Raw genomic sequence first — 115,343 nt, 5'->3', positions numbered from 1 at the left:
CGTACTGTTTGGCAGTCTACCTGGGCGAAATGTTGCGCCCGTCACTGCCTCCCGAACGTCAGCCGACGGTCGGTGCACCCGCGGCCGGAGCAGCTGGCGCACCGGTTTGCGGGCCCATCTGACCAGTGCCGTTGCCGAAGCCGCCGGACCGCCCACGCGGGCCTGCCGAGTCGCCCTGGCCCGGGTTGTTGCCCTGGCCGGGGTTGTTGCCGCGCCAGCCGCCGTTGCCGCCGGACCAGCCGTGGCCCCCACCCGACCAACCGGTCGCCGGCGGCGTGTTTTGCGGCGTCGGGAACGACGGGGTGAACGCCGGCGGCTGCGGCGTGTACTTGGGCAGCGCGGGCTGCGTGTTCTGCGGGCGCTGCTTCCACGGGAAGGTCGGCGGCGCGTACGGCTTGGGCTGGAACGGCCGCTGGTTGACCTGCGGGTTCGTCGGGGTCGGCGCAGCGGGGGTGTTGGGCGTCGCCGGGGCGGACCGACCGGCGGTGGACGCGGCCCGGTAGGCCTGCGACTTCTCCGCTGCCGCCATGGTCTGGGTCAAGGCCGCAGCCTGAGAGGCCGGCGCGGCCGCGCGGCCCGAGGTGGACGAGTCCACCGGCGGCCACGGGGTGGGCCAGATGGTCGCCGGGATCCCCGACGTCTCCGCCGGAATCCGGCCAAGGTCATGGATCGTCTGAACGGTCGAGCCGGTGAAGATGTCCCGGTTGAGCACCGCGTTGCTCAGCTGGTTGCCCCAGAAGATCGTGCCGTTCGCCGGAATCAGAACAAGGCTGGCGGCGCTCAGGCCGAGCGCCTTCGCCGCGTCCACCACCGGTCCGGTGTCGCCGCTGAGCGCAGACCCGACTCCGGTCACCAGCTGGAGGGCGGTGAGCGCGTCGGGGAGGTAGCCGCCCGCGTTGTAGGTCACATACGGCAGCTGCGGCAGGGCGCTGTAGGCCAGGTCGACCACCGGCTGCAGGTTCGCGATTCCCACGTTCGGCAGAACCTTGTTGAGATTGAGGAGGTTGTGCACCTCGCCGTACACATCCGGAATCTTGGCCGCATCGGCTTCCGACATCCCGAGGATGGCCACCGCGTTTGCGCGGACGAGCCGCGTCACCGACGACGGCTGGTCGACGACGCACACGGTGCCACCGCTGCCCGACGCCTTGGAGCACGTGGTGTTGTCGATACCGTCCCAGCTGTCCTTGGTGCGAGGAAGGGCCATCCAGCCCGTGGTCACGTAGTCGGAGTGCTTGACGAAGTAGCCGAGGAGCGCATCAACGGCTCCGAGCGGGTCCTTCACCGGATCGGTCATCGAACAGATCGGATCACCCTCGCTGCACAGCGAGATGACGTTCTCGTCGAGTTTGCCGAATCCGTTCTCACGCTTTCCGGCGACTGTTCCGCCCGGAATGACCCCGAGGAATGCCTGCTCGAATCCGCGACTGAGGAGGCCCTCGGGCCGGTTCTGACGTGAATCCGCGTAGAGGGTGCCGGTGATCTTGTTGGGGTCGCCGGGATCCGTGTTCGATGCGGCCGTGTTCAGCTTCGTTCTCTGATCGTCGGTCAGGTCATAGCCGTCGTAGTTCTCGTTGCCGATATCGGAGAGGACGTCGCCGGCGACACGCGCGCCCTGCGAGTAGCCGGTGATCTCGATCGGTTTGCCACCACACTTGTCCTGGTACTCGGTGACCGCCTGCATGGTCGCCTTGCGCCCCATGTCGACGTTCTTGTTGTGCCCGACCGCCCCGGCCGGCCAGATCGTCGTCGGGTATCCGACCACGATGACGTCCTTGTCGCCAGCATTGTCGATGACCTCTTGCATCAGGCCTTCGTTATTGGCGTAGCCGAGGTCGTTGTTTCCGGGCACCACGATCAGCGCGCCACCGTCCGCGCAGGCGCGCGCCACCGTGGGAGGACTCAACAGTGCTGCGCCCAGGGCTACAGACGCCGCGACGGTGGACAGTGCGCCGACGCGCTTGACGGTAGACATTGGTAAACCTTAACCGACTATGCGCTACCTCACATATGACGCCTACCCGGCAGGCTGGCCGGGTGAGACCTGACCGACGACCGGTCCCGGCGCGACCGGAGCAGGAGCGGTTGGCGCGGCCTGCGTAGGCGCGGCGGGCACCGGAACTGTCGGCGACGGTGCGACCGGTGGCGTGTACTGCGGCACCGTCGGGACCGACGGCGTGTACGCCGGCGGTTGCGGCGTGTACCTCGGCACCGGGGGCGGCGTGTACTTCGGCAGCTCCGGCCGTGGGAAGGTCGGAACCGATCGCGGGTACGTCGGGGCAGGCCGCACCGGAGTCGTCGGCGCGGGCGCCGCGGGAGTCGGTGCCGCGGGGGCCGGCGTGGTGGGCGCCGGGGTCGTCGGCGGGACGGTCGTCGCGGTATCCGTGCCGCGCTGGGTCGACGCCCCGCGACGGTTGGCCGCACGGTCGGCAACGCCCGGTGAAGTCGAATCAGAAGCACCTGCACCAGCGGCGTTGACCGCCTCCTGCCGCAGCGCCGTCTGGTAGACCTTCGACTCTTCTGCCTTGTTCACAGTCGCCACGAGCTCGGCCTTGGTCGGCGCCTCGATAACCGGCGCTCCGGTCACCGGGCCCGACGCGAGCAGTGCGGAACCCGCGCCAGAAGGGCTCCAGTTGCCCGGGTACGGGTCAAACGGGTAGTGCCCCGGCCCCTCCTCGGCCGAAATGAACCCGATCGACCACTGCTTGCCCATGAGGTTGGGGTGGCCGAACAGGCCGCCGACCTGGTTGCCCCAGTAGATCGCGCCGTTGACCGGGATCGCCAGGATGCTGCCGACGCTCCGGGCGATATCGGTGGCCGCCGCGACCAGCTGCGTGGTGTCGCCACCGAGCGCGGGTCCGATGCCGGTCACCAGATTAAGTGCGGCGAACAGGTCCGGCAGGTAACCACCCGCGTGGTAGGTGAGGTACGGAAGCTGCGGCAGCGCGCTGTAGATCAGCTTGACCACCGGCTGCAGACTGGCGACGCCCACGTTCGGCAGGACGCCGTTCAGGTTGAGGACGCTTTGGACCTGGCGGTAGATGTCCGGCACCGAGTTGGGATCGACACCGAGCGACGAGGCAAGGTCGCGCAGCAGCAGCGTGACGGTCGACGGGCGTTCCGCAACGCAGACCCGTCCGTTGGCACCCCGATCCTCGCACTTCACGCTGGTGGCGTCGGCGAGGCCGTTCTCCCAGCCAACTGTCGTTCCGGGGGCTCCCCCGGGGTCTACGGCCATCCATCCCTTCAGTGGGTAATCACCATGCTTGACGAAGTAGCCCAGGAACGAGTCGATCGCGCCCAGCGGATCCTTGATGGGGTCCGCGAGGTAGCAGATGCCATCGCCCTGGCTGCACAGCGTCCGAACATTGCCGCTCAGGTCACCGAACCCGTTCTCGCGCGGCCCACTCATGGTCAGGCCGGGAATGACACCCACAAAGCTGGTCTCGATGCCGCGACCATCGAATCCACTGACGCCGACCTGACGGGGATCGGAGTACAGCGTCCCGGAAATTCGTCCTTCCTCGGTGGCCTTCTTGAGCGCATCGATCTCGTCGGGCTCCAGACCGTAGTCGTCGTAGCGACCATTGCCGATATCGGACAGAACGTCACCGGCAATGCGGCCGCCTTGGGAATAGCCGACGACCTCTACTTTGCCGTCTGGGCATTTGGCCATGTACTCGGCGACGGCTTTCATGGTCGCCTGGTTTCCGATTGCCACGTCCTTGTCGAACCCGACGCCGCCGGCCGGCCACAGCGTTGTCGGGTACTCGACAACCGTGACGTCCTTGCCCTTGTCCGTGGCCCGCTTGATCACTTGAGCCTGCGAGCCGTACTGCACTCCACCGGAGTTGCCGTAGTTCGTGTCCCCGGTGCCGGGTACGACGATGACGCCGTCACACGCCGCCCACGCCTGGTTCGGCGGACTCAAGACCGCGCCGAAGAGCGCCAACACCGCTGCGATGGCAGACAGCACTCCGACGCGCTTCGCGGTGGTCCACTTCGTCGACTTCGACCCCTCGGCGACCGACGCTTCTTGATTAGGCGCTTGCTGCACGGCACAAGCCTTTCCCCGGAGCGACCGCACCGGTGGGCTGCACCTTTGCGATCTGGATAAGTACGTGTTCACTTTAGCGGACTATGTCCTGAATCACATAGTTATCTTACTCCGGGGTCAGGTCACACTTGTGTGGTTAGCCGGCGGCACCTCCGCCGGCGGTTCCAGAGCCGCCACCCTGAGTCGGCGAGCCAGAGCCGAACGGCGAGAATCCGAAGCCCCCTGACCGAGCCGGCGGCGGTGCCATATTCGTCTGCGGTGGCGCGGTCGCGGCCGGAGCCGGAGGCGCGGCGGGCGTCGGTACAACCGGCGCCTGCGGCACCACCGTGGGCTGGGGCGCCGGGGTGAACGGCACCGGAGCGTCGGGTGTCGGCACCGGACTCGGCGTGGGCACCGGGCTCGGCGTCACCGGCGGCGGCGTGGTCACGACCGGCGGCGGCGGGGTTGTCACCGGTGCGGGCGGGTTCGTCGTCACCGGGGCCTGCGGGTTCGTCGTCACCGGCGCAGGCGGCGGCGTCGTGACCGGGGCGGGCGGAGTCGTGCCGACGTCCGTCAGCGTCGGCGCCGGCCGCTGAGTCCTTGCGGTCAACGACTTGTCGACGTTCCCCGCACCTCGAGCAGCCGGAGCCGGCGTATCGGTCGACTCGGCACCCGGCGCATCAGACGATGCGAGAACGGTCGCCGCCTGCGGCGCCAGCTTCTCCGCCTGGATCACCGCCGGCGAGGCCTGAACCTCGTCCAGCGCGGCGCGCGCGAGCACTGCGTTGTTCGTCGATTCGGCCGCAGCGCGCTGCGAGAAGCCCAGCGAGTCACCCAGATTGCCGAGCGGGTTGCCGACGTACTTCTTGAACCAGGCGTCGAGCCCGGGCAGGACCGGACCGAAAGCGCCAGCCCGCGGATACGCGACGGGGTCACCCGGAATCGAGCCCAGGTCCCACGGAGCTTGGCCGACCGGGATGTTCCCGACATGGCTGGGAATCAGCTCGGGGATGCCCACCAGCGAGCCCAGGCGGTTGGTCCAGTAGATCGCGCCGTTGACCGGGATCAGCGCCATAGACGCGAAGGCCAATCCGAATCGGGCCCACGCGTCTGCCGCGTTCGGTCCGGACATCTCCCCGATCAACATCGCGTCCGGGAGATAGCCGCCGGAGTGCTGCGTCAAATATGGCAGCGGCGGAAGAATCGAGTAGGCCAGGCTGATCAGCGGTTGCAGACTGCTGATGCCAACACCCGGCGCGAGCCAGTTCAGGTTCACGACACTCTGGACCATGCCGTAGATGTCCGGGCCGCCAAGTAGGCGTCCGATCGAGGACGGCTGATGGACCATGCAAACGTTGCCGCCGTTGTTGGGCGCCTGCACACAGTCGCGTGTGATATTGCCCCAGGTGTTGGGGTTTCGCAGCCAGCCGTTGATCGGGTAGTCACCGTGCTTGACGAAGTAGCCGACGAGTGAATCGATCGCACCCAGGGGATCTTTGATGGGATCGGCCAGGTAGCAAATTCCGTCGCCCTGGCTACACATGGTCTGAACACGTGGGGCTAGGTCGCCAAATCCATTCTCTCGAGAGCCCTGCATGGTCAAGCCCGGAATCACACCAAGGAAACTGAGTTCGATCCCACGGCCAGCGAACCCGGACCGCCCCTCTTGCCGCGGGTCGGAGAACAGGACACCGGAGATGCCATCGTCGCTCACGCCGCCCACTCGGTGGTTGCCAATATCGCTCAGAACGTCACCCGCGACACGAGCACCTTGCGAGTAGCCCACAATCTCAATGTCTCGACCCGGGCAGCCCTTCTGCAGCGCCTTGACGTGATTCATGGTCGCGTTGTAGCCCAACTGCACATCGCGGTCATAGCCGACGCGACCCGCAGGCCAAAGTGTCGTCGGATACGTGGCCGTCACAACGACCCGATCAGCCGCCCTTGCCTGGTTCGCATACTGGGCCATAATGCGGCCACCCGGATCGTTGGTCCCCGGCACAATGACCGTTGCTGGCTCGCAAGCAGCGAAAGCCCGCGGCGGACTCGCCAACGACACTCCCAGCGCCATCGCACCGGCAATGCCGGCGATCGCGGTCGCGCGCTTGGCGCCGCTCCACGCTGATTTGGTCGTTGTTGGTGCTTGTTCGTCCCCGACAACCGGAATCGACATGTCAACGCCTCCCTGCGTCTCCCTGTAGACATGCACCCGGTCGCAGAAGCGATTCACGTGAGGACTGATCACGCAGACTGTCACAACTGGGCTTCGCCAATGTAAACACTGTGAGCTGGATTACACAAGCACCTTACTCGCGGGTCAGGTCACAGGGTGACCTAAGTTCGGCCCACCCTGATTCCAGACCCGTCAAAGTGACCGAATCGCGTGTTATATCCTTGTGTCAGGTCCAGAGCGTCAGCGCCAAGCCCCGGCTCGCTGACCGGCAACCCTCCAACCGCGGTGGGGTGCTCCGGGTGATGACCTGGTCGTGTGGATAACCCGCACGGCAAGCGCGGGTCCGACGGTCGGACCCCATGTGTTTCGGGTGATCCCGAACCGACCGGAAGGTAATCAGAGCTATGTCGCAAACCCCCGACGACCCCACGGCCGCCTGGAGCTTCGAGACCAAGCAGATCCACGCGGGCCAGGGCCCGGACGCCACGACGAACGCGCGTGCGCTGCCGATCTACCAGACCACGTCGTACGTCTTCAACGACACGACGCACGCGGCGAACCTGTTCGCCCTGGCCGAGCCCGGCAACATCTACACCCGCATCATGAACCCGACGCAGGATGCCGTCGAGCAGCGCCTCGCCGCCCTCGAGGGCGGCGTCGCCGCCCTGCTGCTGGCGTCGGGCCAGGCCGCGGAGACCTACGCGATCCAGAACATCGTCGAGGCCGGCGGCCACGTCGTCGCCAGCCCGCGCCTCTACGGCGGCACCTACAACCTGCTGCTCCACACGCTCCCGAAGTTCGGCATCGAGACCACCTTCGTCGAGAACCCGGATGACCCGAAGTCGTGGGAGGCCGCGGTCAAGCCGAACACCAAGGCGTTCTTCGCGGAGACCATCTCCAACCCGAAGATCGAGGTCCTCGACATCCCGGCCGTCTCCGAGGTCGCGCACCGCAACGGCGTGCCCCTGATCGTCGACAACACCGTCGCGACGCCGTACCTGCTCAACCCGCTCAAGCACGGCGCCGACATCGTCGTGCACTCGACCACCAAGTGGATCGGCGGCCACGGCACCACCATCGGCGGCGTCATCATCGACGGCGGCACCTTCGACTGGACCGCGCAGCGCGACGGCAAGGACATCTTCCCGGGCTTCACCGAGCCGGACCCCAGCTACGGCGGCGTCAAGTTCGTCGACCTCGGCGCCCCGGCCTACGCGCTCAAGGCGCGCGTGCAGCTGCTGCGCGACACCGGCTCGGCCATCTCGCCGTTCAACGCCTTCCTCATCGCGCAGGGCATCGAGACCCTGAGCCTGCGCGTGGAGCGTCACGTCGAGAACACCAAGAAGGTCGCCGACTTCCTCGTCAAGCACCCGCAGGTCGAAGAGGTCTACTACGCCGACCTCGACTCGTCGCCGTACAAGAAGCTCGCCGACAAGCTGCTGCCCAAGGGCGCCGGCTCGGTCATCAGCTTCGAGCTGGCCGGCGGCGTCGAGGCGGGCAAGAAGTTCGTCGACGCTCTGACCCTGCACAGCCACGTCGCCAACATCGGCGACGTCCGCTCGCTGGTCATCCACCCGGCGTCGACGACGCACAGCCAGCTGTCCGGCGAAGACCAGCTGACCGCCGGCGTCACCCCCGGTCTCGTCCGCCTCTCGGTGGGCATCGAGGGCATCGACGACATCCTCGCCGACCTCGAGCAGGGCTTCGCAGCCGCCAAGGGATAGGGCAGCAGAATCAGCGAGGCTGAAGTGACCATCCTGCACAGCCGCCGACACGATGTGGACGAGTCCGCATCGGTGTCGGCGGCTGAGCCGGTGTGGGCGCAGACGCCCGACGGATCGCTGCACCAGATCCAGGTCGGCGACATCAAGCTCGACGGCGGGGAGACGATCCCCGACGTCACCATGGCGTTCTCGCGCTGGGGCAAGCCGAACGCCGCGCGCGACAACGTCGTGTTGGTCCTGCACGCGCTCACCGCCGACACCTACATCACCGGTCCTGCCGACGAGAAGCACGCCGCCCCCGGCTGGTGGGATGGGCTCGTCGGCCCCGGCGCCGCACTCGACACCGACGAGTGGTGCGTCATCGCCGCCAACGTCCTCGGCGGCTGCAGCGGCTCGACCGGCCCCTCCTCCCCCGCTCCCGACGGCAAGCCGTGGGGCTCGCGCTTCCCGACGCTGACTGTGCTCGACCAGGTGCGCGCCGAGGCCACCCTGCTCGACGAACTCGGCGTCACGTCGCTCGCCGCCGCCGTCGGCGGGTCGATGGGCGGTGCCCGCGCGCTGGAATGGGCCATCACCTACCCCGACCGCACCCGCGCCGCACTCGTCCTCGCCGTCGGCGCCCGCGCGACCGCCGACCAGATCGGCACCCAGACCACGCAGATCGCGGCCATCAAGGCCGACCCCGCCTGGCAGGGCGGCGACTACCACGGCACCGGCCAGTCCCCGACCGTCGGCATGGGCGTGGCCCGCCGGATCGCGCACCTGACCTACCGCAACGAGCTCGAGCTCGACAACCGGTTCGCCAACTCGCCGCAGGGCCAAGAGGACCCGCTGCACGACGGCCGCTACGCGGTGCAGAGCTACCTCGACCACCAGGCCAACAAGATCATCGCCCGGTTCGACCCGGCGTCGTATGTCGCGCTGACCGAGGTGTTGAACAACCACGACGTCGGCCGCGGTCGCGGCGGCGTCCCCAAGGCGCTCGCCTCGTGCACCACCCCGGTGATCGTCGGCGGCATCGACTCCGACCGCCTCTACCCGCTGCGCCTGCAGGAGGAGCTCGCGGCGGGATTGGGCAACTGCGTCGGGGGCCTGCGGGTCGTCGAGTCCGTGTACGGGCACGACGCCTTCCTCATCGAGTTCGACGCCATGGCCGACCTCCTGCGCCAGACCGTCGCCCTCGCCCGTCGCTGACCGCTTACCGCGTCCCCAACGGGTCGATGGTGAACGCCATCCACAGCACGACGGCGGCCATCGTCGCCAGGGCCGCGACGTCGAACGGTCGACTGCGCACCTGAAGCAGACCCGTGCGGCCGTTCGGCAGGAACGCCCGCAGGACCGCCGCCAGGGCGAGGGCCCCGCCGAAGACGAAGGCACCGCGGCGCCAGCGGTCCACCATCACGAAAACCCCCGCCACCCCGACCACGCCGAGGACGACGAAGTACGGGATCTGCATGACGTACCACCGGCGCACCCGGGCGCGGCGCAGCTTCCTGGCGCGCTCGGCGTTGGTCAGGTCGGGGGGCGTCATCAGGCTCCCTGGGCCGCCAGTTGCGCCTCGGCGCGCTCGACGATGTTGACCAGCAGGAACGCGCGGGTCAGCGGGCCGACGCCGCCGGGGTTCGGCGACACCGCGCCCGCGACCTCCCACACGTCCGGGTGGACGTCGCCGACGAGCTTGCCGTCGTCGCCACGGCTCACCCCGACGTCGACGACCGCGGCGCCGGGCGCCACCATGTCGGCGGTGATCAGGTGGCCGACGCCGGCGGCAGCGACGATGATGTCGGCGCGCTTGGTCTCGGCGGCCAAATCCTTGGTGCCGGTGTGGCACAGGGTGACCGTGGCGTTCTCGCTGCGCCGCGTCAGCAGCAGGCCGATCGGACGGCCGATGGTCACGCCGCGGCCGATGACGGTCACGCGGGCGCCGTCGAGCGGAATGTCGTAGCGGCGCAGCAGGTGGATCACGCCGCGCGGGGTGCACGGCAGCGTCGACGCCTCGCCGAGGACCAGGCGGCCCAGGTTGATCGGGTGCAGGCCGTCGGCGTCCTTCGCCGGGTCGATGCGCTCGAGCGTGGCGTTCTCGTCGAGGTGCTTCGGCAGCGGCAGCTGCACGATGTAGCCGGTGCACGCGGGGTCTGCGTTGAGCTCGTCGATCGCGGCGTTGAGCTGCTCGGTGGTGGCGTCGGCGGGCAGGTCGCGGCGGATCGAGTTGACGCCGATCTTCGCGCAGTCGTTGTGCTTGCCCTTGACGTACGAGTGCGACCCCGGATCGTCGCCGACGAGGATCGTGCCCAGCCCCGGCTCGATGCCGGCGGCCTTGAGCCGCTCGACGCGTGCGGCCAGGTCGGTGAAGATCTCGTCGCGGGTGGCGATGCCATCGAGTCGTGTCGCAGTCACGGTGTCATTCTTCCATGCTGGCGCGCCGGTTCTGCGGGGCCGGGCTGCTAACGTGCGAGCGTGTTCCGCATCCTGTTCGTCGAGCCGTGCATCCCGCCCAACACGGGCAACGCGATCCGGCTCGCCGCGAACACCGGCAGCGAGCTGCACCTGGTGGAACCGCTGGGCTTCGAGATGACCGACGCCCAGGTCAAGCGAGCGGGCCTGGACTACCACGAGATGGCGCACGTGACCGTCCACCCAAACCTGGAGGCGGCGTGGGCGGCGCTGAAGCCGGAGCGGGTCTTCGCCTTCACCGCCCGCGCGACGACGTTCTTCACCGACGTCGAGTACCGGCCCGGCGACGTCCTCATGTTCGGCCCCGAACCGACCGGCCTGTCCGACGAGATGCTCGCCGACCCGCACATCACCGACCAGCTGCGCATCCCGATGCTGCCCGACCGTCGCTCCCACAACCTCGCCAACTCGGCGACGCTCGCCGTCTACGAGGCCTGGCGGCAGCACGGGTTCGACGGGGCGGTCTAGCCCCGGAAGTAGGCAAGGAGGAAACCGATGGCGAAGGCGACGATCGGGTAGGTCACCCACATCGAGAACCGGCCGGTGAAGTAGGCCTCCAGCCACCACCACCTGCTCTTCTGACCGTCGTCCATCAGCCCGCCATCCAGTCGCCGACCAGCAGCCCCCCGACGAAGGTGACGATGCTGGGTGCGCTGACCAGGAGGTTCTCCAGCCGCCACTCGAGCTCATGCCACAGACCCTGTCGGGTTCGCTTCGCCCACGACGACCACGTCCACGGCTCGGCGTGGCGCGGCCGGTATCGCCACCCGCTGCGCTTCTCGTCGGGGCTCACGACTCGAACCTAACATCGCGCGAAGTCAGCACCAGTCGCGCGACCGGGTGCCGATCCGCAGGTCCAGCCGCTGCAGGCGGTCGGCGACGACGGTGACCGCACCCTCGGCGTTCTGCACCTTGCCGCGGACCACCAGCGCCGACGCGGTGTGCGCCAGCTCGCGGTACTTGTGCCACAGCCCGACCGAACAGACGACGTTGACCATGCCGGTCTCGTCCTCGAGGTTGATGAAGGTGACCCCCGACGCCGTCGCCGGACGCTGCCGGTGCGTGACGGCCCCGGCGACCAGGACGCGGTCGCCGTCGTCGACGGACAGCAGCTGATCGGCCGGCACCACGCCGAGTGCCCGCAGCCGTGGGCGCAGGTACTGCGTCGGATAGCTCGTCGGAGTGATGCCGGTGGCCCACGCGTCCGACGACGCCAACTCGACCGCGGAGAGCCCCGGCAGCTCCGGCGGGGTCGATCCCGACGCCAACGGCAACTGGTCGCGTCGCCGCCGGGCCGCCTCCCCCGCCGCCCACAACGCTTGGCGTCGACTCATCCCGAAGGAGTCCAGCGCGCCGGCACTGGCCAGCGCCTCCCACTGCGCCTGGCTCGAACTCGACCCGGGCGGCCGCGTCGTCGAGGTCGAGGAAGGGCCCGTGTGCCTCCCGCTCGTCGACGATCCGCTGCGCCGCCTCGTCGCCGACGCCGCGCACCCCGGCGAGTCCGAGCCGCACCTGCGTGCCCTGTTCCTCCAGGGTCGCGTGCGGCAGCGAGGCGCCCAGGTCGGGGCGGTGCACCTGCACGCCGTGCCGCCGGGCGTCGGCGACCAACGACTGCGGCGAGTAGAAGCCCATCGGCTGCGCCCGCAGCAGCGCGGCACAGAAGGCCGCCGGGTGGTGCAGCTTGAACCACGCCGAATAGAAGACCAGCGACGCGAAGCTCTGCGAGTGGCTCTCCGGGAAACCGAAGTTGGCGAAAGCCGCCATCTTCTCGTAGATGCGCGAGGCCGTCTCGCCGGTGATGCCGTGCAACCGCTCCATGCCGTCGAAGAAGCGCTGGCGCAGCGCGGCCATCTTCTCCGGCGAGCGTTTGGAACCCATCGCGCGGCGCAGCTGATCGGCCTCAGCGGCGCTGAACCCGGCGATGTCGACGGCCATCTGCATGAGCTGCTCCTGGAACAGCGGGATGCCCAGGGTGCGCTCGAGGGAGTTCGCCAGCGCCGGATGGTCGTAACGAACCTCCTCCAGCCCGTTGCGGCGACGGATGTACGGGTGCACCGAGCCGCCCTGGATCGGACCGGGCCGGATGAGGGCGACCTCGACGACCAGATCGAAAAAGGTGCGCGGCTTGAGTCTGGGCAGCGTCGCCATCTGGGCGCGCGACTCCACCTGGAAGACGCCGATCGAATCGGCGCGGCACAGCATGTCGTACACGGCGGCCTCGGTCATGTCGATCCGCGCCAGGTCGACGTCGAGACCCTTGTGCTCGGCGACCAGGTCGATCGCGTAGTGCAGCGCCGACAGCATGCCGAGGCCGAGGAGGTCGAACTTCACCAGTCCGATGGCCGCGCAGTCATCCTTGTCCCACTGCAGGACGCTGCGGTTCTCCATGCGCGCCCACTCGGTCGGACAGACGTCGGCGATGGGCCGGTCGCAGATCACCATGCCGCCGGAGTGGATGCCCAGGTGCCGCGGCAGCCCCTTGATCTGGGCGGCCATCGCGATGACGTCGGCGGGCGCCTCGTCGGGCATCCGGCTCCACGCGTCCTGCTGCCCGGTGGCGTAGCCGAGGGCGCGGGCGGTGTCGCGCACGGCCGACCGGCGACGGTAGGTGATGACGTTGGCGACCTGGGCGCTGTAGTCGCGGCCGTACTTGCCGTACACGTACTGGATCGCCTCCTCCCGACGGTCCGACTCGATGTCGACGTCGATGTCGGGCGGGCCGTCGCGCTCGGGCGAGAGGAAGCGCTCGAAGAGCAGGTGGTTGGCGACCGGGTCGACCGAGGTGATGCCGAGGGCGAAGCAGACCGCGGAGTTGGCCGCGCTGCCGCGCCCCTGGCAGAGGATGTCGTGGGTGCGGCAGAAGTCGACGATGTCGTGGACGACGAGGAAGTAGCCGGGGAAGTCGAGTTGCTCGATGATTCTGAGTTCATGCTCGATCTGCCGGTACTCGGCCGGCCGCTCGTCGGGCGTGCCATAGCGACGACGCGCACCGCGGTAGGTCAGCTCGCGCAGCCAGGTGATCTCGGTGTGGCCGGCGGGGACGTCGAAGGGCGGCAGCTGCGGGGCGATGAGGCCGAGTTCGAAGGCGCAGTCGGCGGCCAGCGCTGCCGCGTTGTCGACGGCCTCGGGGTGGGCCGAGAGCAGTCGGGCCATCTCGTCGCCGCTGCGCAGGTGCGCTCCCCCGACGCCGGGCATCCAGCCGTCGATGGTCTCGATGTCGGTACGGGCGCGGATCGCGGCCATGGCGATGGCCAGTCGTCGACGGTCGGGACCGGAGAAGTGCGCGCCGGTCGTCGCGACGACCGGCAGGCCGGCCTCGGCGGCGAGTCCGGCCAGCAGCGCATTGCGCTCGTCGTCGTCGGGCTGGGCGGTGGAGGTCAATTCGACGGCGACGTTGTCGTGGCCGAACCGCTCGACCAGCTCGGCCAGCGCACGCCGGGCGGCATCGGGGCCGCCGCGCTCGAGTGCCCGGCGCACCGCGCCCTTGCGGCACCCGGTGAGGATCAGCCAGTGTCGCGCCGCGTCGGACAGCTCATCGAGGTCGTAGCGCAACAGCCCCTTCTCCCCGCCGCGCATGTGGGCGGTCGCCATCGCCCGGGACAGTCGTCGATAGCCCTCCGGCCCGCGCGCCAGGACCAACAGATGCTCGCCGGGCGGATCGGGGACGCCAGTCCGTGCGGCGTCCCGCTCCAAGGAGAGCTCGGCGCCGAAGACCGTCGGCAGGCCGAATTCGCGGGCCGCCTCGGCGAAGCGGACCACCCCGTAGAAGCCGTTGTGGTCGGTGAGCGCGAGGGCTTTGAGGTCGAGGCGGACGGCCTCCTCGACCATCTCCTCCGGCGACGACGCCCCGTCGAGGAAGCTGAACGCGCTGTGGGCGTGCAACTCGGCGAACGGGACGGCCGAGCGGATCGGGCGCACCGTCTCGTCGGCGAGATACGCCTCCCGTTTGCGCGACCACGCCGGACCGTCGCCGCCGTCGGGCACGCCCTCGTCGTCGACGTGCTGGTCATAGGGCGGCGGGAAGCTCTCCCCCGGGCGCGCATTCTTGCCCGAGCTCGACCGCCCGGACAGCACGCGCTCCATCTCCGCCCACGTCGGCGGGCCGTTGTGCCACCCCATCACTCCAGTTTATCGAACATGTGTTCGTGCGGCATCGCCTTCGCTAGGCTTTTCGGGAAATGACACAGCCCACCTTCACCGCCATCGATCGCATCACCCCCAAAGCCCTCCTGGTCTACCTGGTCGGGCCGTGGGCGTTCGTGGCCGTCGGTCTGCTGATGCTGGAGGAGGGCGACGACGAGCCCGGCGGAGCCTTCATTTCCTGGCTGTGCATCGCCTTCTTCGGCTTGTGCGGCCTCCTCGGCATCTGGGCCCTGATCCGGCGGCGCATCGTGCTCCAGGTCAGCCGCACCGGATTGGCCGGCGAGGAGGGCCTGTGGCGAAAGTGGTACGTGCCCTGGGCGCAGGTGACCTCCGTCTACAGCCACACCCAGGTCGTCAAGCAGCGCATCGGCAGCACCAAGCAGCACTACATCGTCGTCGTGACCACCGATCCGGCGACGGCGACGTCGTGGGAGCGGCGCGCATCAGGAAACCTCCTCGATGTCCCGCCCGAGAGCGCGTTCCATGCGGCCGCCTGGAGCCCCGGCGTCAAGGAATCGATCACCGAGGCCCTGGTCGCGATCGCCGACGTCGCACCGGTGCACGTAACCGTCGAGGATCGACACCAGTAGCTACTCGTACACCCCCTCGACCCACCACTGCCCTTCCGGACCGAAGCGCAGCAGCAGGGCCCGCTCGTCGTCGAGGAGGACCTGCGCCCGTGCCACGACCTCGTCGCCGGACAGCCCGCACGGCCACGGCCCGGCCCACCAGCGCACCGACCACCGGTGGCTTCCACTGGTCACGACCACCGGCTCACCGCTGAACGCCCCGCGGACGGTCACCGCGACCGGGGTGCCCTCGTCGTCGCACACCGCCACCGGGGCGTCGACCAGCACGGCCGGCGTCGGCTCGGGCAGGCGCGACGGCCAGGGCGCATCCGGCGGGAGCGCCGGCACCGCCGACTCCCCCGCCGGGATCAGGGTGATCTGCTCGGCCGGCCCTCGACCACCGCCGCGCACCGGGACCATCACCGCATCGGCGCCGAGCAGCCCCTGCACCCGCACCAGCGCGCGGCGGATGCGGTCCGCGCGCGGTCCGTCGGTGCTCGACGCCCCCGGTCCCGGCAACTCGTACTGCAGTCCCGCGCCGGCCGACACCTCGACCGGCTCCAGCACCAGCTCGATGACCGGCGAATCCGGCCCCGCGCCGCCGACGGCCCCCTCGGTCAGCCACCCCTCGAGTTGCCAGCGCACCCGGTCGGCGGTGGTTTCGGCGGTCAACGGCAGCGCACAGCACCAGATCCGGGAGTTCTCCTGCCCCCGCTCGGTCCGCGCGCGCACCGCCAGCCGCGTACACGACACCGACGCCGCGGCAAGCCTCTCGTGCAGCTGCGCCGACAACCGGCGGGCGAGGAAGGCGGCTTCGTCGATGCGCGTCACCGGCGGATCGCAGGAGTGCTCGACCACCAGCTCCGGCTGCGGCGGGCGTCCCGACGGGGCGCGCCCCGATTGGCCCGATGCCTGCCGGTGGGCCAGGACGGCCTCCGCGTCGAACCGGCTGCCGACGTCGGCGGCGTCGAGGCCGGCAAAGGCCCCCACCGTGCGCAGCCCCAACCGCCACAGCAGGTCCACCAGCTCGTCGCGGGTGTCGCCGCCCAGTGCGGGTTCGACCGCCAGCTCCCGGATCGGCAGCGGCGCCAAGAACTCCGCATCGCCGCCCGGCGGCACGAACCGCTCGCGACGGGCCGCCAGCACCGCGGTGAACATCTGGTCGGCGATGCCGAGCTGTACCTCCGCCCCGACATCGGCGACCGCCTCGACCACCGCGGCCGCCAGGTTCTCCTCGGAGCCGAAGTAGCGCATCCCCGACGTCGGCGCGGCCAACAGCCCGGGACGCAGCACCTCCGTCGACGGGAGCACCGCGGCGACGGCGGTGACCACCGGGGCGAACAGCCGGCCGGCGCGGTCGGGGTCGTCGGCGACGATCACCAGCTCGGGACAGTTCGACTGCGCCTGACGCTTGCGCATGCCGCGGCGGATCCCCATGCGCCGCGCGGGCGCCGAACAGGCGGTGACCCGACCCGCCACCAGGACGGCGACCGGCACGTCGGGCGACAGGTCCCGTTCGACGGCAGCGGCGACGGCCGGCCAGTCCGGGGCCCACACCGCCAGCACTCGGCGGGCCATCAGCCGGCCCGATTCTCGGCGCCGGCGACGAGTTGCGCGCTGCGCGGCGGACGACTGCGCGCCCGCACCGACACCGAGAGGTCCCACCCGTCGATCCGCCCGTACCCGCAGCGCGGAGCACCGGGGGCCCCGCGCCGATAGCCGCTCACCCGCGCCGACAGGTGTGCCGCGGCACCCGGCCACCGCCCGTCGACGACCAGCAGCACCGTGGAGTTGCGCCGCGCCCGGGCGGCCAGCACTTTGGCGCGCGACGGCGGCACCGACAGGCCGCGCAGGTTCAGCACCACCAGGTCCATCCCGTCGAGCAGGATCGTCGCGATCTGCAGCGGATCGGTTCCCGGGTCGGCGACCAGCACCACCCGCGACAGGTCCGCCCCCATCTCGGCGGCGGCGAGCATGCTGAGCCGCCCCAGTCCGACGACGGCGACTTGCGCCCCGGCGGCGCTACTGGCGGCGATCAGCGACAGCAGCAGCGAACCCGAGCCCGCCGCCGACACCACGCTCCCCCGCGCCAAGCCGCCGTGCGGGAACAGCTCGGCGAGGGTGGCGGGCACCGCCAGGACCCCGGCCGTCGGACCGTCTTCCCCCGATCCGACGCCGTCATCCATCCGCTGCGCCGCGGCACCCGCCGTCGCCCCCACCCTGGCCATCGCCTGGCGCAGTTGCGCGACCGTGGGGGCCGCCTCCGCCTCGCCCATAGCTCTCTCCCGACCGTGCTCACGCGTGGTTCACCGCGTGCGTTCTCCGCGTGCGAAGCCGGTCGGGAAGGGCCGAACTTCATCGAACAGTTATTCGATACAGGAGACTGTAGACCGAAGGTCCGACAGTGCGCAAGAGGGAGCGTCAGCGCAGGTCAGGGCGTTAAAAGAGGGTTGGCGCCGGCATCGTCGCAGGTGGTGCGTCGGGCGTCGAAATCACAGGAGTCCCATCAGTCGACACCGGTCCCGACTGTCCCACCAGGCCGTGCCGCGGAACCAGCGTCCGCAGCCGCTCGGCGAGGCGCTGGGAGTAGTCGCGCGACACGTACGCGCCATGCCCGTAGAGCCCGCGATACCGCTTGAGCAGCGCCGGATGGGCGTCGGCCAGCCACTGCAGGAACCAGCCGCGCGTCGAGCCGCGCAGGTGCAGCGGGATCGCCGAGACGCTGACGGCGCCGGCGGCGGCGAGCTCGGTCAGCAGCTCGTCGAGCTGGGCGGCCGAATCGGTCAGGTACGGCACCACCGGCGCGATCATCACATGCGGCGCGAAGCCGGCCTCGGCGAGCGCGCGGACGATCTCCAGCCGTGCTCGCGGCGACGGGGCGCCCGGGTCCAACTGCCCCGCCAGCTCGCCGTCGACCATCGCCAACGACACCGACAGCGAGACGTCGACGACGTCGGCCGCCTGGCGCAGCAGCGGCAGGTCGCGCCGCAGCAGCGCGCCCTTCGTCAGGATTGAGAACGGGGTGCCCGACGACGCGAGCGCCGAGATGACCGGCGGCATCAGCCGATAGCGGCCCTCCGCGCGCTGGTACGGGTCGGTGTTGGTGCCCAGCCCGACGACCTCGCGCGACCACGACCGTCGGCGCAGCTCCTTGCGCAGCACGGCCGCGGCGTTCAGCTTCACGACGATCTGGCGGTCGAAGTCCTCCCCCGCGTCGAAGTCGAGGTACTCGTGCGTCGGCCGCGCGAAGCAGTAGCGGCACGCGTGGGTGCAGCCGCGAAAGGTGTTCACGCTGAACCGGAACGGCATCCCCGACGACACCGGGACCGGGTTCAACAGCGAGCGGCACAACACCTCGTGGAAGGTCACGCCCTCGAACTCCGGGGTGGTCACCGTCCGCACCAGATCGGCCCGCCCCAACCCGGGCAGCCCGCCGTCGTCGACCTCGATCGCCTGCTCCGCCCACCGCATGCCGGTATCCGAACATATGTTCTACTCAAAGTCAACGGGCCTTGGGATCAGCGTGGGCTCAAGGTCGACCGCGCCACCCGGCCCGGGTTTGCATGGAGACCACACCGACCACCGATCCAAGGACACACCATGCCAACCCAGCGCCAACTCCACCTCGGCGGCTTTCTCATCGCCTCGCCGGTCACCCACTCGCACGCCGCATGGCGCCACCCCGGCTCGGAGACCGACTACTTCGGCCCGGACCACTATCACCGCGTCGGCCGCATCCTCGAGCGCGGCACCTTCGACTTCGCCTTCTTCGCGGACCTGTTGGCCGCCCCCGTGCGATTCGGCGGCGACCAGTCCGAGCCGTTCCGCCGCGGCACCCAGGCCGCCGCGACCATCGACCCGAGCCTGGTCGCGGCCAGCATCGGCGCGGTCACCTCGAAGCTCGGCATCGCCGTGACCAAGTCCACGACCTACTTCCACCCCTACGAGGTCGCGCGCGTCTTCGGCTCCCTCGACCACCTGACGCGCGGCCGGATCGCCTGGAACATCGTCACCTCGCTCTCCCAGGCCGAGGCGCAGAACTTCGGGTTCGACGAGCATGTCGCACACGACCGGCGCTACGAGCTGGCCGAGGAGTTCGTCAGCACGGCGGTCAAGCTGTGGTCGAGTTGGGACGCCGACGCGGTGCGGGCCGACAAGGAGTCCGGCGTGTGGGCCGACCCGGACAAAATCCACGCGATCAACCACGACGGCACCCACTACCGCTCGCGCGGCCCGCTCAACCAGCCGCGGTCGCCGCAGCACCGACCGGTGCTCATCCAGGCGGGGTCGTCGGACACCGGGCGGAACTTCGCGGCCCGCTGGGCCGAGGCGATCTTCGAGATCGACCCGACGCCGGAGGGGCGCAAGGCCTACTACGACGACGTGAAGTCGCGGGCGTCGAACTTCGGCCGCAACCCCGACCACGTCAAGATCTTCCCGTCCTTCATCCCGTTCATCGGCGAGACCGAGTCGATCGCCCGGGAGAAGCAGGCCTTCCACAACGAGCTGGCCGACCCGATCTCCGGGCTCATCACGCTGTCGGTGCACACCGACCACGACTTCTCCCAGTACGACCTGGACGCACCCGTGGAGGACATCACCGTCAGCGGCACGCAGGGACTGTTCGACGTCGCCCGACGGCTGTCGCAGCGGGACGAGCTCACCTTGCGCGACATCGGCAAGCTCTACGCCCAGGGCGTGCTGCTGCCGCAGTTCGTCGGCACGGCCGGCGACGTCGCCGACCAGATCGAGGAGTCGTTCCGGGGCGGGGAAGCCGACGGGTTCATCGTGTCCAGCGCACAGTCGCCGGGGACGTTCAACGAGTTCGTCGACTACGTGGTGCCCGAACTGCGCCGGCGCGGCCTGTTCCGCACCGAGTACGAGGGCAACACCCTGCGCGAGCACCTGGGGCTCGGCGACCCGTTCGAGGACCTGCCCGCCGACGTGCGCGGCGAGGAGCAGCGCCTGGGCGCGTGAGTTCCCGGGCCAAGTCGGCCCGCGGGCATGCCTCGACGCCTACCGTCGAGGCATGCCCGCGACCAAGCACATCCTCGTCATCAACCCGAACACCAACACCGGCACCACCGACACCATGACCAAGCTGGCGAACCAGCAGCTGACCGGTTCCGGCCTGACCGCCGTCGGGGCGACTGCCGCCGAAGGTCCGAGCGTCATCGTGGACCCCGCGGCGCTGGCGGCCAGCGTGCCGCAGGTCGTCGACGCGGCGAAGAAGTCGGTGGACGAACAGACCGTCGGCATCATGGTCGCCGCGATCGGCGATCCGGGCGTCGACGAGTTGCGCCAGGTCTACGACATCCCGATCATCGGCATCGGCGGAGCGGCCGTCCTCGCTGCCGGCGCCGACGGCGAGCCGTTCGGCATGGTGACCACCACCAAGGAGCTCGGACCGTCGCTGGAGGCGCTGGTCAGGGCCAACCAGACCGCACCCTTCACCGGGCTGCGGTTCACCAGCGCCACCGCCGAGGAGGTGGCCGCCGACCCGAAGTTGGCCATCACGACGCTCTCGGCGGCAATCGACGAGTGCACGGCTAATGGGGCGAAATCTGTGATCATCGGCGGCGGGCCGCTCAGCGCCGCCGCCGACGAGATCGCGAAAACGTCCACCGTGACGATCGTCCAGCCCGTCCCGAGCGCGGCCGCCTACCTGGTCAAGGCCGTCGGCAGTTAGCACGATTCGAAAGTTCGGCTTCCCGAAGTTATGATATCGAGGTGTCGAAATCAGGGTGGTGGGGTGCGACGGCTGCAGCGCTGGCCGTCGTCGCGCTGAGCTCGTGCGCACCGCCGCCCGGCCCGCCCGACGACAAGCCGCTCGTCGTCGCCACCTTCACCGTGCTCGCCGACATCGCGGCCAACGTCGCCGGCGACCGGCTGCAGGTCGAGTCGATCACCAAGTCGGGCGCCGAGATCCACGGCTACGAGCCCACCCCCGGCGACATCCGCAAAGCCGCCGGCGCGTCGCTGATCATCACCAACGGACTCGGCCTGGACCATTGGTTCGACCGCTTCACCCGCGACCTGCGCGCCCCGCGCGCCACCCTCGCCGACGGGATCGCGCCCATCCCCATCGCGTCGGGCGCCTACCGCGGCAAGCCGAACCCGCACGCCTGGATGAGCCCGGCCGCGGCCAGCGTCTACGTCGAGAACCTGGTGCGTGCCTTCACCACCCTCGACCCGGCGGGCACCGCCGTCTTCCGCGCCAACGCCGACGCCTACCGGGCGCGGCTGCACGGGGTCCAGACCGACCTGCTCGCCGCCCTGCACGCCGTACCCGCCCGACAGCGCGCCCTGGTCACCTGCGAGGGCGCCTTCTCGTACCTGGCGCGCGACGCCGGGCTGACCGAGAAGTACATCTGGCCGGTCAACGCCGAGCAGCAGGCGGTCCCCCGCCAAATCGTGTCGGCCATCGACTTCGTGCGCACCAACAAGGTGCCGGCCGTGTTCTGCGAGTCCACCGTCTCCGACAAGCCGATGCGCCAGGTCGTCGCCGCCACCGATGCGCGCTTCGGCGGCACCCTCTACGTCGACTCCCTCTCGACCGCCGACGGCCCGGTCCCCACCTACCTGGACCTGCTGCGCCACGACTCCCGCCTGATCGCCGACAGCCTGCGTCGGGGGGCACCGCAATGACCCCGGCCCTGCAGGTGCGCTCGGCGACCGTGCGCTACGGCGAGGTCCTCGCCCTCGACGACGTCACGCTCACCGTCGAGCGCGGCGACATCTGCGCGCTGATCGGCATGAACGGCTCGGGCAAGTCCACCCTGTTCAAGACGATCATGGGGGTGATCGCGCCGGATGCCGGCACGGTCACCATCGACGGCATGACACCGGCGGTCGCCCGACGCTCCGGCGCGGTCGCCTACGTCCCGCAGGCCGAGGACATCGACTGGACCTTTCCGCTCTCGGTGCGCGAGGTCGTGATGATGGGACGCTACGGCCGCCAGGGGTTCCTGCGGCGGCCCCGCCCGGCCGACCGCGCCGCCGTCGACGAGGCGCTGGCCCGGGTCGACCTCGACGATCTGCAGCACCGCCAGATCGGCAACCTGTCCGGCGGCCAGCGCAAGCGCGCCTTCGTCGCCCGCGCCCTCGCCCAGGAGGCCGGCGTCCTGCTGCTCGACGAGCCGTTCGCCGGCGTCGACCTGCGCTCTCAGGCGGCGATCACCGCGCTGCTGCGCGACGAGGCCACGTCCGGCTCGACCGTCCTGATCTCCACCCACGACCTGCAGTCGGTACCGCAGTTGGCCGATCAGGCCGTGCTGCTGCAGAACCGGGTCCTCGCCCAGGGTCAGCCCGACGAGGTGATGACGCCGTCGAGCCTGATCCGCATCTTCGGCCTCGACCCGCTCGGCGACGGGAGCCGCTGATGGGCGCACTGCTGGAATTCTTCGCCGCACCGTTCCGCTTCGGGTTCATGACCAACGCGATGATCGCGACGCTGATCGCGTCGATCGTCTGCGCCCTGCTGTCGTGCTGGCTGGTCCTCATCGGCTGGTCGCTGATGGGCGATGCCGTCTCCCACGCCGTCCTGCCCGGCGTGGTGCTCGCCTACATCGTCGGGGCGCCGTTCGCGCTCGGTGCGATCGTGTTCGGCGTGCTCGCGGTGGCGTTGATCGGGGCGGTGCGCGACCGCGGCCGGGTCAAGGAGGACGCCGCCATCGGCATCGTCTTCACGACGTTGTTCGCACTGGGCCTGGTGCTCGTCTCGATCACGCCCAGCCAGATCGACCTCAACCACATCGTGTTCGGCAACGTCCTGGGCGTCTCGACCGCCGACGTGTGGCAGATCGCGATCCTGGGCGCGATCGTCGCGGCCGTCCTCATCCTCAAGCGCCGCGACTTCACGCTGTACGCCTTCGATCCGTCGCACGCCTTCGCGATCGGCCTGAACCCGCGCCTGCTCGGCGCGACGCTGTTGGGCCTGCTGGCCCTGACGGCGGTGACCGCGCTCCAGGTGGTCGGCGTCGTCCTGGTCGTGGCGATGCTGATCATCCCCGGCGCGACCGCCCGATTGCTCACCGACCGCTTCGGCCGCATGCTGGTCATCGCGCCGGCGCTCGCCGCGCTGTGCGGCATCGTCGGGCTCTACGTGTCGTTCTACGCCGAAACCTCCGCCGGGGGCATGGTCGTCCTCGCGCAAGGCATCCTGTTCTTCGCCGTCTACCTCTTCGCGCCGCGCGGCGGCGTGGTCACCGAGGGGCTGCGCACGCGGCGACGCGGCCGCGCAACCGCCGCCTGAGCGCCACCTATACTCAGCGCGTGACGTTCCCGCAGGCCGTGCCCGGCCCCGAATACCTCGTGGCCGGCCGCTACCGGCTGCAGTCGCGCATCAGCGACAGCGGGATGAGTTCGGTGTGGTTGGCCAAGGACCAGCTCCTCGGCCGCGACGTCGCCATCAAACAGATCGTGACCCTCGAGGGCATGCCCGAGGCCAGTGCCGACGCCGTGCGGGCCAAGGCGCTGCACGAGGGGCGCGTCGCGTCCAAACTCGCACACCCGAATGCGATCGCCGTCTACGACGTCGCCGTCGACCGCGGCACCCCGTGGCTCGTGATGGAGTACATGCCGGCGCGCAACGTCGCCCAGGTGCTGCACGTCGTGGGCCGGCTCGAGCCGTCGGACGCCGCGCAGATCGGCGCGCAGGTCGCCGCCGCCGTCACCGCGGCGCACGACGCCGGTCTCATCCACCGTGACATCAAGCCGGGCAACATCCTCATCGCCAACACGGGCCGCGACGCCGGACGGGTCAAGCTCACCGACTTCGGCATCGCCCAGCTCAAGGACGAGGACGGCGACGACGGCGACCTCGTCTCCGGCACCCCCGCCTACTTCGCCCCCGAGGTGGCGCGCGGCGCCGCCCCGAGCGACGCCTCCGACGTGTACGCGCTCGGTTCGACGATCTACACGATGCTCGAGGGCACCCCGCCGTTCGGCACGAGCGAGGATGTCGCCGAACTGCTCGACGCCGTGGCGCGCGCCCGGATCCGACCGCCGGAGAACGCCGGGGCGCTGGAGCCCGTCCTGTTGGCGATGTTGACCCCGAGCCCGGCCAAGCGGCCGACGATGGCGCAGGCGCGCGACGAGCTGGCCCAGATCGCCGCGCGGGCCACGCGCTCGACCCCCGAACAGGTCCTGACCGGCCGGATCCACCGGCCCGACGGCGCCCCGCCGTTGTGGGCCCTGGCCACTCCGACGGCGCCGCGGATGCGCACCGGCGCCTTCCCCCGCTCGTATGTGCCCGCTCCGCCGCCGACACACGGCCCGGCGGTGCAGCAGCGGCCCGCTCCGGCAGCCGTTGCGCCGCAGCGCCCGGCGCCGACCGACGCGCCGTTCTGGCAGCGACGCCCCGGCCTCGTGGTCGCCGGGGCGATTGCCGCGGCACTGGTACTGCTGCTCGTCGTCGTGCTCGCGCTGTAGCAGAGGGCGGTGGTCAGCGCAGCGGCCGCAGCGCCTGATCGAGCGCCAGCATCTCGTCGAGCTGGGCTTGCAGCACGGCGGCCTGCTGCTCGTTCGGCTCGAACCGGCCGTCGACGAGTTGCTGCTGCGGGAAGTTGATCTCCACGTTTCCCTTGGTGATGACCAGGCCGAGTGCGCCGACGACGGGCCGCAGCGCGACCTGGGCGCGCGTGCCGGCGGAGTTGCCGCCCCAGTTCACGAAGCCGACGGGCTTGCGGTTCCATTCGGCGTTGAGGTAGTCCAGGGCATTCTTGATGGCCGGGCCGTAGCTGTAGTTGTACTCCGGGAAGCAGAGGACGAAGGCGTCCGCGTCGTCGACGCGTTTGCTCCAGGCCTTGGTGTGCGCCTTGGTGTACTGGCGCAGCCGCGGATGGTTCGGCTCGTCCATGAGCGGCAGGTCGATCTCGGCCAGGTCGGCGAAGTCGACGTCGAAGCGCCCGTCGGCCTCGGCGGCGCGGCGGACCCACTGCGCGATGGGCAGCGCGATCCGGCCTTCGTGAACGCTGCCGACGATGATCATCAGTTTCGGCAACGCGCTACTCCCACTCGATAGTGCCCGGCGGCTTGCTCGTGACGTCGAGCACGACGCGGTTGACGTCCTCGACCTCGTTGGTGATGCGGGTCGAGATGGTTTCGAGCACCTCGTAGGGCACCCGTGTCCAGTCGGCGGTCATCGCGTCCTCGCTGGAGACCGGGCGCAACACGATCGGGTGGCCGTAGGTGCGGCCGTCGCCCTGCACGCCCACCGAGCGGACGTCGGCGAGCAGCACGACCGGGCACTGCCAGATCTGGCCGTCGAGACCCGCGGCGGACAGCTCCTCGCGGGCGATCAGGTCGGCCTTGCGGAGCAACTCGAGTCGGTCCTTGGTGACCTCGCCGACGATGCGGATGGCCAGGCCCGGTCCCGGGAACGGCTGCCGGTTGACGATCTCCTCGGGCAGACCCAGCTCGCGGCCGACCGCGCGCACCTCGTCCTTGAACAGCAGGCGCAGCGGTTCGACGAGCGCGAACTCGAGATCGTCGGGCAGGCCGCCGACGTTGTGGTGGCTCTTGATGTTGGCGGTGCCGCTGCCGCCGCCCGACTCCACGACGTCGGGGTACAGCGTGCCCTGCACCAGGAAGTCGACCTTCTTGCCCGACGCGGCCTGATCGCCCAGCACCTCGCTGACCGCACCCTCGAAGGAGCGGATGAACTCGCGGCCGATGATCTTGCGCTTCTGCTCGGGATCGGCGACACCGGCCAGGTCGGCCAGGAACTTCGCCTCGGCGTCGACGGTCACCAGGCGCGCCCCCGTGGCGGCGACGAAGTCGGTCTGGACCTGCTCGCGCTCACCCGCGCGCAGCAGGCCGTGGTCGACGAAGACGCAGGTGAGGCGGTCGCCGATCGCGCGCTGGACCAGCGCCGCGGCGACGGCGGAGTCAACTCCGCCGGACAGGCCGCAGATGGCGAGGCCGTCGTCGCCGACCTGCGCGCGAACGGCGGCGATCAGTGATTCGGCGATGTTGGCCGCGGTCCACGTCGGCTTCAGCCCGGCGATCTCGTAGAGGAAGCGGGTCAGGATCTCCTGGCCGTGCGGGGTGTGCAGCACCTCCGGGTGGTACTGGACGCCGGCCATCTTGCGCTCGACGCACTCGAAGGCGGCGACCGGTGCGCCCGGCGTGGACGCGGTGACGGTGAAGCCCGCGGGCGGCTGCTGCACGGCGTCGTTGTGGCTCATCCACACCGGCTGCGTCTCGCTCAGCCCGTGGTGCAGCACCCCGCCGCCGTCGGCGATGTCCATCATGGTGCGGCCGAACTCGCGACCGCCGGTGTTGGCGACGGTGCCGCCGAGCAGGTCGGTCATCTTCTGGAAGCCGTAGCAGATGCCGAAGACCGGGATGCCGAGCTCGAGGAGCTTCGGGTCGATCGTCGGGGCGCCGTCGGCATACACCGACGCGGGCCCGCCGGAGAGCACGAGCGCCGCCGGATTCTTGGCGGTGAACTCCTCGATCGGGGCGTCGTGGGCGATGACCTCGGAGTAGATCCGGGCCTCGCGCACGCGGCGGGCGATCAGTTGCGCGTACTGCGCGCCGAAGTCGACGACGAGGACGGGGCGGGGGTTGCCGTTGGGAGTCTGGGCCACACGGCAAGTCTAGTGGTCAGGCTTTGCTCTCGTTCAGCGCCACCGCGGCACGCACCAGCTCGACGAAGGCGTCGTCGTCGAGCACGTCTCCCTCGCCCACGTCGACGGCCCGCCGGGTGCCGGCGGTCAGGCTCGCGTTGAACACCTTCGCCGGGTCGGGCAGCGACGCCCCCTTGGCGAAGGTCACCTTCACCTTGTCCTTGTAGGTCTCCAGGGTGCAGACCAATCCCGACGAGCTGAAGGTGGGCACGCCGTCGGGGTTCGACGGCTTGCGCCACTTGACCTCTTCGACGATGCCGGGGTCGGCGCGCTGGATCAGCGCGCGGATCTGCGCGGCCCGCTCGGCCCGCCAGTCGGCGCTCACCCGGCCGCCTTCTGCCGCGGCTTCTTGGCGGCGGTCGATGTCGTCGGCGTGATCGACAGCCGCAGCGCGCCGGGCGCGCCCACGGGCACGACCGGGGCGACCGGAGCGATCGGGTCGATCCGACGGTAGGCCTGGCCCTGCTCGGGGCGCAGGTCCTGCTCCCCCTTGTTCGGCCACAGTGCTGCGGCGCGCTCGGCCTGCGCGCTGATCGACAACGACGGGTTCACACCGAGGTTCGCGGTGATCGCGGCGCCGTCGACGACGTACATCGACGGGTAGTTCCAGACGCGGTGGTACGGGTCGATGACGCCGGTCGCCGGGTCGTCGGAGATCACGCAGCCGCCCAGGTAGTGCGCGGTCAGCGGGATGTTGAAGATGTCGCCCCAGGTCCCGCCGGGCAGGCCGCCGGGAAGCTTGTCGGCCATCCGCCGCGTGGCCTCGTTGCCCGCCGGGATCCACGTCGGATTCGGCTCCCCGTGCCCCTGGCGGCTGGTGACGTACTTGACCGGGCCGCGCTTGCGCACGAACGTCGTCAGCGAGTTATCCGACGACTGCATGACCAGGGCGATCACCGTCTTCTGGCTCCACTGGCGCGGCACCAGCAGGCGCGCGAGGTACCACGGGTGGGTCAGCAGCACGCGCAACATCTGGCCGAAGCGATGGCGGCGCGTGCCACCGTCGGTGAGGATCGTCTGCAGGTAGGCCATCGCATTGGAGCCCTTGCCGTACCGGACGGGCTCGATGTGCGTCGATTCATCGGGGTGGAACGACGAGGTGATCGCGATCCCCTCGGAGAAGTCGCTCTCCGGGTCGACCTTGCTGCCCATGGCCCCGAGGATCGACTCGGAGTTCGTGCGGGTCAGCACGCCCATCGCGTCGGAGATCGCCGGCAGCGTCGACCCCTTGGCCGCGTGCATCAGCTTCTGCGTGTTGAACGTGCCGGCCGCCATGATGACGTTGTCGGCGGTGAAGGTGCGCCGGCGCGCGCCGAACGGACCCCACGACGACGAGCCGTGCGTCGACACCTCCCAGGTGCCGTCCGGACGCTGCTGCAGGCCGTCGACGGTGGTGCGCTCGAAGACCTTGGCGCCGGCGCCCTCGGCCAGTCCCAGGTAGTTCTTGACGAGCGTGTTCTTCGCCCCGACGCGGCAGCCGGTCATGCACGAGCCGCACTCGGTGCAGGCGGTGCGCGCCGGGCCGACGCCGCCGAAGTACGGATCGGGCACGGTCTGCCCCGGGACGCCCTGACCGCCGGTCTTCGCGCCGAAGAACACCCCGACCGGCGTCGAGACGAAGGTGTCGCCGACACCCATCTCGTCGGCGACCTCCTTCATGATGCGGTCGGAGTTGGTGAACGTCGGGTTGGTGACGACGCCGAGCATGCGACTGGCCTGGTCGTAGAACGGGCCGAGCTCGCCCTCCCAGTCGGTGATGTGCGCCCACTGCTTGTCGTTGAAGAACGGCGACGGCGGCTTGTAGAGGGTGTTCGCGTAGTTGAGCGATCCGCCGCCCACGCCCGCACCCGCCAGGATCATCACGTCCTTGAGCAGGTGGATCCGCTGCACGCCCAACAGTCCGAGCTTGGGCGCCCAGACGAACTTGCGCAGCCGCCAGCTGGTCTTGGCGTACTGGTCGTCGGTGAAGCGGCGGCCGGCCTCGATCACGCCGACGCGATAACCCTTCTCGGTCAGGCGGAGCGCGCTGACGCTGCCGCCGAATCCGGAACCGATGATGAGCACGTCAAAGTGGCTGTCCTGTGGGCTGGAAGACATAGGCCGATCATAGTCCGACGTGACATCGGGCATTGTCATACCGCCAGACCGGCGGGCGCGCGGTCAGGCGCGCAGCGACAGGCCGACCTTCTGGAATTCCTTGAGGTCGCTGTACCCGGCCTTGGCCATCGAGCGGCGCAGGCCGCCCACCAGGTTGAGTTCGCCGAACGGGTCGTCGGACGGGCCGGTGAGGATCTGCTTCATCGTGGGTCGGTCCTCGGGCGTGGCGATCTGCAGCATCGCGCCGCGCGGGGTGTCCGGGTGCGCGGCCGACGGGGTCCAGTACCAGCCGCCGCCGGGCGCGGTGTCCGCCGATGCCAGCGGGGTGCCCAGCACGGCGGCGTCGGCGCCGCAGGCGATGGCCTTGGCCAGGTCGCCGGAGGTGTTGATGTCGCCGTCGGCCAGCACGTGCACGTAGCGCCCGCCGGTCTCGTCCAGGTAGTCGCGCCGCGCGGCGGCGGCATCGGCGATCGCGGTGGCCATCGGCACCCCGATGCCCAGCACGTCGTTGGTGGTCGTCGAGCCCTCGGTGGCGCCGTAGCCGACGATGACGCCGGCCGCGCCGGTGCGCATGAGGTGCAGCGCCGTCCGGTGGTCGTGCACGCCGCCGGCGATGACCGGGACGTCGAGGTCGGCGATGAACGTCTTCAGGTTCAGCGGGTCGCCGCCGCCCTCGGCGACGTGCTCGGCGGAGATGATCGTGCCGTGCACGACGAGCAGTTCGACGCCGGCCTTGAGCAGCGTCGGCGTGAGTTCGGCGGCGTGCTGCGGGCTGACGCGCACGGCGGTCGTTACGCCGGCCTCGCGGATCCGCGACACCGCCTCGGCCAGCAGGCCCTTGTCCAGTTTCGCCGCGTGCAGCTGCTGCAGGAAGCGGACGGCCGCGCGCGGATCGGGGTCGTTCTCGGCGACGTCGCGCAGGGCCGCGATCTTCTCGTCGGCGTCGCGGTGCCGGGCCCACAGCCCCTCGCCGTTGAGGACGCCGAGACCGCCGAGGCGGCCCAGTTCGATGACGGTGTCCGGCGACATCAGCGCGTCGGTCGGGTGCGCCAGGATCGGGGCGCCGAAGCGGTAGGCGTCGATCTGCCACTCGGTCGAGACGTCCTTCGACGACCGGGTCCGCCGCGACGGGACGATGCTGATGTCTTCCAGCTCATACGTCCGACGAGCCGTTCGGCCCATGCCGAATTCCACGAGATCACGCACGACGATTGAGCCTTCCGGTCAGCGGGAGTAGTAGTTGGGCGCTTCGGCGGTCAGCGTCACGTCGTGCGGGTGGGACTCCTTGAGCCCGGCCGCGGTGATCTGGACGAACTGCGCCCGCTGCAGGTCGGTGATCGACGACGACCCGGTGTAGCCCATGGCCGCGCGCAGGCCGCCGACGAGCTGGTGGATGACTTCGCCGAGCGGGCCGCGGAACGGCACGCGCCCCTCGATGCCCTCGGGGACGAGCTTCTCCTCGGACAGCACGTCGTCCTGGAAGTAGCGGTCCTTCGAGTACGACTTCGCCTGACCGCGGCCCTGCATGGCGCCGAGCGACCCCATGCCGCGGTAGCTCTTGAACTGCTTGCCGTTGACCAGAATCAGCTCGCCCGGAGACTCCGCGGTACCGGCGAGCAGCGAGCCCAGCATGGCGGTCGACGCACCGGCGGCGAGCGCCTTGGCGATGTCGCCGGAGTACTGCAGGCCGCCGTCGGCGATGACCGGGATGTCCGCCTCGGCGCAGGCCGCGACGGCCTCCATGATGGCGGTGATCTGCGGCGCCCCGACGCCGGCGACGACGCGGGTGGTGCAGATCGACCCGGGTCCGACGCCGACCTTGACCGCATCGACGCCCGCCTCGAGCAGCGCCTGCGCACCCGAGCGGGTGGCGACGTTGCCGCCGATGAGCTGCACGCGGTCGCCGAGCTCGGCCTTGAGCTTGCCGATCATGTCGAGCACGCCGCGGGAGTGGCCGTGGGCGCTGTCGACGACGAGGACGTCGACCCCGGCGTCGGCGAGGGCCATCGCGCGCTCCCACGCCTCGTCACCGGCGCCGACCGCGGCACCGACGAGCAGGCGGCCGTCGGCGTCCTTGGTGGCGAGCGGGTGCTGTTCGGTCTTGACGAAGTCCTTGACAGTGATCAGGCCGGTCAACCTGCCGGCGCCGTCGACGATGGGCAGCTTCTCGATCTTGTGCCGGCGCAGCAGGTTCAGCGCCGCGTCGGCGGACACGCCCTCCTGCGCGGTGATCAGCGGCGCCGGGGTCATGACGTCGGCGACCGGTCGCTTCTGGTCGACCTCGAAGCGCATGTCGCGGTTGGTGATGATGCCGACGAGCTCACCCTTCTCGTCGACGACGGGCAGGCCCGAGATGCGGTAGCGGGCGCACATGGCGTCGACTTCGGCGAGGGTGTGGGCGGGGGTGCAGGTGACCGGGTCGGTGACCATGCCGGCCTCCGAACGCTTGACGGTCTCCACCTGGGAGGCCTGCGCCTCCACCGACAGGTTGCGGTGCAGCACGCCCATGCCGCCGGCGCGCGCCATCGCGATCGCCATGCGGGCCTCGGTCACCGTGTCCATGGCCGACGAGACGAGCGGAACGCGCAGCGAGATGCTCTTGGTGAGGCGCGAGGAGGTGTCCACCTCGGACGGAATGACATCGGACGCGGCGGGCAACAGCAGCACGTCGTCGAAGGTCAATCCGAGCATTGCCACCTTGTCGGGCTGGTCGCCACCGGTCCGCACATTCGCCATTGCCCCATCCTAGCGTCGGCGGCGATCGGCTACGGTAGTGGCGTGGCCAACCAGTACCCGCCCGGCCTGCCGCCGGACCCGTTCGCCGACGACCCGAGCGACCCGGCCGGCGTGCTCGACTCCGTCGAGCCCGGTGTCCCGCTGGACCTGGCCGAGCGGATGGCGGTCGAGGAAGACCTCGCCGACCTCGCGGTCTACGAATCCCTCCTCGCGCCCAAGGGCGTCCGCGGCCTGGTCGTCATGTGCGACGACTGCAACGAGGACCACTACCACGACTGGGACATGCTGCGCGCCAACCTGCAGCAGCTCCTCGCCGACGGCACCGTGCGACCGCACGAGCCCGCCGTCGACCCGCGTCCGGAGGATTACGTGACGTGGGACTACTGCCGCGGCTACGCCGACGGTCAATCCCGGCGCTGAGCGCCGCCGCGCGCCCCGATCAGTTCGGCAGCACCGAGATCGGCGGCCGCGGACGCGGACGCTGGATCGGCGGTGCGGGCTGAACCGGCGGCGCGGGCTGCTGGGCCGGCGGCGCCGGGACCTGGTGCTGCGCGGGCGGCGGGGTGTACTGCGGCACGGGCGGCGGGGTGTACTGCGGCACCGGCGGCGGGGTGTACTGCGGAATGTTGTCGGTGATGGCCGGCGGCTGGACCTGCGGCTTCTTGACCTGCTTCTTGGCGGGCGCGGAGGCCTTGATCGCCGAGTCGATCGACGTCGCCAACCGGCTGATCCACGCATCCATCTGCGCTCGATCGGCCTTGTCGGCGATCGGGGTCAGGCTCGACTGGGCACGGTCGAGGAGTTCCTTGGCCTCTTTCGGCTTGCCGGCGGCCAGGGCCTTCTCGGCCTGCTCGAGGCTGGCGCGCGTGTCGAAGGCGGCCTGCGTGGAGGCCGCCGCCGAGCGGTGCGCGACCTTCTTGACGCCCCACAGCGGGTCGTTCGGGGTGGCGCCCTCGGACAGGACGGTCAGGCCGCCGAGCGCGACGGCGATGACGGCGGCGGCTCCGGCGACCAAGCGCAGGTGGCGGCCGGCCGCGCGGTTCGGCCGGGCCGCGGCGGCACTGGCCGCGATCGCATGCTCGACGTCGTCGACGGTGATGGCGGTGTCCTGCGGCGCCGCGTGGACGCCGGCCCGCCAGTCGGCGAGCAGCTCGGCGAGCTCGAAGTCGACGGCGGTGTCGGCGACGACGGGCAGGCCGAGGCCGAGGGCCTCCACCACTTCGTCGTCGCGGGTGACCGCGGCGATGTCGAGGCCGGCAAGGTTGCCGTCGTCAGGTTCGATGAACTTCTTACTCATCTGCCCTGTCCTGTCTGATCGGTGTGGTTCTTCAGTGTGTCGCGCAGTTTCGCCAGCGCGCGGTGCTGGGCCACCCGGACGGCGCCGGGCGTCGACCCGACGGCGTCGGCCGTCTCGTCGGCGCTCAGTCCGACGACGACCCGCAGCACGACGATCTCGCGCTGCCGGTCCGGCAACGTCGCCAGCAGATCCGCCATGCGGCGGGTGCCGTCGGCGTGCACGGCGTGCTGCTCCGGAGTGTCGACGAAGTTGGCCGGCTGCTCGGGCAACTCCTCCGCGGGGTCGGCCTTGGTGCGACCGGCCACGCGCATCGCGTCGGCGACCTTGTGGGAGGTGATTCCGTACACGAAGGCGAGGAATGGGCGGCCTTCGTCCCGGTACCGGGGCAAGGCCGTCATCACCGCCATCAACGCCTCCTGCGCGATGTCGTCGGCGGAGAACAGGTGGCGTTCTCCGACTCCGATCCGTCCCCGGCAGTAGCGCAGTACTGGCTCCCGCACCGCGTCGAGGACGGAGGCAAGCGCCGCTCGGTCGCCCTGGGCTGCCGCCCGGACGGCCGCGTCAAGCGCGTCACCTGTGAGTTTCATCGTCTGTCGCAGTCCCCGTGTTACAAGCCGTTCGCGCCGTGTCCACTCGATCGGGCGCAGATGTTTCCAGCCTATCCGCCGCGCGCGGCGGCACCGAAATCCGACTCACGCAAAGAAGCCCGACGCGGTGAGGCGCTCGGCGGCCTCGGCGACGCAGCGATCGGCCTCGGTGCCGGGTGCCAGCCCCGCCAACAACTGCCATCCCGCCCATTCCAGGGGAACCAAGGCCTCGGATCTCGCCTCGTCGACGACATCGCGCGCCGACGCTGCGGCCCCCGCCGGGTCGCCGGCGGCCGCCGACGCGGCGGCGGCGATGAGATCGGTCTTGATGCGGTGATGCGGCGACGGGCAGTCCCGGGCCGAGGCCACGGCCGCCGCGGCCTCGCGCCGGGCGGTGTCGGCGTCACCGCGGTAGAGCGCGTTCTCCGCGGTGACCCACCGGTGGCGCAGGCGCACGCGCGACCCGGTCCACCAGTCGTCGGGATCGGGTGTGGCATCGAGCAGTTCGACGGCCCGCTCGAGCATCCGCGTCGACCCGTCGAACCGGCCCAGGCCGAGGCAGTCGGCGGCGAGCCCGATGAGCCCGTCGGCGAGCGCGGCCCGCAGCCACGGGTGCCGCGGGAACGGGCCGCCGGCGTCGACCGCTCGGTAGACGGCGACGCCGTCGCGGCCGAGCGCGAGGCGGTGTCGGCCGGACTGGCGCAGCCACGATCCGCGCGTGCTCTGCGCGAGTGACGCCAGTGCCCTATCGTCGACTGCACCGGAGTGTTCGAGGGCCGCTTCGAGGTCGTCGAGGACCGTTCGCCCACGGGCGATCTCGCCCCGGTGGCCGAGCGCGGTCGCGCCGGTCCACGCCGAGCGCGGGGATGTCGTTTCGGCCATGCGGAACACGCTAGCGAACGGCCGACAGACCACCGCTCAGTATCACGGCAAAAGGCTTCTGACCAGTGACGCAGATGTTAACTTCCTGCGAACTTTTTGCTATTTGCGATCTTCGATTCATTAAATTGACTTCCGTTGAATCGCGTGTTTACTGTGGCCGCAAGAGCACCCCACAAGGGCGTTCGAGGGGGCCCGAAACCCGGGCCCACGCACAGACGAGGAGACGCGACATGTCGATCCCAGCGCTACCCGGTCCGAACGCAGATATCTGGGATTGGCAGCGTCTCGGCACCTGCCGCGGTGAGGCTTCCTCGGTGTTCTTCCATCCCGACGGGGAGCGGGGCCGCGCCCGCGCCAAGCGCGAGCAGCGCGCCAAGGAGCTGTGCCACAGCTGTCCGGTGCTGGTGCAGTGCCGCGAGCACGCGTTGCGCGTCGGCGAGCCCTACGGCATCTGGGGCGGCCTGGGCGAGACCGAGCGCGCCCTGATCCTCAAGAGCCGCGGGCGCCGCGGCAACCTGGCCGGCTGACACCCGCCCCTGACAACGAAATCCGCCCCGGTCCGTAGTGGACCGGGGCGGATTCTCGTTTGCGGTACTAGCCGAGGATGGCGAGCACGTCACGAGCCGACAGGAGCAGGTACTCCTGGCCCTCGTACTTGAGCTCGGTCCCGCCGTACTTGCTGTAGATCACGGTGTCGCCTTCCTTGACGTCCACCGGGATCCGCTTCTCGCCGTCTTCGTCCCAACGACCGGGGCCCACGGCGATGACCTTGCCCTCCTGGGGCTTTTCCTTCGCCGTGTCCGGGATCACCAGGCCAGAAGCGGTGGTGGTCTCGGCCTCGAGCGCCTGGACCAGGATCTTGTCCTCAAGCGGCTTGATGTTCACACTCGCCACGATGTGAGTCCTCTACTTTCATTCCTGAACGAAAAACGATGACGTTTGTGGCCCTGCTCCGACAAGCCCCCGTCGTCGCGGGTGAACGCGGGCTCCTCACAGTGCCAACTAGCACTCTATACCCGAGAGTGCCAGCACTCAAGGTCGGCCGGTGCCGACCCGCGATCGTCGTCGTCAGCGGGCCTCCGGGCGCACCACCATCATCCGCGACGTGCCGTTCTGGGTGCCGTACAACCGGCCTGTGCCCGGGTCGAGGGCGAGGGTGTGGACGTGGCCGGGGACGGCGACCTTCGCCACAGTGCGCATCGAGTCGGCGTCCAGCACAAGCAGTTGCTTGCGGAACATCGTGGTCACGTAGACCAGGCGGCGCTGCGCGTCGACGGCGATGGACGACGGCGTCGAGCCGGTCTTGACGACGCCGCGCACGCGATAGGAATCGGGGTCGACGACCGCGATCCGGCCGGACACGAAGCTGGCGATGATGATCCGCCCGGTGGCGGGGTCGACCTGGGCCCGCGAGTTGCGCGTCGCCGGAATCCGGTGGATGACGCGACCCGAGCGGGTGTCGATGACGGAGATGTAGTTCCGCCGCTTCTCCAGGTTGTCGTTATTGCCGACGTAGATCCGTCCGCGCGCCGGGTCGTGGGCCAGCAGCGTCGGGTGGAAGGTGTTGATGGAGCGCACGACGCGGCGGGACGCGGTGTCGATGACGACGACCCGGCTCTCGTTGAACAGCGACGCCCAGGCGCGACCGGCGTTGTCGGTGACGACGCCCATCGGATGGGAGTTGGGGAACACGGTGACCAGATTCTTCGGACCGGTGCGTCGCGCGTCCATGCTGAACACGCTGATCCCGCCCGCGTGCGCGCTGGTGGTGACCACGCGCCGGTTGACCGTGTCCAGGGCGAGGCCGTCGGGGATCTGTCCGATCGGGAGGACCAGCGGACCGTAGTGGTACGGCCCGGCCGGCTGGCCCGCCATGTCGATCGAGCGGACCGGCCGGTTGGCGGCGACGCTGAACACCGAGACGCGCGGCGGCTTGGTATTGACCGACCGGTATTCAAGGCTCACCGGCATCGCGTTGTCGGAGATGTAGAACGACCCGGTGGCCCGGTCGAGGGCCAACTGACCCGGAGTCGTCGTGCCGGTGGGCGCCTGGCCGATGTGGAAGCGCCACGCCGGCGCGGCGTCGGCGGTGGCCGGCATGACCACGAGGGCCGCGGCGGCAGCGGTCGTCGTCGCCAGGATGCGGTGGAGTGTTCTCATCGGAGTCCCTTCGGTCGCCGCGGCGCGACGGTGCGCCCGCGGTGCGGTGACCGGTGGGCACCGGCCTTCGGATGTGCGGTTCGCGATCGCGGCCGGGCGCGCCCGGTTCGGCGCTGGGTGGCGCGGAGGCGCTGCTGCTGCTGCCGCAATTCGGCGGGGGTCAGGGGCTCGGGCAGCACCGCGTTGTCCTTGCGATACTCCGCACCCCGACCGGTGCCGGTGGTGTCGTCCTCGCGCAGGCACATCGACCGCACGACGTTGTGGAAGTTGACCAGGCCGTGCACCAGCGGGATGTTCGCGGTGACCGCGATCATCCTGGTGAACGAGACCGCGCCGAGCGTCGGCGGCGTCGGGAACCCGAGCATCGCGAGGATCGGGCCCTCGACCTGGCTGCCGACGAAGCCGAACATCCACAGCGACACGTAGTAGGCGTAGTACGCGGCGGTCAGTGTCTTGGTGACGGTCAGGTCGGCCACCGACACCGTCTCGGCGAAGTTCGCCCCCTCTTGGCGGTTGTGGTTCAGCCCGATGATCACGTCGAATGGCGCGCCGCCGATGAAGGGGACGGCCATGCCGGCGAACAGCGAGGCGATCTGCTCGCCCTGGGTGAAGTCGGCGGGATCGGCGGGGATCAGGTGCAGCGGGACGCGGGCCTGGCGCATCGCGCGGAGGATGTCCCGCTCCACGGACCGCACCCGCTGCTTGCCGGCGCGGTCGGCGAACTGCAGCTCGGCGTAGTCGGCGGTGCGGGTCACGATCCGCGCCAGGGTCTGGTGACTGATCGGGTGGCACGTCTCGTAGTCGGCGAGCGCGAGCTGATCGGCGGTGTCCTTGATGATCTGCGGAATCGGGATGTCGTACTCGACCGTGTCGCTGGGCTTGCCCGCCGCGTCGCGCTGCTCGGCGGTCACGCGCGCCACACACTGGTTGATGAACGAGTTGGAGATCGCCTGGTACAGGTACTGCGACGCGATCTGGCCGCCGGAGAAGGCCAGGTTGAGCAGCGCGTTGTACGACGTCAACCCGGTGATGTAGCTGGTCAGGAACCCGAGGAACTGGTCGGTCCCCGGCCCCGACGGCAGCACCGGGAAGATCATGCCGGCCGACGGGCTCCCGTTCGGCAGGAAGGTCGGGCCGACCACCGATCCGGAGTACGGCAGGAACGCCAGCGCCACCCGGGCGGGCACGATCGTCGTGTAGAAGATGTAGAGATAGGCGGTCTCGACCGCCTGCTGCAAGGTGATGTTCTCCAGCGCGATGGCTTCGTTCTGCTTGCCGTCGCGGATCTTGAGCAGGCTCTCGACGATCCAGGCCGACGCCCCGGTGCGATACCGGGCGCCGCTCTTGATGTTGCGGTCGGCGCCGCGGGCCATCGGGTTGTTCGACACCGCGAGCGTGGACACGTGGATCTTGGCCATGTCGCGGTGGGCGGCGGCTTTCGCGCCGTGCGCCTGCGCGTGGAGTTCCCTGGGCAGGATCGGGAAGATCGACTCCCACAGCGAGTCGTACACGACCCGCAGAGTCGTGAACTCGCCGGAGACGCAGACCGTCGCCTTGCCCTTGTTCTCCGCCAGCGGGCGCAGCATCGACCTCGGGGATTGCGCGATCCGATCGATCCGCTCCTGGTACTCCTCGAACTTGGGCTCGACCTTCTTGACCTGGGCCCGGTGAGCCACGTGGTGGGACACCGCCGCGGCGGACTCGTTGCCCCCGCCGAAAGCCACGACGACCAGGCTCAACGTCACCGCCGCCGTCGCACGAACCCAGCCGGCCACCGCACACTCCCCGTCGTCATCCAGCGTCTAAGCACACCCACATGAAAGTGTGGTGAGCCTAACCTTATGGTTGGCCCGGGTGGCAAGCCACGTGGCACACATCACAAGCCCGCGAGGGCGTCGCGACCCGGCGACCCGGTGGGTTAGGCTTACCTACATGACTCAGCACAACCGTCTCGCGCGCACCGGCACCGTCGTCGCCGCAGCCGCTTTGACCTCGGTCGTCCTCGTCCCCGGTTCGGCCCACGCCTACTCGGTCAGCAGCGTGCCCGCGGGCGTCGTCAGCGGCGGCGAGCTCGCGCTCGACCAGGGCCGCGGCCGCTTGTTCATCACGGACAACAACGCGCAGCTGCAGACCACCGGCAAGGATTTCATCCAGAGCAAGCGCCCGGTCAAACCAGCCGTCGCAGTGTTCGACACCGCGACCAACCGACCGGTGCGCAAGATCGATCTGTCGAACCAGCCCGGCGGACTGATGATGATCGGCCCGCTGCCGATCATCCCGACCGCCCAGGTGCCCGACGGCATCGCCCTGGACTCGAAGCGCGGCCGTGTGCTGGTCACCAACGCCCACGCGAGCGGCATCACCGTCTTCGGCACGGGCGCCCGGCGCGTGACCCCGCGCAACCTGATCTCCCTGCCGACGTCACACCCGATGGGCGCCGTCGCCAACCCGACGACCGGTCGGTTCTACGTCGGCCTCAACGGCACCGACAAGGTCGCCGTCATCAGCAGCGGCGGACGGCTCGTCGGCGAGATCCCGAACCTCTACAAGGCGGCGTTCCCCGACGTCGACGCGTCCCGCGGGCGCCTGTACGTCGGCAACGCCGACTACGAGACCAAGAAGAACAACTTCGTCGCCGTCATCGACCTGCGGACCAACCGCGTCATCAAGAAGATCAAGACGCCGTCCAACTCGCGCGTGAAGGTCGACCCCGGCACGGGTCGCGTGTGGGCCGCCAGCTACGACACCGGCAAGATCTCGATCATCGACCCCGGCTCGCTGAACGTCGTGCAGACGATCAACACGGGCACCACGCCCGCCAAGCTGGCGATCGATTCATCGCGCCGACGCGTCTACACCTCGAATCTCCAGAAGAAGACGATCACGGTCTTCAACGCCGACACCGGTGCGATCCTGGCGACCATTCCGACTGGCAAGGCCATTCACACGATCGTCGTCGACCAGGCGACCGGGACGGTGTACGGCACCCAGCACATCGGCAGCAGGCTGACGATCGTCCGCCCGGGCTGATCAGCCCAGATCGACCAGCGCCGCCCGGGCGATCGCGGCCAGGAAGCGCGCGCCCGGCTCGATGATGTCGTCGTTGAAGTCGTAGGCGGGGTTGTGCACCGCGCCGGACTCGGCGGTGATCGGCCCGTTCCCGATGAACGCGTAGGCGCCCGGGATCTGCTCCAGGAAGAACGCGAAGTCCTCGGCGGCGAGGATGCCGGCGCAATTGGCATCGACCCGGTCGGCGCCCACGACGTCGGCCGCGACCGCCGCCACCCGGGCCGCCGCGGTCGGATCGTTCACCGTGCACGGGTAGCGCCGCTCATAGACCAGTTCGACGTCGACGCCGTGGGCCGTCGCGGTCGCGTCGCAGATCTCCCCCACCAGCTTCTCGATCGTGTCGCGCGAGTCCGCGTCCAGGCAGCGGGCGGTCCCGCGCAGGTGGGCGGTCGGCGGCAGGACGTTGTTGGTCGTGCCCGCGGTGAACTGGGTGATCGACACGACCGCCGGCACCGTCGGGTTCAACCGTCGGGACACGATGGTCTGCAACGCGGTCACCAACGCCGACCCGGCGACGATGACGTCACCGGTGAGGTGTGGCGCCATGGCGTGCCCGCCCGCGGTGCGCAGCGTGATGTCGAGGTCGTCGAAGGAGGCGAGCTGAGTGCCGGGTCGCACCGCGAAGTCGCCGACCGGCATGCCGGGGATGTTGTGCAGGCCGTAGATCTCCTGGATGCCGAACTTCTCCAGCAGACCGTCGGCGAGCATCGCCGGGGCACCGGCCGCCCCCTCCTCGGCGGGCTGGAAGACCAGCACGACGGTGCCCGCGAAGTCCGGCGGCGCGACGAGCAGTTCGGCGGCGCCGAGCAGCATCGCGCAGTGCCCGTCGTGGCCGCAGGCGTGCATGACGCCGGGACTCCGCGACGCGTGCGGTCGCGGCAGGTCCTCGGTCATCGGGAGGGCGTCCATGTCGGCCCGCAGCGCGACCTTCGGACCGGGCTTGGCGCCGCTGATCACGCCGACGACGCCGGTGCCGCCGATACCGGTCGTAACCTCGACGCCGAGTTCCCGGAGCCGGTCGGCGATGACCCCGGCGGTGCGGTGTTCCTCGAACGCCAACTCCGGGTGCGCGTGCAGGTCGCGGCGCAGTGCGCGCAGGCCGCGCAGGTCCAGTCCGGTGCTCACCCCTGCCACGCTAGGCCATCCGGGGGATGACCAGCGGCGTGTGCGACTCGGGATCGTCGATGATCCGGCACGGCAGGCCGAAGACTTCCTCGACGACGGCCTCGGTCACGACCTCCGCCGGGGCGCCCTGGGCGACGATCCGGCCGTCGCGCATCGCGACGATGTGGTCGGCGTACCGGCAGGCCTGGTTGAGGTCGTGCAGCACCGCCACGATGGTGCGCCCCTGCTCGCGGTTGAGGGTGCGGCACAGTTCCAGCAGCTCGATCTGGTGCGCGATGTCCAGGAACGTCGTCGGCTCGTCGAGCAGGATGAGCGGGGTCTGCTGGGCCAGCACCATCGCGACCCACACGCGTTGGCGCTGTCCGCCGGAGAGCTGGTCGACGCGGTGGTCGGCCAGCTCCGTGGTCCGGGTGGCCGCCAGCGCCGCCGCGACGACCTCCTCGTCCTCGGGCGACCAGTTGCGCAGGAACCCCTGGTGCGGGAAGCGGCCGCGGGCGACGAGTTCGGCGACGCGGATGTCCTCCGGCGCGGCCGACGACTGGGGCAGCAGACCGAGGATCTTGGCCACCTCGCGCGGGGCGTAGGAGTTGATCGCCTTGCCGTCGAGGACGACCTCGCCGCTGCTGGGCGCGAGCACACGGGCCAGCGCCTTGAGCAGCGTCGACTTGCCGCAGGCGTTGGGGCCGATGATGACGGTGAACTCATCGTCCGGGATGGCCAGGCTCAGCCCGTCGACGATCGTCTCGTCGTCGTAGGCGAGGACGAGCTCGCGGGCGCTGAGCCGGTCGGGGGAATCAGGCACGCGTTCGCCTCATCTCTGTGTAGAGCAGGTAGCAAAGGTATCCGCCGCCGACGCACACCGTGACGACGCCCACCGGCAGCGAGCCGCCGACCAGCGCGGAGATCTGCTGGGCCACGATGTCGCTAAGCAGCAGCAGCAGGGCGCCGACGAGCGCGGTGACCACCCACGGCGTCGTGCCCGAGCGGCAGAGTCGGCGGGCGATGTGCGGGGCCGACAGCGCCACGAAGGCGACCGGGCCGCAGATGGTGGTGGCGACGGCGATCAGCGCCACCCCGATGACCGGCAGGGCGAGGGCCGCCGCTCGCGTCTGCGCGCCGAGGGCGCGGGCCAGCTGCGGGCCGAGCTCCATGATCCGGGCGCGGGGCGCCAGTACGGCGAGGGCGGCGGCGAGCGCCCCGGAGATGGCGAACGCGGGGACCAGATAGGTCCAGTTGCGCGCCACCGGGGTGTCGAGGGTGCCCGCACCCCACTGGGCGGCCAGCATCGCCTCGTCGAGGTCCGAACGCAGGATCAACCAGTAGTTGACCGCCGCGAGCATGGCGCTGATGGCCACACCGGTGATCACCAGTCGGAAGCCGCCGACCCCGCCGCGGTAGGCCAGCAGGTACACGGCCCCGGCGGTCAGCAGACCGCCGATCAGGGCGAAGGCCGACATGCCGGCGAAGCCCAGGCCGACCACGAGGGAGGCGATGAGCGCACCGGTGTACGAGCCGACGCCGAAGCCGATGAGGTCCGGGCTGCCCAACGGGTTGCGGGTGAGCAGTTGGAAGATGCCGCCGGACAGGGCCATCGCCGCGCCGAGGACGATCGCCGCCCACACCCGCGGCAGTTGGAGCCCGCGCACGGCGAACCCCTCCGGACTGCCGCCGCGCAGCAGCGCACCGGGCAGATCCGCCACGCCGACACCGTCGTCCCCGGCGAGCAGTCCGACGAGGAAGGCGAGGACCAGCAGGGCCGCGATGACCACGCCGACGACCAGCGTGCGGCGGTCCCACCGCTGGGACAACCGCCCGGTGCGCACGACGAGCTGGGGGCGGCCGAAGTCGACGGCGGCGCTCACTGGTCGGCCCTCACCGAGTTGCGGACCAACAGGATCAGGATCGGCGCGCCGACGAAGGCCGTGACGATGCCGGCCGGCATCTTGTCCTCGTCGAAGAAGCGAGCGACGACGTCGGCGGCGAGCACGACCAGTGCCCCGCCGAGGACGGCGAACGCGACGGCCCAGCGGCCGGTGACGCCGAGCGCGAGGCGGATGGCGTGCGGCACCATCAGGCCGACGAAGCCGATCGGCCCGACGGCGGCGGTCGCGGCACCGGCGAGGATCGTCGCCGCGGCGAGGGCGAGCAGTCGGATGCGGCCGACGCGCACGCCGAGGGCGGTCGCCATCTCGTCGCCCATCCCGATCAGGTCGACGGCGTGGGCGATTGCGAACGCCACGGCGATCCCGATGGCGATGAACGGGGCGACCCACGCCGCGACGACCCAGCCGCGGCCGGTGACCGAGCCGACCTCCCAGATCCGCAGCTGGTCGAAGGCGTTGGGCCACATCAGCGAGATGCCGCGGACGGCGCCGGTCAGCACCGCGGTCAACGCGATGCCGGCCATGGTGACCCGCAACGGCGTGAGCGGTCCGCGACCGGCGGTGCCCAGCAGGTACACCCCCGCCATGGCGACAACCGCGCCGGCGAACGCGAACCAGACGTAGGCCCAGATCTGGGTGAGGCCGAGCAGTCCGCCGACGATCGTGATCGCGAGGGCCGCACCGGCGTTGATGCCGAGGATCTGCGGGTCGCCGAGCGGGTTGTTCATCAGCCGCTGGATGAGCAGGCCGGCGACGCCGAGCCCCGCGCCGACGATGATCGCCAGCACCGCGCGGGGCAGCCGGCCGTCGGTGGCGTCGGTGACCGCGAGGGCGTCGAAGCCGCCGCCGCCGTGCAGCAGGGCATCCCAGACGGCGGCGGCGCTGACGTCGCGTGCGCCGACGAACAGGCTGAACGCGGCGAGGGCGAGGAGCACCAGCAGCAGGCCGAGCCACGCCGCGACCAATCTGCCGGTGCGCGCACCCGTGACGCGCGACGTCGCGGGCGCACTCGTCGTCGTCACCGGTCCCCCGCCTGCCGGACGGCGGCGAACAGGTCGTCGAGGGTGGGTGCCGCAGCCACCGCCTCGAAGTCGAGACCCGTCGCACCGGCGGCGCGCCACTTGTCCAGCAGCGCCATCAGCTGGAGCGAGTCGATGCCGATGTCGGCGAGCATGAGGGACCCGGTCAGCGCGCCGGGGTCGACCATCAGCTTGTCGGCGAGGTCGGCGCGCAGCTGGTCGGCGGCCAGCGGATCGTCGGCGGGGGCGGTCGGCTCGCCACCCTGCTGCGCCTCCCGGCGCTGGTCCTTCTTGCTGACCTTGCCGACGGCGGTCGTCGGGAACTCGTCGACGATCAGCACGTCGTCGGGGATCTTGAAGCGGGTCAGCCCGCCCTCGCGCAGGAAGCCGCGCAGGGCGAACTCGTCGGGCGCCTCCCCCGCGGCGACCGACGCGGCCGTCGGGATGACATAGGCGACGATGCGTTCGCCGAGGCGCTCGTCGGGGGCGCCGACGACCGAGGCGTCGCGCACCGCCTGGTGCTTCAGGATCGCCTCTTCGACCTCGGTGGGGGCGATCTTCTCCCCCGCGCGGTTGATCTGGTCCTTGTCGCGGCCGACGACGGTGAGGTAGCCGAGCTCGTCGCGGATCACCCGATCGCCCGAGCAGTAGAAGCCGTCCGCGGTGAACGACTCGGGTTCGGCGCCGCCCCAGTACTCGCGGATCGTGTACGGGCCGCGGGTCTGCAACGCGCCCTCCTGGCCGTCGGGCACCGGGTTGCCGTCGGCGTCGACGACGCGCACCTCGTCGGCCGGGCTGATGGGGCGGCCCTGGGTGGACACAATCCGCTCGAAATCGTCGTCGAGGCGCGTGTAGTTCACCAGGCCCTCTGCCATGCCGAAGACCTGCTGCAGCGTCACCGAGCCGAAGAGGTCGCCGACTCGTCGCGCAACCGACTCGAGCAGCTTCGCACCGCCGACCTGCAGCACGGCGAGCGACGAGACGTCGTGGTTGCCGGCCTCGGGCGAGTCGAGCCACGCGGCGACGAGCGGCGGCACGGCGGACAACTGGGTGATGCGCTGTGCGGCGATGGTCGACAGGACGGTGCGCGCATCGCTCGCCGGGATCATGACGATCCGCGCACCCGCGTACAGGGCGCCGAGGATGCCCGGGCTGCTCATCGTGAAATTGTGCGAGGCCGGCAGCACGACGCCGAACACCGACGACTCGTCGAGGCCGCAGATGCGGGCCGATTCGCGCACCGAATACAGGTAATCGTCGTGGGTGCGGCCGATCATCTTCGGGGCGCCGGTCGTGCCGCCGGACAGTTGCAGGAACGCGATGTCCGACGGTGCGCTGGAGCGTCCCGTCGACGCGGTCGTGTCCGACCGCACGGCGGCAAACGAATCGGGCGCGCCGAGCTCGGCGACGACGGTGGCCAGCGGCCGCCCGTCGGACGTCGTGGGGCGGCTCTCGGCGATCTGCTGCGCGTGCGCGCGGTAGTCGGTGCCGCCGAAGGAATCGACGGTCAGGTAGGCGGCGGCATCGGCGCGGGCCACCAGGTCCTCGACCTCGGCGGCGCTGTGCGTGGACAGCGCGAACACCGGCAGGATGCCGGCGTCGAAGAGCGCGAACACGACCTCGACGTACTCGACGACGTTCGGGAACTGGACCACCGCGCGATCGCCGGGACGCAGGTCGTGCTGCTCGACGAGTCCGTGCGCGAGCTGGCGCGACGAGTCCAGCAGCTCGCGGTAGGTCAGCGCGCGACGCTCGTCGCGGACCGCTTCGGAGTCGGGGTGGGCAGCGGCCGAATCGGCGAGCATCGAGGCGTGCGTCTGCCCGATCCAGTAGCCGTCGGCACGGTAGCGCTCAGCCACGTCGGGGGGATATCCAGCCACCCAGCGATCCTAAACCATAGGCTAGCCTAAGAAGACACCCCCACGATCGGATCAACAGCCCGTGCCCCACGAACTCACCGCCGCCCAGCTCGCCGTGTGGTTCGCCCAGCTGCAGGTGGCAGACGCGCCGGTCTACCAGTGCGCCGAGCGCGTGGAAATCGTCGGCGCATTCGACGCCGAACGGTTCGCCGGGGTGCTCGCCGATTGCCTGGCGCAGGTGCCCGCGCTCTGTGCGCGCTACGCCGACGACGGGGACGGGCCGCGCGCCCATCCGGTCGACCGCGCCCACCGGGTCGAGGTGCTCGACACGGCGGCGGGCGAACTCGACGCCCTCATCGAACGGGCCATGACGACCGCCCCCATCGCCGACGAGATCGCCGGCGAGCAGCTGTCCGGCCAGATCGTCGCCCGGCTCGCTCCCGACCACCACGTGTGGATCACCCGCATCCACCACATCGCCGTCGACGGCTACTCGTTCGCACGCCTGCTGCGCTGGGTCGCCGACAGCTATACCGCCGAGGTGGCCGGCGAGCCGCTCCCCGACTGCCCGTTCACCCCGGCCGCTCCCGACGGCGCCCCCGCCGCGGCGGGGGATGCACAGTTCTGGGCCGACTACGTCGACACCGCCCGACCGCCGTCGTGTTCGCGCGCCGAGCCCGGCTTGGCCCGACGGCGCGCGCTGCGCATCACCAAGCGCCTGCCGCCGCGCACCGAGAACACCGATCGCGGGTGGGCCGAGTCGCTGATGGCGGCCCTGGCCGCCTACGTCGCCGCGTACGCCGGCGAGTCGACCGTCACGCTGGGCGTGCCGTGGGCGAACCGCAAGCTGGGCGCCCCGGTGACGATGGAGCCGGAGGTCAACATCCTGCCGTTGCGGCTCGAGGTGGCGCCGACGATGACCGTCGGCGCGCTGATCGACGCGGTCGCCGCCGAGTTGCGCACCGTCCGGCCGCACGTCGGCTACCGCGCCGACCGGCTCCGCCGCGATTTGGGCCTCGTCGGCGCCGACACCCCGCTGTACGGCCCCGGCGCCAACCTCAAGTTCTTCACCCCGCAACTGCGCTTCGGCGCCGCGACGGGCACCGTCGGCAACATCGCGATGGGACCGGTCGACGACCTGACGCTGACCGGATCGCCGCAACCCGACGGCGGCTTCGTCCTGGAGGTCGAGGCGAACCCCGACCGTTACACCGCCGACGAGGCGCACGACCACGCCGAGCGGGTGCTCGCCCTGCTGGCCCGGATCAGCTCGGACCCCGCCGACACCGCGCTCGGGTCGCTGCCCGTCGCCCTGCCCGGCGAGGCCGAGCTCGAGACCGTCGGGCGCAACCACACCGCGCAGCCCGCCCTCGTCGCCGAAGCCGAGTCGACCACGCTCGCGCGACTGCTGGCCGACGCCGCCGACGAGCACGCCGGGCGCACGGCCCTGCTGTGGGCGGACCGGTCGCTGACCTACGGCGAACTGCGCGCCGCCGCGCTGGACCTGGCCGCCGAGCTGCGCGCGCGGGGCGTCGGCCGCGGCAGCGTCGTAGCCCTGCGCCTGACCCGCTCGGCCGAGACGGTGTGCGGCCTGCTCGCCGCCCTCGAGTGCGGCGCCGCGTACCTGCCCATCGACCCCGAGCTGCCGGCGGCCCGCATCGACGACATGCTCGCCGACGCCCGTGCGGCGGTGCTGCTGACGGCACCCGACGATGGCGCCGCCGACTGGGCGTGGGATGGGCTGGCCCTGCGGGTGGTCGAGTGCCGAGGAGCGGAACGACTCGGCGTATCAGGACCCCGCCAGGTCGCCGGCCCGCGCGACGCGGCCTACATGATCTTCACGTCCGGCTCGACCGGGCGGCCCAAGGGCGTCGTCATCGAGCACCGCAGCATCGTGAACCGACTGCGGTGGATGGACGACACCTTCCGCCTCGCGCCCGACGACCGGGTGGTGCAGAAGACGCCGTATTCCTTCGACGTGTCCGTGTGGGAGTTCTTCTGGCCGCTGATCCGCGGCGCCGCCCTCGTCCTCGCGACGCCGGGCATGGAGCGCGACAGTCCCGGCCTGGCCGCCGAGTTCGCCGAGCGCGGCATCACCGTCTGCCACTTCGTCCCGTCGGCGCTGGCCGCCTTCCTGGCGGCCGAGCCGTCGGCGGACGCACTCGCGGCGCTGCGGTTGATCGTGTGCTCCGGCGAGGCCCTGCCGCCGGAGGTGCTGCGCCGCGGCCGAGAGCAACTGCCCGAGGCGGTGATCGACAACCTCTACGGCCCCACCGAGGCGGCCGTCGACGTCACCGAATGGGCGCCCGGACCCGATTGGAACGGCACCGAGGTGCCGATCGGCTCCCCCATCGCCAACACCGAGACCTACGTCCTCGACGCGGCTCTGCGGCCGCAACCGCCCGGTGCGGTCGGCGAGCTCTACCTCGCCGGGATCCAACTCGCCCGCGGCTACCTGCAGCGGCCCGGTCTGACCGCCACCCGCTTCGTCGCCAACCCATTCCGCCCCGGTGAGCGGATGTACGCCACCGGCGACCTGGTGCACCGCGACGCCGCGGGACAGCTCGTGTACATCGGCCGCGTCGACGACCAGGTGAAGGTCCGCGGCCGACGCATCGAGCTCGGCGAGATCCAGGCCGCCCTCGCCGATCTGCCCGACGTCGAGCAGGCGGTCGTCGTCACCCGCGACGTCGCCACCGGCACCGGGTCGTCGACGGTGATCGCCGGCTACGTCGTCGGCACGGGCGGCGCGGCCATCGACCGGGTCGACGTCCGCAACCGGCTGACCCGGCGGCTGCCCGGCTACATGGTCCCCGACGCGATCGAGGTGCTCGACGCGATCCCGATGACGCGCAACGGCAAACTCGACCGCCGCCGACTGCCCGAGCCACAGTTGGGCGCGGACACGGTGACCGCGCCGCGCTCCCCTGCCGAGATGGCCATCGAACCGCTCTTCGCCGAGGCACTCGGCCGCGACGAGGTGTCGGTCACCGACAGCTTCTTCGACCTGGGCGGCACATCCCTGACCGCCTCGGTGCTGGCCGCCCGGTGCCGCGAGGTGTTGGGCACCGAGGTCGGCGTCGCCGACCTGTTCGCGGCACCGTCGGTCGCCGCGCTGGCCGAGCGCCTCGCCGGCGGCGAGTCCGCCGACCCGTTCGGCCGGCTCCTCACACTGCGCGAGGCCACCCCGGGGACCGCACCCGTGTTCGCCGTGCACCCGGCCGGCGGGCTCGGTTGGTGCTACGCGGGCCTGCTGCCGGTCCTCGACGCGGGCACCGGGCTGTACGCGCTGCAGGCCGACGGGCTCGACGGCGGGCCGCTGCCCGAGTCGCTGACCGCCGTCGCGGCCGAGTACCTCGATGCCATTGAGACCGTCGCGCCGACCGGTCCGCTGCGCCTGCTCGGCTGGTCGGTGGGCGGGGTCATCGCCCACGAGATCGCGGTGGCGGCCGCCGCGCGCGGGCGCACGGTGCAGCAGGTCGTGCTGCTCGACGCCTACCCGAGCGAGTGCTGGGCCGAGCAGGCGCCCGCCACCCCGGCCGAAGTGCGCCGCGCGCTGCTGATCATGGCCGGCGCCGACAGCGATGCCGCCCTCGACACCGACGACCAGGTACTGGCCGCCCTGCGCGATCACCACGCCGCGCTGGGCAGCCTCACCCTCGACCAGGTCCGCCAGATCACCGACGTCGTCAGCCACTTCGCGGCGCTCATGCGCTCGCACCGCACCGGCGTGATCGACGGCGACGCATGGCACTTCGCCGCCGCCGAGAGCGCCGAGGACTTCCTGCCGGCCGTCGCCTGGGAGCCGCACGTGCGCGGCGCCGTGCACTACGCGAGCCTGCCGGTGAACCACCCCGGAATGGTGTCGCCGGAGTCGCTGGCCGTCATCGCCGACATGCTCGAGGGCCGCCCGCAGCGGCTCGACGCGCGCGCCCTGCGGGACCGGATCGTCGACGGCGAACCGGGGGCGGACGCCACGACGGTGCTCGCCGCCCTGGCCGAGCACCCAACGCCGATCGTCACCGACCATCCGGCGGACCCCGGCCGCCAGCGCGCCCTGCTGACCTTCGTCGCCGAGCCGGGCGTGCACGGCGTGTACGCCTGGGTCAACCGGCTCACCGACGGCCCGCACGGCGCACGCGGACAGCTGCGGCGCTGGGGCTCGACCGACCTGTGGTTCGCCGAGCTGGAGATCGACCGGGCCGCAATGGCGACCTACCGCTTCTACCCGTACACCGCCGACGATCCGGCCCACCGGGACGGGATCCTCGTCTACTCGCGCGACGTCGCGGAGCGGGCGGTGAGCGACCCGCGCCACCCGCGGGCCGCCGAGTCGCCGTTCGGCTCGGTCCTGCACGGTCACGACGCCCCCGGCCTTGAGGCGTGGCGCACCGCCGAGTCGGCACCCGAGCCGGCCGCCGAGGGCGAATTGGCCGCGGCGGACTGGGGCGGCGACGCACCCGTCCGGTGGCGGCTCACCGCCCCGGTGGGCGACGGCCGACTGCCGCTGCGCATCGTGGTGCTGCTCGACGCCGACAAGTGGTTCGACACCTGTGGCCTCCCCGGGGTCCTCGCCTCCCGCGCCGCCGACGCCGGCGGGCCGATCGCCCTCCTGGGCATCGATGCCCCGCGCGGCGCGGCCGCCCGACTGCGGCAATTGGGCCCCAACCGGGATTTCCTGGGCGCCGTGGCCGGACCGGTCCTCGCCGAGGCACGCCGCGCACTGGGCGTCACCGAGGCGACGACCGTCTGGGCGGGTCAGAGCCTCGGCGCGGTCGCGGCCCTGGCGGCCGCTCGGTGGTTTCCGGGGTCCGTCGACGAGGTGCTCGCGTATTCTCCGTCGATGTGGTGGAAACCCGGGCTGACCGGACGGCCGAGCGAGTGGGCGGAGCCGAGTTGGATCGCCGCGGAACTGGCCGAGGCGGACCCGCTGCCGGTACGGCTCGCCGTCGGCACCAACGAGCATCTGCTCGTCGACTCGGTCACCGGACTCGCCGATTCGCTGACCGCGGCGGGCTGGCCGGTCACGCTGCGGCGCTACGCCGGTGGCCACGACATCGCCTGGTGGGCGCACCTGCTGCTCGCCGACCTGACGACGCCGACCCGAGAGGGGCAGCCGCAATGAGGATCGCCACCCGCATCGCCACGACCGCGCTCGCCGCGCTGGTCATCCCGACTCTGGCCTCCTGCAGCACCGCGCAGGCACCGGCGCCGGTCGACGGCCGCACCTACGTCGACGCGGCCAAGCGCTCGGTCACCATCCCCAAGACCCCGGGCCGGGTCGTCACCCTGGCCGAGGGCGCACTCGACTCCGCGCTCTCGCTGGGCGTGATCCCGGTCGGCTCCACCGCCGGCCGCGGGCAGCTGGGCATCCCGGGCTACCTGGCCACCGCCGAGGGCGAGCACCGCATCCCCATCGTCGCGTCGACCCGCGCCCCCAACCTCGGCCAGATCCTGAAACTCAAGCCCGACCTGATCATCGTCGACGACACGACCGGCGCCCGGCACAGCCTCGATGACCTCGGCAAGATCGCGCCGACCGTCGTCGTCGCCAAGTACACCGGCGGCTGGGAGAAGTACTTCGCCGCGATGGCCGACGTCCTGGCGCGGCCCGCCGAGTTCCGCGGCGTCAGCCAGACGATCACCGGCAAGATCGCCGCGACCGCCGCGCTCGTCGGAGCGCGCACCGGGGCCAAGCCGCTGACCGCGAGCGTGATCCGCTGGTCCACCGAGGGGCCGACGATCGTCGGCGGCAATTCGCTGTCGAGCTGGGTGCTCGAGAAGGTCGGCATGATCCGCCCGCCCGCACAGGCGAAGGTGAACTCCGCCAACCGCGCGGGGCAGAAGATCAGCATGGAGAACCTGGACCTGATCGACGCCGACTACCTGTTCTTCGGCGTCCTCGGCGGCACCGCGCAGGCCCGCCAGGAACTCGACCTCGCCCGCACGAAGCCCGGTTTCGCCGCCCTGCGCGCGGTGCGCGACGGCCACGTCTACCCCGTCGACGGCACCCCGTGGACCAGCGGCACCGGCCCCCTCGGGGTCGAGGCGGTCCTGGCCGACATCACCGCCGCCTTCCAGTAAGCACCGATCGGAGACCCTCAGTGGCCATTCCCCCCATCGCCCCGTACCGGCTCGACGACGTGTCGCCGCGGAGCACCCCCATGCTCGACTGGACGCTCGATCCGGCGCGCGCGGTGCTGCTCATCCACGACATGCAGAACTACTTCGTCGACGTCTACGAGGACGGCTCAGAGCCGTTGGCGACGGTGGTGCCGACGATCGCCGCGCTGCGCGACGCCTGCGATGCCGCCGACGTCCCGGTCGTGCTCACCGCGCAGCCGCCCAACCAGCACCCGGCGCGGCGCGGCCTGCTCACCGAGCGCTGGGGCCCGGGCATCGGCACCGAGGACGAAGCACGGATCATCGCGCCGCTCGCGCCGCGCCCGGGCGACATCAACATCGTGAAGTGGCGCTACTCGGCGTTCGCGCGCACGGACCTGCGGTCGGTCATGTCGCACCAGGGCCGCGACCAGCTCATCCTCACCGGCATCTACGCGCACATCGGCTGCCTGTTGACCGCCGCCGACGCCTTCATGCAGGACGTCCAGGTCTTCTTCGTCACCGACGGCGTCGCCGACTTCAACGCCGCCTTCCACGGCGGAGCCGTCGACTACGTCAACAACACGTGCGGCATCGCCGTGTCCGCCGACGAGGTGCTCCGTGCGCTGAAGGCCGATGGCTGACGGCGCGCTCGTCGGCCGTCGGGCGCTGATCACCGGCGCGGCCGGCGGCATCGGGTCCGCTGTCGCGCGGGCCTTCGTCGACGCGGGCGCCCGGGTACTGCTGAGCGATGCCGATGCCGCAGTCGAGCAGACGGCCGCCGGGCTGGACAGCCCGAGCACGGTCGCCGACCTCGCCGATCGACGGGCCGTCGCCGACCTGGTCGCGGGCGCACCCGGCGCGCTCGGCGGGCCGCTGACCACCGTCGTGCACTGTGCGGCCGTGTTGGCCACCGGGCCGGTCAGCACCATCGACGACGCCGAGTGGGACCGGCTGCTCGCGGTCAACGTGACCGCGACGATGGCCCTGCTGCGGGCCGCCGCCGGCGCCGTCGCCGATGGCGGCTCGATCACGGTCGTGTCGTCGAACGCGGCGGCGACGCCCCGCCTCGGTCTGGCGGCCTACGGGGCGTCGAAGGCGGCGGTCACCAGTCTGACGCGCAGCGCCGGCCTCGAACTGGCCGCCCGCGACGTGCGGTGCAACGTCATCACCCCCGGCTCGACCGACACCCCGATGCTGCGCGGGATGCGGCCGGACTCGGTGTCCGCCGCGCAGGCCGAGGCGGCCGTCATCGCCGGCGACGCCGAGCACTTCCGGTTGGGCATCCCGCTCGGCCGGGTGGCGCGGCCGCAGGACGTCGCCGCCACCGCGGTCTTCCTCGCCTCCGACGCCGCCCGCCACATCACGCTGCACGACCTGCGCGTCGACGGCGGCGCGACGCTCGACCAGTAGCGCGGGTCCGTCCGACGGCCGATCGGCGACCGCGCCGATTGGTAGCGTGGCCGGTGTGAAGTACGCCGTCATCCTCATCATCGCGCTGCTGCTGATCATCGCCGTCGCGGTGGTGTTCAACGTGCTGCAGGCGCAGGCCGCCCGCAAGGCCGAAGCCGACGCGTTGCGCAACCGCACCTACCGGCCCGGCGACCCGTTCTCCAGCGCCGATGACGATGCCGTCCACGGCGACCCGCGCCAGCTCAAGCCGTCGGACCTGGTCGACATCCGCGGCACGACCTTCGCCGTCCGAGGAATCATCCGGTTCACCCAGGACGGCTACAACTGGATCGAGGCGCACCTGGACACCGGCACCGGGCGGCGCGCGTGGCTGTCCGTCGAGGACGACCCGGACCTCGAGGTCGTGATGTGGCAGGACCTGTCCGGCGTCACCCTGCAGCCCGGTCCGCCGACGGTCGAGTTCGAGGGCCGGCGCTACACCTTCGACGAAGACGGCTCGGCCCGGTTCACCTCGGCCGGCACCACCGGCGTCGCGACCAGCGGCAGCATGCGCTACCACGACTACCAGGCCGGCGGCGACCGCCTGTCCTTCGAGGACTACGGCTCCGGGTGGGAGGCCGCCCGCGGCGAACTCCTGGCCCGCGGCGAGTTCCGCATCTACCCGTCGAACCCGGCTCCGGAGGGCCCGCGGTGACCCTGGTCGACCTGCGCACCCCGTTCGTCGACACCCGTGCGGCCGACCTCACGCTGAGTCTGGACACGGCGGCGCAGCCGGCGCTGGCGACCCGCACCGCGCACCTCGGCGGTTTCGACGTCGACCTGTGCCTGCTCGGCGCCAGCCACCAGGTCATCGTCGACGCCGGTGGGGCGCCGCTGCGCGAGACCCTCGCCTGCCTGCCCGGTGCCGAGCCGTTCCTGCCGGCGCGGTGGGCCCGCGACGACTACACGTTCCGCGCCGACGTCGCCCGCCTCGAACCGGAGGCGATGCGCATCCTCGTCGCCCGCCTCGGCGAGCAGGTCGAAGCCTCCGCGGCCGGGCTCATCGGCGCCTACGCCGGCGACCCGCTCGCGGTCACCGCGGTGCGCGCGGCGACCGACCGCGCCGGATCGCTGCGCTGGGAGACCTGGCACACCTACCCGCAGTCCGGCGAGGTCGTCTACACGACCAGCAGCCTGGCCGGATCCGCGGCGTCGCGATGACACCCACCCCGACCGACGGCCCCGACCGCGATCCGCGCGAGCGCCTGCGGCGCATCCGCAACGCGCTCATCCTCGGCATCTGCGTCGTCGCCGTGGGTGCCATGATCGTCACCTGCGCGGCCGACGGCGCCCTCGGCGGCGGCGCGCGCAAGTACATCGAGCAGACCTATCAGCGCACGCCATCCCTCGACGAGGGCACGGTGGCCGCCTACCTCGCCGCCGGCTCGATCACCACGGTCGCCGCGGCGATCGCCGGCGCCGAGAAACCCACCGACAACCGCGCCGGCGGATACGGTGTCGGAAACACGACGCCGTCGCGCTTCCTGCAGTACCCGGACTACCTGGTCGGCCTGTTTCCCCACGCGGGCGACCAGACGCGTGTGATGGTCAGCAAGGACTATCAGAGCGGCTACAACCACTACCACAGCTATGTCGGCGGTTACTGGGTGCCGATGCCGCGGTACTCCGGCGGCGGCAACCGCTGGCGCGGCGGCGGCAGCGGCTTCGGAAAATGACCACCAACGATCGAAGGACACCATGACCCGATTCGAAGAGAACCTCGTCGCGGCGGGCGCCTACTCCGCCGTCGGCATCGCCGCGATGGCGGTGGGCTTCATCGTCGTCGACATCCTCACCCCCGGCCACCTGCGCACCCAGGTGTGGATCGACCGGAACAAGAACGCGGCCCTGCTGGTGGCCTCGAAGCTGGGCGGCGTCGCGATCATCATCGCCGCGTCCATCACCGCCGCCGAGGGAGGCCTCGTCAAGGGGCTGATGTACACGGCCGCCTACTCCGCGCTGGGCATCGTCGCGATGTCGCTGACCTACCTGCTGGTGACACTGGTGACGCCGGGCAAGCTGGGCGACTTCATCATGGATCCGGAGCCGCACCCGGCGGTCAAGGTCCACGCCGTTATGCACCTGGCCGTCGCGCTGATCGTCGCGGCCGCCATCCTCTGATCCGCCGGTGACCCCCGACTCCGCCGGCGCTCCCACCACGACGCCCCGCCGCCGCGTCGCGCGCGCCGCGCTGCTCGCCGTCGTGTTCGTGTGCGCGGCGTGCGGGCTGGTCTACGAGCTCGCCCTGGTGTCGCTGGGTTCCTACCTGATCGGCAACACCGCCACCCAGGCGTCGATCGTCCTGGCCGTGATGGTGTTCGCGATGGGCGTCGGCGCCCTCGCGGCGAAGCCGCTGCAGCAGCGCCCGGTGGTGTGGTTCGCGGCCGTCGAGATCACGCTCGCGCTGCTCGGCGGACTGTCGGTGCTGGGGCTCTACGCCGCGTTCGCCTACCTCTCGATGTACACCGGCGCCATGGTGGTCGTCGCGTTCGTCCTCGGCCTGTTGGTCGGCGCGGAGATCCCGCTGCTGATGGTCCTGCTGCAGCGCATCCGGCGGCAGGACGCCGGGTCGGCGGTCGCGGATCTGTTCGCCGCCGACTACATCGGCGCCCTGCTGGGCGGTCTCGCGTTCCCGTTCCTGCTGTTGCCGGTGTTCGGGCAGTTGCGCGGAGCGATCGTCGTCGGGCTGATCAACGCGGTCGCCGGGCTGCTGCTGGTCCTGGTCCTGTTCCGCCGCGGACTGTCGGGCCGCGCGACCACCATCATCGGCGGCGCCGCCGTCGCCGTCATCGCGATCCTGCTGGCCGCGTTCGCCTACTCCCGGTCGTTCGAGGTCACCGCGCGGCAGGCGCTCTACCGCGACCCGATCGTGCTGTCGCAGCAGACTCCGTACCAGGACATCGTGATGACCTCGCGCCGGACGCCGAGCGGCGACGACCTCCGCTTGTTCCTCAACGGCGACCTGCAGTTCGCCTCCGCCGACGAGTATCGCTACCACGAGGCCCTGGTCCATCCCGCGATGGCCGCGCACCCCCGCCGCGTGCTGATCCTGGGCGCGGGCGACGGGCTCGCGCTGCGCGAGGTGCTGACGTATCCGACCGAGTCGATCACCCTCGTCGAGCTCGATCCGGCGATGATCCGCCTCGCCCGCACCGACCCGCGCTTCACCGGGCTCAACCGCGGCTCGATGAACGATCCGCGCGCCCGCATCGTCGCGGCCGACGCCTTCAACTGGTTGCGCACCACAGATGAGCGGTTCGACGCGATCATCGTCGACATGCCCGATCCGGACGAGACCGCGACGACCAAGCTCTACTCGGTCGAGTTCTACGCGCTCGTCGCCGCCCACCTGGGTCCCGGCGGCGTCGTCGCGGTGCAGTCCGGCTCGCCGTTCTTCGCGCCGCAGTCGTACTGGTGCATCGGGGCCACCCTCGGCGCCGCCGGCCTGGCCACCCTGCCGTACCACGTCGACGTGCCGTCCTTCGGCGACTGGGGATTCTTCCTCGCCGCCCGACAGCAGCCGTCGTTGCGGATGGACCCGGTGGCGCCGACGCGGTTCCTCACCGACGACGAGCTGCGCGCCGCGCGGGTCTTCCCGCGCGACCGCCAACCGTTGGCCATGCCGCCGTCGACGCTGATGGAGCCGCGGATCCTGCGCTACGCGCAGGGCGAGTGGCAGCAGTACTAGCGCGGTTCCAGCACGACGACCGCGGTATCGGTGGCGCGCCGACCGGCGAGCTCGTCGAGGTCGTGGTCGAACTCCTGCCAGCGCGACCACAGCCGTTCCCGCTCGTCGCCGACGGCCGCCCGCGCGCGGACGTCGCGCTCGCCGGTCACGAGGGTGACCCGCGCGTCGGGCTGGGCCTGCAGGTTGAGCCACCAGGCGGGCGCACCCTCCTGCCAGCCGTTCATGGCCATCAAGGCCAGGTTCTCACCGTCGGGAAAATACGCGAGGATGACGCTGCGCTCGGCGCCGGTGCGCCGACCGACCGTGGTGAGCCGCAGGGTGCCCCACTTCTCGGTGCCGCGGGGCTCCCACAGCCCGAATCGCCCGCCGCTGAGGCGGTAGAGGCCGCGGTGCACCTTCCATGCGGCCTTGATGAACCAGGGCGGCGGGATGCGGGCGGGTTTGTCGGCCATCGCCTCAGTATGCGCTGATCTGTACCGACAGCCCAGGGTCGGTGGCCACCGTCAGCGGCGACGGCGGGGCACCGCCGGCGATGACGTGGGCGCCCAGCGTCGCGATCATCACGCCGTTGTCGGTGCACAGTCGCGGCTTGGGCACGCGCAGCGTGATCCCGGCGGCATCGCAGCGCTCCTGCGCCAGCGAGCGGATCCGCGAGTTCGCCGTGGCGCCGCCGCCGAGAACGAGCGTCGACGTGTCGAAGTCGGCGCACGCGCGCAGCGCCTTCATCGTCAACACGTCGGCGACCGCTTCCTGGAACGACGCGGCGACATCGGCCATCGGCACGTCCTCGCCCCGTCGTTCGCACCCCTCGACGTAGCGGGCGACGGCGGTCTTCAGGCCGCTGAACGAGAAGTCGTACCGGGCGTCCCGCGGGCCGGTCATGCCGCGCGGGAAGGCGATGGCCGTCGGGTCCCCGCCGCTCGCCAGCTCATCGATCGCCGGTCCGCCCGGGTAGCCGAGACCGAGGAGCCGGGCGACCTTGTCGAAGGCCTCGCCAGCCGCGTCGTCGACGGTCGTGCCGAGCTCCTCGATCGGCTCGCCCAGGTCGGTGACGCGCAGCAGGTGCGTGTGACCGCCGGAGACCAGCAGCGCGATGCACGGCGGCATCGGTCCGTGTTCGAGCGTGTCGACGGCGACGTGTCCGCCGAGGTGGTTCACCGCGTACAGCGGCACGTCCCAGGCGAGGGCGTACGCCTTGGCCGCGGCGACGCCCACCAACAGCGCACCCGCCAGCCCGGGTCCGATCGTCACGGCGATGGCGTCGGGTTTGTCGACGTCGGCGGCGGCCAGCGCGCGGCGCATCGTCGGCACCATGGCCTCCAGGTGCGCGCGCGAGGCCACTTCGGGCACGACGCCGCCGTAGCGGGCGTGCTCGGCGACCGAGGAGGCGACCTCGTCGGCGAGTAGGCGAATCGGTTCGGCGGGCTCGCCGGTCCATTCGACGATGCCGACGCCAGTCTCGTCGCAGGAGCTCTCGATGCCCATCACGATCATGCGGTCACTCATCGGGGTGCTCCGGCATCTTTCCGCTGGGCGCGGGGCGGATCATGGTGAACGCGTCGGCGCCCGACGGCTGGTAGTAGCCACGGCGCAGTCCCGACTTCACGAATCCCACGCTCTCATACAGCCCGATCGCGGGCTCGTTGTCGACGCGGACCTCCAGGTACACCGGGGCGTCTCGCTGGTCGGCGACGGCCAGCATCGCGTCGAGCAGGTCGCGCCCGATCCCCCGCCCGCGATGGGCGGCCGCGACGGCGATCGTGTGGATCTCACACTCGTGGTCCCCGGCCGGGCCGAGGATGGAGATGCCCGCATAACCGATCGGCGGGGCGCCGAGCTCCTCGCGCGCGGCGAAGTACCGGTTGTAGGGCGCCTTCAACTCGGCGCGGAACGCCGCAGCGGGCCACGGCGAGTCCCCGGCGAACATCTCCTTCTCCAGCTCCGCGCAGCGCCCGACGTCGGCGGACTTGAGCTCGTCGATCACCATCGCTAGACCCGCTTGCGCTTCTGATCGGCGAGTTCGACCGCATCGGGGCGGCGCAGGTACAGCGGCACCAACGGCGCGGGAGCGGCCCCTGCGACGACGGCCTCTTTGGCGACCGTGGCCAGCCCGGCGGCGTCGAGCGTGGTCGCCACGCCCGACCACCCGCTGTCGGGCAGCAGCGACGGCACGCCGGCCACGACGTCGATCGGTAGCCCGGCGAGCTGTTCCACCAGTGCGGCGGGAGCCATGACCCCGGGACCCTCGACGCGGGCGCCGCCCGAGTAGCGCGCCCAATAGACCTCCCGACGGCGGGCGTCGGTGACGACGAGCAGGGAGTCCGCCCGAGGATCGGCGGCGGTCGCGGCCAGCGCGTCGAGGGTGCACACGCCGTACACAGGGATGCCCAGCGCATCGGCGAAGGCGGCCGCCGTGGCCATGCCGACGCGCAACCCGGTGAACGGGCCGGGTCCGCAGCCGACGACGACGGCATCGAGGTCGGCCGCGGCCCACCCGGCCTCGTCGAGGCACTCCTTCATCAGGGTGGTGAGGGTTTCGGCGTGCCGACGCTGATCGGCGACGACGCGCGACGCGCGGACCGACACCGTCTCGTCGGCGACGACCGCCACGCCGGTGACGACGGCGGCGGTCGCGGTGTCGATCACCAGGATCCGCTGCTCACTCACCGGTGTCTGCTCCCGCCCACCGCCAGTACGCGCGACGCACCTCGGACTCGGGCTCGCGCTCCAACCGCACCAGCACGTGACGGGCAGCCAGCCGCTCGGCGAGTCCGGCGCCCCACTCGACGACGACGACCGAGTCGGTCAGCTCGGTGTCGAGATCGAGGGCGTCGAGTTCGTCGAGCAAGTCACCGCCCGCGCCGAGTCGGTAGGCGTCGACGTGCACCATGCCGGGCGTCCCCGCGACGGCGGGGCGGTGCTCGCGGGCGATGACGAACGTCGGCGACGTCACCCGGCCGGTCACGCCGAGCCCGGCACCGATTCCGCGGGACAGCGCCGTCTTCCCCGCGCCGAGCGGGCCGTCGAGGATGACCAGGTCGCCGGGCTCCAACACACCGGCCAGCGCGCGGCCGAGTTCCTCGGTGTCGGCCACCTCGGGCAGCACGGCATCCCCGGACACGCCCCGGGTCACCGTCACGACCACGGCCGCCACCACGGGCGATTCGCCGCCCGCGCCTCGGGCCGCTGCGGGGCGGACCGGGGTGCGAGCGGTGCGTCGTCCCCGCGCTCGGCCAGCAGGGCGCGAACCCGGGTGAGCAGGTCGTCGAGGATCTCGTCGACCTGGTCGGGGCGCTCCATCTGCACCATGTGCCCGGCGCCCTGGATGATCGTCAGGCGGCAGTTGTCGCCGAGTGCGCCGTACATCGAATACGAGTTGGGGAACGGCGTCATGCAGTCGTCGTCGCCGCAGACGACGACGGTTGGCACGGCCGCGAGGACGGGCAGTGCCGCGGATTCGTCGTGGACCTCGAGCACCTGGAGGAAGTGCACGATCGTCGACAGCGGTGTCTGGCGGATCATGCGCTCGACCGCGCGGCCGGCGGTCGGACTGTAGAAGTCGGGGCCGAAGCTCGCGGCCAGCAGGACCGGTTCGAGGGCGCGGCGGGCGCGGGTGCGGCCGGCCTGGATGAACCAGGGTGCGCGCCGCACGATGGCGCGGAACGCGCTGACCGCGGGGTTCTGCAGCGCCTCGCCGACACCGGCGTCGCTGACGCCGCGCGCTGCCGTTGCCACCAGGCCGACGCCGACGACGCGGCCGTTTGGCCCGAAGAGCTCGGGGTGTCGGCGCGCGAGGGCCATCGCCGTCATGCCGCCCATCGAATGGCCCACGATCACCACCGGACCGGTGGGCGCGAGGGCGCGCAGCACCGCGTCGAGGTCGTCGCCGAGTTGGGTCATCGACGTCGAGTCGGGCGGCGCCGGATCGCTGCGGCCGTGGCCGCGGTGGTCGTAGAAGACGAGCCGCACCTTCGGCCCCCACGCCTGTGCGAGGGCGGTGCGCTGGAAGTACCAGGAACTCATCCGCAGGCAGTAGCCGTGGACGAAGACGACGGTCAGTTCGGGCTCGCCCTCCCCGTGCACGACGCGGGCGGCCAGGCGCACGCCGTCATCGGCGGCGACGGTGTGCTCCTCGTCCTGATAGATCGAGTCGAAGTGGAGGTCGGCGTAGGGATCGGTGGCGCCGGCCCGCGCCTTGGTCACCTGCCGGGTCACCCCGCTCGCGGCCAGCCCGCCGATCGTCGACACCCCGGCGGTCGGCTTGGTGCGCCGCAGGGTGCCGTCGGCGCGGCGCTTGCCGCTCTTCTTCGGCCGCCGCGCCATCACGACCCGTCCCCGTCCGGGCCGACGTAGCGGCGCGCGACGCGCTGGCCGATGCCCGTGATGATCTCGTAGTCGATGGTGCCCGCGGCGTCGGCCCACTCGCGCGCCGTCGGACCGCCGCCCTCACCCGTGCCGAACAGCGTCACCTCGTCGCCCTCACCGACACCGCCGCCGTCGGCGCCGAGGTCGACGACGAACTGGTCCATGCAGATCCGGCCGACGCCGGGGAAGTCGCGGCCGTTGATCCGCACGCGCAGCTTGCCCGACAGCACGCGCGGCACCCCGTCGGCATAACCGACCGGGATGACCGCGGTCGTCGTGTCCTCGCGCGCCCGGAACGTGTGCCCGTACGAGACGCCGCCGCCGGCCGCGACCCGCTTCACCAGGGACACCTCGCTGCGCAGGGTCATCGCGGGAATGAGGTCGGCGGTGCCCGCGCCCGGCACCGGGTTGAGCCCGTAGACGCCGAGGCCGGGCCGGATGGCGTCGAAGGCGAGGTCGGGGCGGGTCAGCGCCGCCGGGGTGTTCGCCAGGTGGACCAGTTCGGGGACGATCCCGACGCCCGCCAGGTCGGCCACGGCGGCGCGCAGTCCGGCGGCCTGTTCGTCGTTCACCGGGTTGTCCGGCTCGTCGCCGCACGCGAGGTGGGCCATGACGCCGCGCAGCCGGACCGCGCCGTCGGCGTGCGCGCGGGCGTAGCCGGCGACGAAGTCGGCCCACTCGTCCGCCGCGATGCCGCTGCGGTTCATCCCGGTGTCGACCTTGATGGTGACGGTGGCGGCCTCCCCGCGACGGGCGGCGGCCGCCACGACGCTCTCGAGTTGGCGGATCGAGGACACGGCGATGTCGACGTCGCCGGCGATGGCGGCCTCGAAGTCGGCGTCCGGGGCGTGCAGCCACGCGGTGATCGGGGCGTCGATCCCGCCCTCCCGCAGCGCCAGCGCCTCGCCGATGTGGGCGACGCCGAGGCCCGTCACACCGGCCTCGACGAGGGTCCGTGCGACGGGGAGCGCGCCGTGGCCGTAGCCGTCGGCCTTGACCACGGCGATGGCGCCCACCCCCGCGCCGTCGGTCAGGACGCGGAGGTTGTGGGCGATGGCGCGCAGATCGACTGTCGCGGTGCCCATCGCGGTGGTGCCGGTGGATACGTGCATGTGGTCGCTATTGTCTCAGATTCCGCCCGCGGCGGGTGCGTCGGCGGCCCGTGTCCGCAACAGCCGGATCGCGTCGCCGATGGCCGCGACCAGCGCCGATGCGCCAATCGGGGCGCCCGGATCCCCGGCGGCGATCTCGGCGGCGACCGCGTGAGCGCGTGCCCCCATCGCCGCGGCGACGTCGGCGGGCAGGCCGGTGGCCAGCAGTGCGCCGGTGATCCCGGACAGCGCGTCGCCCGACCCGGCGGTGGCCGCCCAGGAGGAGCCGGCCTCGTTGACGAGGACCCGGCCGGCTGGATCGGCGATCAGCGTCGCCCGCCCTTTGAGCAGGACGGTGGCCCCGAGTTCGCGGGCGCAGGCGGTCACCGCCGCGACGCGGTCTTCGCCGACGGGGGCACCGGCGAGCCGCGCGAATTCGCCGGCGTGCGGGGTGAGCAACGTCGGCGCGGTGCGCCCCTCGAGGAGTCTGCGGTGCCGGGCCAGCACGGTGATCGCGTCGGCGTCGACGAGGACCGGTACGTCGGCGGCGAGCACCGCGGTCAACCGCTCGAGCGCGGCGTCGTCAGTGCCGAAGCCGGGGCCGACGACCCAGGCTTGGACCTGACCCGCGTCGCCGGGTTCGTCGACGGCGACGACCTCCGGATACCGCTCGACGACCGCTGCGGCCGCGGGCCCGGCGTACCGGGTCATCCCCGAGGTGGCGGCCACGGCGGCGCCGCTGCACAGCAGCGCCGCCCCGGGGTATTTCGCGGAACCAGCCACGATGCCGACGACACCCTGGCGGTACTTGTCGTCCGACGGGCCCGGCACCGGCCAACGGTCACCCACCTCGACGTCGGTGAGGGCGTGCACCGCCACCTCGTCGACCGGGCCGAGCCCGATGTCGACGACGACCACCCGGCCGCACTGCGGGGCGGCGAGGACGTGCGCCCGGCGCGGCAGGCCGAAGGTGACCGTCAGGTCGGCGCGGACGGCGGGATCGTGCACGACACCGGTGTCCGCGTCGACCCCCGACGGCAGGTCCACCGCGACGACGCGGGCGTCGGGTGAGGCCTGTGCGACGGCGGCGAACAGGGCCGCCGCCGTCGGCCGCAGCGGGCCGGAGCCGCCGATGCCCACGACACCGTCGACGATCACGTCGAGCGGCCCGAACTCGGTGACCACGCGTCCGCCGGCGGCGCGCAGCGCGGCCAGTCCGCTGGCATGGGCCTTCGCCGGGTCCAGCAGCACCGCGGTGACCGCCGCGCCGCGGCGGGCGAGGACGGCGCCGGCGTAGAGGGCGTCGCCGCCGTTGTCACCGGAGCCGATGACGAGGCCGACCCGGCGTCCGTAGACGCCGTCGGCGCGCAGTTCGTTGATGATCGCCGACGCGAGGCCGCCGCTGGCGCGGCTCATCAGGACTCCGCCTGCGAGGAGTCCCGTCGCCGCCTCGGCGGCGCGGATCTGGGCGACGGTCGGGTACGCGCGGCGATCCGGGTACATGGCGGACCGGCGCTATTCGACGGTGACGGACTTGGCCAGGTTGCGCGGCTTGTCGACGTCGTAGCCGCGCTCGTCGGCGACCGTCGCGGCGAAGACCTGCAACGGGATGGTCGAGACCAGCGGCTGCAGCAGCGTCGAGGTGCGCGGGATCGGGATGAAGTGGTCGGCGACCGCCTTGGCCGCCTCGTCGTCGGGCTCGGCGATGACGATGGTCTCGGCGCCGCGCGCCTGGATCTCGCGGATGTTGCTGACCATCTTCGAGTGCAGCACCGCGCGACCCTCGCGGGAGGGCATCACGACGAAGACCGGCAGACCGGCCTCGATGAGGGCGATCGGGCCGTGCTTGAGCTCGCCGGCGGCGAAGCCCTCGGCGTGGATGTAGGCCAGTTCCTTGAGCTTGAGGGCGCCCTCGAGGGCGACCGGGTAGCCGACGTGGCGGCCGAGGAACAGCACCGTGTCGCGGTCGGCCATCGAGCGGGCGAGCTCGCGGACCGGCTCCATGCCGTCGAGAACCTCCTGCACGGCGGCCGGCGCGGCCTCCATGTCGGCGAACTCGCGGGTGACCTCGTCGATGAACTTGGTGCCGCGGGCCTGTGCCAGCGCGAGGCCGACGAGGTAGGCGGCGACGATCTGCGCCAGGAAGCACTTGGTCGACGCGACGCCGATCTCCGGGCCGGCGTGCGTGTAGAGCACGGCGTCGGACTCGCGCGGGATCTGCGCCCCGTTGGTGTTGCAGATGGCCAGGACGCGGGCGTTCTGGTCCTTGGCGTGGCGGACCGCCTCCAGGGTGTCGGCCGTCTCGCCGGACTGGGAGATCGCGACGACGAGGGTGGAGCGGTCCAGCACCGGGTCGCGGTAGCGGAACTCGCTGGCGAGCTCGACCTCCACCGGCAGGCGCGTCCAGTGCTCGATGGCGTACTTGGACAGCAGACCGGCGTGGTAGGCGGTGCCGCAGGCGACGACGAAGACCTTGCTGACATCGCGCAGGTCCTCGTCGGAGATGCGTTGCTCGTCCAGGACGATGCGGCCGTCCTGCAGGTGGCCCAGGAGCGTGTTGGTGAGCGCCTCGGGCTGCTCGGCGATCTCCTTGAGCATGAAGTAGTCGTAGCCGCCCTTCTCGGCGGCGGCGAGGTCCCAGTCGATGTGGAACGGCTTGCCCTTGCGCGGGTTGCCGTCGAAGTCGGTGATCTCGTAGGAGTTCGCCGTGATGACCACGACCTCGTCCTGGCCGAGCTCGACCGCGTCGCGGGTGTGCTCGATGAACGCGGTGACGTCGGAGCCGACGAACATCTCGCCGTCGCCGACACCGACGACCAGCGGGGTCGACCGGCGGGCGGCGACGATGGTGTCGGGGTGGTCGGCGTGGGTGAAGACCAGGGTGAAGGCGCCCTCGAGTCGGCGCAGCACGGCGTAGGCACTGGCGACGAAGTCACCGGCGGTCGGACCCGACTCGTAGGCCCGCTGCACCAGGTGGACGGCGGTCTCGGTGTCGGTGTCGGACTTGAGGTCGACGCCGGCGGCCTCCAGCTCGGCGCGCAGCGGCGCGTAGTTCTCGATGATGCCGTTGTGCACGACGGCGACCTTGCCGTCGGCGGACAGGTGCGGGTGGGCGTTGCGGTCGGTGGGCTTGCCGTGCGTGGCCCAGCGCGTGTGGCCCATGCCGGTGGTGCCGGTCAGGCGTTTCGGATCGACCGAGGCGATCTGCTTGTCGAGGTTCTCGAGGCGCCCGGCCTTCTTCTCGACGACCAAGCCGCCGTGGCCGTCGAGGATGGCCACACCGGCCGAGTCGTAGCCGCGGTACTCCATGCGGCGCAGGGCGTCCACGACGATCCCGAGCGCCTGCCGCTGGCCCACATACCCGACGATTCCACACATGGTTATCCAGGGTACCTAGCTACCGCGCAGGGCTCGAATCGACGAGACCCCCGACGTGAGCGGCGACCCGGATTTCTGCGTCGCCGGACCCTGCAGGAGCTTCTGGACATGGCTGCGATCGTCCGCGTCGGGCTCGTCCGGATCGACCGGTGCGGCGGTGCCCAACTGCGCCTCGGGGTCGCCGAACACGGCGTACTCGTCGTTTCCCCCGGCGGTGGCGAGCACGAATCCGGTGAGCAGTGCGCGGACCGCGGCATGCACGGATTTGTCGGCACCGTTGATCCCGATCAGCGACCGGAGCGAGCGCTTCTGCAGCAGGGCGCGGTCGGTGGCGCCCGGGATGGCGCGCAGACAGACGTCGCCGCCGAGCTCGCGGGCCAGCGGCAGCGGGTTGTTGGTGAGGGTGTCGAGGTGGGAACCCGCGGCCAACACCATCGACGGCACCTGGACCGAGGCGGCGGCGGCGAAGGCGGTAGCGGTCGTCGGGGCCGGGAAGATCGCGGTCAGGCTCGACACCGGCACCGGCTCGACACCGGCCAGCACCTGCGGCCCGAGCGCCAGCACGGCGGCCGAGGCGCCGAAGCCGTGACCGGCGACGGCGCGGCGACCTGCGTCGACGGTGACCGATTCGCTCAGGCCCAGGCGGACCCGCGGCAGACCGCTCAACGCGGTGCGCAGGGCGGCGGCCAGCGCGGCGTCGGAGGGCGCCGGGCCGCGCTCGACGTCGGGAATGGCCGCCACGATGCCGTGGGTGGCGAGGTGGAACAGCAGGTCGCGGTAGCGGTGCGAGTCGGCCATCCACGCGTGGCTGAAGACCACCAACGGCAGTCCGCTGCCGGAGGTCGGCGTGAAGATCTGGCCGGGGACGCCGACGAACGCCAGGTCGCCGCGCAGCACCTTGTGCGGTCCGCGCCGGGTCAGCCGGGTCATCAGCTCGGCCGGCGGCACCGGTGCGGGTTCTGCTCTTCTGCCAAACACGCTCCGAAGCTTATGCCGTCCACCCGGCCGGGCGGAGCAGACGGCGCGAATGGGCCCCGGTGACCTCTGCCTCAGTGGCGGGACGGCGCGGATCACGATGGCACACCGCGCCCGACTCGCCGTCGCACATTGCGTCGATCGACGCCAGGGTCTGCTCGGTGACCGCCGCGATCAGTGCGGCGACGTCGCTGTCGGCCATCAGCGACCGCCGATCAGGACCAGTTCCCCGTCGAGTTCGGCGAGCGCCTCGTCCATCCGATCGACGCCGGCACCGGCGGCGAGCACCGTCTGCCGACCGCGCACGGCGTCGACGACGTCGGCCTCGTCCGCACCCTGATCGGCGGCCTCCACGTCCCCGGTCACCGCGGCGACCTTCGCGCACACCGCCCCGAGCCCGCGCCAGGCGGCGTCGGCCGCCTCGCGGATGTGCGCCAGGGCGGTCAGGTCGGCGCGCAACAGGTCGGGCAGATCGGCGAGCACCGACATCGGGCCCTCGACCGGTCCGCCCAGCCCGTCGGCGGCGCGATCACGAATGGAGCCGGCGGCGGCGAGTTCGTCGGCCAGCCCGGCTCCCACCGCGCTCAAGACCGCGACGTCGGCGGCCACGCGGTCCAAGTCGACACCGAGGGCGCGGGCCGCTGGCGTCATCGGCCCCGGCCGGCCAGATCGAGGATCCGCCGGGCAGCCGCGCCGTCCGCCGCCGACACCGACGCCGCGTGGGCGGTGAGCCCGCGGGCGGCGGCGCGCAACTCGACGGCCCGCCCGGCCAGTCGGCCGGCGACGGCCTCCACCGCGGGGCGATACCCGCCGCGCCGCCGGTCCCGCAACGCGGCGTAGTCGCCGCCGCGCAGCAGCGCGACCTGCCGGTCGATGACGTCGGCGACGCGTCGACAATCGCCGGCCAGCCGCATGGCCTCACCCTGGTCCAGCCGAATCCCCCGCATATTCCTTAGACGCAGCCGGGCGGCAATCGGTTCCCCGCCCCGGGCGGTTAGCCTGGCGGACATGGCCAACAAGTTCCTCGACAACCTCGCGCGCGGCTCCCGCAGGCTCGCGACCCGCACGGCGCTGCAGCGCGCCGTCACCGTCCACGACCTGGCCGATCGGGTTGCGCCCCGCGACCTGACCGGCAAGCTCGTCCTAGTCACCGGCGCCTCGTCGGGCATCGGTGCGGAGGCCGCCAGGCAGCTGGCCGCCGAGGGTGCCCAGATCATCCTCGTCGCGCGCGGCGCCGATGACCTCGACCGCGTCGCGCAGGAGATCGCCGACGACGGCGGCCTCGCCTTCCCCGTGCCCGGCGACCTCTCGACCGAGCAGGGCGTCGGCGACGTCCTCGATTCGGTGCTGCGGCGCTTCGGCACCCCCGACATCGTCGTGAACAACGCCGGACGCTCGATTCGCCGCGACGTCGCCGACTCGACCGGGCGCTTCCACGACTTCCAGCGCACGATGGCGATCAACTACTTCGGCCCGGTGGCCATGACACTCGGCGTCCTCGACGAGTTCCGCCGCCGCGACGACGGCCATTTCATCAACGTGTGCACCTGGGGCGTGACCAACGGCGCGATGCCTAAGTTCGCCGCCTACGGCGCGTCGAAGGCGGCGTTGGCGACCTTCGGCCGCAGCCTGGCCGCCGAACTCACCGGGACCGGCGTCCACGTGACCAACGTCTGCTATCCGCTCGTCGCCACGCCGATGATCGCCCCCACCGGCGCCTACGACAACGCTCCCGCGCTGTCGGCGGAGGCCGCCGGCGAATGGATCGTGTACGCGGCCAAGCACCGGCCGCTGGAGATCATGCCGCGCTACGCCAAGGCGATGCGCGGACTCACCGCGATCTCCGCGTCGTTCTCCGACGGGATTCTCGCGCGCGGCGCGATGTGACCGGGGTGCGGCTCAGCCGTTGTAGGTCCAGCGGCCGCGGGCGCACTGCATCGCCTTGCCGCGCGGGCTGCGGGCGGTGATGTACTGCCCGGTGCACTTGGCGCCCGGCTTGCGGACCTGCGGGTCGACGCCGTTGATGCGGACCCACTTGTAGCGGCCCGACCCCATGTGCGCGCACACGACGGTGCCGCGACCGGTGGTGCGGATCCGGTTGGCCTGCACCTTGCCGCAGACGCCGCCGACGCCGGGCAGGCGGTTGTTGCGCACGCGGTAGCTGCGCTTGTTCGACTTCTGACCGGGGCGCTTGGCACCCGGACGCTTCTGGCCGGGCCGCTTCTTGGCGCCCGGGCGCTGGTGGGCGCGGGGGTGTTCGGCCGGCTGCGGGCCGAGCAGGTCGCCCAGCGAACCGGAGTTGAGCGCGAGACCGCGCGACACCGGAGCGGGCTTGGCTTCATTGCCGAAGACGCCGGCCAACGTCACCCCGCCCACGCCGAGGCCGAGCACCACGGCGACGACGACCGCGGCGCGGGTCACCACGGAGTTCTTGCCTCGTTTAGTCACTTTAGTCACATCAGTAACAGTAGGCACAGCTGGAGGGTGTTGACCAGCCCAGATCGGCGTCGAGTCCGAATCGCAACCCTCGCGCAACAGCCCGGTGTTTTGCTCGGAAAGCGAGGAAAACGCCGGGTGGGAACGGCGATCTAGCGGGAATCGGGCCTCAGCTGCCGGCGGCGGCGACGACGTCGGCGATGCGCTTGGCCACGGAGTGGGCCGCATCGGCGGTCGGCGCCTCGACCATGACGCGCACGAGTTGCTCGGTTCCCGACGGGCGCAGCAGCACGCGACCCTGGCCGGCCAGTTCGGCCTCGGCGGCGGTGACGGCGGCGCAGACGTCGTCGGCCTCGGCGACAGCGTGCTTGTCGGCGACCTTGACGTTGATCAGTTCCTGCGGCAGCACGGTCATGATCGAAGCGAGGTCGGCCAGCGAGTCGCCCGTCGCGGCGAGTTGCTCCATCAGCAGCAGGCCGGTGAGGATGCCGTCGCCGGTGGTGCCCGCGGCGGGCACGACGATGTGACCGGACTGCTCCCCGCCCAGCGAGTAGTCGCCGCTGCGGAGTTCTTCGAGGACGTAGCGGTCGCCGACGGCGGTGGTGCGCAGCTCGACGCCGGCCTTCTCCATCGCCAGGTGCAGGCCGAGGTTGCTCATCACCGTCGCGACGAGAACGCCGTCCTTCAGCTTGCCCTTGTCGGCCATGGCAGTCGCCAGGATCGCCATGATCATGTCGCCGTCGACCAGGTCGCCCTTGGCGTCGACGGCCAGGCAGCGGTCGGCATCGCCGTCGTGGGCCAGGCCGAGGTCGGCGCCGTGTTCGGCGACGGCGGCCTGCAGCTTGCCCATGTGGGTCGAACCGCAGTCGTCGTTGATGTTGAGGCCGTTGGGCTCGGCATGCATCGGGATCACCGTCGCACCGGCGGCCTTGTAGGCCTCGGGCGCCAGGGCCGACGCGGCGCCGTGGGCGCAGTCGACGACGACGGTCAGCCCGGACAGGTCGGCATCGATCTGGGTGGTGAGGTGGTTGAGGTAGCGCTCGACGGCGTCGGGGGCGTCGACGAGTCGGCCGACGTCGGCCCCGGTGGGCCGCTCGACCTCTTCGACGGTCGCCATGGCGGCCTCGATGCGGTCCTCGACGGCGTCGTCGAGCTTGTGCCCGCCGGCGCCGAAGATCTTGATGCCGTTGTCGGGCATCGGGTTGTGCGACGCGGAGATCATGATGCCGAACGTCGCACCGTATTCGGCGGTCAGGTAGGCGACCGCCGGGGTGGGCACCACGCCGACGCGGATCGCGTCGACGCCGTGCGCGGCGAGGCCGGCGCAGACGGCGGCCTCGAGGAATTCACCGGAGGCGCGCGGGTCGCGGCCGATGACGGCGGTGGGCCGCTCGACGTCGGCACCCAAGACTTCCGCGGTGGCCGCGGCCAGGCGCAACGCGAGCTCGGCAGTGAGCTCGGCGTTGGCCCGACCGCGGACGCCGTCGGTTCCGAACAGGCGCTTGGCCTGGACTTCGGTCGAAGACACGCGGGTCAGCGCTTGCTGTACTGCGATGCCTTGCGGGCCTTCTTCAGGCCGTACTTCTTGCGCTCGACCGCACGCGGGTCGCGCGTGAGGAAGCCGGCCTTCTTGAGGGCCGGACGGTCCTCGGGGCTGACCTCGATCAGTGCGCGGGCGATCGCCAGGCGCAGCGCGCCGGCCTGGCCGGTCGGGCCGCCGCCGTGCAGGCGGGCGTAGATGTCGAAGGCGCCGTCACGGTCGACGGTCACCAGCGGCGACTTCACGAGCTGCTGGTTCAGCTTGTTCGGGAAGTAGGTCTCCAGGTCGCGACCGCCGTTCAGGATGAACTTGCCGGTGCCGGGCACCAGGCGGACGCGGGCGACGGCCTCCTTGCGGCGGCCGACGGTCTGGATCGGGTGGTCGAGGACGACCGGGGCACGCTCGACGCGCGGGGCCGCGGGGGCCTCCGACTCGGTCGTGTAGTCGTCGGTCGCGATCTCGACGTCGGTCTCGGTGCCGTCGGCGTCGACGGCCTCGACCTCGGTGATGTTCTCTTCAGTCACGTTCTCGTCGCTCACTGGGCCACCTGCTTGATCTCGAAGGGGACGGGGCTCTGGGCCGCGTGGGGGTGGTTCGGGCCGGCGTAGACCTTCAGCTTGGACGCCATGGCGCGGCCCAGCTTGGTCTTCGGCAGCATGCCGGTGATGGCCTGCTCGACGGCGCGCTCCGGCTTGGTGGCCAGCATGTCGCCCAGCGACTGGGACTTGAGGCCGCCCGGGTGACCCGAGTGGCGGTACTTCAGCTTGCCGGTGGCCTTGTTGCCGGTGAGGGCGACCTTCTCGGCGTTGACGATGATGACGAAGTCGCCGCCGTCAACGTGGGGGGCGTAGGTCGGCTTGTGCTTGCCGCGCAGGAGCGTCGCGCTCTGCGTGGCGAGGCGGCCGAGCACCACGTCGGTGGCGTCGATGACGTACCACGTGCGCGTGATGTCACCCGCCTTCGGGGTGTAGGTAGACACGGTTGATCCTCAACTCTTTGTCGTGACTGCTGGTCAGGGTGCGACGGCGGAGTGATTCCCGGCGACCAGTTGGGACCCGGGAGTTCCGTCGATGCCGAAACACCAAGGTGCCAGGGTACGGGAGCGCCCAGGTCAGGGTCAAAACGGTGGTGACCCCCACTCCCATGGCTAGAGTCGGATTCATGAGTGACACGTGGACGATCGGCCCGGCTGACGGCGAGTTGACCCTCAAGACCGATAAGACCGGACCGGCGGCCAAGACCGGGCACCGGCTGACGATCGGATTCACCGACTGGACCGGCAAGGTCGACGTCGACGGCACCGACCCGCGGCAGGTGTCGTTGACGGTGGTGCTCGATTCGCTGGAGGTGCTCAGCGGCGAGGGCGGCGTGACCCCGATGACCGGCGCCGAGAAGTCGATGGCCCGCTCCAACGCCCTCAAATCGTTGAAGGCATCCAAATTCCCGACGATCACCTTCGTCAGCAAGAGCGTCTCCCCCACCGACGGGGGCTACCGCCTGGACGGCGACCTCACCGTCGCCGGCAAGACGATTCCCAAGCAGGTCGACGTCGCGGTCAAGGAAGCAAGCGGCGGCTGGGACCTCGGCGCGACGACGACGGTCAGCCACAAGGCCGTCGGCCTCAAGCCCTATTCGCTGGCCATGGGCGCACTGAAGGTCGCCGACGAGGTCAAGCTCGAGTTCTCGGCCAAGCTGCCCAAGCCCTAGTCCGCCAGGCTCGCGACCGCACGCCGACACGCCTCCTCCAACGCGGCCGCACCCGAGTCCTGGCAGCCGACGCTGACCTGGCGGCGGCCGACATCCTCGACGTCGACGACGCTGACGTACCAGCGGATCGGCGCGCCGGAGTCCGGCGTCTCCCGATAGGCGGTCACCACCCTCCCGGCGAAGTCGGCGCGCGCCGCGAAGTCGCTGACCGCGTCGTCGCCGCGCTGCCGGATCCGCTCGGCCAGGCTGGCCGCCACCGACTCCACCGTCGCACCAGCCCGCAATGGGCTGACCGCGAGCACGATCCGACTGCCGGTGTCGGCGTCCACCACCGCCAGGCGCGGTGCCGGATCCGACGCCAGGTCGGCGTGCCGCCAGCCGTGCGGGACTTCGATGCGCACGCCGCCGACGACGACCGTGCCCGGCGGGGATTCGGACCCCGCCCGCGACACCGTGGCCACACCGCCGAACCCGACGGCCAGCGCACCGACGGCCAGCGCGGCGGGCCACCGTCGCACCGGGCGTCGGGGGAAAGCGGGGATCAGCGGCGTCAGCACCGGCAGCGGACGGTGGTCGCCGAACTGCGCGAGCCGCACCGGGTCGACGACGACCAGGCGGACCGAGCCGACGACGTTGGCCAGTCGGCGCAGCGCACGGCCGCGGTCGGCGTCGGCGACGTCGAGCACCACCAGGTCGATACCGGCCAGGAGCGGCGCGAACCCGTCGAGGACGGTGTCCACCGACCCGCGCAGCAACATCCCCGACGAACTCGCCGCGGCTCCGGCGACGCGGTGCACCGCCCACTCCCCGTCGACGACCGTCACGACGAGGAGCGCGCCGACTCCGGCGTCGGCGTGGCTGCGCGCGATCGCCAGTGGTCGACTCACAGCGTTCACGACGCGCTCGCCACGTGAATGACCTCGCTGCCCGAGCGGGTGACGAGCTCACCGCGCCCCGGAATCCGGCGGGACATGCGGGTCTGTCCGACGATGTAGCCCTCGTCGCGGTCGCCGCTCATCAGCAGGGTGTCGGTGGACAGGTCGCGCAACCGGGCGATCACCGGATCGAACAGTGCCCGCGAGACCCCGCCGGACCGGCGCGCGAGGATCAGGTGGAAGCCGATGTCGCGCGCGCTCGACAGCAGCTCGACGAGGACCAGGAGCGGGTTCCCCGAGGCCGTGGCCACCATGTCGTAGTCGTCGACGAACAGGTACAGGTCGGGACCGGTCCACCAGTCTCGCGCGCCCAGCTGCTCGGGCGTGATGTCCTCCGGCGGCAGCCGCCCTTCCAGGAGCGCGGCCAACTCGGCCATCATCGGACCCGCCGACGACGACGAGCTCGCGTACCCGGCGCGGTGCGAGTCCGGCACGACGCCGAGCATCGTGCGCCGGTAGTCGACGACGATCAGCTTGGCCTCCTCCGGCGTCGCCCCGGCCACCAGCCCCGCCGCCAGCGTGCGCAGCAGCGTGGTCTTGCCGTGCTCGACGTCGGCGAAGGCCATCAGGTGCGGTCGTGCGGCGAAGTCGAGCAGCACCGGCGCGAGGTCCGCCTCACCGACGCCCAGCGGCACCGTGCCCGACGGCAGGACCGCGCCCGCCAACCGCTCGCGCAGCGCGGCGAGGTCCAAGTGCGCGGGCAGCAGCGGTACCGGCGGCGCGTGGTCGTCGGGGTGCTGCCGCGCCACGGCGCTGACGAGTTCGCCCAGACCCGCGCCCTCGCTCAGACCCGGCTCGGCGATCAGCAGGTGCAGACCGTCGGCCGTGACCCCACGGCCGGGCCGCCCGGTGGGCACCTGTTCGGCATGGCGGCGACTCATCTCCGAGTCGAGCGGATCGCCGAGGCGCAGCTCGATCCGCGAGCCGAGGAGGTCGCGGACCGACGGATGGATCTGCGCCCACCGCGTCGCGGTCACCACGACGTGCACCCCGTACGACAGCCCGCCGAGCGCGATCGCCGAGAGGGTCTGCTCGAGATCCTCAAACTCGTCGCGCAGCACCCCCATCCCGTCGACGACGAGGAACACGTCGCCGTGGGGATCACCGTCGTCGCGGCTACGCCGGGCGCGGTACTCGCGCATCGACTCGATCCCCAACCGGGCGAACTCGACCTCGCGCCGCGCCATCACCGCGCGCACTTCGGCGAGCGTGCGCCGGATGCGCTCGGGATCGGACCGCGTCGCGACGGATCCGACATGCGGCAGCGCGGCCAGCGATGCCAGTGCACCGCCGCCGAAGTCGAGGCAGTAGAACTGCACCTGCGCCGGGGTGTGGGTGAGCGCGGCCGAGCAGATCAGCGTGCGCACCGCCGTCGACTTCCCCGATTGCGGTCCGCCGACGATCGCGGCGTTCCCGGCGCCGCCCGCCAGGTCGACGAGGAGGAGTTCGCGCCGCTGGTCGTAGGGTCGGTCGACGATGCCGATCGGCAGGCGGAGTTCGCCGGTGATCCCGGCCGCCTCCGCCGGCAAGGCCTCGACCAACTCACCGATCTGCGGCGAGGAGTCCAGCGGCGGCAGCCAGACCTCGTGCGCGGGTGAACCGTGACCGACCATGCGGCCCACGACCGTGTCGAGCAGCGACGGTCCCGTGCGCCGCCGGACGGCCGGCGGTGTGGGCACGCTCGGCGAAATCCCGGGCACGCTCGGCGTCGATGTGGGCACACGCGACGATGACGCGAGGGCGGCGGCGTCGAAGTCGAGGACCAGGCCCGTGCGCACCGCACCCTCCGACGCCCGAGCGGGGTCGGCCATGCCGATGTCGTCGTCGACGATCGGCCCGGAGACGTAGCAGGTGTTGAAGCGGCGCGGCGCCGCCGAATCACACTTGAGGTAGGCCGAGCCCGGGACGCTGGGCAGGTGATAGGCGTCGGGGACGCCGAGCACCGACCGCGACTCGTTCGACGAGAACGTCTTCAGCCCGATCCGGTACGAGAGGTGCGAATCGAGGCCGCGCAGCTTGCCCTCCTCCAGCCGCTGCGACGCCAGCAGCAGGTGGATGTGCAACGACCGCCCGAGTCGTCCGATGGCGACGAACAGTTCGGCGAAGTCGGGCTTCTGCGCCAGCAGCTCGGAGAACTCGTCGACGACCACGAACAGCGCCGGCAGCGGCGGCAGGTCGGCCCCGTCGGTGCGCGCCTGCTCGTACTCGGTGACGTTCGCGAAGTTGCCCGCCGCGCGCAGCAGCTCCTGGCGGCGGTTCAGCTCGCCGCGCAGCGCATCGCCCATGCGGTCGACGAGGGCGAGTTCCTGCTCGAGGTTGGTGATGACGGCGGCGACGTGACGGCTGCGCTCGAGACCGAGGAAGGTCGCGCCGCCCTTGAAGTCGACGAGCACCAGGTTCAATTCGTCGGGCGAATGGGTCGCCATCAGCGCGAGCACCAGCGTGCGCAACAGCTCCGACTTGCCCGATCCCGTCGCCCCGACGCACAGGCCGTGCGGTCCCATGCCGCCGTGGGCGCTCTCCTTGAGATCGAGTTCCACGGCGCTGCCGTCGGGCGCGTAGCCGATGGGCACCCGGAGGCGCTCGCGCCCGGTCCGCCCCCGCCACCGGGCGTCGGGGTCGAACATCCGCGGATCGCCGAGGTCGAGCAGGGCCGCCAACCCGGGGTCGCCTGCGGGATCGTCGTCGCCGAGGTCGGCCAGTGCGCGCAGCGCCGTCGCGGGGCGCAGCGCGGCGAGTCGTCGGGCACACGCCGCGGCCTGCCGGACGCTCACCCGGTCGGCGACGGCAAACTCCTCGGCACCCACCGCGGTCCGCGCGGCCAGCGTCGTGCCGTCGATGCGCAGGGCGAGTCCGCGCCGCTCGGCGACCCGCCCCAGTTCCCCGCCGAGGGCACAGATCGCCACCCCGTCGATCCCCGCCTCACCGGCCAACCGCTCGTCGCCGGTGATCGTCGCGCCGTCGAGGACGATGAGGACGAACGGCTGGGCCCCGGTCCCCGGCTCGCCGCGCGTGAAGCGGGTGCGCTCGGCGAACTCGCCGGCCAGTTCCTTCTCGATCTCTGCCAGCGACTCGACGAGCAGCGGGCCGCCACCCAGTGGACCGGCGTCATCGGCCGGCCGGGTGGCGTGCGGCAGCCACTTGATCCAGTCCCATTCCGCCCAGCGCTCACGGTCGGCGGCGACGGCCAGGCGCACCTGGTCGGGTCCGTGCCACACGGCGAGCTGCAGGAGCATGGCGCGCGCCATCGCCCGGGCCGCCTCGTCGTCCCCGTCGACGGCGACGACCGGGAAGCCGCGCATCGACACCGCGATCGGGAGTCGGTGCACCGCGGCGTGTGCCCGCAGGAAGCGCCGCAGCGCGACCATCGCCACCGGTTCGAGATCCTCGGGCGGCGCCATCTCCGGCGGCACGAGCCGGGTGGCCAAGCGTTGGGCGCCGACGCCGACCCGCAGGTGCGCGAAGTCGGCGTCGCCGTGGCGCCGCTCCCACATCCGCCGCGAGCCGACAACCCGGCTCAGCGCGCCCGGCGTCGGGTGCCCCCACCGCAGCGCCGCCGACTGCTCGTCGACCGTCGTGGCGACTTGGCCGCGCAGCTGCGCGAGGTAGCGGAAGTAGTCGCGACGCTCGGCCCCCAGCTCGGCCGACTTCTTGCCGCCGCTGCGGCCGCCGGTCGCGAACATGCCGAACATCGACATGAGCATCATCAGCGGGAACATCAGGAACAGCGGATTGGCCAGCACGGACCGCCCGCCGGTGACGAACATGAGCGCGATCATCCCGACGACCGCCACCACCATCAGCGCGGGCAGAGCGGTTGCCGCCAGCCCGTTCGGCACCGGTCGCGTCGCCTCCGGCGGGGCGACGAGGTCGATGTCGCCGCCGGGCGCCGGTGGTGGCGCGATCCTGGGTTCGCGCACAAACAGCCGCGTCGAGTCAGCCATTGATCCCCCCAGATCGTTGACTTGCCGGCGGGCCCCCCGGACCGCCTGCGTCGAACCCTAACCCCGCAAGAACATGAATTGGCAAGCTTTTCGCCGAATTCACCCCCGGGCCCGCCGCCCGACTGGTAGACCGACGGGTCAAGGGGAGTTTTCATTCGGGGGGATGAATCTATGACCGCTTGGGCTCGCGTATCTGTGGCCGGACCGGAATCGAGCATCGACGTCGGACTGCCGACGGATCTGCCGATCACCGACTTTCTCGACGAACTCGTGCTGCGCCTCGCCGGGCCGCCCGAGGTCGCCGATCCAGCATTGGAATGGACGCTGAGTCCACTGGGCCGTGACGCGCTCGCCCCCGATGCGACGCTGCGCGGCGCCGACGTGCAGGACGGCACCTGGCTGGTGCTGCGCGAGGGACCCGCCGCAGATCCGGCGGTCCTCGTCGACGACACGTTGGACGCGCTGACCGAACTGACCGACTCGCGTCATCGATCGTGGTCGCCGCGCGCGGCCCGGATCGCGGGTGCGTCGGTGGCGACGGCGGCGGCCGTCGTGGCGGCCCTGGGCCTGATGCTCGCCCGCACCGGGTCCTCGCCGACCGTCGGGCTCCTGACCGCCGCGCTGGCGGCCATCGGGGCGATCGGGTTGCTCGCCGCCGCCCTCTACGCCTCGCGCAACACCGTCGACGACCGGAACGCCGCTATCGCGGCGTGTCTGTGCCCGATGGCCGCGGCACTGTCGGCGGCGGCCGGCTTCGCGGTGGTGCCGGGCGATCCCGGCCTGCCGCACGTCGTGCTCGCCGTCGCGGCCGCGTGCACGTCGGGGGTGATTACCCTGCGCTACGGCCGAACCGCGCCGATGCTGCACATCGCCGGGATCACCGCCGGGCTGGTGGCGCTGGTGGCCGCGCTCGCGGCGCTCGCCGCACCGGTGACGCAGGTGGGCGCCGGCGTCTGCGTGCTCGCCCTGCTGCTGGTCCTCGCCGCGCCCCGACTGACCGTCGCGCTGGCCAAGATCCCACTGCCGCCGGTGCCGTCGCCGGGCGAGCCGATCGAACCGGTCGAGGCTCCGCTGCTGCCCACCATCGACGCCGTCGACGCGATCTCGCTGAGCACGCTGCCCGACCTCGACGCCCTCGCCCAGCGCGCCGAGCGCGCCCGCCAGTGCCTGACCGGCTTGTGCCTCGGCTCCGCCGTAGCGGGAGCGGTCGCAGCGACGACGGTGGGGATCGACTCCCCCGACTGGCGGTTCACCACCATCGCCCTGGACGTCGGCCTCGCCCTCATCCTGCGGGGGCGATCGCATACCGACCTCGTGCAGGCCGCCGCACTCATCGGCGGAGGTGCCGCGGCGATCCTCGGGTTTTGGGGTGCCGCCGCAATCGCGAGTGCGCTGCGGGGCACGCCGACGACGGTCCTGACCGCCGCGCTCGCCGCGACCCTGGTGGCGGCCGTCGCACTGATCCTCGGCGGCTGGGCGGCCGGTCGAACGTTCACGCCGGTGCAGCGGCGGGCGGCCGAGTTGGGCGAGTACGTCCTGCTCGCGATCCTGCTGCCGCTGTTGCTGTGGGTCCTCGAGGTCTACCGACTCGTGCGGGAGGCGTGGTGAGCCCGGTGCGCGTCGCGGCGCACGTGCTGGTCGCCGCGCTACTCGCCGTCGCCGTCGGCGCCGCACCCGCCGCCGCGGTTCGACCGCCGCAACCGGCAGCCGCGCCGCCCGCCGACGTCGCACCCGGCGGTCATGCCGAGCAGCGCACGAAGTGTGCGGTCCCCGTGCCGGCGGCCCAGCCGTCGTCGGCGACGCTCGCGGCCAACTCCCTGCTCGACGTCGACCGCCTGCACCGGTTGAGCACCGGGCGCGGACAGACCATCGCGATCATCGACACCGGCGTCACGCCGCATCCCCGCCTGCCCAGGGTGCGCGACGGCGGCGACTTCGTCACGGGAAGCAGCGGCCTCGCCGACTGCGACGCGCACGGCACCCTGGTGGCCGGCCTGATCGCCGCTCGACCCGCTCCGACCGACGACTTCGCCGGCCTCGCGCCGGACGTCTCGCTGATCTCCATCCGCCAGTCCAGTGCCGCCTACTCGGCGCCCCGGCGCGTGCGCGACGACGATCCCGCGGCGACGGTCGGAGCCGGTTACGGGACGATCGCCGGGCTGGCCGCGGCCGTGATGCGGGCCGTGCGCCTGGGCGCGACGGTCATCAACATCTCCGAGGTCGCCTGCGTTCCGGCCGGCGCGGCGGGCAGTCTCGGCGACAGCGGGCTCGGCGCAGCGCTGCGGCACGCGGTGGAGCGCGACGTGGTCGTGGTGGTCGCCGCCGGGAACGTCGGCGCCGACAGCGGCTGTCGGGACCAGAATCCGCCGGCCGGCCGCGACCGACTGTGGTCGTCGGTGCGCACGGTTGCCACCCCGGCCTGGTTCTCCGACTACGTGCTCACCGTCGGCGCGGTGGACTCGACCACCGGCGAGCCGTCGTCGTTCAGCCTCGCCGGACCGTGGGTCGGCATCGCCGCACCGGGCACCGGGCTGACCAGCCTCGACTCGCGGCGCGGGCGTCGCGGCCTGGTTTCCGGCGTCGCGGGTGCCGACGGCCCGGCCCCGATCACCGGGACGAGCTTCTCGGCCGCGTACGCGAGTGCGGTCGCCGCGCTGGTCCGCGCCCGCCATCCCGATCTCGAGGCCCGCGGGGTGGTGCACCGGCTCACGTCGACGGCGACCGGTCGCGGCGACGCGCCCAATCCGCAGACCGGCCACGGCGTCATCGACCCGTTGGCAGCGCTGACCGCGCGGCTCACCGACGACCAGACACCGACAGCAATGCGGTTCCAACCGGCGCCCGCCGTGCCACCACCGAGTCGGCTGCCGTTGGTGACCGCCCTGAGCGGAGCGGCGCTCCTCGTGATCGCCCTGGCCGTCGTCGCGGCGTGCACCGCCCCGCGCCGCCGACTGGGGCCGTTCGACGACGGGCTCTAGCCCGGCGGTGCTACTTCGTGCGCGCCGGTCGCAGCTCGCGGGGCAGCGCGAAAGTCAGCGTCTCTTCGGCAGTGTTGATGGTCTCGACCGAGTCGTAGCCGTACTCCGACAGGAAGTCCAGGACGCCGCGCACCAGCACCTCGGGCACCGACGCGCCCGAGGTGACGCCCACGGTCGTCACGCCCTCGAGCCACTGCGGGTCGATCTCACGGGCGTAGTCGACGAGGTAGGCGTTCGACGCGCCGTTCTGCAGCGCGACCTCCACCAGGCGCACCGAGTTCGACGAGTTCTTCGAGCCGACCACAATGACCAGCTCGCAGTGCTTGGCCATCGCCTTCACCGCGACCTGGCGGTTCTGGGTGGCGTAGCAGATGTCGTCCGACGGCGGATCCTCCAGCTGCGGGAACTTCTCGCGCAGCCGCTTGACCGTCTCCATCGTCTCGTCGACCGAGAGCGTCGTCTGCGACAGCCACACGACGCGCACGCCGTCGCGGACGGTGACGTCCTCGACGTGGTCGGGGCCGTCGACGATCTGGATGTGATCGGGCGCCTCGCCGGAGGTGCCCTCGACCTCCTCGTGGCCCTCGTGGCCGATGAGCAGGATGTCGTAGTCGTCGCGGGCGAAGCGCTTGGCCTCCTGGTGCACCTTGGTGACCAGCGGGCAGGTGGCGTCGATGGTCAGCAGGTTCCGCTCGGCGGCCGACTTGTGCACCGCCGGGGAGACGCCGTGCGCGGAGAACACGACGATCGCCCCCTCGGGCACCTCGTCGGTCTCGCCGACGAACACCGCGCCGCGCTCGGAGAGCGTGTCGACGACGTGGCGGTTGTGGACGATCTCCTTGCGCACGTAGACCGGCGCGCCGTGCTTGTCCAGGGCCCGCTCGACGGTCTCGACGGCCCGGTCGACGCCGGCGCAATAGCCGCGCGGTTCGGCCAGCAGGACACGCTTGGAGGACATGGCTCCCAGGGTACGGACTGAACTCGCCCATGGCTAAACCCGCAGACCGTGCGATGTGGCACAGTTGATGCCATGAAGCACCGCCCGTACTCCGCGCGCCTGGCGGCCGGCCTGATCGTGACCGCCCTGGAAGAGACGCGCAAGCTCCCCACCCAGCTCATCACCATGCCGATGACGGCGGTCAGCAACGTCGTCCAGGCCGGTATGCGGATGCAGCAGAACGTCGCCGAGCTGGCCATCAAGGGCGACGCCGTCCTCGACGAGCTCTTCGACAAGCCCGAGGAACAGCCGTCGTGGGCCGTGTTCGACGAAGACGAGGACTCCGCCGACGTCCCGGCCCGCCCGACGCCCGCGGCAGCGGCTCCGACCGCTCCCGCGCCGGCGAAGAAGGCCCCCGCCAAAAAGGCGCCCGCCAAGAAGGCCGCCGCGAAGAAAGCACCGGCCAAGAAGGCTCCGGCGAAGAAGGCCGCGGCCAAGCCCGCCGCCGAACCGCACGCCGAGAACCCGGGCCGCTTCGCGCTCTACAGCGAGGTGCCCGCGAGCGTCGAAACCCCCCCACCGGCCGATGAGCCCGCGTCGTCGGGCGCGGTCCCCGAGGTCGTCGAGTTCCTCGACTACGAGAACCTGACGCTGGCCCAGTTGCGCGCCAAGATCAAGACGGTCGACGTCGACGACCTGCGCGAGCTGGCCGAGTTCGAGCGCGGCAACCGCAAGCGCACCCCGTTCCTGACGATGCTGGAGAACCGCATCGCCGCCAAGTCCTAGCCGGGATTCGAAAGGTGGCCGACGCCAACTCCGCCGAGGAGCCGTGGCCGGTACGGACCGTCAGCCGCAAGATCGGCGACTGGATCCATCAGCTCGGCCAGGTGTGGGTCGAAGGTCAGATCACCCAGCTCTCGCGGCGCCCCGGCATCTGCTTCATCACACTGCGCGACCCGGCCGCCGACTTCTCGCTGCAGATCACGTGCAAGTCCGACGTGATCGACCGCTCGCCGGTTCCGCTCACCGACGGCACGCGCGTCGTGATGTGCGGCCGGCCGTCGTTCTACTACAACCGCGGCACCCTTTCGCTGCAGGTCACCGAGATCCGCGCCGTCGGCATCGGCGAGCTCCTCGCGCGCATCGAACGGCTGCGGCAGCTGTTGTCGGCCGAGGGCCTGTTCGACCCGCGCCGCAAGCGCCCGCTCCCCTTCCTGCCCCAGGGCATCGGCCTGATCAGCGGTCGCGCGTCGGCGGCCAGCCGTGACGTGCTGTCGGTCGCCCAGGGGCGGTGGCCGGGAGTGCGGATCGTTGTCCGCGATGCGCCCGTCCAGGGCCCGTCGGCGGTGCCCCGCATCCTCGAGGAGCTCAAGATCCTCGACGACGATCCGGCCATCGACGTCATCGTCATCGCCCGCGGCGGCGGCAGCGTCGAGGACCTGCTGCCCTTCTCCGACGAGGAGCTGCTGCGCGCGGTGTCCGCGTGCACGACGCCGGTGATCAGCGCGATCGGCCACGAGCCGGACACCCCGCTGCTCGACCTGGTCGCCGACCTGCGCGCGGCCACCCCCACCGACGCCGCCAAGCGGATGGTGCCCGACGTCGGGGCCGAGCTCGCCGGGATCGCCGGCATGCGGCGGCGCAGCGCCGGCGCCCTGCGCAACTGGGTGCAGCGCGAGGCCCACCGCGTCGACGGGCTGCGCGCCCGCCCGGTGCTCGCCGATCCGCTGAGCCTCGTCGACGCCCACGAGGTGCGGGTCGAGCGGTGTCGCACCGACCTGCGCCGCGACATCTCCCGCCGCGTCGAGAGCGAAAGCCACCGCCACGAGCACCTCGCCGCGCGGCTCGCCACGCTCGGACCGTCGCAAACCCTCGCCCGCGGCTATGCCATCGTGCAGAATCTCGACGACGGCTCCCGGGTCGCCCGGGAGGTCGCGGACCTGCCCGACGGCGCCCGCGTGCGCATCCGCGTCGCCGACGGCGCCGTGCGCGCCACCGTCGCCGAACAGGAAGGAACGCCGTGAGCATCGACCCGTCGTCGTGGACCCCGGTCGCCGAGCTGGGTTACGAACAGGCCCGCGACGAACTCATCGAGGTGGTCGACCAGCTCGAACAGGGCGGCCTCGACCTGGACAGCTCCCTCAAGCTGTGGGAGCGCGGCGAGGCGTTGGCGAACCGCTGCGAGGAGCACCTGGCCGGTGCGCGCGAGCGGATCGAGGCGGTCCTCAACCCCGACGACGAGGCCGAGTAGCGGATTTCTTGCGGTTCGAGCCGGTTACCGAACCGAATCGCGGGCGCAGATCAGCGGCCCGACGGCAGCGGCGGCGCTTTCACCGTCTCGCGCGCCAGCGTCGTGAAGTCGGCCTCGGTGGCCTTGCCCGACAGTCCGATGCGGACATCGCCCAGGTCGGCGACCCATACCTTCCGGACGCCTTCATCCGGAGCGAGACGATCACCCGCGACGTAGGTGACCCAGCGTCGGCCCTCGATGTCGCGGGTGCCGGTGCCGGCGAGGGCGCCCTCCTTCTCGGCGTTCGGGTTGAGCAGCGGCAGCAGGTCGGCCTCGGTCCCGCCGGTCTGCGAGAGGCCCAGGTAGTAGCCGGTCGGCGTGATCCAGCCAACGGTGCTGACCCGCGCGGGGCCGGCGTTGCCGTTGGTGCCCGAGTTCGGCTTCCAATTCGACGGCAGCGCGGGCTGGCGGATCGGGAAGGGCATCGCGGCGGCGTCGGCGCGCAGCGCGGCGTTCACGTTGAACGGCGGGATCTTGTCGGCATCGCTGTCGCGGGTGCCCACCACCGAGCAGTTCCGCGAGGAGATCGCGACGAGCGCCACGAGCACCAGCAGCACCAGCAGGCTCCAAATCATGTCCCGACTGCTGTTGAGGATCCGCGGTTTCTCGGCCATACCCGCCAGTATCCCAGGCGAGGTGCACACGGCTGTCGGGCGCCATGAAAAGATGGGGACAACGACTACTGATCGTCGACGCCTGCCGTCGACCCACGAGAGGCGCACCGATGTCGACCAATGAAGCTCCCGACCGCAACCTGGCGATGGAATTGGTCCGCGTGACCGAGGCCGCCGCCCTGGCCGCCGGACGCTGGGCCGGCCGCGGTGACAAGAACGGCGGCGACGGTGCCGCCGTCGACGCGATGCGCGAGCTCCTCTCGACGGTCTCCATGCGCGGCGTCGTCGTCATCGGCGAGGGTGAGAAGGACGAGGCGCCGATGCTCTACAACGGCGAAGAGGTCGGCAACGGCGAGGGCCCCGACTGCGATGTCGCCGTCGACCCGATCGACGGCACCACGCTGATGGCCGAGGGCCGCCCGAACTCGATCGCGGTCATCGCGGTCTCCGAGCGCGGCACCATGTACGACCCGTCGGCCGTGTTCTACATGGACAAGATCTGCGTCGGCCACGAGGCCAAGGGCCACATCGACATCACCAAGCCGGTGGAGTGGAACATCAAGTCCGTCGCCAAGGCGAAGGGCATCGAGGTCGCCGACCTGACCGTCGTCGTGCTGGACCGCCCGCGTCACGCCGACCTGATCGCGCAGATCCGCAAGGCCGGCGCCAAGGTGCGACTCATCTCCGACGGCGACGTCGCCGGCGCCATCTCCGCCGCCGACGACGCCAGCTCGGTCGACATGCTGATGGGCGTGGGCGGCACCCCCGAGGGGATCATCACCGCGGTCGCCATGAAGTGCATGGGCGGCGAGATCCAGGGCAAGCTGTGGCCGCGCAACGACGAGGAGAAGGCCAAGGCGATCGCCGCCGGCCACGACCTCGACCAGGTGCTCACCACCGACATCCTGGTGCGCGGCGAGAACACCTTCTTCGCCGCCACCGGCGTCACCAACGGCGACATGCTGCGCGGCGTCTCCTACCGCGCCAACGGTGCGACCACCCGATCGATGGTGATGCGCTCGAAGTCGGGCACCATCCGCCGCATCGAGAGCTTCCACCGCACCTCGAAGCTGCGCGAGTACGCCCGCATCGAGGTCTAGCCCGACGGCGATGAGCACCATCGACTTCCGCGTCGAGCGCGAGCCCGGCGGGGCGATAGTGATCACTCCCCTGATCGACGGGGAACTGCTCGTCGACATCGTCAAACGATTCGAAGTGGGTCGGGGGTTCGACCCCGCCGGCGCGTACGGCGGGCTGATCCCGGAGTTCTACGACTTCGGGCCCCTCGCGGATTTCTTCCTCACCGGCTTCCCTGCCGAGTCCACGGAGTCCGATGCCGTCCGCATCCCGGTGCTCGGCTGCGGAGACTGCCGCGAGTGGGGCTGTTGGCCGCTGGAGTGCGCCGTGACCGTCGACGCCGACGCCGTCACCTGGGACGCCTTCGCGCAACCGCACCGACCGGCGTGGGACTACACCGGTTTCGGCCCGTTCCGGTTCGACGGCGTCGAGTACCGCGCGGCGGTGGCGCGGATGGTCGCCGCGCTCGCCGGTTAGGCAAACCTGACCACTGCCGGGCGCCCGCGACGGCGATACGATCGCTGCCGTGAGCACTCCAGCCCAGGCTCCGGATTTTCTGTACTCCGACCTGCTTCCGACCGGCCCGGATGAGACGCCCTACCGCCTCATCACCACCGAGGGCGTCTCGACTTTCGAGGTCGACGGCCGCACGTTCCTGAAGGTCGACCCCGAGGTCATCACCAAGCTGACCGCCGAGGCGATGCACGACATCAGCCACTACCTGCGACCCGCGCACCTGAAGCAACTGCGCAAGATCATCGACGACCCCGAGGCGTCGGGCAACGACCGCTTCGTCGCGCTGGACCTGCTCAAGAACGTCAACATCTCCGCCGGCGGCGTGCTGCCGATGTGCCAGGACACCGGCACCGCGATCATCATGGGCAAGAAGGGCGAGGGCGTCCTGACCGGCGCCGACGACGCTGAAGCGATCTCCCGCGGCGTGTACGACGCCTACACCAAGCTGAACCTGCGGTACTCGCAGCTCGCGCCGCTGACGGTGTACGAGGAGAAGAACACCGGCACCAACCTGCCCGCCCAGGTCGAGATCTACGCGACCGAGCAGGGGCCGAAGGGACCGGAGTACAAGTTCCTGTTCATGGCCAAGGGCGGCGGCAGCGCCAACAAGTCGTTCCTGTTCCAGGAGACCAAGGCGATCCTGAACCCCGACCGCCTGCTGACCTTCCTCGACGAGAAGATTCGCTCGCTGGGCACCGCGGCGTGCCCGCCGTACCACCTGGCGATCGTCATCGGCGGAACGTCGGCGGAGTTCGCGCTCAAGACCGCCAAATACGCATCGGCCCACTACATCGACACCCTCCCCGAGGAGGGGTCGATGGCCGGCCACGGCTTCCGCGACAAGGCGCTCGAGGAAGAGGTCTTCAAACTGACCCAGTCCTTCGGGATCGGCGCCCAGTTCGGCGGCAAGTACTTCTGTCACGACGTCCGCGTCATCCGCCTGCCCCGCCACGGCGCGTCGTGCCCGGTGGCGATCGCGGTGTCGTGCTCAGCCGACCGGCAGGCGCTGGGCAAGATCACCGCCGACGGCGTCTTCCTCGAGCAGCTGGAGACCGACCCCGCGCAGTACATGCCCGACGCCGGTGTGGCCGAGGACATCGAGGGCGGCCAGGTCGTCGACATCGACCTGAACCGGCCGATGCCCGAGATCCTCGCCGAGCTCAGCAAGTACCCGGTGAAGACGCGGTTGTCGCTGACCGGCCCGCTCGTCGTCGCCCGCGATATCGCGCACGCGAAGATCAAGGAGCGCCTCGACGCGGGCGAGCCGATGCCGGACTACCTGCGCGACCACCCGGTGTACTACGCGGGTCCGGCGAAGACGCCCGAGGGCATGGCGTCGGGTTCGTTCGGCCCGACGACCGCCGGCCGCATGGACTCCTACGTCGACCAGTTCCAGGCCGCGGGCGGCTCGATGGTCATGCTCGCCAAGGGCAACCGCTCCAAGCAGGTCACGCAGGCGTGCGACGCCCACGGCGGCTTCTACCTCGGCTCGATCGGCGGCCCGGCCGCGCGCCTGGCGCTCGACTGCATCAAGAGCCAGGAGGTGATCGAGTACCCCGAGCTCGGCATGGAAGCGGTCTGGAAGATCGAGGTCGAGAACTTCCCTGCCTTCATCGTCGTCGACGACAAGGGCAACGACTTCTTCACCGACCCGTCCGGCGCGGTCAACGTTCCGATCAGCGGTGTGCGGATCCGGTCGAAGGAGCGCTAGACCTCAGTCGGCCCCGCACGCTCATCCCGGTGGCGCTGGATCACCAGGCCTCGACCCGGTTCTCCTTGCCCCGCGCGCACGAGTACCGTGGAGAACAAAGGGCAACCTAAGTTCTCATCGTCGGAGGCATCATGGCTGAGCAGAAGTACCGCATCGAGCACGACACCATGGGCGAGGTGAAGGTCCCCGTCGACGCCCTGTGGCGCGCCCAGACCCAGCGCGCGGTCGAGAACTTCCCGATCAGCCACCGCCCGCTCGAACGCACCCAGATCCGCGCCCTCGGCCTCCTCAAGGCCGCGTGCGCGCAGGTCAACAAGGACCTCGGACTCCTCGACGCCGCCAAGGCCGACGCCATCATCGCGGCGGCAAGCGAGATCGCCGACGGCCGCCGCGACGACCAGTTCCCGATCGACGTCTTCCAGACCGGGTCGGGCACCAGCTCCAACATGAACGCCAACGAGGTGATCGCGTCGATCGCCAAGGCGAAGGGCGTGGACGTCCACCCCAACGACGACGTCAACATGTCGCAGTCCTCCAACGACACCTTCCCGACGGCCACCCACGTCGCCGCCACCGAAGCCGTCGTCACCGACCTCATCCCGGCACTCGAGCACCTGCACAAGTCGTTGGCCGCGAAGGCCACCGAGTGGCGCGACACTGTCAAGAGCGGGCGCACCCACCTGATGGACGCGGTGCCGGTCACCCTCGGCCAGGAGTTCGGCGGCTACGCCCGGCAGATCCAGGCCGGCATCGAGCGCCTGCGGTCGACCCTCCCCCGCGTCGGCGAGCTCCCCATCGGCGGCACCGCCGTCGGCACCGGGCTCAACGCCCCCGACGGATTCGGCAGCAAGGTCGTCGCCGAACTGGTCAAGCTCACCGGCGTCGACGCCCTGGCGCTGGCCACCGACAACTTCGAGGCGCAGGCCGCGCGCGACGGCCTCGTCGAACTGTCCGGACAACTGAAGACGATCGCGGTGTCGGAGACCAAGATCGCCAACGACATCCGCTGGATGGGCTCGGGCCCGCTCACCGGGCTCGGCGAACTCCACCTGCCCGACCTGCAGCCCGGCAGCTCGATCATGCCCGGCAAGGTCAACCCGGTCATCCCCGAGGCGGTCACGCAGGTCGCCGCACAGGTGATCGGCAACGACGGGGCCGTCACGTGGGGCGGCGGCAACGGCGCCTTCGAGCTGAACGTCTACATCCCGATGATGGCGCGCAACGTCCTCGAGTCGATCACCCTGCTCGCCAACGTCTCACGGCTGTTCGCCGACCGCTGCATCGACGGCCTGGTCGCCAACACCGACCGGCTGCGCACCCTCGCCGAGAGCTCGCCGTCGATCGTCACCCCGCTCAACAGCGCGATCGGGTACGAGGAGGCGGCCGCCGTCGCCAAGGAGGCCCTCAAGGAGGGCAAGACGATCCGGCAGACGGTCATCGACCGCGGCCTCATCGGCGACAAGCTGAGCGAGGCCGAGCTCGACAAGCGTCTCGACGTCCTGAAGATGGCGAACCTCGACCGCAAGCGCTGAGCCGACCTAGCCTGGTGGCATGGCCGACCTCGCGCAGTTCCCCGACGACTGGCAGACCGCCCTGGTGCTCGTCGCCCACCCCGACGACCCCGAGTACGGCATGGCCGCTGCGGTCCACCATTGGACCAGTGCCGGCAAGCGCGTCGTCTACGGGTTGGCCACCAGCGGCGAGGCCGGCATCGAGGGCATGGCGCCCGAGCAATGCGGTCCGCTGCGCGAGGGCGAGCAGCGGGCGTCGGCCGCCGAGGTGGGCGTCGACGAGGTCGAGTTCTGGGGCTTCCCGGACAGCGAGGTGTTCAACACCCCGGAGTTGCGGGCCAAGGTCGCCGAGACCATCACCCGCATCGGACCCGACATCGTGCTGTCCACCTTCGGCGGCCCCGAGTGGGCACCGGGCTTCCCCAATCAGCGCGACCACATGGAGTTCGCCGCGGCCGTCCGCGACGCCTATGCCGCGCTCCCCGAGCCGAAGCCGAAGCAGCTGTTCGAGAACGGCCCGCGGGTGACCCACGCCGTCGCGGTGAGCCAGGCCGACATCGACGCGGCGGTCCGCTCGTTGGCCGAGCACCGCGAGTACCTGCGCGTGCTCGACCCCGATACGCCGGTCGGCCGACAGGCCTTCAAACAGGTCGAGATGACGACGCCGGCCCGCGACGACTTCGGCGGTCGGCGGGCCGTCGGATTCGAATTGGTGTCGTAAAACCGCTTGATCGGATCCTTGCCGCCTTGTGATCTTCGCGTGATTCAATCCGCGAATTCCCGTGCCACACTGATGTGGTGCTGAAGTTACTAACGAGAAATTTGAGACTACTGGGACTCGTCGTCGCGGCTGTGTTCGCGACCATGTTGAGCATCCCCGCCGTCGCCGGTGCCGCACCCGGCGCCCCGCAGACCGGCAACAGCTCGGTCGACGAGGCGCTGAACGGGATTCTGGACACCATCGTCGGCGGAAAGCAGGCGGGCCCCAACGGAAAGCCGACGTCGCAGCTGCTCGTCGTCACGGCCAAGAACGCCTCCGCCACCACGGGGTCGCTGACGGGCTACGAGCGCGAGGCGAACGGCCAGTGGAAGGTCGCCATCCAGTCGACCACCGCCTACCTGGGCGCCAAGGGCCAGGGCAAGGCGCAGGACAACGTCGCGCGGACCCCGAGCGGCACCTTCGGTCTGGACCAGGCGTTCGGCCGCAAGGCCAACCCGGGGACCAAGATGCCGTACAAGCAGGTCACCAGCAAGGACTGGTGGGACTCGGACATGAAGTCCCCCACCTACAACACCTTGGTCCACAAGGACGGCAAGCCGTCCGCGGACGCGGAGAACCTGTACAACATGGGCCCGGTCTACGACTACGCGGTGAACATCGCGCACAACCCCGAGCGCAAGCCCGGTGACGCGTCGGCGATCTTCCTGCACGTGACCAACGGCTCCCCCACCGAGGGTTGCGTCGGCATCGGGGAGAAGCAGATGGTCGAGGTGCTCAAGTGGCTCGACCCCGCCAAGTCGCCGAAGATCACCATCGGCGTCAACGCACAGGCACCCACGGGTGACGGTGCCGGCGGCAGCCCGCAGGAGATGCGCGATTCGCCCAACGGTGCCGCTGGCGGCATCCTCGGCGGCCTCGCGGACTCCGCGCTCAACCTGATCCCGAGCATCCTCGGCAAGGTGGCGCAGAGCTAGCACCGCTCAGCAAACGAATCGACCCCCGCACCGTCTCGGTGCGGGGGTCGATTCGTCTGTGGCGGGGAAGCGCCGATCAGGTGAACTCTTCCAGGACGTCGGTGACCAGCGCCGCGATCGGAGAGCGCTCGGACCGGGTCAGCGTGACGTGCGCGAAGAGCGGGTGGCCCTTGAGCCGCTCGATCACCGCGGCGACGCCGTCATGGCGGCCGACGCGCAGGTTGTCGCGCTGGGCGACGTCGTGGGTGAGGACCACCCGCGACCCGGAGCCGAGGCGGGACAGCACCGTCAGCAGGACATTGCGCTCCAGCGACTGCGCCTCGTCGACGATGACGAAGGAGTCGTGCAGCGACCGCCCGCGGATGTGCGTGAGCGGCAGCACCTCCAGCATGCCGCGCGAGGCGACCTCGTCGATGACCTCCGTCGACGCCAGTCCCTCGAGGGTGTCGAAGACCGCCTGCGCCCACGGGCCCATCTTCTCGGCCTCGCTGCCGGGCAGGTAGCCGAGCTGCTGTCCCCCGACCGCGTACAGCGGGCGGAACACGACGACCTTGCGGTGCGTGCGCCGCTCGAGCACCGCCTCCAGGCCGGCGCACAGGGCGAGCGCCGACTTGCCGGTGCCGGCCTTGCCGCCGAGCGACACGATTCCGACGCTGTCGTCGAGCAGCAGGTCTAGGGCGACGCGCTGCTCCGCCGACCGCCCGTGCAGGCCGAACGCCTCGCGGTCGCCGCGCACCAGCTGCACCTGCTTGTCGGCGTTGACGCGGCCGAGCGCGCTCGACGTCCCGCCGAGCAGGCGGATGCCGGTGTGGCACGGCAGGTCGCGCGCCTCGTCGATGTCCACGACTCCCTCGTTGAAGAGCTCGTCAACCTTCGTCGAGCCGATCTCCAGCTCGGTCATGCCGGTCCACCCGGAGACGACGACGTCCTGGGCGTGATACTCGTCCGCCGGCAGGCCGACGGCACCGGCCTTGACGCGCAGCGGGGTGTCCTTGGTGACCAGGGTGACGTCGCGGCCCTCCGCGCGCAGGTTCAGCGCGCACGCCAGGATGCGGGAGTCGTTGTCGTCAGTGCGAAAGCCGCTGGGCAGCACCGCCGGGTCGGTGTGGTTGAGCTCCACCTGCAGGGTGCCGCCGCACTCCCCGATCGGAATCGGCTCGTCGAGGCGCCCGTACTCGCCGCGCAGGTCGTCGAGCAGGCGAAGGGCCTCGCGGGCGAACCAGCCCAGTTCGTGGTGGTGGCGTTTGCCCTCGAGTTCGCTGATGACGACCAGCGGCAGGACCACGTTGTGCTCGTCGAAGCGCGTCACGGCCTTCGGGTCGGAGAGCAGCACGGAGGTGTCGAGGACATAGGTACGAGTAGTCACGTGGACTCCTACGTCGGAGCGGCACCCGCACCGACATGGTGTTACTTGGTGACCGGTCGATCCGCGCCGTCGCTGCTGGTCAGCAGCCCTGGCCGAGGACCGGGGCCGGTCCCCTCGTGAAAGCACTCTCCACGTATTCGGACCTCCCGGATGGGTCGCTTTCCCCTGCGGCCCATCGCTTGCGACGCTACGCCGCGAAAACGACGAACAACGGTGGCGCGCCGCGCGTCGTGTGAACTTTGTGGAAACTCCCGGCGGCCACCCAAACCCCGCAGAAAAGGACAAACCCCACACCGTTGCGGTGCGGGGTTTGTCCCGAACTGTTGGGTTTGCGCCCGAATCAGGCCTTGGCGGCCATGGCGAGGATGCGCTCCTTGGCGGCCTTCGCCTCGTCGGAGGTGCAGTCGACGCTCTCGAGCTTGATCCCGTCGACGATCTCCTTGGCGATCTGCGCGTAGGTGCTCTCGTCCTCGTAGTCGGCGAACAGCTTGCGCTGCTCCTCGAAGTCGGCGATGTCGGCGCCGATCGGGTCGATGTGGGACAGCGCCCAGTCGATGCCGGTCACGGTCGCATCGGCGTCGGCGACGATGCCGGCGCCGAGGAAGCTGATGAAGTACTTGGCCTGCGCCCGGTCGTCGACGGCGATCTTCTCCAGGATCTGGTTCAGGACCTTGTCGTCGACCTTGGCGCGCAGCTTCTCGACGAAGGCGGCGGTCTGCACCTCGTGCACGCCCAGGAGTGCGAGGACCTCCATCGGGGTGAGGTCGCGGACGTCCTCCTCGTGCTGGCGGTAGCCCTGCTCGACGTGGATGCGGCGACGGTTCTCGGCGTCGACCGGGTCCAACGCGCGGGTCACCACGAGGTAGTCGCGCAGCACGATCGCGTGGCGGTTGTCCTCGGCGGTCCAGACGCCGACCAGCTGGCGCCAGTCGGAGAAGGCCGGGAAGTACATGGCCAGCAGGCGGTGGTACGACGGCAGGTTGTCCTTGAGGAGCAGGATCGCCAGCAGCGCGGCGCGCACCTCGTCGGATGTCTTGCTGTCCTCGGGCTTCCAGTCCTCGCCGCCGAGGAACGCGAAGTTGCGGCCCTGGCTCCACGGCACCCATTCGTGGGGCTGCCACTGGACTGCGTTGACCTGGTGCTCCTCCGCCAGCTCGGGGAGGGCCTTTTCCAGGGCTACGACAAGGTCATCGGTTTCTAGGAGACTCACGCCCTAGAGGATACCCGGTGTCAGACCCGACTCATCAATCCCCACTGCTCGAGGCCGTCGTACAGCGGGAAGTCCAGCGCGAGCTTGGACACGCGCCCCCGCAGGGCCGACGTGTCGGCCGACGTGCCGGCGGCGAGGGCCGTCGCGATGATGTCGGCGACCTCGGCGAACTCCTTGTCGCCGAAGCCTCGGGTGGCCAGCGCCGGGGTGCCGATGCGCAGACCGGAGGTGACCATCGGCGGCCGCGGGTCGAACGGCACCGCGTTGCGGTTGACCGTGATGCCGACCTCGTGCAGCAGGTCCTCGGCCTGCTGGCCGTCGAGCGGGCTGTTGCGCAGGTCGACCAGCGCCAGGTGGACGTCGGTGCCGCCGGTGAGGACCGAGACGCCGGCGTCGGCGACGTCGGAGCCGGTGAGGCGCTCGGCGAGGATCTGGGCGCCGGCGATGGTGCGCTGCTGGCGCGCCTTGAACTCCTCGGTGCCGGCGACCTTGAGCGCGACGGCCTTGCCCGCGATGACGTGCATCAGCGGACCGCCCTGCTGGCCGGGGAACACCGACGAGTTGAGGCTCTTGGCGTAGTCCTTCTTGGCGAGGATGAGTCCCGAGCGGGGGCCGCCGAGGGTCTTGTGGACGGTGGTCGAGACGACGTCGGCGTGCGGCACCGGGTTGGGGTGCAGCCCGGCGGCGACGAGTCCGGCGAAGTGGGCCATGTCGACCCACAGCTTGGCGCCGACCTCGTCGGCGATCTCGCGGAAGGCGGCGAAGTCGAGGGTGCGCGGGTAGGCCGACCAGCCGGCGCAGATGACCTTCGGCTTGGTGTCGAGGGCGAGCTTGCGCACCTCGTCCATGTCGACGCGGAAGTCTTCCTTGCTGACGCCGTAGAAGACGTTCTCGTACAGCTTGCCCGAGAAGTTCAGGCGCATGCCGTGGGTGAGGTGTCCGCCGTGGGCGAGGTCGAGGCCCATCAGGGTCTCGCCCGGCTCCATCAGGGTCATCAGGACCGCGGCGTTGGCCTGTGCGCCCGAGTGCGGCTGGACGTTGGCGAACTCGGCGCCGAACAGCTCCTTGGCGCGGTCGCGGGCGATGTCCTCGACGACGTCGACGTATTCGCAGCCGCCGTAGTAGCGACGGCCCGGGTAGCCCTCGGCGTACTTGTTAGTCAGCACGCTGCCCTGTGCCTGCAGCACCGCGCGCGGCACGAAGTTCTCCGACGCGATCATCTCCAGGGTGTCGCGCTGACGGGAGAGCTCGCCGTTCATCGCCGCGGCGACGTCCGGGTCGAGCTCCGCCAGGGACATGTTGTTCACCGACGTTGCGTCGTTCGCCTTAGCCATAGCGGCGAGTTTAGTGGGCCAACTCCGCCCGCAACTGCGCCGGGGTCAGCGGTTCGTCGAGCAGGCGGCCGAAGCGCTCGGCGCGGTCGGGCCCGTCGCCCATCCAGTCCCCCAGCAGCCGGTAGCCCTCGACGTAGGTGCTGATGTACGCGCGCCACAGCGGCGAGGTGAGGAAGCGCAGCATCTGGCGGGCCCGGTCGTCGCCGACGAGCAGCCATTGCGCGAGGAATCCGGCCACCTCGTCGGGGTCGGCTCCCCGGTCGTGCAGCATGAGCGCGGCGTCCTGGCGGACGTTGAGCAGCCCGGCCGTCGCCTCCCCGACCGCGGTCGCCCGGTGGGCGTCGAAGCGCAGTCCGAGGTCGGCGTAGATCGTCTCGGCCCACAGCGGCCAGTCCGGTCCGATGGCGGCGCGCAGCGCGTGGTCGGCCAGACCCTCGGCCATCAGGCACTGCGGGGTGTTGACCAGGAAGATGGTCTGCTCGCCCTGCCCGCCGCCGACGAGGAGCTTCTCCTTGCGGCAGTGCTCGGTGTGGTGGCCGGGATACGCCTCGTGCGCGACCAGGTGCGGCAGCGCCGACAGCTGCTGCGGGACGTCGGTGTTGATGGCCACCCGCGAGCGGTAGTCGCCGAGGTAGTAGTTGAAGCCCGACCACGGCTGATCGGAGACGATCTCGAACTCGACCGTCTCCTCGATCGGCAGGTCGACGGTCTTGCGCACCTCGTCGCGCAGGGCGGAGGCGAAGGCGGTGACGCAGTCGCCGAGGCGGTCGGCGGGGATCTCGGTCGCCCGACGGTAGGCGCGGTACGCGTCGCGCAGGGTGGCCGGATCGTCGGCGACGCCGAGTGCCGCGGCCAATTCGCGGTGCGCCTGGCGGTACACCTCGGGGTCTTGCGGGGCGATGTCAACGTCGAAGTAGGCGCGCACCTCGTCGACGAAGCCGATCTGTTCGCCGGCGAATTTGCGCGCCGAGCACTCCAGCGCGGTCAGGTGCGAGCGGATGAACTCGGCACGGTCGGCGGGCAGCGAGCCGGGCAGTTGATCGCGCAGGGCGACCGCCCGGCGGGCCAGTGCGGACGGGTCCGGGGCGCCCTCGTCCCGCACCTGCGCCCGCAGCGCAGGGTCACCGGTATAGGCGTCGACGAAGCCGTCTTCGAGCAAGTCGAAGGCGAGGCCGAGGCGCAGGTACTCGGTGACGATCTCCTCGTCGGCGGTAGTGCTCACCCTGCCGAGCTTTCCACACACTGGCCGCCCGCGTGGCGGGGCGAGGCGGCGGGGAAATACGCTTGGTCAATGCCGTCCGGTAATTGCGCAGCGCTGGGGGCGCACCGGTGAAGCGATCATCGGGGCGCGATCCCAGTCTGTATCTGGAGCTCGACCGTCGGCAGTGGCGCGAATTGCGCGAGTCCACGCCGATGGTCCTGACCCAGGGCGAGCTCGACGCGCTCGCCGGTCTGGGCGAGCCCCTGGACCTCGCCGAGGTCGCCGACGTCTACCTGCCGCTGTCGCGTCTGATCCACCTGCGCGTGGCCGCCCGCCAGCGCCTCTACGCCGCGACGTCGACCTTCCTCGGCGAGCTGCAGACCTCGCGCCAGGTGCCGTTCGTCATCGGCATCGCCGGCAGCGTCGCCGTCGGCAAGTCGACCACCGCCCGCCTGCTGGCCACGCTGCTCGCCCGGTGGGACACGCACCCGAAGGTCGACCTGGTCACCACCGACGGTTTCCTCTACCCGACGCGCGAGCTCAAGCGCCGCGGCATCATGCACCGCAAGGGGTTCCCCGAGTCGTATGACCGACGCGGACTCCTGCGCTTCGTCACCGAGGTGAAGTCGGGGGCGCACGAGGTCACCGCACCGGTGTACTCGCACCTGACCTACGACATCGTCCCCGACGTCAAGCACTACGTCCGCCAGCCGGACATCCTCATCGTCGAGGGTTTGAACGTCTTGCAGACCGGACCGACGCTGATGGTGTCGGACCTGTTCGACTTCTCGGTCTACGTCGACGCGAAGACCTCCGACATCGAACGCTGGTACATCTCGCGGTTCCTGCAGATGCGGACGACATCCTTCGCCGACCCGAACTCGCACTTCCACTCCTATGCGAGCCTCAACGACGAGCAGGCGACGACCGCCGCCAAGGACATCTGGACGACGATCAACCGCCCGAACCTGGTGGAGAACATCCTCCCGACGCGTCCGCGCGCCGACCTGGTGCTGCGCAAGGACTCCGACCACTCGATCAACCGGGTGCGTCTGCGCAAGCTCTGAAATCTCTTGCGATTCGGTTCGGTTAGCGGACCGAACTGCAATCGATCATGCGTGCTTGGCGCGCAGCCACTGCTCGAGCGTCATCGCCGTGACGACGTCGGGGTGTTCGGGAATCAACCCGCCGTCGCGGAACGCCTTGCCGCCGAAGCGGATCGGGATCAGCGCCCCGCGCACGCCCCGGGCCTTGCGCGATGCGCGCGCGACATCGACGAGGTCGAGTTCCTGCGGCCCCTTCACCTCGACGACCGGCTTGCCCCGGTACCCGGAACCGTCCGCGGCGTCGGCGATGACCACCGCCCCGTCGGACGCCGCCATCGGCGCGGTGAGCATGTGCGGCAGGACGGCGATCGGCCCGAGTGACATCTGGTCGGTGATCGTGTCGGCGAGCTCGTACCACTGCGTCGTGCGCACCACGGTCACCTGATCGCCGAGGATCTCGCGGTACGCCGCTTCCTGCTCGGCCTTGCCCTGGTAGTAGCCGTAGCGACGGTTCACCGTCGGCTCGGTGGCGTTGCAGATCGACAGGCAGACGACCCGTGCGCCGACGCCCTTGGCCGCCTCGCCGATGTTGCGTGCCGCGGCGCCGAAGAACTTTTTCGCCTTCGACGACGACGTCGTGATGTTGTTGAGGCAGTCGATGACGACGTCGGCACCGTCGACGGCAGCGGCCAGACCGGCACCGCTCTGCGCGTCGACGCCGGTGGCGCGGCAGGCCTCGACGACCTCGTGGCCGCGCTCGCCGAGCTGGTTGCACACCAGGGCACCCATGGTGCCGGTCGATCCGATGACGACGATCTTCATACGCTCTCCCTCACTCACCAAACCGGTTCTCCCCCAGTGTCTGCATGAAGCCGGGGCCGAGCAAGCGGTACTCGTCGGCGAACTCGGCGGCCCACCCGGGGAACGGGTGGTGGGCCAGGTACTCGTTGCCGAAGCGCGAGTCCTCGGACACCTCGGTCAGGCAGAAGTCGGGGATCGCCAGGTCGGTGACCGGACGCGCCCGCTCGACCTCGCCGATGATCAGCGGCGCATTGTCGGCCAGGAAGCGGTCGATGTGCCAGCCGTCCTCGCCGAGCCAGGCGCTGTAGCGGACCTTGGCGATCAGCGACGACGAGCGGGCCGCGATCGAACCGGCGACCAGCTGGTCGATCTCGCGCTCGGCCTCGTAGCGCGTGCCCGAGTTGGCCGGCCCCTTCACACCGAGGGTGCCGACGGATTCGTCGGCGGTCGTCAACGCGTCGGCCAGTTCGCTGGGCGGGGCGTGCAGGTCGATGTCGCCGACCGGGCCGCTGATGCGCACGCGCACCGCGAAGCCGTCCTCGGCGAAGACGTAGGCCTGGACGATCAGGCGGGGCGAGGGATCTGCGGCCGCCTCGGCGGGCAGCCCGCGCAGCAGGAACTTGCGCTCGAACTCGAAGTCGCCGGCGCCCGTGTCGGCCTCGCGCTCATCGGCGTCGTCGTACATAGGGCCAATCTACTGCCCCGACCAGCAGTTTCGCCGCTAGCGCCCGAATCGGCGATTCCGCGCACCGAAGTCGCGCAGGGCGCGCAGGAAGTCGACGCGGCGGAACTCGGGCCAGTAGGCGTCGGTGAACCAGATCTCCGAATACGCGCTCTGCCAGAGCAGGAAGCCGGACAGCCGTTGCTCCCCCGACGTGCGGATCACGAGATCGGGGTCGGGCTGGCCCTTGGTGTAGAGGTTGCGGTCGATCGCATCGACGGTGACGGCCTCGACGAGCTGGTCACCGGTGTCGCCGGCCGCGAGGTGTTCGGTCAACAGGTCGCGCACCGAGTCGACGATCTCCTGGCGCCCGCCGTAGCCGACGGCGACGTTGACGTTGAGGCGGTCGCCGTGGCCGGTGGTGCGGTCGGCGGCGGTCTTGAGGCGCTGTGCCGCGACAGCCGGCAGCTGGTCGATGTTGCCGACGAGGCGGACCCGCCAGTCGCGCGCCGGGGTGGAGATCTCGTCGACGATGTCGGGCACGATCTCCATCAGCGCGTCGAGCTCCTCCGACGGCCGCTGCAGGTTCTCCGTCGAGAGCAGGTAGATGGTCACCGTCCCGATGCCCAGCTCCTCGCACCACGACAGCATGTCGGCGATGCGCGCGGCCCCGACGCGGTGGCCGTGGCTGACGTCCTCGAACCCCGCCTCCCGCGCCCACCGCCGGTTTCCGTCGCAGATGATCGCGACGTGTTTGGGCAGGCGTTCCCGATCCAACAGCTGCGCGAGCCGTCGTTCGTACACGGCGTACATCGGACCACGCAGTGTTTCGGGAATGAGTTTCATCGCGATTCAGAATACGCCCGCTGCCAGAAGATCGCCCCCGGTCGGTGACCTTGGCCCCCGGCACGGCCGTCGTGAACTCCGCCACGAAACCGTCGAACCCGAAGGTAACCTACGGTACCGTAGGTTATATGCAGTCCGACATCCCGACTCCGGCACACCTGGTGTTCAAACCGGCCATGCGCGGCGTGATCCACCAATACTCGGCGTGGATCTCGACGGTCGCCGTCGCCGCACTGATCACCGGCGCCGCCCAGCTCAAGGGCTTCGGCGCCGCAATGGCCTGCACCGTCTACGGCATCACCGTCTTCGGGCTGTTCACCATCAGCGCGACCTATCACCGGCACAAGTGGGGGTCCGAACGCGCGGCGCTGCTGATGAAGCGGGCCGACCATTCGATGATCTTCCTGTTCATCGCCGGGTCCTACACCCCGTTCTGCTACCTGGCCCTCCCCGACCCGACGCGGTGGTGGGTGCTGGGCATCGTGTGGGGCGGGGCCCTGGCCGGCATGGCGCTCAAGATCGTGTGGCCGCACGCGCCGCGCTGGCTCGGCGTCGCCCTCTACATCGGCCTGGGCTGGGTGATCATCGCCGAGGCGACGACGCTGATCCAGTACTCCGGCTGGCTGATCATCTCACTGCTGGTACTCGGCGGCGTCCTCTACAGCGGCGGCGCGATCCTCTACGCGCTGCGCTGGCCCAACCCGTGGCCGAACACCTTCGGGCACCACGAGTTCTTCCACGCCTGCACCGTCGTCGCCGCGCTCTCCCACTACATCGCGATCTGGCTGCTGCTCCTGCGCTGAGCGCTACGGTGGTCGGCGTGAGCTATGACCACTACATCCTGCCCGTCGAGTCCTGCGGCGACGTCGACGCGGCCCAGGCGCACACAAACGAACAGTTCGACCTGCCCGGCGGCGCCGAACCCGCGACGTCGGTCGCCGCGAAGATCACCGCGCGGTGTCCCGACACCGACGAGGGGTCGTTCCTCTCGATCGCGCCGCTGGAGGCCAACGGCGACAGCGTGTTCGTGCCGTCCCCGTACAGCAAGATCGACGAGGCCCGCGCGGTCGTCGTCGAGGAGGCGTTCGCCGCCGGCATGGGCGTCTACGACCCGCAAAACGAGATGATCCTCGATCCCCGCGAGAGCCGCCCGGGCCTGATCATCTCCTCCTACGACGGCGAGATCCCGACCATCACGCCCCGGGTCGTCGAGCACCTCGTCGCGCGGCTGCGCGTCGACAACTACCTCATCGTCGAGACCGGCGACAACGTCTACGTGCAGACCAAGCGCCTGGCCGACAACGATTTCGCGGTCGAGTACCGCGACGGCTCAGCCGATCGGCACTTCGCGACGAACACGCCCGACGCCATCGTCGTCGCGCAGATCATGCTCGGTTGGCTCGATGGCGGACCCGCGGCCATCGCCGACCACGAGTGGACCAAGCTCGACCTCTGAGCTACTTGCCCGCGAGCGCGGCGAGCACCTCTTCGGTGGCCTCCCAGCCCATGCACTTGTCGGTGACCGACTTGCCGTAGACGAGGTCCTCGGCGTCGGGCGACTGCGCGCCCGGCTCCAGGAAGCTCTCCAGCATGACGCCGCTGATCGGCGCGCCCGACGCCGCGAGCGCGGCGATCTCCTTGGCGACCTCGGCCTGGCGCACGTGGTCCTTGCCCGAGTTCGCGTGCGACGCGTCGAGCATGACTTTGGTCGGCAGCCCGGCCTTGTCCAGCACGGCGACGGCGTCGGCGATCGCGTCGGCGCCGTAGTTGGGGCCGTGGGTGCCGCCGCGCAAGATGATGTGGCAGTCGCGGTTGCCGGCGGTCTCCACGACGACGCCGTTGCCGAAGTCGTCGAGGCCGAAGAACACGTGCTGGGCCGCAGCCGCCTTCACCCCGTCGGCGGCGACCTGCACATTGCCGTCGGTGCCGTTCTTGAACCCGACCGGCATCGACAGGCCCGACGCGAGCTGGCGGTGCACCTGCGACTCGGTGGTGCGCGCGCCGATGGCGCCCCACGCGACGGCGTCGGCGATGTACTGCGGGCTGTTCGGCTCCAGGAACTCGCAGCCGACGGGCAGACCCAGGTCGATGATGTCGAGCAGCAGCGCCCGCGCGGTGCGCAGACCGCGCTCGACGTCGTAGCTGCCGTCCATGCCCGGGTCGTTGATCAAGCCCTTCCAGCCGATGGTGGTGCGCGGCTTCTCGAAGTACACACGCATCACGATCTTCAGGCGGTCGGCGTACTCGTCGGCCAGCGGCGCCAGCCGGCGCGCGTAGTCGACGGCGGCGACCGGGTCGTGGATCGAGCACGGTCCGACGACGACGATCAGCCGGTCGTCGCGGCCGGCCAGGATGTCGGCGATCTCGTCGCGGTCGCGCTGGACCGCGATCGCCCGCCGCGCGGTGAGCGGCAGTTCGCTGCGCAGCGCGTCGGGAGTGGGAATCGGCCGGAAGGCCTTGATGCGCCGATCAGACGTCGTCGTCTCGGCCACATTCACATCGGGGGTGGTGGTCACTGTTCTGCCTCTCGCGTGGGTACCGTCACGGGCCCCGCGTCGGAGCCCTGGAAAAACAAGAGAGCAGCAACCAGATGGTCGCTGCTCGGGGCTCCGGATGTGGAATGTGCGCGCGAAACTACCGCTTCACCACAGGCTCGGAGCCCAAGGGAAAGCGCCAATACGCGCGCACGGTGATGTTCACGTCGGCCACGGTACCAACTTCGCCCGAAATAGTCGACGCGGGCGGCAATACGCCCTCGACGACAGCTATCGCGGACGAACCTGGCGACGGATCTCGTCGGGATCGGTCAGCGGCAGCGAGCAGGTGGTCCCGCGGCAGACCAGGACCGTGCCCGCGGGCTGGTCGGCGGAGAAGCCGGACTCCCCCGCCGCGGTGACCACCGCGTACCCCGGAGCGGCCGCGCGGGCCAGCTCGAGCATCTCCGGCGACGACGCCGTGACATGCAGCGGACCGCCCAGGAACGCCTCGGTGACCGCCAACCAGTGTCCGGCCGCACGCGGCGCGCGGTCGAGCAGGACTGCGGCGCGGGCCAGGGTCTGCGCGGCGAGCTCGCCGTAGCGACCGGCGACATCGGGTTCGGCCAGCATCGACGCCAGCAGCAGGGCTTCGGCCATCAACGACGACCCGGACGGCGTCGCGCCATCGGCCGGATCGCGCGGGCGGACGATCAGCCCGCCATCGGCCGGGGCGTCGAACCACGAGCCGGGCTCGGCCGGATCGGCGAACACCTCGATGGCCGTGTCGAGCAGGTCTACCGCCGCACGACGCCACCGCTCCGCACCCGTCGCCGCATACAGCGACAGCAGTGCGACGACGAGGGCGGCATGGTCGTCGAGGATGGCGGCCGGCTCCCCCACCGCTCCGTCCAGCGAGGCGCGGCGCAACCGACCGTCGACGATGTGGCGGCCGACGAGCTGGTCGGCGCACCAAGCGGCCCGCTCGACCCACTCCGGCCGACCCAGGCCGATACCCGCCTCGACCAGCGCGGTGATGGCGAGGGCGTTCCACACGGTCACGACCTTGTCGTCGCGCGCGGGCTGCGGACGCTGGTCGCGCGCGTTGCGCAATGCCGCGACGATCCGCTCGTGCCGCTCGGTGTCCTCCGGCGGGCGGACAATCTGCAGCGTCGACGCCCCCTCCTCGAAGGTGCCCGCCGCGGTGACGCCGAAGGTTTCGGCCGCCCACGTCCCGTCGGCGGGGCCGAGTACCTCGATGAGCTGTGCGGGGGTCCACACGTAGGTGGCGCCCTCCACCCCGTCGGTGTCGGCGTCGAGCGACGAGGCGAAGCCATAAGGAGTGCCCAGCGACTCGTCGAGGAAGGCCACCGTCTCCGCACAGACCCGCGCGGCCAGTTCGCGCACCGGACCGTCGCCGCGCGCGATCTGGGCGTAGACGCGCAACAGCAGCGCGTTGTCGTAGAGCATCTTCTCGAAGTGCGGCACGACCCACGCCTGGTCGACGGCGTAGCGGGCGAAGCCGCCGGCAAGCTGGTCGTAGATGCCGCCGCGGGCCATGGCGACCGCCGCGCGATTCACCACGTCGGCGGCTTCGGGAGAGCCAACGCGCTCCTCGTGGCGGGACAGCGCCAGCATCGCCGACGACGGCGGGAACTTCGGGGCGTTGCCCAGGCCGCCGTACAACGGATCCTCGTCGCCGATCAGCGATGCCACGGCCGAGCGGGCGAGCGCGTCGTCGACGGGGACGGTCGCGCCGGGCAGTCCCGCGGCGGTCTGCGCGAGATGATTCTGGACCTGCTCGGCGACGCGGTCGATCTCGTCGCGGCGGTCGGTCCACGTCTCGATGATGGCCGCGAGCACATCGCCGAAGCCGGGCTGCCCGCCGCGGGCCGTCGGCGGGTAGTAGGTGCCGCAGTAGAACGGCGCGCCGCCGGCGGTGAGGAAGCAGGTCATCGGCCAGCCGCCCTGGCCGGTCATGGCCATCGTCGCGTTCATGTAGACGGCGTCGATGTCGGGGCGTTCCTCGCGGTCGACCTTGATGCAGACGAAGCCGTCGTTCATCTGCGCGGCGAGCGCCGGGTTGTCGAAGGTCTCGTGCGCCATCACGTGGCACCAGTGGCAGGCGGCGTAGCCGACGCTCAGCAGTACGGGGACGTCGCGGCGGGCGGCCTCGGCGAAAGCCTCGTCGCACCATTCCCACCAGTCGACGGGGTTGTCCGCATGCTGGCGCAGGTACGGACTGGTGGCGGCGGCGAGGCGGTTGGCCACTTCTCTGACTCCTGACGAGCGTCACGCGCATCACTTTGAGTCTCGTCGTGCACGATGCGGATTTCCCGGGAGTCCGACGTGACTCCCACATACTCAGCGTAGCGAAATGGCCGTCGCGCCTCGCTGACAGCGGGGACACGCGATCATCGCTTCGGGACCCGGATCGACACCCTGAGCGCGGGCAGATCGTGTGCCATCGGATTCTGCGAGGCTACTACTTACTTCATTAGACGGACGCCCCCCGGGTGTCACCAATGGGACGCTTCTAGCAACTCCCTGGGACGGGAGGCGCTGCTCATCCGCAGCGTGGACGCTGCGCGCCACGCGCCCGTCATTCGAGCTCGGACGTTCAGATTCTGACCCGCATACGTGAGGCCCAAGTGTCTCGAGATCCCCCCTACTCAAGATTGTCATCGATCGGATCACCATCCGCTAAACCTGCTTCCCGAGCCGCTTCTATGAGCGGATGTACAAGTTTTTCGCCCAACACATCACGAAACTGGATCACCAGCTTGCGTACGTGATGGGCGAGTACCACTGACTCGGTCGTTGTGGCGGTAAGCCGCTCGGCGAAGTGCGCTACCAGGTCTGCGCCGTGGGAATGAAGAGTCGCTTCTGGGATCTCAGGTGTGAACCACTCATCGTCGAGCCCGATTCCTCGCCCACTAAGTAGTGCCACAGCCTCGGGAATGCACTCGTCGAGATGCGGTACGACATCGGCCCAGCAAGCAAGCTCGCCCGGTGCTGCAGTGCGCGGCACTCCACTGAAGCGTTCAATCAGATGCTGGCGCAGCCACCGGTCCCAAATCTGCGCACCCTCGACGGACTCCTCAGCTAGGAACCGGCAGATGGTCGCAGCAAAGTCGGTCGAGTGTGCGCCATTCGCGGCAATGACGGTCTGAGTGAGCAGCGCGCGCCTTGCCCTTGCGTCGATACCCGCCCATGACACGATGGCAGTGACAAGGCCAAAGAACCGTTGCCGATGCCCTCGGTCGCCGAGTTGATCCAGCCGTTCCCACTGTTCATTCAGGCTGGTGAGAAGGCCGGCAGCAAGAAGCTTGTCATCCCAACGCGGGGAGTGCAGATACGAGTGCCAGGCCAAGACAGCCGAGTCCTTTTCGCTGAAGAGCGGCAGGACATAGTCGGTCGCGAAGCCCTCATCTGCTGCAAAGAGGAACTGGAGTACCCGCGCGATAGCGGGTTGCGTCGCATCAAGTGTGGGACGAGGCCCGGAGAGCAGGCCTGCGAGCGCATCGCGCTCCTCCACGTTGAGACCGCCCCAGTTGTCACGGTTGTGACGCCACCGGCGATCGATCTCCTGTGGCCAGTACTGGGCAAGAAAGCCGGGCCAGGAGTTGAGAAACAACGGCGCAGCCGACATCAGGTTGTCGTGGTTGTGCGAGAACTGTTCGTTCTGCTTGTTCCAGAGGGTGCCAGCAACGGCACGCATCGCGGCTAACGTCGGAGTCTCGTCGGTTTCGATTTGACGCTCGATTTGCTCGAGAAGAAAGCGTCCGATGTCATGCGCGCTGACGGGGTCACTAGCGAGCGACGCGACGCGTTCGAGGATCTTCTCGCCGTTGTCGCCTAGATCGGCGCTGGTCCAACCCGAAACTGTCGCGCGGAGAAGGTCTTCGGCACGCTCACCGAGGTCGCCGCGTGTCTGGATCTCGATCCATAGCGAAAGTCCAAGTCCCGGACGCTCGCAAATTGTCTGACGGACGAGTCTAAGTGCGTCATCCCAAGTGGGATCCTCGAAACGATGCTCGGCGTAGTCAGGTTCAAGCAATTTGTCCACGGCAGTGCTGGCACTCTCTGCTAGCAGGGCAATGAAGTCCTCCGGCGCTAACGGAAGCTTCCCTCCCCACACCCCTCCTGACATCCAAATGTCAAAGTCCGGATGCTCCCTCGGCCCGAAACTAGGATTCTCCCCTTGGACCACGGCCAAAGCGTCGGCAGCTTCCGTCCAATCAGGCACGGACATCACGAGCCATACCAGCAGGTTGTACTTCACATATGAAACGTGCAGATCTCGACCCTCGAGATCGTCTCGATAATCGGGACCGACGTCTACTGCAGCGAGAACCCGAGCCCGCATCTCTGCGGAGGCTCCGGGCAAGGCACCTGCGAGAAGTCGGAAGAGTTCGTGTTTTGCATGATCCGGATAAAGGCCTGTTCGCGAAAGCGCCCACTCCAACTTGTCATCGTTTGACCGCGAACTGTCAGCCACGATCAAGTGGAGAGCGAGGCGCTGGAATAGGGCATGCTCCCGCTCCCACCACAGATCTGCGAGATTGGGCCTGACAGCGATCGCCTTTACGCCGTAGTCGCGGAGGGCGTCAACAAGCGCGTCGAGGGGCTCCCGCACGTCATCTTGGCCATGTGGCTCGATGGCTGAACGGTCGCGAGAGAGCGGGTCCCAACTCCGGTCTCCGTGATAGGCAAGGAGCAAGTCGTAGGCCGCCATGAGCGATTCTACGAGCACTCCTCCCAAGCGACTATCCGCTGCCGGCGCATCCGCGATGGCGCGCAGAAGGTGCAGTGTGAGCGTGTGCTCGTCAGCTGCCCACTCGATCTTCGCGTCTGGCAGCGCGTTCGTGGCATCCGCGTCACCAAAGAACAATAGGGGCTTGAGCTTGAGGTAGGGACGCAGCACCGATCGGAGGGTCGCCGGACCACGGACTGTTAGGTCTTGCAGGAACGGGAGCAGGAGGTCACGATCGAGAGGTACCGATTGACCCAGGACTGAGGTGGCCAGGAACGCACGCCACCTCTCCGCTACGACAGCGTCCTTCTCATCAAGCCTCCAGGTCGCGAAACAAGCGCGCCGGAAGAGGTGATCCGAGAGCTTCTGACCAAGCCGCTCCAGAGTCCGAAAGGCGGTGCCATGAAGGTCAGGAGATGACATGAAGTCGTGCAGGAACCAGTCGCCAAGGACCGCAGCGGCCTCGGAAACCTCGCGCTGAGCAAAAAGCTCTCGGAAAGCAGGATGCCCCTCTGCCCACCCGAGCCACTCGACCTTTGCACCTGGCTCGGTGAGTTCATCCACGGCGTGTACGAAGTCACGGGCGCCCTCGGCTGTACCAACTCGGGCCACCAGATAGTCGCGGGCGACTGGAGTAAGCGTGGTGCCCCCGTAAACCAGCGTCTCGACCTGTGATCGATGGTCAAGCTGCCCCATCCGGGCGCGGGTGTTCCAAGCGTTCAACGCCTTTGGCACCGTGTCGAAATCCTCCCCGAACGGGATCGTGGTGACTCCCAAGCGTGTCCAGTCTGGATCGCATGCTCTTGATGTTTGCTCAAAGGCATAGAGCGAGGCTCCCGATGGCAGGCCCAGCGTCAAGTAACGCATGGTCGGATCGGTCAGGCCGTAACCGACAAAGACCACCACGTAGTCCTGGAAGAGCTTTAGCAGGAAGCGCGTGGCCCATGCCTCCGATAGGTATGCCTGCCCGAGATCCTTGTCGGTGAGGATAAGTTCCTCGTGTCCTCTGGTGACCGATCCGTGAAGGTGCACGAGACCGCTCACGGCGTTGCCGAGCGGCACGGCAGGACCGATCCATTTGTCGGAGAAGTGAACACCGGCGGCCAGTGCGGCAGCATCAAGGTGATCGTCGAAGTTGGTCGTAACGATCCGGGGATGGCCGTACGCAGCCGCCAACCGGACGATCGCGTCGTGCCAATCATTCGGCAGAGACGTCGCTGGCGTCAGTGCCGCGTGCGCCCGCTCATGGACTGCGTAAGGCGGCGTAAGATCTGTCAGCCCGCCCAAGAAGCGATCGAGCGGCTCGCCAGCACCGCCGGGAGGCTTCACGTAAGGCTCGTTCGCCTCGCCGCCCAAGAGCATGGCCAGCTCTTCGAACAGTGGGAGCGATGAGGGTGCAGCGCACGACGCTCCGGCGCCGACGAAGAACACGACGCGTCCCTCGGCGTGGGCGTCCAGAAGCTCCTGCGGAAGTTCAACCTCGGCTGTAATCCACTGTTTACCTTCGCTCACGCAGGATCGCCTCCATCGTCGTCGTCACAGATCTATCCTGCCGTGCGTATCCGACACTGCGCGGCGGCCCAATTGTTGTCATCGCGGCCATCCTTAAGGATGAGCAGGAGTCAGCTGCTATGAGACGTAGTCAAATGGGCCTTCCAACCGACCGAAAGGTCCGATGCAGACATCTCCCATGAGTAGGCTCCGCAAGGGTGACCGTGCTGGCGCGGACCATCGCGGTCATCGGTCGAGGCAAGCCGCTGAGGCGACCATTCCGCGGACACGTCTCAAATGGCCCCAGCGAAGAGGGTTGTCCGCATGCTGGCGCAGGTACGGACTGGTGGCGGCGGTGAGGCGGTTGGCCACCGCGGGTTACTTGTCCGGCGACGCGGCAGTCGACGCGTCGGAATCCTGCACGTCGTCGGGAATGCTGACCTTGTCGGTGCCCTCGTCGAAGGCCTGGTCGGCCTCGGGGTGTTCGGTGTCGAAGGACTCGGGCAGCTTGCGCAGCTGGTTGTTCATCGAGCGGATGAGCAGCGCGGTGCCGGCGAGCAGCACCAGGATGACCAGCAGGCCGATCGGGGACGCCTTGCCGAACTCGGGCCCCTTGGTGTCGCCGTCGCCGGGCGCGGCGAGGAACATCGTGGCGTTTGTCGCGACGAGTGCGATCGTCGGGCTCATCATTCCTCGATCCCGGTGAACAGGTCGGTCTCAGGGATCGACGTGGTCACCCGTGTCTGCGCCAACTCGTATTCCTCGGTCGGCCACAAGCGCTGCTGCCACTCCAAGGGTACTGCGAAGAAGATTCCGTTCGGATCTATCTGGGTCGCGTGTGCGCGCAGGGCGTCGTCGCGCTGCGGGAAATAGTCGCCGCACTCGACCTGCGTGGTGACGCGGCCCATCATGTCGCCGGCCCGCGGGTCCCACTTGGTGAGCCACTCCTGGAACGGGCTCTCCTGGCCGTGCTTGGCGAACTCCTCGGAGAACAGCACCATCCGCTTCCGCAGGAAGCCGTGCACGTAGTAGAGCTTGCTGATGGTCCACGGCTCGCCGGCTTCGGGGAAGGCCTCCGGATCGCCGGACTGCTCGTAGGCGGCGACCGAGACCTCGTGGCAGCGGATGTGGTCGGGGTGCGGGTAGCCGCCGTGCTCGTCGTAGGTGATCATCACGTGCGGCCGGAAGTCGCGAACGACGCGCATCAGCGCCTCGGTCGACTCCTCGAGCGGCACGGTCGCGAAACAGCCCTCCGGCAGCGGGGGCAGCGGATCGCCCTCGGGCAGACCCGAGTCCTCGAAGCCGAGCCAGACCTGTTGAACGCCCAGCGCCGCGGCCGCCGCGGCCATCTCGTCGCGACGGACCTGCTTGATGTTCTCAATGATCCCGGGCCGGTCCATCGCCGGATTGAGGATGTCGCCGCGCTCGCCGCCGGTCAGCGTCACGACCAGCACGTCGTGGCCCTCGGCGGCGTAGCGCGCCATCGTCGCGGCGCCCTTGCTCGACTCATCGTCGGGATGGGCGTGAACCGCCATCAATCGGGCCATGCGTTCATGGTAGGTATGGACGGGTGAACGCATCCGACGGGGGCGCCTACGGACCCCGCGCCACCTACCCGACCGAGCGATCGCCGATGTCGCGGCGACGGTGGGGCCTGATGCTGACCGGCCTCGTCATCGCCGCCGGCATCGGCCTGGCGGCCATCGGCTTCGCCAAATTCGGCAACCCCGAGGTGTCCGGCGAGGGCACCGGGTACTTCGTCACCGGCCCGGACACCGTCGACGTCCAATTCACCGTCACGCGCTCCGACCCGTCGAAGCCGGTTGCCTGCGTCATCCGCGCCCGCGCGCTCGACGGTAGCGAGATCGGCCGTCGCGAGGTCCTGATCCCGGCGGGCACCGCACCCCAGGTCGGCGTGCGCACCGCCCTGCGGACGACGGGCCAGCCGGTCACCGGCGAGGTGTACGGCTGCGGCCCGACCGTCCCGCCGTACCTGACCGCGATCGACTCGAAGTGACCGCGCCGACGACCCGCGCCCGGTTCGCGACGACCGGCAGCCGCTACTTCCCGCTGCTGGTCGGCCTGTTCGTCGGCGTGATGCTGATCAGCAATGTCACCGGCTCGCGCCCCGCGGTGTTCTTCTCGTCGTGGCTGAACGTCGACCTGGGTCCCCTGCAGATCCACGGCCTGCCCACCGACGGCGCGTTCTTCCTCTTCCCGCTGGCCTACGTGCTCGGCGACGTCATCAGCGAGGTGTACGGCTTCCGGGCGATGCGCCGGGTCATCGGCCTCGGCTTCGGGGTGCTGCTGCTCGCATCGGGCTGCCTGTGGCTCGCCGACCGGCTGCCGACCGGCGGCGACCCGAACCTCCAGGACCTGCAGGGCGCCTTCCACACCGTGGCCGGCGTCGTACCGCAGATCCTGATCGCCGGGCTGGCCGGATACCTCGTCGGCGAGTTCCTCAACTCCTACGTCCTGGTCCGGATGAAGGAGCGCCACGGCGAGCGCCACCTGTGGGCGCGCCTGCTCGGCTCGACGGTGGTCGGCGAGGCCGCCGACACGCTGCTGTTCTGCTCGATCGCCGCCCCGGCGCTGGGCTTCACGACCTTCTCGTCGTACCTGTCGTACACGGTCGTCGGGTTCGTCTGGAAGGTCCTCGTCGAGCTTCTCGTCATGCCGATCACCTACGCGGTCTGCCGGTGGTTGAAGCGCAACGAACCCAGCTACGGCACCGACGCGACGGCGGCAACGAACCGGTAACGAATGTGCCTTGCCCTGCCTTCACTGGTAGGCTTGCCTAAAGACACGGCCCCCGACGTGGGGCCGTGTTCAGTTGCATTTAGGACAGAGTCCGCCTCCCGCGACACCGCCGACAGCGGCGTGCGGCGCGGGATGCAGACCGACGAAGGAGTACCCCCATGGCCGACACCACCTGGTTGACGCAGGAGTCGCACGACCGCCTCAAGGGCGAGTTGGACGCGCTCATCGCGAACCGTCCGGTCATCGCCGCCGAGATCAACGAGCGCCGCGAAGAAGGCGACCTCAAGGAGAACGGCGGCTACCACGCCGCGCGCGAGGAGCAGGGCCAGCAGGAGGCCCGCATTCGCCAGCTGCAGGAGCTGCTGAACAACGCCAAGGTCGGCGAGGCGCCGACCCAGTCCGGCGTCGCACTGCCCGGCTCGGTCGTCACCGTCTACTACGACGACGACAAGAAGGACACCGAGACCTTCCTGATCGCGACCCGCGAAGAGGGCGCCGCCGACGAGCTGGAGATCTACTCGCCTAGCTCGCCGCTGGGCGCCGCCCTGCTCAACGCCAAGGTCGGCGACACCCGCGAATACGCGGTGCCGTCGGGCGCCCAGGTCAAGGTCACCCTCGTCAAGGCCGAGCCCTACCACGCCTGATCGTCACGCCCGGATACTCGCCGAGTTGTCGGCGAGGGAACCGCTGTTTCACCAGCCCTGTACGCGCGCGGAGTTCGAGCGGCAGACCGCCGCCGACTTCGTCGAGATCGGTGCATCCGGCCGCGTCTACGACCGTGAATACGTGTGGTCGGTCCTGGCCGAGCGTTTTGCCGCCGACCAGCCCGACGAGACGGGTCCGGCGACGGACTTCGCCGTCCGCGAGCTCTCCCCCGACACCTATCTGCTCACCTACGCGCTGATCCAGGGGTTACGCCACACACGACGCGCGACCATCTGGCAGCGCCGTCGCGGCGACTGGGTCGCGCTCTATCACCAGGGGACGGTCGTCGACGGGACCTAGCGGGCGGTTCGCCCACCTCAGACGCCGGGTCAGGCCACGGCGCCCAGCTCCGGCATCGGCGGCACGTCCGCCCGGTAGCGGACAACCGCCCCGACCGGAGCGAGGCGCTGCTCGACGCGGCCGATGACGCCGGCCAACTGGTCCGGGTCGTCGATGTCGGCGACGAGGGCCACCACGTGTCCGGCGGCGGCGAACGGCTGCAGCAACGACTCGCGGGCGGCAACCACCGCGAACGGCACCCCTGCGGCGAGCAGGCTGTGCGCGTAGGCACGGGCGGCGACGTCATCGAGGACGACGAGATCGACGCTGCGGGGGCGGGCGGTGAAGTTGATCATGGGACCAGTGTGCGCGGCGAAAGTGAGCAACCGGTCAGCGACGACTGTGGATTCGCTGTTAAACGGCGCAGCTCACTCGACGGCGCGCTGGGCGCTCGGCCGGACCGCTGGACCGTCGTCGTCGACGTGTGGCCGGACCGCCGGGCCACCGTCGTCGGGTACTTCCTCGTCATCCCGGTCGTCATCCCGGTCCTCCGGGTACGGCCGCCAGGCCAGGACCAGTGCCGCACCGATGATGCCGAAGACGGTGCCGATGATGAAGCCGCCGAAGTTGCTGGCCGGGAAGGCCACGATGGCGACCACCATCGCCGTGACGCCGACGACGACGCGGGTGTGCAACCACCGGATCGCGGCGATGCCGCACAGGACCATCAGGATCGACAGCACGACGGTCGAGATGCCGGAGATCGTCGACACGGTCAGCACCAGGTCGCCGATCTTGAAGTCGTTGATCGCCGGCAGGGCCAGGAAGACCGCCGACAGCAGCAGGAACACCCCGCCGGCGAACGGCCGCCGGCGGCGCCACTCACGGAACCGCTGGCGACGCGTGGTCACGGCCGCGGTCCGCAATGCTTTGTGTCGCGCATGAGCTTGACCTTGACGTCCTTGACCGACACCGTGCCGATGCGAATCGCGCGCACAATGGTGCCGACGTCGACGGCGACGGCGGTCCGAGACGAGATCGAGGTGGCCAGTTTGCTGGAGCCGGGATCGTGCGCCGCGGCGTCGGTACCGACCACGACGTCGTGCAGCGTCGGCGTCGCCGCCAGGAGGTCGACGTCGACCATCAGGTCGCTGGCCGACGTCCCGTCTCCGGACCCCTCGGCCACCAGGACAAAGGTGCCCACCCCCGGCAGATTGGGCGCCGGCATGGCAAGGCACAGGTCCTTCAACTTCAGCGAGCCGATCTTGGCGACGACCGTGGGCACCTTGCCGTTGTTGGCGGTGTCGACCGTGCGCGGGTAGACCTCGATGTTGTCGAGCTCCACCCACGACGCCGACACGTAGAACTCCTCGCCGGAGACCGCGAACCGCAGCGGCACGTCGCCGCGAACCATGCCGAAACCCATGAGGCCGGTGATGCCGAAACCCACGGCCAGCGCTGCGGCGAGCACCTTCAGCCGCGTTTGCCGAAAGCGCTTGCGCTTCGTCTGCCGCTCGGTCATCCGCAGAAGTTTACCGAGTCACGGCCGCCGCGGGCCCCGGTGGTGTTGGAACCAGTCGGGGATCTCGCCGAGCCGGTCGGCGAGCATCTCCTCGACCGCCGATCCGGCCGTCATCTCCGCCGACTGCTCGTCGAGCAAGCCGTCGAGATCGGGCAGCAGGTACGACGGCGGCACCCGGAGTGCGACGGCGAGCCGGTAGACGGTCGAGAGCTGCGGGTCGGAGATGTAGGGCTCGCGATTGCTGCGCGCCCGCTCCAGGTTCGAGACCTGGTTGCGGTGCATCCCGGCTTCGTGGGCGAGCGCTTCCTGCGTGAGGCCGCGCCGCTTGCGCACCTGCGACAACCGGAACGCAAAGGAGTTCGCATAGGTCCCCCAGTCCAGGGATCCGCGGACTCGATCGGGCACGTCTTCAAATCTCGTGCAGGCACACCAGATTGTCAGCACACCAAGATGTGCACAGAGAACGCACGGCGAGAATCCGGGCACGCTCGGCGTCGACGGGTGATGCCGCCCACTTATCCACCTCCTCCGGTTGCAGCCAAAGTGTTAGTCAGTAACACTTGCGGGCATGTCGAACTACCTGTTCCGCCTCGGCCGCTTCTCCTTCCGCCACAAGTGGCGGGTGATCGGCGCGTGGGTCGCCCTCATCGCCATCCTCGCCGGCCTCCTCGGCGCCCTGCAGCCCAAGTTCGCCAAGGACTTCGACCTGCCCGGCACCGACGGCGGCGTCGCCATGGCCCAGATGAAGGAGTACTTCCCCGATCTGACCAAGTCGCAGACCGAGGCCAACACCCTCATCGTGCTGGCGACCGACAAGAACAAGCCGGCCGACACCCTCGCCAACCACGCGCCGGAGATCGACGCGCTGGTCGCCGACCTGAAGAAGCTCCCCAAGGCCGACCCGCAGACCATCGCTAGCCCGGTGGCCATCGCCGCGGCCGCCCCGCAGCTCGCGAGCACCGTCCTCGGCGACAACGGCCGCGTCGGCTTGATCTCGGTCCACCAGAAGATCGACCTGATGGACATCAAGTCGCCCGACAAGGAGGCGCTGACCGAGGTCCTCGCCAAGCATCGCAAGGATGGCCTGCAGGTCCAGGCCACGCTCGGCGTGATGCAGGCCCAGGAAGAACCCGGCAAGGCCGAGATGATCGGCTTCGCCATCGCCTTCGTCGTCATGATCGTCGCGTTCGGCGCGCTCGTCGCCGCCTTCATCCCGCTCATCACCGGCATGGTCGGCGTCGGCCTCACGATGATGCTGCTGATGGTGTCGGCCAAGTTCATGACCGTGAACCAGACGGCGACCGGCATCGTCACGATGCTCGGCATCGCCGTCTCCATCGACTACGCGCTGTTCATCGTGTCGCGCTACCGCACCGAGAAGCACCGCGGCGGAGACCCCGCCGACGCTGCCGGGCGCGCCGTCGGCACCGCCGGCTCCGCCGTGGTGTTCGCCGGCCTGACCGTCGTGATCGCGGTTGCCGCACTGATGGTCATCGGCATCCCGCTGATCACCCAGATGGGTATGGGTGCGGCGGTCGCCGTGTTCGTCGCGGTTCTGGCCGCGTTGACGCTGATCCCGGCGCTGCTCGGCGCCACCGGAAAGTACGCCTTCGCGCCGAAGATCCCGTGGATCAAGCACGCCGAGGAGTCGGACGACTACGACACCCTGGGCGTCAAGTACGGCCGCGCCATCGTGAAGCGACCCCTCCCCTTCATCGTCGGCGGTCTGGCCGTGCTGCTCCTGGCAGCCATCCCGATGTCGCACATGCAGCTCGGCATGGACACCGTCTCCGACGACGAGGTCGCCGCACAGTCGCTGCTCAAGCGCGGCTTCGGCGAAGGCACCGGCAGCGAGATCTTCGTCGTCGTGCACGCGGACAAGGGCACCGTCGACGAAGGCGCGAACGCCACGGTCGCCGGCATCCAGTTGATGCCCGAGAACGTGGTCAACCCGCAGGCGATCCGCTGGGTGGGCAACGCCAAGGCCCCCGGTCAGCCCGCCAACACCGCGCTGATCCAGGTCACGCCGAAGAGCGCCGCCTCGTCGGATCAGACGCACGAACTGGTCGAGGAGATCCGTGGGCTGTCCCCGATCATCGCCAAGCACGGCGCCGAGATCCACGTCGGCGGTCAGACCGCGATCATGTCCGACCTGAGCGCCAAGCTGAGCAAGGCGCTGATCCCCTACCTGCTCGTCGTGGTCGGATTGGCCTTCCTGATCATGATCGGCGTCTTCCGGTCGCTGTGGGTGCCGCTGATCGGCACGCTCGGCTTCATCTTCTCGGTGCTGGCGACGTTCGGCGCAACCGTGTGGTTCTTCCAGGACGGCTCGCTCGGGTTGATCGACCACACCAAGCCGCTCCTGTCGTTCCTGCCGATCTTCCTGATCGGCGTGGTGTTCGGCCTCGCCATGGACTACCAGGTCTTCCTCGTGACCCGGATGCGCGAGGAGTACATCCACGGCATGACCGCCAAGGAGGCGATCGTCGCCGGTTATCGCCAC

At 70.4% G+C, this 115,343-nt stretch carries 108 protein-coding genes, 1 pseudogene and 1 riboswitch (1 of these 110 running past the window's edge); of the genes and pseudogenes, 44 read left to right on the top strand and 65 right to left on the bottom strand.

The window, feature by feature from the left end; translation table 11 throughout:
• Window positions 1-58: 58 nt before the first annotated feature.
• Window positions 59-1,975 carry a cutinase family protein gene (locus QM728_RS04530; protein ID WP_415030855.1) on the bottom strand — a complete coding sequence of 639 codons (1,917 nt, stop codon included), beginning with the start codon at window positions 1,973-1,975 and terminating at the stop codon, window positions 59-61.
• A 42-nt stretch (window positions 1,976-2,017) separates the two neighbouring features.
• Window positions 2,018-3,955, bottom strand: a complete 1,938-nt coding sequence (locus QM728_RS04525; protein ID WP_415032833.1) for a cutinase family protein — start codon at window positions 3,953-3,955, stop codon at window positions 2,018-2,020.
• Between QM728_RS04525 and QM728_RS04520 the strand changes: the two genes are divergently transcribed.
• On the top strand, window positions 3,888-4,040 hold the full coding sequence (locus QM728_RS04520) for a hypothetical protein (RefSeq protein ID WP_415032911.1): 153 nt from the start codon (window positions 3,888-3,890) through the stop codon (window positions 4,038-4,040). The genes QM728_RS04525 and QM728_RS04520 overlap by 68 nt on opposite strands.
• A 153-nt stretch (window positions 4,041-4,193) precedes the next feature.
• Here the strand turns inward: QM728_RS04520 and QM728_RS04515 are convergent, their stop codons facing one another.
• Window positions 4,194-6,209: a cutinase family protein gene (locus tag QM728_RS04515; protein WP_415030854.1), complete on the bottom strand. Its 2,016-nt coding sequence runs from the start codon at window positions 6,207-6,209 to the stop codon at window positions 4,194-4,196.
• A 229-nt stretch (window positions 6,210-6,438) separates the two neighbouring features.
• A riboswitch (SAM riboswitch) is annotated at window positions 6,439-6,553 on the top strand.
• Between the two features lie 60 nt (window positions 6,554-6,613).
• On the opposite strand from QM728_RS04515, the gene QM728_RS04510 reads away from it, so the two are divergent.
• Together QM728_RS04510 and metX are read left to right on the top strand one after the other, a co-directional pair.
• Window positions 6,614-7,933 (top strand): bifunctional o-acetylhomoserine/o-acetylserine sulfhydrylase, encoded by a 1,320-nt coding sequence (locus QM728_RS04510; protein WP_415030853.1) that lies wholly within the window; start codon window positions 6,614-6,616, stop codon window positions 7,931-7,933.
• 33 nt (window positions 7,934-7,966) lie between these two features.
• A complete protein-coding gene (metX, locus tag QM728_RS04505; protein WP_415032832.1) occupies window positions 7,967-9,127 on the top strand; it encodes a homoserine O-acetyltransferase MetX in 1,161 nt (386 codons plus the stop codon).
• 4 nt (window positions 9,128-9,131) lie between these two features.
• Here metX and QM728_RS04500 read toward each other — a convergent pair whose 3' ends face one another.
• Both QM728_RS04500 and QM728_RS04495 read right to left on the bottom strand, forming a co-directional pair.
• Window positions 9,132-9,464: a DUF3017 domain-containing protein gene (locus QM728_RS04500; RefSeq protein WP_415030852.1), complete on the bottom strand. Its 333-nt coding sequence runs from the start codon at window positions 9,462-9,464 to the stop codon at window positions 9,132-9,134.
• Window positions 9,464-10,330, bottom strand: coding sequence for a bifunctional methylenetetrahydrofolate dehydrogenase/methenyltetrahydrofolate cyclohydrolase (locus tag QM728_RS04495; RefSeq protein WP_415030851.1), 867 nt, complete (start codon window positions 10,328-10,330; stop codon window positions 9,464-9,466). Before QM728_RS04495 ends, QM728_RS04500 begins: the two co-directional genes overlap by 1 nt.
• A 60-nt stretch (window positions 10,331-10,390) precedes the next feature.
• On the opposite strand from QM728_RS04495, the gene QM728_RS04490 reads away from it, so the two are divergent.
• Window positions 10,391-10,855 (top strand): tRNA (cytidine(34)-2'-O)-methyltransferase, encoded by a 465-nt coding sequence (locus QM728_RS04490; RefSeq protein WP_415030850.1) that lies wholly within the window; start codon window positions 10,391-10,393, stop codon window positions 10,853-10,855.
• Here QM728_RS04490 and QM728_RS04485 read toward each other — a convergent pair.
• The 3 genes and pseudogenes from QM728_RS04485 to QM728_RS04475 all read right to left on the bottom strand — a co-directional run bounded on the left by QM728_RS04485 (window position 10,852) and on the right by QM728_RS04475 (window position 14,506).
• Window positions 10,852-10,980 (bottom strand): hypothetical protein, encoded by a 129-nt coding sequence (locus QM728_RS04485; RefSeq protein WP_415030849.1) that lies wholly within the window; start codon window positions 10,978-10,980, stop codon window positions 10,852-10,854. The genes QM728_RS04490 and QM728_RS04485 overlap by 4 nt on opposite strands.
• A complete protein-coding gene (locus tag QM728_RS04480; protein ID WP_415030848.1) occupies window positions 10,980-11,180 on the bottom strand; it encodes a hypothetical protein in 201 nt (66 codons plus the stop codon). The genes QM728_RS04485 and QM728_RS04480 overlap by 1 nt, the downstream gene beginning before the upstream one ends.
• A 25-nt stretch (window positions 11,181-11,205) precedes the next feature.
• A pseudogene (locus tag QM728_RS04475) lies at window positions 11,206-14,506 on the bottom strand (error-prone DNA polymerase).
• 59 nt (window positions 14,507-14,565) lie between these two features.
• Between QM728_RS04475 and QM728_RS04470 the strand changes: the two are divergent.
• Window positions 14,566-15,120: an STM3941 family protein gene (locus QM728_RS04470; protein WP_415030847.1), complete on the top strand. Its 555-nt coding sequence runs from the start codon at window positions 14,566-14,568 to the stop codon at window positions 15,118-15,120.
• Here the strand turns inward: QM728_RS04470 and QM728_RS04465 are convergent, their stop codons facing one another.
• The 3 genes from QM728_RS04465 to QM728_RS04455 form a co-directional block, all read right to left on the bottom strand.
• On the bottom strand, window positions 15,121-16,677 hold the full coding sequence (locus QM728_RS04465) for a DNA polymerase Y family protein (protein WP_415030846.1): 1,557 nt from the start codon (window positions 16,675-16,677) through the stop codon (window positions 15,121-15,123).
• Entirely contained in the window at window positions 16,677-17,375 is a 699-nt protein-coding gene (locus QM728_RS04460) for a hypothetical protein (RefSeq protein WP_415030845.1), read from the bottom strand. Before QM728_RS04460 ends, QM728_RS04465 begins: the two co-directional genes overlap by 1 nt.
• 163 nt (window positions 17,376-17,538) lie before the next feature.
• Window positions 17,539-18,570, bottom strand: a complete 1,032-nt coding sequence (locus QM728_RS04455; RefSeq protein ID WP_415030844.1) for an Rv2578c family radical SAM protein — start codon at window positions 18,568-18,570, stop codon at window positions 17,539-17,541.
• 129 nt (window positions 18,571-18,699) lie between these two features.
• Here QM728_RS04455 and QM728_RS04450 point away from each other — a divergent pair, with 129 nt between their 5' ends.
• From QM728_RS04450 to QM728_RS04425, 6 genes are read left to right on the top strand one after another with little or no spacing between them, the layout of a single operon-like run.
• The gene (locus QM728_RS04450; RefSeq protein ID WP_415030843.1) at window positions 18,700-20,076 is read left to right on the top strand and encodes an LLM class flavin-dependent oxidoreductase; all 1,377 of its coding nucleotides are present in this window, start codon (window positions 18,700-18,702) and stop codon (window positions 20,074-20,076) included.
• 52 nt (window positions 20,077-20,128) lie between these two features.
• Window positions 20,129-20,788 (top strand): aspartate/glutamate racemase family protein, encoded by a 660-nt coding sequence (locus QM728_RS04445; protein WP_415030842.1) that lies wholly within the window; start codon window positions 20,129-20,131, stop codon window positions 20,786-20,788.
• 41 nt (window positions 20,789-20,829) lie between these two features.
• Window positions 20,830-21,747, top strand: a complete 918-nt coding sequence (locus tag QM728_RS04440) for a metal ABC transporter substrate-binding protein (protein WP_415030841.1) — start codon at window positions 20,830-20,832, stop codon at window positions 21,745-21,747.
• The gene (locus QM728_RS04435; RefSeq protein WP_415030840.1) at window positions 21,744-22,481 is read left to right on the top strand and encodes a metal ABC transporter ATP-binding protein; all 738 of its coding nucleotides are present in this window, start codon (window positions 21,744-21,746) and stop codon (window positions 22,479-22,481) included. Before QM728_RS04440 ends, QM728_RS04435 begins: the two co-directional genes overlap by 4 nt.
• Window positions 22,481-23,353 (top strand): metal ABC transporter permease, encoded by an 873-nt coding sequence (locus QM728_RS04430; RefSeq protein WP_415030839.1) that lies wholly within the window; start codon window positions 22,481-22,483, stop codon window positions 23,351-23,353. The genes QM728_RS04435 and QM728_RS04430 overlap by 1 nt, the downstream gene beginning before the upstream one ends.
• A 20-nt stretch (window positions 23,354-23,373) precedes the next feature.
• Window positions 23,374-24,531 (top strand): protein kinase domain-containing protein, encoded by a 1,158-nt coding sequence (locus QM728_RS04425; RefSeq protein ID WP_415030838.1) that lies wholly within the window; start codon window positions 23,374-23,376, stop codon window positions 24,529-24,531.
• Between the two features lie 13 nt (window positions 24,532-24,544).
• On the opposite strand, the gene QM728_RS04420 is transcribed toward QM728_RS04425, so the two are convergent.
• The 6 genes from QM728_RS04420 to guaB all read right to left on the bottom strand — a co-directional run bounded on the left by QM728_RS04420 (window position 24,545) and on the right by guaB (window position 31,565).
• Window positions 24,545-25,102, bottom strand: a complete 558-nt coding sequence (locus QM728_RS04420; RefSeq protein WP_415030837.1) for an NADPH-dependent FMN reductase — start codon at window positions 25,100-25,102, stop codon at window positions 24,545-24,547.
• Window positions 25,103-25,106: 4 nt separating this feature from the next.
• Window positions 25,107-26,693: a glutamine-hydrolyzing GMP synthase gene (gene guaA, locus QM728_RS04415; protein ID WP_415030836.1), complete on the bottom strand. Its 1,587-nt coding sequence runs from the start codon at window positions 26,691-26,693 to the stop codon at window positions 25,107-25,109.
• A gap of 16 nt (window positions 26,694-26,709) precedes the next feature.
• Complete coding sequence (locus tag QM728_RS04410) at window positions 26,710-27,057, bottom strand: DUF1801 domain-containing protein (protein ID WP_415030835.1); 348 nt, start codon at window positions 27,055-27,057, stop codon at window positions 26,710-26,712.
• The gene (locus tag QM728_RS04405) at window positions 27,054-28,829 is read right to left on the bottom strand and encodes a GMC oxidoreductase (RefSeq protein ID WP_415030834.1); all 1,776 of its coding nucleotides are present in this window, start codon (window positions 28,827-28,829) and stop codon (window positions 27,054-27,056) included. The genes QM728_RS04410 and QM728_RS04405 overlap by 4 nt, the downstream gene beginning before the upstream one ends.
• Window positions 28,830-28,892: 63 nt before the next feature.
• Window positions 28,893-30,035 carry a GuaB3 family IMP dehydrogenase-related protein gene (locus QM728_RS04400; RefSeq protein WP_415030833.1) on the bottom strand — a complete coding sequence of 381 codons (1,143 nt, stop codon included), beginning with the start codon at window positions 30,033-30,035 and terminating at the stop codon, window positions 28,893-28,895.
• A gap of 18 nt (window positions 30,036-30,053) precedes the next feature.
• The gene (gene guaB / locus QM728_RS04395; protein ID WP_415030832.1) at window positions 30,054-31,565 is read right to left on the bottom strand and encodes an IMP dehydrogenase; all 1,512 of its coding nucleotides are present in this window, start codon (window positions 31,563-31,565) and stop codon (window positions 30,054-30,056) included.
• A gap of 42 nt (window positions 31,566-31,607) precedes the next feature.
• Here guaB and QM728_RS04390 point away from each other — a divergent pair, with 42 nt between their 5' ends.
• Window positions 31,608-31,985, top strand: coding sequence for a DUF5319 domain-containing protein (locus QM728_RS04390; RefSeq protein ID WP_415030831.1), 378 nt, complete (start codon window positions 31,608-31,610; stop codon window positions 31,983-31,985).
• A 19-nt stretch (window positions 31,986-32,004) separates the two neighbouring features.
• Here QM728_RS04390 and QM728_RS04385 read toward each other — a convergent pair whose 3' ends face one another.
• The 3 genes from QM728_RS04385 to QM728_RS04375 all read right to left on the bottom strand — a co-directional run bounded on the left by QM728_RS04385 (window position 32,005) and on the right by QM728_RS04375 (window position 34,331).
• Window positions 32,005-32,862, bottom strand: a complete 858-nt coding sequence (locus QM728_RS04385; RefSeq protein WP_415030830.1) for an anti-sigma-D factor RsdA — start codon at window positions 32,860-32,862, stop codon at window positions 32,005-32,007.
• Complete coding sequence (gene shbA, locus QM728_RS04380; RefSeq protein ID WP_415030829.1) at window positions 32,859-33,449, bottom strand: RNA polymerase sigma factor ShbA; 591 nt, start codon at window positions 33,447-33,449, stop codon at window positions 32,859-32,861. Before shbA ends, QM728_RS04385 begins: the two co-directional genes overlap by 4 nt.
• A 105-nt stretch (window positions 33,450-33,554) precedes the next feature.
• Complete coding sequence (locus QM728_RS04375; protein WP_415030828.1) at window positions 33,555-34,331, bottom strand: hypothetical protein; 777 nt, start codon at window positions 34,329-34,331, stop codon at window positions 33,555-33,557.
• A 230-nt stretch (window positions 34,332-34,561) separates the two neighbouring features.
• Here QM728_RS04375 and QM728_RS04370 point away from each other — a divergent pair, with 230 nt between their 5' ends.
• Window positions 34,562-34,858, top strand: coding sequence for a WhiB family transcriptional regulator (locus QM728_RS04370; RefSeq protein WP_415030827.1), 297 nt, complete (start codon window positions 34,562-34,564; stop codon window positions 34,856-34,858).
• Window positions 34,859-34,925: 67 nt separating this feature from the next.
• On the opposite strand, the gene groES is transcribed toward QM728_RS04370, so the two are convergent.
• The 3 genes from groES to QM728_RS04355 form a co-directional block, all read right to left on the bottom strand.
• Window positions 34,926-35,225 (bottom strand): co-chaperone GroES, encoded by a 300-nt coding sequence (groES, locus tag QM728_RS04365; RefSeq protein ID WP_415030826.1) that lies wholly within the window; start codon window positions 35,223-35,225, stop codon window positions 34,926-34,928.
• A 174-nt stretch (window positions 35,226-35,399) separates the two neighbouring features.
• Window positions 35,400-36,491: a YncE family protein gene (locus QM728_RS04360; protein ID WP_415030825.1), complete on the bottom strand. Its 1,092-nt coding sequence runs from the start codon at window positions 36,489-36,491 to the stop codon at window positions 35,400-35,402.
• Window positions 36,488-38,266: a hypothetical protein gene (locus tag QM728_RS04355; RefSeq protein ID WP_415030824.1), complete on the bottom strand. Its 1,779-nt coding sequence runs from the start codon at window positions 38,264-38,266 to the stop codon at window positions 36,488-36,490. Before QM728_RS04355 ends, QM728_RS04360 begins: the two co-directional genes overlap by 4 nt.
• Before the next feature lie 157 nt (window positions 38,267-38,423).
• Here QM728_RS04355 and QM728_RS04350 point away from each other — a divergent pair, with 157 nt between their 5' ends.
• Window positions 38,424-39,521, top strand: a complete 1,098-nt coding sequence (locus tag QM728_RS04350) for a YncE family protein (protein ID WP_415030823.1) — start codon at window positions 38,424-38,426, stop codon at window positions 39,519-39,521.
• On the opposite strand, the gene QM728_RS04345 is transcribed toward QM728_RS04350, so the two are convergent.
• Genes QM728_RS04345 through QM728_RS04325 form a run of 5 tightly spaced genes read right to left on the bottom strand, consistent with a single transcriptional unit; the run spans window position 39,522 to window position 45,467 of the window.
• On the bottom strand, window positions 39,522-40,685 hold the full coding sequence (locus QM728_RS04345) for an amidohydrolase (protein ID WP_415030822.1): 1,164 nt from the start codon (window positions 40,683-40,685) through the stop codon (window positions 39,522-39,524).
• Between the two features lie 10 nt (window positions 40,686-40,695).
• The gene (locus QM728_RS04340) at window positions 40,696-41,487 is read right to left on the bottom strand and encodes an ABC transporter ATP-binding protein (protein ID WP_415030821.1); all 792 of its coding nucleotides are present in this window, start codon (window positions 41,485-41,487) and stop codon (window positions 40,696-40,698) included.
• Entirely contained in the window at window positions 41,480-42,547 is a 1,068-nt protein-coding gene (locus QM728_RS04335; RefSeq protein ID WP_415030820.1) for a FecCD family ABC transporter permease, read from the bottom strand. The genes QM728_RS04340 and QM728_RS04335 overlap by 8 nt, the downstream gene beginning before the upstream one ends.
• A complete protein-coding gene (locus QM728_RS04330; protein ID WP_415030819.1) occupies window positions 42,544-43,590 on the bottom strand; it encodes a FecCD family ABC transporter permease in 1,047 nt (348 codons plus the stop codon). The genes QM728_RS04335 and QM728_RS04330 overlap by 4 nt, the downstream gene beginning before the upstream one ends.
• Complete coding sequence (locus tag QM728_RS04325; protein WP_415030818.1) at window positions 43,587-45,467, bottom strand: AMP-binding protein; 1,881 nt, start codon at window positions 45,465-45,467, stop codon at window positions 43,587-43,589. Before QM728_RS04325 ends, QM728_RS04330 begins: the two co-directional genes overlap by 4 nt.
• 61 nt (window positions 45,468-45,528) lie before the next feature.
• On the opposite strand from QM728_RS04325, the gene QM728_RS04320 reads away from it, so the two are divergent.
• Genes QM728_RS04320 through QM728_RS04280 form a run of 9 tightly spaced genes read left to right on the top strand, consistent with a single transcriptional unit; the run spans window position 45,529 to window position 56,688 of the window.
• A complete protein-coding gene (locus QM728_RS04320; protein WP_415030817.1) occupies window positions 45,529-50,571 on the top strand; it encodes an amino acid adenylation domain-containing protein in 5,043 nt (1,680 codons plus the stop codon).
• Entirely contained in the window at window positions 50,568-51,530 is a 963-nt protein-coding gene (locus tag QM728_RS04315) for an ABC transporter substrate-binding protein (protein ID WP_415030816.1), read from the top strand. The genes QM728_RS04320 and QM728_RS04315 overlap by 4 nt, the downstream gene beginning before the upstream one ends.
• Window positions 51,531-51,550: 20 nt before the next feature.
• Entirely contained in the window at window positions 51,551-52,192 is a 642-nt protein-coding gene (locus QM728_RS04310) for an isochorismatase family protein (RefSeq protein ID WP_415030815.1), read from the top strand.
• Entirely contained in the window at window positions 52,185-52,961 is a 777-nt protein-coding gene (locus tag QM728_RS04305; protein WP_415030814.1) for an SDR family oxidoreductase, read from the top strand. Before QM728_RS04310 ends, QM728_RS04305 begins: the two co-directional genes overlap by 8 nt.
• A 55-nt stretch (window positions 52,962-53,016) precedes the next feature.
• Window positions 53,017-53,655, top strand: a complete 639-nt coding sequence (locus QM728_RS04300) for a DUF4178 domain-containing protein (RefSeq protein WP_415030813.1) — start codon at window positions 53,017-53,019, stop codon at window positions 53,653-53,655.
• Complete coding sequence (locus QM728_RS04295; protein WP_415030812.1) at window positions 53,652-54,161, top strand: DUF2617 family protein; 510 nt, start codon at window positions 53,652-53,654, stop codon at window positions 54,159-54,161. Before QM728_RS04300 ends, QM728_RS04295 begins: the two co-directional genes overlap by 4 nt.
• The gene (locus QM728_RS04290; RefSeq protein WP_415030811.1) at window positions 54,158-54,676 is read left to right on the top strand and encodes a DUF4247 domain-containing protein; all 519 of its coding nucleotides are present in this window, start codon (window positions 54,158-54,160) and stop codon (window positions 54,674-54,676) included. The genes QM728_RS04295 and QM728_RS04290 overlap by 4 nt, the downstream gene beginning before the upstream one ends.
• A 22-nt stretch (window positions 54,677-54,698) precedes the next feature.
• Window positions 54,699-55,121: a DUF350 domain-containing protein gene (locus QM728_RS04285; RefSeq protein WP_415030810.1), complete on the top strand. Its 423-nt coding sequence runs from the start codon at window positions 54,699-54,701 to the stop codon at window positions 55,119-55,121.
• A gap of 7 nt (window positions 55,122-55,128) precedes the next feature.
• Window positions 55,129-56,688, top strand: a complete 1,560-nt coding sequence (locus QM728_RS04280) for a polyamine aminopropyltransferase (RefSeq protein WP_415030809.1) — start codon at window positions 55,129-55,131, stop codon at window positions 56,686-56,688.
• On the opposite strand, the gene QM728_RS04275 is transcribed toward QM728_RS04280, so the two are convergent.
• The 13 genes from QM728_RS04275 to QM728_RS04215 are packed head-to-tail and all read right to left on the bottom strand — an operon-like array spanning window position 56,685 to window position 67,444.
• Window positions 56,685-57,140 carry a nitroreductase/quinone reductase family protein gene (locus tag QM728_RS04275; protein ID WP_415030808.1) on the bottom strand — a complete coding sequence of 152 codons (456 nt, stop codon included), beginning with the start codon at window positions 57,138-57,140 and terminating at the stop codon, window positions 56,685-56,687. The two genes, QM728_RS04280 and QM728_RS04275, sit on opposite strands and share 4 nt — an antisense overlap.
• A 4-nt stretch (window positions 57,141-57,144) precedes the next feature.
• Window positions 57,145-58,182, bottom strand: a complete 1,038-nt coding sequence (gene tsaD, locus QM728_RS04270; RefSeq protein ID WP_415032831.1) for a tRNA (adenosine(37)-N6)-threonylcarbamoyltransferase complex transferase subunit TsaD — start codon at window positions 58,180-58,182, stop codon at window positions 57,145-57,147.
• 4 nt (window positions 58,183-58,186) lie between these two features.
• Window positions 58,187-58,675 carry a ribosomal protein S18-alanine N-acetyltransferase gene (rimI, locus tag QM728_RS04265; RefSeq protein WP_415030807.1) on the bottom strand — a complete coding sequence of 163 codons (489 nt, stop codon included), beginning with the start codon at window positions 58,673-58,675 and terminating at the stop codon, window positions 58,187-58,189.
• Window positions 58,676-58,677: 2 nt separating this feature from the next.
• Entirely contained in the window at window positions 58,678-59,355 is a 678-nt protein-coding gene (gene tsaB, locus QM728_RS04260) for a tRNA (adenosine(37)-N6)-threonylcarbamoyltransferase complex dimerization subunit type 1 TsaB (RefSeq protein ID WP_415030806.1), read from the bottom strand.
• On the bottom strand, window positions 59,348-59,842 hold the full coding sequence (gene tsaE / locus QM728_RS04255) for a tRNA (adenosine(37)-N6)-threonylcarbamoyltransferase complex ATPase subunit type 1 TsaE (protein ID WP_415030805.1): 495 nt from the start codon (window positions 59,840-59,842) through the stop codon (window positions 59,348-59,350). The genes tsaB and tsaE overlap by 8 nt, the downstream gene beginning before the upstream one ends.
• Entirely contained in the window at window positions 59,824-61,011 is a 1,188-nt protein-coding gene (locus QM728_RS04250) for an alpha/beta fold hydrolase (protein WP_415030804.1), read from the bottom strand. The genes tsaE and QM728_RS04250 overlap by 19 nt, the downstream gene beginning before the upstream one ends.
• The gene (alr, locus tag QM728_RS04245) at window positions 61,011-62,165 is read right to left on the bottom strand and encodes an alanine racemase (protein ID WP_415030803.1); all 1,155 of its coding nucleotides are present in this window, start codon (window positions 62,163-62,165) and stop codon (window positions 61,011-61,013) included. The genes QM728_RS04250 and alr overlap by 1 nt, the downstream gene beginning before the upstream one ends.
• Window positions 62,166-62,180: 15 nt before the next feature.
• Complete coding sequence (locus QM728_RS04240) at window positions 62,181-63,647, bottom strand: NAD(P)H-hydrate dehydratase (RefSeq protein ID WP_415030802.1); 1,467 nt, start codon at window positions 63,645-63,647, stop codon at window positions 62,181-62,183.
• 12 nt (window positions 63,648-63,659) lie between these two features.
• On the bottom strand, window positions 63,660-65,522 hold the full coding sequence (gene glmS / locus QM728_RS04235; RefSeq protein WP_415030801.1) for a glutamine--fructose-6-phosphate transaminase (isomerizing): 1,863 nt from the start codon (window positions 65,520-65,522) through the stop codon (window positions 63,660-63,662).
• 15 nt (window positions 65,523-65,537) lie between these two features.
• On the bottom strand, window positions 65,538-66,500 hold the full coding sequence (locus tag QM728_RS04230) for a chlorophyllase/cutinase-like alpha/beta fold protein (RefSeq protein WP_415030800.1): 963 nt from the start codon (window positions 66,498-66,500) through the stop codon (window positions 65,538-65,540).
• 10 nt (window positions 66,501-66,510) lie between these two features.
• On the bottom strand, window positions 66,511-66,699 hold the full coding sequence (locus tag QM728_RS04225) for a hypothetical protein (RefSeq protein ID WP_415030799.1): 189 nt from the start codon (window positions 66,697-66,699) through the stop codon (window positions 66,511-66,513).
• On the bottom strand, window positions 66,699-67,148 hold the full coding sequence (locus QM728_RS04220; protein ID WP_415030798.1) for a hypothetical protein: 450 nt from the start codon (window positions 67,146-67,148) through the stop codon (window positions 66,699-66,701). Before QM728_RS04220 ends, QM728_RS04225 begins: the two co-directional genes overlap by 1 nt.
• On the bottom strand, window positions 67,145-67,444 hold the full coding sequence (locus tag QM728_RS04215) for a hypothetical protein (RefSeq protein ID WP_415030797.1): 300 nt from the start codon (window positions 67,442-67,444) through the stop codon (window positions 67,145-67,147). The genes QM728_RS04220 and QM728_RS04215 overlap by 4 nt, the downstream gene beginning before the upstream one ends.
• A 61-nt stretch (window positions 67,445-67,505) precedes the next feature.
• Between QM728_RS04215 and QM728_RS04210 the strand changes: the two genes are divergently transcribed.
• Window positions 67,506-68,384, top strand: coding sequence for an SDR family NAD(P)-dependent oxidoreductase (locus QM728_RS04210; RefSeq protein WP_415030796.1), 879 nt, complete (start codon window positions 67,506-67,508; stop codon window positions 68,382-68,384).
• A 12-nt stretch (window positions 68,385-68,396) separates the two neighbouring features.
• Here the strand turns inward: QM728_RS04210 and QM728_RS04205 are convergent, their stop codons facing one another.
• From QM728_RS04205 to rplM, 4 genes are all read right to left on the bottom strand, one after another.
• Window positions 68,397-68,954: a hypothetical protein gene (locus QM728_RS04205; RefSeq protein WP_415030795.1), complete on the bottom strand. Its 558-nt coding sequence runs from the start codon at window positions 68,952-68,954 to the stop codon at window positions 68,397-68,399.
• A gap of 148 nt (window positions 68,955-69,102) precedes the next feature.
• Complete coding sequence (gene glmM, locus QM728_RS04200; RefSeq protein ID WP_415030794.1) at window positions 69,103-70,461, bottom strand: phosphoglucosamine mutase; 1,359 nt, start codon at window positions 70,459-70,461, stop codon at window positions 69,103-69,105.
• 5 nt (window positions 70,462-70,466) lie between these two features.
• Window positions 70,467-70,997 carry a 30S ribosomal protein S9 gene (gene rpsI / locus QM728_RS04195; RefSeq protein ID WP_415030793.1) on the bottom strand — a complete coding sequence of 177 codons (531 nt, stop codon included), beginning with the start codon at window positions 70,995-70,997 and terminating at the stop codon, window positions 70,467-70,469.
• An 11-nt stretch (window positions 70,998-71,008) separates the two neighbouring features.
• Window positions 71,009-71,452 carry a 50S ribosomal protein L13 gene (gene rplM / locus QM728_RS04190; RefSeq protein ID WP_415030792.1) on the bottom strand — a complete coding sequence of 148 codons (444 nt, stop codon included), beginning with the start codon at window positions 71,450-71,452 and terminating at the stop codon, window positions 71,009-71,011.
• A 182-nt stretch (window positions 71,453-71,634) separates the two neighbouring features.
• Here rplM and QM728_RS04185 point away from each other — a divergent pair, with 182 nt between their 5' ends.
• A complete protein-coding gene (locus QM728_RS04185; protein ID WP_415030791.1) occupies window positions 71,635-72,180 on the top strand; it encodes a YceI family protein in 546 nt (181 codons plus the stop codon).
• Here QM728_RS04185 and QM728_RS04180 read toward each other — a convergent pair.
• Complete coding sequence (locus QM728_RS04180; RefSeq protein ID WP_415030790.1) at window positions 72,177-73,076, bottom strand: type VII secretion-associated protein; 900 nt, start codon at window positions 73,074-73,076, stop codon at window positions 72,177-72,179. The genes QM728_RS04185 and QM728_RS04180 overlap by 4 nt on opposite strands.
• Window positions 73,073-77,059 carry a type VII secretion protein EccCa gene (eccCa, locus tag QM728_RS04175; RefSeq protein WP_415030789.1) on the bottom strand — a complete coding sequence of 1,329 codons (3,987 nt, stop codon included), beginning with the start codon at window positions 77,057-77,059 and terminating at the stop codon, window positions 73,073-73,075. Before eccCa ends, QM728_RS04180 begins: the two co-directional genes overlap by 4 nt.
• 195 nt (window positions 77,060-77,254) lie before the next feature.
• On the opposite strand from eccCa, the gene eccD reads away from it, so the two are divergent.
• Together eccD and mycP are read left to right on the top strand one after the other, a co-directional pair.
• Window positions 77,255-78,667 (top strand): type VII secretion integral membrane protein EccD, encoded by a 1,413-nt coding sequence (gene eccD, locus QM728_RS04170; RefSeq protein WP_415030788.1) that lies wholly within the window; start codon window positions 77,255-77,257, stop codon window positions 78,665-78,667.
• Window positions 78,664-80,037: a type VII secretion-associated serine protease mycosin gene (mycP, locus tag QM728_RS04165; RefSeq protein WP_415030787.1), complete on the top strand. Its 1,374-nt coding sequence runs from the start codon at window positions 78,664-78,666 to the stop codon at window positions 80,035-80,037. Before eccD ends, mycP begins: the two co-directional genes overlap by 4 nt.
• A gap of 10 nt (window positions 80,038-80,047) precedes the next feature.
• On the opposite strand, the gene QM728_RS04160 is transcribed toward mycP, so the two are convergent.
• Window positions 80,048-80,995 (bottom strand): 4-hydroxy-3-methylbut-2-enyl diphosphate reductase, encoded by a 948-nt coding sequence (locus tag QM728_RS04160; protein ID WP_415030786.1) that lies wholly within the window; start codon window positions 80,993-80,995, stop codon window positions 80,048-80,050.
• Window positions 80,996-81,067: 72 nt separating this feature from the next.
• Here QM728_RS04160 and QM728_RS04155 point away from each other — a divergent pair, with 72 nt between their 5' ends.
• From QM728_RS04155 to QM728_RS04145, 3 genes are read left to right on the top strand one after another with little or no spacing between them, the layout of a single operon-like run.
• Window positions 81,068-81,760, top strand: a complete 693-nt coding sequence (locus tag QM728_RS04155) for a lipid droplet-associated protein (protein WP_415030785.1) — start codon at window positions 81,068-81,070, stop codon at window positions 81,758-81,760.
• A 14-nt stretch (window positions 81,761-81,774) separates the two neighbouring features.
• Window positions 81,775-82,998 carry an exodeoxyribonuclease VII large subunit gene (gene xseA / locus QM728_RS04150; protein ID WP_415030784.1) on the top strand — a complete coding sequence of 408 codons (1,224 nt, stop codon included), beginning with the start codon at window positions 81,775-81,777 and terminating at the stop codon, window positions 82,996-82,998.
• The gene (locus tag QM728_RS04145; protein ID WP_415030783.1) at window positions 82,995-83,225 is read left to right on the top strand and encodes an exodeoxyribonuclease VII small subunit; all 231 of its coding nucleotides are present in this window, start codon (window positions 82,995-82,997) and stop codon (window positions 83,223-83,225) included. The genes xseA and QM728_RS04145 overlap by 4 nt, the downstream gene beginning before the upstream one ends.
• 50 nt (window positions 83,226-83,275) lie before the next feature.
• Here the strand turns inward: QM728_RS04145 and QM728_RS04140 are convergent, their stop codons facing one another.
• Window positions 83,276-83,878, bottom strand: coding sequence for a DUF4245 domain-containing protein (locus QM728_RS04140; RefSeq protein ID WP_415030782.1), 603 nt, complete (start codon window positions 83,876-83,878; stop codon window positions 83,276-83,278).
• A 110-nt stretch (window positions 83,879-83,988) separates the two neighbouring features.
• Between QM728_RS04140 and glpX the strand changes: the two genes are divergently transcribed.
• The 6 genes from glpX (at window position 83,989) to QM728_RS04110 (ending at window position 90,388) form a co-directional block, all read left to right on the top strand.
• Window positions 83,989-84,978, top strand: a complete 990-nt coding sequence (glpX, locus tag QM728_RS04135; protein ID WP_415030781.1) for a class II fructose-bisphosphatase — start codon at window positions 83,989-83,991, stop codon at window positions 84,976-84,978.
• Window positions 84,979-84,988: 10 nt separating this feature from the next.
• Complete coding sequence (locus QM728_RS04130; RefSeq protein WP_415030780.1) at window positions 84,989-85,432, top strand: hypothetical protein; 444 nt, start codon at window positions 84,989-84,991, stop codon at window positions 85,430-85,432.
• A gap of 49 nt (window positions 85,433-85,481) precedes the next feature.
• Entirely contained in the window at window positions 85,482-87,182 is a 1,701-nt protein-coding gene (locus QM728_RS04125; RefSeq protein WP_415030779.1) for a fumarate hydratase, read from the top strand.
• Between the two features lie 131 nt (window positions 87,183-87,313).
• Entirely contained in the window at window positions 87,314-88,714 is a 1,401-nt protein-coding gene (locus tag QM728_RS04120; RefSeq protein ID WP_415030778.1) for a class II fumarate hydratase, read from the top strand.
• 19 nt (window positions 88,715-88,733) lie between these two features.
• Complete coding sequence (locus QM728_RS04115; RefSeq protein ID WP_415030777.1) at window positions 88,734-89,414, top strand: PIG-L deacetylase family protein; 681 nt, start codon at window positions 88,734-88,736, stop codon at window positions 89,412-89,414.
• A 143-nt stretch (window positions 89,415-89,557) separates the two neighbouring features.
• Window positions 89,558-90,388 (top strand): L,D-transpeptidase family protein, encoded by an 831-nt coding sequence (locus QM728_RS04110; RefSeq protein ID WP_415030776.1) that lies wholly within the window; start codon window positions 89,558-89,560, stop codon window positions 90,386-90,388.
• A gap of 76 nt (window positions 90,389-90,464) precedes the next feature.
• Here QM728_RS04110 and QM728_RS04105 read toward each other — a convergent pair whose 3' ends face one another.
• From QM728_RS04105 to QM728_RS04090, 4 genes are all read right to left on the bottom strand, one after another.
• Window positions 90,465-91,754 (bottom strand): PhoH family protein, encoded by a 1,290-nt coding sequence (locus QM728_RS04105; RefSeq protein WP_415030775.1) that lies wholly within the window; start codon window positions 91,752-91,754, stop codon window positions 90,465-90,467.
• Between the two features lie 340 nt (window positions 91,755-92,094).
• Window positions 92,095-92,964 carry an acyl-ACP desaturase gene (locus QM728_RS04100; protein WP_415030774.1) on the bottom strand — a complete coding sequence of 290 codons (870 nt, stop codon included), beginning with the start codon at window positions 92,962-92,964 and terminating at the stop codon, window positions 92,095-92,097.
• Between the two features lie 20 nt (window positions 92,965-92,984).
• The gene (glyA, locus tag QM728_RS04095; RefSeq protein ID WP_415032830.1) at window positions 92,985-94,262 is read right to left on the bottom strand and encodes a serine hydroxymethyltransferase; all 1,278 of its coding nucleotides are present in this window, start codon (window positions 94,260-94,262) and stop codon (window positions 92,985-92,987) included.
• A gap of 46 nt (window positions 94,263-94,308) precedes the next feature.
• The gene (locus QM728_RS04090) at window positions 94,309-95,520 is read right to left on the bottom strand and encodes a DUF885 domain-containing protein (RefSeq protein ID WP_415030773.1); all 1,212 of its coding nucleotides are present in this window, start codon (window positions 95,518-95,520) and stop codon (window positions 94,309-94,311) included.
• A gap of 107 nt (window positions 95,521-95,627) precedes the next feature.
• Here QM728_RS04090 and coaA point away from each other — a divergent pair, with 107 nt between their 5' ends.
• On the top strand, window positions 95,628-96,566 hold the full coding sequence (gene coaA, locus QM728_RS04085) for a type I pantothenate kinase (RefSeq protein WP_415030772.1): 939 nt from the start codon (window positions 95,628-95,630) through the stop codon (window positions 96,564-96,566).
• A gap of 45 nt (window positions 96,567-96,611) precedes the next feature.
• On the opposite strand, the gene QM728_RS04080 is transcribed toward coaA, so the two are convergent.
• Genes QM728_RS04080 through QM728_RS04070 form a run of 3 tightly spaced genes read right to left on the bottom strand, consistent with a single transcriptional unit; the run spans window position 96,612 to window position 98,853 of the window.
• Window positions 96,612-97,367 (bottom strand): SDR family oxidoreductase, encoded by a 756-nt coding sequence (locus tag QM728_RS04080; protein WP_415030771.1) that lies wholly within the window; start codon window positions 97,365-97,367, stop codon window positions 96,612-96,614.
• A gap of 10 nt (window positions 97,368-97,377) precedes the next feature.
• Window positions 97,378-98,031 (bottom strand): hypothetical protein, encoded by a 654-nt coding sequence (locus QM728_RS04075; RefSeq protein WP_415030770.1) that lies wholly within the window; start codon window positions 98,029-98,031, stop codon window positions 97,378-97,380.
• A 36-nt stretch (window positions 98,032-98,067) separates the two neighbouring features.
• A complete protein-coding gene (locus tag QM728_RS04070; RefSeq protein ID WP_415030769.1) occupies window positions 98,068-98,853 on the bottom strand; it encodes an isoprenyl transferase in 786 nt (261 codons plus the stop codon).
• A 128-nt stretch (window positions 98,854-98,981) separates the two neighbouring features.
• Between QM728_RS04070 and trhA the strand changes: the two genes are divergently transcribed.
• Both trhA and QM728_RS04060 read left to right on the top strand, forming a co-directional pair.
• Window positions 98,982-99,656, top strand: a complete 675-nt coding sequence (gene trhA, locus QM728_RS04065; RefSeq protein ID WP_415030768.1) for a PAQR family membrane homeostasis protein TrhA — start codon at window positions 98,982-98,984, stop codon at window positions 99,654-99,656.
• Window positions 99,657-99,673: 17 nt separating this feature from the next.
• The gene (locus QM728_RS04060) at window positions 99,674-100,309 is read left to right on the top strand and encodes a hypothetical protein (RefSeq protein WP_415030767.1); all 636 of its coding nucleotides are present in this window, start codon (window positions 99,674-99,676) and stop codon (window positions 100,307-100,309) included.
• Between the two features lies 1 nt (window position 100,310).
• On the opposite strand, the gene QM728_RS04055 is transcribed toward QM728_RS04060, so the two are convergent.
• The 5 genes from QM728_RS04055 to mca form a co-directional block, all read right to left on the bottom strand.
• The gene (locus tag QM728_RS04055; RefSeq protein ID WP_415030766.1) at window positions 100,311-101,369 is read right to left on the bottom strand and encodes a 3-deoxy-7-phosphoheptulonate synthase; all 1,059 of its coding nucleotides are present in this window, start codon (window positions 101,367-101,369) and stop codon (window positions 100,311-100,313) included.
• Window positions 101,370-101,618: 249 nt separating this feature from the next.
• A complete protein-coding gene (locus QM728_RS04050) occupies window positions 101,619-103,598 on the bottom strand; it encodes a thioredoxin domain-containing protein (RefSeq protein WP_415030765.1) in 1,980 nt (659 codons plus the stop codon).
• Window positions 103,599-103,995: 397 nt separating this feature from the next.
• Window positions 103,996-107,595, bottom strand: a complete 3,600-nt coding sequence (locus QM728_RS04045) for an SIR2 family protein (protein WP_415030764.1) — start codon at window positions 107,593-107,595, stop codon at window positions 103,996-103,998.
• Between the two features lie 357 nt (window positions 107,596-107,952).
• Complete coding sequence (locus tag QM728_RS04040) at window positions 107,953-108,261, bottom strand: hypothetical protein (protein WP_415030763.1); 309 nt, start codon at window positions 108,259-108,261, stop codon at window positions 107,953-107,955.
• Window positions 108,261-109,121 (bottom strand): mycothiol conjugate amidase Mca, encoded by an 861-nt coding sequence (mca, locus tag QM728_RS04035; protein WP_415030762.1) that lies wholly within the window; start codon window positions 109,119-109,121, stop codon window positions 108,261-108,263. Before mca ends, QM728_RS04040 begins: the two co-directional genes overlap by 1 nt.
• Window positions 109,122-109,144: 23 nt before the next feature.
• Between mca and QM728_RS04030 the strand changes: the two genes are divergently transcribed.
• From QM728_RS04030 to QM728_RS04015, 4 genes are all read left to right on the top strand, one after another.
• Complete coding sequence (locus QM728_RS04030; protein ID WP_415030761.1) at window positions 109,145-109,591, top strand: DUF4307 domain-containing protein; 447 nt, start codon at window positions 109,145-109,147, stop codon at window positions 109,589-109,591.
• The gene (locus QM728_RS04025) at window positions 109,588-110,334 is read left to right on the top strand and encodes a queuosine precursor transporter (protein ID WP_415030760.1); all 747 of its coding nucleotides are present in this window, start codon (window positions 109,588-109,590) and stop codon (window positions 110,332-110,334) included. Before QM728_RS04030 ends, QM728_RS04025 begins: the two co-directional genes overlap by 4 nt.
• Before the next feature lie 158 nt (window positions 110,335-110,492).
• The gene (gene greA / locus QM728_RS04020; protein ID WP_415030759.1) at window positions 110,493-110,978 is read left to right on the top strand and encodes a transcription elongation factor GreA; all 486 of its coding nucleotides are present in this window, start codon (window positions 110,493-110,495) and stop codon (window positions 110,976-110,978) included.
• Between the two features lie 25 nt (window positions 110,979-111,003).
• A complete protein-coding gene (locus tag QM728_RS04015) occupies window positions 111,004-111,339 on the top strand; it encodes a DUF4440 domain-containing protein (protein WP_415030758.1) in 336 nt (111 codons plus the stop codon).
• A 29-nt stretch (window positions 111,340-111,368) separates the two neighbouring features.
• On the opposite strand, the gene QM728_RS04010 is transcribed toward QM728_RS04015, so the two are convergent.
• The 4 genes from QM728_RS04010 to QM728_RS03995 form a co-directional block, all read right to left on the bottom strand.
• Window positions 111,369-111,674, bottom strand: coding sequence for a hypothetical protein (locus QM728_RS04010; protein ID WP_415030757.1), 306 nt, complete (start codon window positions 111,672-111,674; stop codon window positions 111,369-111,371).
• Between the two features lie 72 nt (window positions 111,675-111,746).
• A complete protein-coding gene (locus tag QM728_RS04005) occupies window positions 111,747-112,229 on the bottom strand; it encodes a DUF6114 domain-containing protein (protein WP_415030756.1) in 483 nt (160 codons plus the stop codon).
• On the bottom strand, window positions 112,226-112,840 hold the full coding sequence (locus QM728_RS04000) for a DUF6230 family protein (RefSeq protein WP_415030755.1): 615 nt from the start codon (window positions 112,838-112,840) through the stop codon (window positions 112,226-112,228). Before QM728_RS04000 ends, QM728_RS04005 begins: the two co-directional genes overlap by 4 nt.
• Before the next feature lie 18 nt (window positions 112,841-112,858).
• Entirely contained in the window at window positions 112,859-113,245 is a 387-nt protein-coding gene (locus tag QM728_RS03995) for a helix-turn-helix domain-containing protein (protein ID WP_415030754.1), read from the bottom strand.
• 163 nt (window positions 113,246-113,408) lie between these two features.
• Here QM728_RS03995 and QM728_RS03990 point away from each other — a divergent pair, with 163 nt between their 5' ends.
• On the top strand, window positions 113,409-115,343 hold the 5' portion of the coding sequence (locus tag QM728_RS03990) for an MMPL family transporter (protein ID WP_415030753.1). Its footprint extends 429 nt past the window's final position; the window shows 1,935 of its 2,364 coding nt (coding positions 1-1,935); the start codon lies at window positions 113,409-113,411; its stop codon lies off the right edge, out of view.

Origin of the sequence: Gordonia sp. (in: high G+C Gram-positive bacteria) (assembly GCF_047602025.1) — a bacterium.
In the GTDB taxonomy this organism is placed as follows: Bacteria; Actinomycetota; Actinomycetes; order Mycobacteriales; family Mycobacteriaceae; genus Gordonia.
Note: the sequence above shows the minus strand (reverse complement) of the source record. Positions and strands in the feature narration are given on the sequence as shown.

Bases quoted from the DNA above. Each gene is read 5' to 3' on its own strand.
- QM728_RS04530 (WP_415030855.1), bottom strand. From the start codon at position 1,975: ATGTCTACCGTCAAGCGCGTCGGCGCACTGTCCACCGTCGCGGCGTCT.
- QM728_RS04520 (WP_415032911.1), top strand. From the start codon at position 3,888: ATGACGCCGTCACACGCCGCCCACGCCTGGTTCGGCGGACTCAAGACC.
- QM728_RS04515 (WP_415030854.1), bottom strand. From the start codon at position 6,209: ATGTCGATTCCGGTTGTCGGGGACGAACAAGCACCAACAACGACCAAA.
- QM728_RS04510 (WP_415030853.1), top strand. From the start codon at position 6,614: ATGTCGCAAACCCCCGACGACCCCACGGCCGCCTGGAGCTTCGAGACC.
- QM728_RS04500 (WP_415030852.1), bottom strand. From the start codon at position 9,464: ATGACGCCCCCCGACCTGACCAACGCCGAGCGCGCCAGGAAGCTGCGC.
- QM728_RS04485 (WP_415030849.1), bottom strand. From the start codon at position 10,980: ATGGACGACGGTCAGAAGAGCAGGTGGTGGTGGCTGGAGGCCTACTTC.
- QM728_RS04470 (WP_415030847.1), top strand. From the start codon at position 14,566: ATGACACAGCCCACCTTCACCGCCATCGATCGCATCACCCCCAAAGCC.
- QM728_RS04465 (WP_415030846.1), bottom strand. From the start codon at position 16,677: ATGGCCCGCCGAGTGCTGGCGGTGTGGGCCCCGGACTGGCCGGCCGTC.
- QM728_RS04460 (WP_415030845.1), bottom strand. From the start codon at position 17,375: ATGGGCGAGGCGGAGGCGGCCCCCACGGTCGCGCAACTGCGCCAGGCG.
- QM728_RS04455 (WP_415030844.1), bottom strand. From the start codon at position 18,570: ATGCGGTGGGCGGAGCAGGCGATCGAGGTCGACGACGGCGGGCTGCCC.
- QM728_RS04450 (WP_415030843.1), top strand. From the start codon at position 18,700: ATGCCAACCCAGCGCCAACTCCACCTCGGCGGCTTTCTCATCGCCTCG.
- QM728_RS04445 (WP_415030842.1), top strand. From the start codon at position 20,129: ATGCCCGCGACCAAGCACATCCTCGTCATCAACCCGAACACCAACACC.
- QM728_RS04435 (WP_415030840.1), top strand. From the start codon at position 21,744: ATGACCCCGGCCCTGCAGGTGCGCTCGGCGACCGTGCGCTACGGCGAG.
- QM728_RS04430 (WP_415030839.1), top strand. From the start codon at position 22,481: ATGGGCGCACTGCTGGAATTCTTCGCCGCACCGTTCCGCTTCGGGTTC.
- QM728_RS04405 (WP_415030834.1), bottom strand. From the start codon at position 28,829: ATGTCTTCCAGCCCACAGGACAGCCACTTTGACGTGCTCATCATCGGT.
- guaB (WP_415030832.1), bottom strand. From the start codon at position 31,565: ATGGCGAATGTGCGGACCGGTGGCGACCAGCCCGACAAGGTGGCAATG.
- QM728_RS04385 (WP_415030830.1), bottom strand. From the start codon at position 32,862: ATGAGTAAGAAGTTCATCGAACCTGACGACGGCAACCTTGCCGGCCTC.
- shbA (WP_415030829.1), bottom strand. From the start codon at position 33,449: ATGAAACTCACAGGTGACGCGCTTGACGCGGCCGTCCGGGCGGCAGCC.
- QM728_RS04375 (WP_415030828.1), bottom strand. From the start codon at position 34,331: ATGGCCGAAACGACATCCCCGCGCTCGGCGTGGACCGGCGCGACCGCG.
- QM728_RS04370 (WP_415030827.1), top strand. From the start codon at position 34,562: ATGTCGATCCCAGCGCTACCCGGTCCGAACGCAGATATCTGGGATTGG.
- QM728_RS04360 (WP_415030825.1), bottom strand. From the start codon at position 36,491: ATGAGAACACTCCACCGCATCCTGGCGACGACGACCGCTGCCGCCGCG.
- QM728_RS04350 (WP_415030823.1), top strand. From the start codon at position 38,424: ATGACTCAGCACAACCGTCTCGCGCGCACCGGCACCGTCGTCGCCGCA.
- QM728_RS04315 (WP_415030816.1), top strand. From the start codon at position 50,568: ATGAGGATCGCCACCCGCATCGCCACGACCGCGCTCGCCGCGCTGGTC.
- QM728_RS04305 (WP_415030814.1), top strand. From the start codon at position 52,185: ATGGCTGACGGCGCGCTCGTCGGCCGTCGGGCGCTGATCACCGGCGCG.
- QM728_RS04290 (WP_415030811.1), top strand. From the start codon at position 54,158: ATGACACCCACCCCGACCGACGGCCCCGACCGCGATCCGCGCGAGCGC.
- QM728_RS04285 (WP_415030810.1), top strand. From the start codon at position 54,699: ATGACCCGATTCGAAGAGAACCTCGTCGCGGCGGGCGCCTACTCCGCC.
- QM728_RS04275 (WP_415030808.1), bottom strand. From the start codon at position 57,140: ATGGCCGACAAACCCGCCCGCATCCCGCCGCCCTGGTTCATCAAGGCC.
- tsaD (WP_415032831.1), bottom strand. From the start codon at position 58,182: ATGATCGTGATGGGCATCGAGAGCTCCTGCGACGAGACTGGCGTCGGC.
- rimI (WP_415030807.1), bottom strand. From the start codon at position 58,675: ATGGTGATCGACGAGCTCAAGTCCGCCGACGTCGGGCGCTGCGCGGAG.
- QM728_RS04250 (WP_415030804.1), bottom strand. From the start codon at position 61,011: ATGGCGCGGCGGCCGAAGAAGAGCGGCAAGCGCCGCGCCGACGGCACC.
- alr (WP_415030803.1), bottom strand. From the start codon at position 62,165: ATGCACGTATCCACCGGCACCACCGCGATGGGCACCGCGACAGTCGAT.
- QM728_RS04240 (WP_415030802.1), bottom strand. From the start codon at position 63,647: ATGTACCCGGATCGCCGCGCGTACCCGACCGTCGCCCAGATCCGCGCC.
- glmS (WP_415030801.1), bottom strand. From the start codon at position 65,522: ATGTGTGGAATCGTCGGGTATGTGGGCCAGCGGCAGGCGCTCGGGATC.
- QM728_RS04225 (WP_415030799.1), bottom strand. From the start codon at position 66,699: ATGGCCGACAGCGACGTCGCCGCACTGATCGCGGCGGTCACCGAGCAG.
- QM728_RS04220 (WP_415030798.1), bottom strand. From the start codon at position 67,148: ATGACGCCAGCGGCCCGCGCCCTCGGTGTCGACTTGGACCGCGTGGCC.
- QM728_RS04215 (WP_415030797.1), bottom strand. From the start codon at position 67,444: ATGCGGGGGATTCGGCTGGACCAGGGTGAGGCCATGCGGCTGGCCGGC.
- QM728_RS04210 (WP_415030796.1), top strand. From the start codon at position 67,506: ATGGCCAACAAGTTCCTCGACAACCTCGCGCGCGGCTCCCGCAGGCTC.
- QM728_RS04185 (WP_415030791.1), top strand. From the start codon at position 71,635: ATGAGTGACACGTGGACGATCGGCCCGGCTGACGGCGAGTTGACCCTC.
- eccCa (WP_415030789.1), bottom strand. From the start codon at position 77,059: ATGGCTGACTCGACGCGGCTGTTTGTGCGCGAACCCAGGATCGCGCCA.
- QM728_RS04160 (WP_415030786.1), bottom strand. From the start codon at position 80,995: ATGTCCTCCAAGCGTGTCCTGCTGGCCGAACCGCGCGGCTATTGCGCC.
- QM728_RS04155 (WP_415030785.1), top strand. From the start codon at position 81,068: ATGAAGCACCGCCCGTACTCCGCGCGCCTGGCGGCCGGCCTGATCGTG.
- QM728_RS04140 (WP_415030782.1), bottom strand. From the start codon at position 83,878: ATGGCCGAGAAACCGCGGATCCTCAACAGCAGTCGGGACATGATTTGG.
- glpX (WP_415030781.1), top strand. From the start codon at position 83,989: ATGTCGACCAATGAAGCTCCCGACCGCAACCTGGCGATGGAATTGGTC.
- QM728_RS04130 (WP_415030780.1), top strand. From the start codon at position 84,989: ATGAGCACCATCGACTTCCGCGTCGAGCGCGAGCCCGGCGGGGCGATA.
- QM728_RS04120 (WP_415030778.1), top strand. From the start codon at position 87,314: ATGGCTGAGCAGAAGTACCGCATCGAGCACGACACCATGGGCGAGGTG.
- QM728_RS04115 (WP_415030777.1), top strand. From the start codon at position 88,734: ATGGCCGACCTCGCGCAGTTCCCCGACGACTGGCAGACCGCCCTGGTG.
- QM728_RS04110 (WP_415030776.1), top strand. From the start codon at position 89,558: ATGTTGAGCATCCCCGCCGTCGCCGGTGCCGCACCCGGCGCCCCGCAG.
- glyA (WP_415032830.1), bottom strand. From the start codon at position 94,262: ATGTCCCTGGCGGAGCTCGACCCGGACGTCGCCGCGGCGATGAACGGC.
- QM728_RS04080 (WP_415030771.1), bottom strand. From the start codon at position 97,367: ATGAAGATCGTCGTCATCGGATCGACCGGCACCATGGGTGCCCTGGTG.
- QM728_RS04075 (WP_415030770.1), bottom strand. From the start codon at position 98,031: ATGTACGACGACGCCGATGAGCGCGAGGCCGACACGGGCGCCGGCGAC.
- QM728_RS04070 (WP_415030769.1), bottom strand. From the start codon at position 98,853: ATGAAACTCATTCCCGAAACACTGCGTGGTCCGATGTACGCCGTGTAC.
- trhA (WP_415030768.1), top strand. From the start codon at position 98,982: ATGCAGTCCGACATCCCGACTCCGGCACACCTGGTGTTCAAACCGGCC.
- QM728_RS04040 (WP_415030763.1), bottom strand. From the start codon at position 108,261: ATGAGCCCGACGATCGCACTCGTCGCGACAAACGCCACGATGTTCCTC.
- mca (WP_415030762.1), bottom strand. From the start codon at position 109,121: ATGGCCCGATTGATGGCGGTTCACGCCCATCCCGACGATGAGTCGAGC.
- greA (WP_415030759.1), top strand. From the start codon at position 110,493: ATGGCCGACACCACCTGGTTGACGCAGGAGTCGCACGACCGCCTCAAG.
- QM728_RS04010 (WP_415030757.1), bottom strand. From the start codon at position 111,674: ATGATCAACTTCACCGCCCGCCCCCGCAGCGTCGATCTCGTCGTCCTC.
- QM728_RS04000 (WP_415030755.1), bottom strand. From the start codon at position 112,840: ATGACCGAGCGGCAGACGAAGCGCAAGCGCTTTCGGCAAACGCGGCTG.